Genomic DNA, 110657 nt, shown 5'->3' with positions numbered 1-110657 from the left:
ACTTCCCTGCGCAATACGAGCGCTTACGTCAATTGCACTCAAACGGTTGAACCGCCGTATACCGAACGGTACGTACGGTGGTGTGAGAGGTCGGCTGCTCAACTAATGGGCAGCCTCCTACTCGATTATGGGCCCGAGTCCGTTCAGGGGATCAGCCAGGCATATTGTCAGGCCGGCTTACGCTACTTGATCTGCTGCAGCCAGGCCTCGAGCTCCTGGACGATTCGCTGCTGCTGCTCATCCGGGGTGATGGAGGCGGGCTGATCGCCCTTCTGAAGGCCGTAGCTGCCGAACTGGGAGTGGTTGCCGCCCTCGATCTTCACATGCTGGGCGGAGGCGGGCAGCAAGCTCCGCGCTTTCTCGTACTTGTCGCGATTCAATACGCCATCGAGCGAGCCGGTGACAGACAGGACAGGCATGTCAACGTCCGCTAAGGCCCCTTTCGGATCGGGATACGATCCGAGGAAATACACGCCCTTGATACGGTCGGGATGGCTCACGGCGAATCGGGAGGCCATGACGCCGCCGAGCGAGTGACCGCCTATAACGAAGGAGGCGTCCGGCTCGCTGTCGATCACGGGAAGCGCCCGGTCGCCGCCCAGTACGGCAAGATTAAGCGGCATCCGGATGATGTACACGGCGTGCCCGCTCCAGGCCAGCGCCCGGGCCAAGGGGGCATAGCTCTCTGCTTGGACGAGCCCGCCAGGATAGAAGAGCACGCTCGGCTCTGTTCGACGTTCGGGGATGAAGCCGATCCAGCCGGGCTGCTCCACAGTCTTTAGAGACCCGCCGCTATGCAGCGCGGCTATCGCCCGCTCATCCGGTTTGTAAGGCATCAGGTACAGGCAGCCCGCGGCGACAAGGGCTCCCAATAGTAGCACGGATGCAGGAATCCACCAGCGGATGCGGCGTTTGTTCATTCGGGAATGTCTCATGGCGCGTTCACCTCGCTGAAGGGACAAGCAGCCTTGGCGAGGACCGGCCCTCGCCGGACAGACGGTCTGGGGCTTGTTCGAATGGACTTAATTTCCGACACTGGCATACACACCTCCTCCCCGCATTATACATGTGATATGTCGACTAATCACGAGGAGAGTGTTGGACTTGCACACTGAGTTTGTTGCCCGCTCGTTGGAAGAGATTCGATTCTGGTCACGTATTATGAAGGAGCATTCCTTATTTCTCAAGCTGGGCTTCCGCTGTGAAGATACTCAACTGATTCAGGAAGCGAACCAGTTCTTTAGCCTTTTCGAGCAGATCGAGAACAAATCCCACTCCTACACCGAAGCGGCAGACCCGGAAGAAATCAGACGATTCAACACGGAAGTTCATGCGGCCGCCTCCCACATCTGGGCGTTTAAAAGAAAAGTTCTTGGGCTTATCATCCATTGCAAGCTCCCCGGCGCAAACAACTTTCCCCTGCTGGTTGACCATATAAGCAGAGAGGCCAATTATTTCAGAAACCGGCTGGAGGAATTGAATACGGGAAGGCTGGAGCCGCTGCCGGATGCGATCATTGACGAGAATGTATTCTTTCTGCGCATCATGGCTGATCATGCCAAATTCATCGGGCATCTCCTCGACCCTTCGGAACGAAAGCTGGTCGAACAGGCACAAAGCTTTAGTCGGGATTTTGACCAGCTCCTGTTCCAAGCCGTCGATCTGAGCGGGATGCGGCCTCAATCCCAGACCCAGCCGCTTCTGAGCCAGTTCCTGGACCAGAACCGGGTGTCCGTCGTGTCTCTCCGGGATTTCAAAAAGACGGCACGGGAATTGATCGAGGCTTGCCGGATCAAAAGCATCATACACCCGCTGTTGGCTGACCACGTGTTTCGCGAGGCGGAAAGATTTTTATTCATCATCGACAGGTTTGAACTGCACTTGACAGGCAAACAGGGGATGAAGTAGGCCGCTAGCGAGCCCTGCCTCCGGCGGGGCGGCGGAATATCCGGCTCCGGACGGGGCCGCCGTGTTTGCTTATCAGGACGTTCGTCGCGTTGCTTGGTCTTGGAGAAGGCTGCCGTCGGAAGCAGGCTGCCTCCATTTTCAAGCAGGGGGGTGAACGTCTTGTTCTTTCTTCGCCATCTTGAAGTTGTCCTCCAGCGGCAGCCAGTGAATAATATTCAGGCAAAGTCTTCACAAAAAGCTGACGGATGTCGATATAGAAAGAAGCTGTTTATTTTGGGCAAGGAACAGACAGGAGAGATGAAACAGATGCGTTTTCAATGGATCAAAATCATGGCGCTAACGCTGATCGTCGCTTTGGGAGCGGGAGGTTTCTCGGGAGCGCAGGCAGTTGCGGCTACGGAAACCATTTCAAGCCTGGTTTTGAACAAAAACGAGCTGGCTCTGGAGGTCGGCGCTACCGCTACGCTGACGGCGACGGCGGTGTATGTAAGCGGAACGACGGAGAACGTTTCGGTGAAAACGGACTGGAATTCGGGAGAAGCGGATACGGCTTCCGTCTATGCAGGCGTTGTGACGGCCAAGAAGGAAGGCAAGGCGGTAATCACCGCCACCTATATGGGCAAGACCGTGATCGTGAACGTGACGGTCACCAAGCGGGTACGTTCGCTGATCAAGGACAAGCAGTTGATCGATCTCAGGCAAGGGCAGTCCGAACAGGTCACGCTGACCGCTTATTACGACGATGGCAGCCACGAAGACGTGACGAGCAAGGCCGACTGGAACATCGACAACGGCTCGATCGCTACGGTCATTAACGGCAAGGTGACCGGACAAAGCTCCGGCAGCACCGTGATCACGGCCAAGTACAACAGCCAGCAGATCACCATCCCGGTCAACGTGGAGATCGTCAAGCGTGTCGATCCGGAGAAGACAGAGGTTTCTCTGCTTCAGGGGGAGACGGAGAGCGTCAAGCTGATGGCGACCTACCCGGACGGAACGGTTGAGGACGTATCGGATAAGGCGGATTGGGTATCGGATGACAGTGAGGTTGCGGACGTCATCAAAGGCAAGATTACCGGATACGGTCCTGGTCAGGCGAGCATAAAGGCGACCTATGGCACGAAGTCCACGACGATCAAGGTCGACGTCGATCATGCCATCAAGATTGAGCTGGACAAGCAGAGCCTGTTTATGAAAAAAGGCGACACCTCGCAGCTGAAGCTGACGGCCACTTATGCGGAAGGCAACACGGAGGATGTAACGGCCAAGGCGGAGTGGACGTCTGAAGACGAAGGTATTGTGTATGTCATCAAAGGCAAACTCAGCGCCAACGGCACGGGTGAGACGACGGTCACCGTCAAGTACGGGAACAAGACCGTGCAGGCCAAGATCGATGTAGATGTGCCGCGCCGACTTGAGCTGGGCACGGAGGAGCTGTTCCTCAAGACGGGGGAGTCGGGCCAGCTGTCGCTTCAGGCGACGTATGCCGATGACACCGAGGAGGATGTGACGCGTGACGCCAAGTGGAGCATCGAGGATACGGCTATCGCCGGCGTGACTAATGGCAAAGTGACCGCCTATAAAGCCGGTGTTACGAAAGTGACGGCGACCTACGGGGGCAGAGAGGTGACGGCTTCGATCTCGGTCGACGTGCCGGTCAAGCTGTCGGCGAGCCATAAGATCGTTCAGTTTCAGGTGGGCTCTTCCGAGCAAATCACCCTGAAGGCGATCTACGTGGACGGACGTGAAGAAGATATAACAAGCAAGGCGGTATGGAGCTCAGGCGATGCGGGGATAGCCGAGGTGCGCAAAGGCCTAGTGTCCGGCGTTGGCACGGGGGCGACTACAGTGAAGGCCGCATTCGGCACAAGAACCGTCACCGTCCAGGTGTCGGTCGGCGTTCTGAAGACGCTGACGGTCGACCAGTCCAAGCTGGTTATGGCGAAGAACGAATCGAAGTCGCTCAGTCTCAAGGCTACGTATACGGACGGGACGACGGCCGATGTAGCGAGTGAAGCGGTATGGACGACCTCCGATTCCAAGGTTGCTCTCGTCACGGAGGAAGGCAAGGTAACAGCGGTCCAAACCGGCGAAGCGAAGATCACGGTGACCTTCGGCGGCAAGACGGTGGAGATTGTCGTGCAGGTGGATATGGCGGGCAAGCTGGTGGCAAGCCCGATGCAGCTGTCCTTTGACCTTGGAGAAACAAGAGCGATCGTCCTGACGGCGACCGACAGCAACGGCACATCCAAGAGCGTATCGCAGGAAGCGGAGTGGAAATCGGGAGATGACAAGATAGCTCAGGTCACGAACGGTGTGGTGACGGCTATCGCCCGAGGCAAAACGACGATTACGGCGATCTACGGCGGCAAAAGCGTATCGATACCGGTAGAGATCGGAGTCGTCCAGAGCCTGGAGGTGGACAAAAAATTCATCTCTACGAAGCGGGGAGATTCCGTACAGATCCGGTTGACGGCCGTGCTGTCCGATGGCACCAAGAAAGATATGACGGAATCCGCCGCATGGCGTTCCAGCAACTATAAGGTAGCGGATGTCACGGAAGGACTCGTAACGGCTGTCGACTCGGGCTCGGCCATCATTGTGGTCTCCTATGCCGGCAAGAGTGTGAACATCCCGGTGGAGATCGACAAGCTGAAATATCTCAAAACGAGTGAAGTGGCGATCGAGCTGAAAAAGGGCGCTACCTTCGATGTGAAGGCTATCGCGACCTACTTCGACGGAACGGATCAGGATGTAACCGTAGAAGGACTCTGGTCTTCGACGAACATCCGGGTAGCCGATGTGAAGGACGGCATCATCAAGGCGACGGGCAAAGGCAAAGCAACCGTGTCCGTCACTTACGCGAAGAAGAGAACGACCGTTGTCGTGACGGTCACCGGTTAACGCTATGGAAACGGCCGCCCCTGCGCATAAGGATGCGCGAGGGCGGCCGCTTGCGTTGGACGCACGGTCAAGCCTTTTTTCTCCGATAAGCCATGTTGTACATCAGTTCGGCACAGCCGCTCGCCGCCAATCCGATCAACCCGGGAACCAAGGAGCCGGTGGTGACGCGGAAGCCGGTATCCAGCTGGATATATTCATGATGAAACATGAGCCAGGGGATCGTAAAAGCGTGACCTGCGCCATAGAGAAGACCTGTTGTCAGCAAGAATGTGGACATCGTTACGATAAAGCTCTTCTTGTTCATGGGAACACCTCGCAGCAGTATAAAGACCACACTAATATATGGAAATAATACCCTGTTCCGGGTCGTTTATGCAAGTGGTCCGACGCCTGGTCTACTCCGGCACCGTACGAGTCGGCCCGCCCTTGGGCCCGCCTCCTCGAGGAGTAGCTGCTCAGTTCCGCCGCGGGAGAGCGGTAGGCGGCTTATTGAGGAAGATCAGGGAACATGGTAAAATAAGTGCGATCAGACCGCTCGCCGCGCTGAGCAGCCGGATAGAGGCAGGCGGGATAGAAAACGGCGGAAAGATGCAAACTACAAGGCGCTTAGCCGGATGAGAGCTTAGTGTGCATCGAATAACTATAGGATAAGGGACGTGACCTGATGCTGAGTGATAATCTGCTCGCCAAGCTCAATGAGCAAATGAATTACGAATTTTTTTCCTCCCAAGTGTATCTGGCGATGGCCGGCTACTGCTCGTCGGAGAGCTTCGACGGGTTTGCGAACTTTTTTATCGTGCAGGCGGAAGAAGAAAAGTTCCATGCGATGAAAATTTTTCATTTCATCAATACGCTCGGCAAACGTACCCATGTTAGCGGGATGGAAGAGCCTCAAAATGCTTATACATCGCTGCTGGACGCTTTCGAGCATGCCTATGCGCATGAGCAAACCGTAACCAAGCGTATTTACGAGCTGTCGGATATTGCGTGGAATGAACGTGAGCATGCGACGATTAATTTTCTGAAATGGTTCATCGATGAGCAGGTCGAGGAGGAAGCTACGTTCGACAGCATCATCCAGAAGCTTCGCCGTATCGATAAGGATAGCAACGCTTTCTATATGCTGGATGCCGAACTGGCGCAGCGCACCTTCGTGCCTCCTGCAGAGGGCCAAGCCTAATACCCCAAGCAGCCCCCGGGAGTCCGGGGGCTGTTTGCTTGAAGAGAAGCCTTGCAGGCGGAGGCGGCAGCTGAACGGGCAGCGGATCGGTGCCTCGGACTATGCGGACAGAGGAGGAATAAGTGGAAATGAGCCAAGTAAATGGGGAACAGCAAGTAGATAGAACGGGAAGCGGGAGCCGGGAATTGGGATTCGGGCTGATCGGAGTAGGGGCGATCGCAGAGCTCCATGCCATCGCGATCGGCAATCTGCCGGGCGGTCGTCTTGTCGCGGCAGCCGGTCGACATATAGAGAAAACGCGGGCCTTCGCCGAGCGGGCAGGCTGTGAAGCGGCGGGCGATGCCAGCGAGCTGCTGGCGCGTCCCGATATTGACATCGTCTGCGTCACGACCAGCAGCGGCAGCCATGCCGCTATCGGCGAACAGGTGCTGCGGGCAGGCAAGCATCTGATCGTCGAGAAGCCGATGGCGATGACGGTCTCCGAGGCGGAGCGTCTGCTGCGTCTAGCCGAGGAGCGGGGCCTGACGCTGAGCGTCATCTCGCAGCGGCGCTTTGAAGCTCCGTACCAGCTGGCCAAACGGATCGTCGACGAAGGGAAGCTCGGGCGCCTGATTTTCATCGAGGCGTTGACGCCATTTTACCGGGATCAGGCCTACTATGACTCGGCCGATTGGCGCGGCACGATCGCGGAAGACGGGGGAGCGCTGATGAATCAGGCGATTCATCAGGTCGATCTGATGCTGTGGTTCGGAGGGGAGGCGCTGAGCGCGACAGGGAAGACCGCGACGCAAACTCACCGGATGGAGGCCGAGGATCTGGCGCTCGGCATCGTGAAGTTCAAGAACGGCGCGCTTGCGAACATCGTGGCTTCGACTAGCCTGCAGCCGGCTCAGCCTCCCGCCATCAAGCTGTACGGGGAGCTGGGAGCGATCTGGATCGAGGGCAACGCGGTCACTTTATGGTCGGTGCCGGGCGAAGAAAAGCCGGAAGCGCCGTCCGAGCCGTCCGCGGATGGAGCGAACGACCCTCGCGTGCTTCAGGATGAAAACCATCGCAAGCAGCTGGCTGACGTGCTTGAAGCTATCGAGCAGGGCCGTCAGCCGTTGGTCGGCGGGCGGGATGGATACAGAGCCGTCCAACTGGTGAATGCGATCTACGAAGCGTCCAGGACGGGCTGCGAGGTCGCGCTGTCGTAGAAGGGCAGACTGCGGGCAAGCTAGAGGGACATTCTATTCAGCCTAACCGGATTACCCGGTTGAGCATGGACGGACGGATACCCTATGAATATCAGGTAAGGCAAGCATAAGCCGTTCTCTTTCCTCGGACAGGAGAACGGCTTTTTCCGTTCGGAAATCTAGCCCAAGTTTAGCGCGGATGGGAATCGGAGGAAGGCGATCCCTTGGTTGGAGGACCTGCCCAAGACGGGAGCCGCACAGGGAGCGCCCTCAACATGCCGCTGGAGAAGGGGCAGGATGGGGAGAGGACAGCTTGGTGTTTGGAGGAGTACAGATGGAGGGCAGGAGGAAGTACGGGAGGAAGTACGGGAGGAATACGGGAGGAATACAGGAGGAGCCCAGGAGAAGTACAGGTGGAGCGTAGGGGGAAGTACGGGAGAAATCTATATTTGGACTAAAGGACTCCAGAGCCGCTATTGGTTTTCCTCAACCCGTTTTGCGTGTTGAACGGACTGAGGAGCCTCTAAACGCTGAATAACCGCACCCATCAGCTCCGTTTTGTACAAATAGGGGCATCCGAGTCCGTTACATCGCAACATCGGGACTCAGAGCGCGTTTAACGGCTTTACGGTCCGACCGCGTTCTTGCGTACCCCCTCTCCGCTCCGGAGGGGCCTCCGTGATTGCAGCCCCCCTGCCGGGCGAGCTGCTGGAGGTCCGGCTCGGCGTTACCGAGATGACGATCAGAGCCGTTCAGGCCGATATGCTGCATCACAGAGGCTCGGCGTATCTGCAGGCGAACGGCTCGTCCCGCCGGCTGCGGGAGGCATACTTCCCGGCTAGCCTGACCCCGACGGCGAAGCGTCTGGAGAAGCTGCTCCGCTAGAGGCGGGATGATGCGCATGGCGGCAAGAGCCGAGCCAGGTTGGCGGAGGTGAAATAAGCAGGTAGCGATGAGCCAAGCAAGTGTGGAGGCTTCTCCTGGAGTCTCCACACTTGCTTGACAGAGGAACCAGGGTTCGTTATTCGGGCGAGCGGGACGGCTATTTCACACCGGGTAAGCCGGTCCGCACCGTCAATCCCCAGCCAAAACCTTCCATTTGCGTGACTTCGGCACGAATGGTGTTGACCCCGGCCTTCCACGTTACAGGAACCTTATGGAAGTCGATGCGTATGCGTCCGTCACTCGCGGGAGGCTGTCAAAGCGATTTCCCTTGGTAGACTTCCTGCTCATTTATCCACAAACGGAGATGGTCGCTGAAGCCGAAGGATAACAGCGTCTCCTTCTCCTCTGCCAGTGTAATTTCAGCTCTGGCTTCGAGCGTCGCCCCGGGTTCAGCCTTATACAGCCGATTGATGTTGAGGGTTCCGTTCTCCTCGACGACGGCCTTCGTCCACGGTTGTCCGGCAGTAGGCGGGCAACCGTGTAGATAAGGCTGGGATACCTGCCATTCGGTGACCAGGGTTTCGGACGGCAGATACCCCGATAGCGCGCTTCTTTGTTCAACGGCAGCGGGTTCAATTTCCTCTACAGAGAGATTGCGGATGTAGCTGGGCAAAAAGTTCCAAAAGCCGATCCTTCCCGCCGAAGCTCCGTGCTGCAGGTTGGAGATGACGAGCTGCGGCTCAGGGCTGTCGTCCAAATAAACGGCGGCTCCGTGCGGATGAACCTCGACCGTGAAGGTATGCCATTCGCCTGTGGTATCCGGCAGCGGCTTCTGGTAGGCAGGTCCATTATAGATCTGCCAGGTCATGGACCCGTTCATGATCGGATCGTATTGTATTTCTACGGGGGGCATATACACCAGCTCATAGTTGGAGGTATCGCGGGCCCCAAAGATCAATCCGATGAAGCCAACCTCCTCAGGAATAGCCACCTCGGCTTGAAGGCGATAGGACTTGAAGGGAATCTCCTCCTTGATAAACACGGGAGAGTTGGTTCCATTCAGAAATAAAGCCTGGCGGCCCTTCCACTCAGCCTGACGAGCTCTGGAATTCCCCAGGTCCAGTTCTTCTCCATGATCCCACAATGAGTACAAACGTTTGGCTGGCTCCATTCGTAGAGCCTCCTTCTGTCATGATTATTTTCCCGGCAGCTCGGCTTCCTCCGCGAGAACCGGCAGCTTCACTTTAATCGTCATCATCCCCGACTCGTAGACGAAATCGAGATGGCCCCGATGCCGCCGGACGGTATCGGCGACCACATAGGTCCCGATGCCCCGCCTCGATGCGTTGCCGGCTTGCTTGGTCGAGGCTACGGGACGCTGGAACAGACTATCCAGCATGTCGCCCGGCAGTGGCAGAGTGGAGTTCCTCACCTCTAGCACGTACAGACCGCTGCGCCTGGAGGTCGAGATTCCGATGACGGCCTCGCTATGGGCATGGCGGGGAACGGCATTCCCCGCAAGCAGGCAGCGCTTGGCCGCCTCCAATGCGTTATCGAGCAGATTGCCGGCGAGCTTGGTCTGCTCGATCAGGCCGATGGGCAGCGCGGACAGCGGCACGTCCAGCTCGAGGCGGACATCGATGCCGTGCGCCTCACCTTCCTCAGCGACATAGGCCAGCAGCGAGGCCATATGGCCCTTCTCCCCCTGAAGCGGTGCATGGATGCGCCTCGTATCGCCGGTCAGCTCGCGCACGTAGCGCTCCACATCCGCGCCGCCTTCCTCCTGCGACAAATGCTCGATAGCACGCAGATGCTTCAGGAATTCATGCCGCTCTGAGCGGACCTGGACCAGCGTCTTCTCCATCATGGCCTGCTGGGCGATCAGCAGGCTGTTGGCGTGGTCCAGAGACAGCGCCCGGGATTTCCAGCGCCTTGCCGCAAGAAACGCCCAGACCAGAAGAACCGTCAGGACGGCCCCCGCCGCACTGACGGCTGCTACGACTCCTGCGGCTCCTACAGCTGAAGAGGCGACGGCTTCACCTTTGGCTCCCCCCGCAGCAAGGCTGATTCGTTCCGCGGCCAGCCCGGTCCAGACAACAGCCATCGAGGCACCTCCTTTCTCTCTATTAAAAGTACTTCGACTGGAATTCCTCCATTTTATCTTTCGTCATCATGGCCGTTTGCTTGGTCGGATAGAAGGCGATCGAGTAGGAATGCTTGGAGTACAGACTGAAGTTTTTGACATGATGGATGTTGATAATAAACGAACGGTGAGAGCGAAAGAAGTCGCGTTCCACCAGTTTTTCCTCAAGCTCTGCGAGCGGCTGGTACGTCTCATACGTGTCGCCTGTCGTGACGATGGTCGTCGTGCGTCCCGTGCGCTCGATGAAGATGATGTCCGGCTTGCGGATCACATGGATCTCGGCCTTCTGCTTGATGATCAGGTTGCCGTGAGCCGAATCCTGCTTCCGCCGCTTCTCGGCAAAGCGCTGTACGGACTGGAGGAGCCGCTCGCGTGTGTAGGGCTTCATGATATAATCATGCACTTGAATTTCGAAGGCATGAACGGCATAGCCGCTGTGCCCGGTAACGAAGATAACGGTGGTCTTCAGCGCGTAGGAGTGTACGAAGTGGGCCAGCTCGTAGCCGGAGAGCCCGGGCATTTCGATATCGGCAATCAGGAGGTCGATCTTGTCCTTCTTGACTTCCCGGTAGGCTTCCTCGGGGTCCTGCGTGGCGAAAACGATCTCGGCCTCGTCGAGCTGTCCGACTATGGCCGTCAGCTTCTCCAGATCGTACGGTTGGTCATCGACCAAGCCGACTCGAATCATGGTGTATCCGCTCCTGTGTCAAGGTATGCTGCAGCTGGCATTCAATCCCATTATACATGATGCTCCCTATTCGCGACAGCAAAAGGACGATTGGCGACATGTTCGTAGACACCGGCATAGGATCGGCTATGATAAGCATATGAAGACCGACCGAGAGGGAGAAGAAGCAGGAGACGGCGGGAGAAGAAGAGGAGGATTAGGACATGATCAAGGTGGATGAGGTGAGTAAAGCATTTTCAGTCAAAAAAGAGACGGTACATGCGGCGCGCTCGATTTCGCTGGAGGTGCAGCAGGGGGATATTGTCGGCCTGCTCGGTGAGAATGGGGCAGGGAAGACCACGCTGCTGCGCATGATTGCGACGCTGTTGGAGCCCACGTCCGGCCATATTTCGGTAGCGGGCTTCGATACGATCCGGCAGCCGATGGAAGTGAAGAAGCGGATCGGCGTGCTGTTCGGCGGGGAGACCGGCTTATACGAGAGGCTGTCGGCGAGAGAAAATCTGGAGTATTTCGCGATGCTATACGGCTTGAGCGCCCGTGAGACAAAGACGCGTATCGAGTCGCTGACCGTGAAGTTCGGCATGAAGGAGTATATCAACCGTAAGGTCGGAGGCTTCTCCAAGGGAATGAGGCAGAAGGTGGCCATCGCGCGCACTTTGCTTCATGACCCCGAGGTCATTCTGTTCGATGAGCCGACGACGGGGCTGGACATCACTTCGGCCAATATGTTCCGCCAACTGATCCATCAGCTGCGCGGGGAGGGCAAGACCATTATTTTCTCCAGCCATATCATGGAGGAGGTCCAACTGCTCTGCCGCTCGGTCATCATGATCCATAAAGGCGAGCTGGTCTATAACGGATCGCTGGACGAGCTGTACGAAGCCGAGCAGAGCAAGGACCTGAATTATATTATGATGTCGCGGCTGGTCAGGGGGAATGCAGGATGATCTGGGGGATTTTTAAAAAGGAATTGAAGGATAGTATCCGCGACCGGCGGACGTTGATGTTGAGCATTTTCCTGCCTGTTTTATTGATCTCGGGCATGTCGCTGCTGTACGAGAACTTGTTCTTCCGGGAGGAACAAGAGGTGACGGCTAAGGTCGGCATAGCGCAAACGACCGACGAAGCCACCTGGCAATGGCTGTCCTCGATGCCGGGTGTCGAGTGGACGAAGCTGGCTGATCCGCAGGAGGCGGCCGTGAAGGGCGATGTGCAGATTGCGCTCGAGCTGGCGCCGGACTTCGCAGCCAAACTGGAGAAGGGTACCCCAGCCGAAGTGAAGCTGTATGCCGACTCGTCAAGCATGAATGTTTCCAGGGCGGTCGATCTGCTGAAGGAACGGTTTACGGAGAAAGAAAGGGCACTGGTGGAGACGCGTCTGACTAAGGCGGGTGTCGATCCTCAGCAGGTGAAGCCGTTCGTGCTCGATGTCCGGCAGCTGGAGGGGGGCGGCGAGATGGCGACCATGATGATCTCCATGCTGTTCTCGCTGATCATTACCTTGTCGGTGATGCTGGGGGGGATGCCTTCGGCTACTGATCTGTTCGCCGGGGAGAAGGAACGCAAGACGATGGAAGCGCTGCTGATCACCCCGGTCAGCCGCCTCCGCCTCATCGTCGCCAAGTGGCTGACGATCTCCACGCTGGGGACGGTCAGCGGCATCTTCTCGATCCTGGCGTTCGTGGTCGTGACCAAGCTGCTGACGGAGAGGATGGCTACGGTGCTGGATTACGGCGAGGGAACGGCGGCGCTGATGCTGTCCGCGATTCTCGGGATCGTGCTCTTCTCGGCCTTGTTCGCTACGCTGCAGATGATCATCAGCATCATAGCGAAAAGCTATAAGGAAGCACAGAGCTACATGTCTCCGATCATGTTCGTCGGGATGATTCCATACTTCCTGCTGATCGGTCTGGCACCGAACGAGCTGACGCCGATTCACTTCCTGATTCCTTTCATGAACATCTTCGCTCTGCTGAAGGAACTGATCTACGGCATCTTCTCCCTGTCTAGTCTGCTGTTGGTCTTAGGCAGCTCGCTGGTGCTCATCGGCGCAGGATTCGCGGCGGCCTATGCGATGTTCAGCAAGGATAAGTGGGTGCTGGGCAAGTAGGAGCCTCAGGTCATACGTGGAAGACGGAGATACCGGGCGGAATCGGTTTGGATGGTTCGGACGGTAAACAATCGCCGGTGTTCGCCTGGAACGAGGGAGAAAAGAAGGAGGAATACGCGATGCAGAATCGGGAACAGGGGTACACGGTGAAGGTAGCGCAAACTACGCTGGTAGCGGCCATGGTGCCGTTGATGACGGCGCCGATGACGGTCGGAGTTATCATGCTGAACCGCGCTGATAGGGACTGGGGGGCATGGCCGATAGCTGTTATCCTGCTCTGGCTGATCATCGGCGGCGTGATGTTTGGGCTGGCGATGCGGTCCCGTCACTTATCGGCGGACAGCCGGGGCATCCGCTACGGCAAGCGGGAATACGCATGGGCCGATATGACAAAGCTCGGGATACTCGCCAAGCGCCGGCAGCTGCACCTTCATATGCGTGGAAGATGGGGCTACCATATCTTCGATATCCGCGACGAGCGGGAATTCGCCGGAGCGGCGGAGGAGCTGGCCCGGCGGGCCAGCGAGCGAGGCGTGTCGGTGGAGCGGGTGTAGGTACATGGGTTATCGGACCCGGACTGCAGGTAATCGCAGGGGCCGGTTATCCAGAGGCTCTTGGACAGTTTTTGTACGGTCGATAAGCTAAGATGCGGTCTTGCCGGGGGTCGATGTCCCGGGAGACCGCATTTTTTTGTTGAGAAATTTGACAAGACAAGCGGATTCGTAATAATATAAGTTTACGTAAAAATAAATTTGTATGGTGGTGCTCATGACTAACCCCGATGGACGCGTACAGGATGTGTATCGGCTGGAATCGGCCGAGCAAGCGATCGCGCTGCTGAATCCGCTGCGAGCCGAAGTGCTGCGCTTGCTCTGTGAGCCGGCATCGGCCTCCGAGGTGGGAAGGCAGCTGAGCGAGACGCCGCAGAAGGTGAACTACCATCTGAAGGCGCTGGAGAAGGTAGGCTTGATCCGGCGGAGCGGAACAAGGCAGGTCAAAAATCTGGTTGAGGTGCTCTATCAATCGATCGCAAGGACGTATCTGATACCCGACTCGTTCGGGTGGCCGGATGACGTGGTGCAGCGGATGAAGGATCAAGGATCGCTGCGCCATCTGATCACAGCCTCCGAGCGTATGCGTGGCGATGCGATGAGATTGATGGAAGTGGCCGATGAGGAGGAAGTACCGAGCGCCGTGCTGGAAACGGAGGTTTATTTGCCCGATGAAGCAGCCAGACAGGCCTTTATCCGCGATTATGCGGAGGCGGTCCGCACATTGGCCGAGAAGTACAGAACGAGCGGGCGGGGAGCCGGCTTCCGCGTGATGACGGCCGTCTACCCGGAGCCAGAGGAGAAGGAGGGGCGGAACTGATGGATAGAAGCTGGATCAACCCAAAGCGTGCCGAAACGATGAAAGGGGATGAGGGAATGCGGTCAGCCAGACAGCTGTCGGAAGCTTCGACTAGGGCCGAGAGGCAAGGAGCGGCGCCGACGATTATATGGGAATCGCGACGGGGGCAGGGCAACAGCTCCGGAGAGGCGACGGTGCATGAGCTGTATACTGGTCAAGGTGCCGAGGGAGAAGCGGGTCCGGTAATCCGGGTAACGTCGTCCGGCTTCGGACAGCAGATGCGGAGTTCCATGTCCGGCAGGCTGTGCAGCGCGGCGTAGAGCTGCGCAGTGCAGTATAGAGCAGTGGGACGCAGGCATTCATTTGAACCTTGAAGGAGGGAAAACGATGAGCTATATTCCTATGGTAGTCGAGCAAAGCGGGCGAGGAGAACGCTCCTACGATATTTATTCGCGGCTTCTGAAGGACCGGATCATCTTCCTCGGCAGTGCCATCGATGATCAGACAGCCAACGCGGTGATCGCCCAGCTGTTGTTCTTGACGGCGGCAGACTCGGAGAAGGATATTCATCTTTATATCAATTGCCCGGGGGGCTCTACCTCCTCGGGGCTGGCCATCTACGATACGATGCAGTTCGTCAAGCCGGATATTTCGACGATCTGCGTGGGACTTGCGGCTTCCTTCGGTGCGGTATTGCTAGCAGCAGGGGCGCCAGGCAAACGGATCGCGCTGCCCAATGCCGAGGTGATGATCCATCAGCCATGGGTCGGCGGCGGCGGGGTTCGGGGGCAAGCCTCGGATATCGCCATTCAGGCCGAGCATATTCTGAAGACCCGCCGTACGCTGGACGGCATTCTCGCCGAACGGACCGGCCAGCCGCTGGAGAAGATTCAGCGCGATACGGACCGCGATCATTTCCTGTCAGCGGATGAAGCGCAGGCTTACGGACTGATTGACAAGGTGCTGCGCTAGCGAAGCCATCTCCCCTCCAGTCATGGCAAAAGAAGTAGGACCCCACCTTCAGCATCGTTGAAGGCGGGGTTTGTTTATTTGCCCGTCATCTTGCGCGTGACCAACTCCAGCGCCTTTTCATTAATGAGCGGGAAGTCGCGCAATGTCCAATAGGGGAGTACGAAGGCTTGGTCGTTCTTAACGGCTTTGAGATTTCTCCAAAGGGAGCTTTGCTTGAGCTCGTCGAATTTCTTCTCCGCTTCCTTGTCGCCTCCGACAGCAGGGAATCCGACTTGGACGAACAGGAAGTCCGCATCGAACTCCGGCAGCGACTCCATAGATATCGCCTGAAACTTCTTGATGGCTTTGACGCTATCCGGCGCCTGCAGCCCCAGGTCGCCATACACAATGCCGCCGAGCTGCGGACTGGTTCCGTAGACACGGTATTCCTTCTCAAGGACGCGAAGAATAGCGACGGTCTTCCCGGCAGCGGAAGCAGCTGCAAGCTTGTTCTTCGCCTCGGTCGCCTTGCCTTCGTATTGCTGAAGCCACTGGCTGGCCTGTTCGCTTTTGCCGAGAATGTCGGCGAAGGACCGCAAGTCCTTCCGCCAATCGCCGGTTTCCTCAAGCAGGATTGTCGGCGCGATTTTGTTCAACTGGTCATAGATGGCTTCATCGCCTTTGCGGGCGATGATCAGGTCGGGGGCTGCATCCAGCACGGCCTCCAGATTGGTCTTGTCCCCCAGGTTCTTCACGCCCTCAAGGGGCTTGCCCTCTAGATATTCGGTATCGGTAGAGCCGAGATAGGTCGTCATGGCGTAAGGCTTCGCACCAAGCGCCAGCATGGAATCGGCAAGACGATAGTCGAGCACGGCAATCTTGGAAGGTTCGCCTTCGATAGTGGTTTCGCCTTTGAGATGACGAACAACCCTCGGCTCGGCAGAAGCTGCCGCCGTCGCGGAGCCGGAGCCTGCAGCGGAAGGATTGGGAGAATCGGCAGCCGGACGTGAGGAGCATCCGACAGCAACCGCCAGAAGGAGAATGACTGCGAGAATAGATCGGGGGAATTGGGTGATGTGCACAATAGTAGCCGCCTTTACTTTAAAATGGTTTGGAGTACTAGCATTCTAATGATTATGATAATCATTATCAATAAATTCAGTCTTATCATATCGCCATGTCTCCATAAGGTCAACCTAATATTTCTGAAGCGAGCGTCTTCCCTAGATCGGACGGGCGGAAAAGCCCTAGATTTCTTCCGCTTTAGTCAGTCTAATAATAGAAATCCGATCTCAACAGCGACCGGAAGGCCGCACTTTCCCGCAGTTACGGAATGCCCCATCCTCAGTCGCATGGACAAAGGCGCGGCGCGCTTGCTATGATGGCGGAAAAGAGAGGTGAACCGGCATGCACGACCACTGGGAGGAGCATGTGGACGAGGGAATGCTGCTGCAGGCGAACCTCGACGATATGAGTCCCGAGCTCACGTCCGCGATTACCGACTGGCTGTTCAGGGCCGGTGTCGGTCAAGGTCGGCTACTATCAGGGCGAGCTCGTTCAATATGCGCCTGAATTCCGCGAATGCTAAGCCGCCGCCGCGCGGCACGGCGTTCCGCTCAAGGACGTCTATGACGAGGTCCGAATGGCGTTTCGAGACAGGGCGTCGAAAGAAAGCTGAAGCTCCCGAGCAACAACCCGGCGCGTTGGCGCGGTCGTAAAGGTGAGGTGAGAGCATGCGAAAGAGAGACTTTCTGTTTCTGGCGGGTTGTCTGGTGTTGGCGGGGCTGGCGGCGATGCTCGCGCCCGGGCGGGCGAAGGCCTGCTCCTGTGCGGCGCTTCCGGGCACGCAGGAGCAGCTGGAGCGTAAGACGGCCGTCTATACGGCCTGGAGCTCGGCCAGCTGCGGTTACGAGCGCTTTGCAGTGGGCGAATCGTACCTTATCTTCGCCAGTAGGGATCCGGACCGTCTGGAAACCGGCATCTGCGAGGGAACCAAGCCGCTGTCCCAGGCGTAGCAGTTGGCCGAGCTCGGCGAGGGGCTTGCGCCCGCCGCTTCGGCGGTCCGGCCGGCTCGGCGCTGCCGGAATCGCCGTGCTGCTGATCGCCGCCGGCTGGATCGTTTTTCGTTTTAAAGGTAGACCGTGAGCTTAGCCTCTTGTAAATCCAAAAAGTCCTGATGAATCAAGGGATTCTTGATCATCAGGACTTCTTTTATTTCGATTTCAAAAAATCAACCATTTCCTGATTCACGTATTCCGGCTTTTCAATATTCGTTCCATGCCCTACGCCGGAAATCGAACGGGTTTGAATATGCGGGATCAGTTGCTTGGCTCTGGCAAGCGCACGTTTGTAATCGTAGATGACTTCCTTCTCTCCAATGATGAGGAGAGCCGGCTTGGCAATCGACTGCAATTCTTCATTGCGATATACAGAGGGGATCAGCACTTTGTGCTTCCAACCAAAGCCTTTGATGCCATGATAGAATTGCTCAATTAAGTGATCGCTGACGTTGCCCCGGTTCTCTTTTCCGATGAACCATTTGGCACAGAAATCAATGATGACGGGACGAAATTTGAGAACGTTCGCCGCCAGCAGCCGAATGCCGAATTGCTTCGTGAAGGGTGCGAATGACGCGGCAGGAGCGAGAAGGACGATCTTTCTCACTCTGTGCGGTGCCTGCATGCTGAAGTTCAGCACGTGCCAGCCGCCGTTAGAGTGACCGATAAAATCAGCTTGTTCAATTCCAAGCCGGTCCAGCAATTCCACAAGCCAATTCACGTAATCCGCTTTCGCGGTAAAATGTTTTTTGGCAGCGCTTCGATTAAACTCTCCGATCACATCGACAGCATAGACACGATGATTGGTGGCAAGCGCCTGTACGTTCGGATACCACATTGTCGCGCTGAATCCGAAGCCATTTAGCAGCATGACCGGACTTCCGTCTGTTGGACCGGAAACCAATACGTGAGTCGTTCCATAGCTGGTTTCAACGTATACCGATTCGTAAGGGACCGGCCACAGGGACAGCGTTTTTGCGTAAGCGTCCATGTACTTCTGTTCCAGTTGTTTGCTCTTAAAAAGCTCTGATGTCTCCGGCACGGGCAGTGGGCTCCTTTTATCCAACGAAAGATACTTAACTATCTTCTTTTCCTAATACTAATTATTTGATCGGCTGAAACCGTCTTTTTCATTAAGGCCGGCAAGGCAGCGCAGCTCAACCCGTTTTCGCTGATTCGGTAAAGTATCCGATGAGAAAGTCGCGAAACTTGCGCGCAGCGAGGGAGAGGTACCGCTTCTCGTGCCATGCGATTTGGAAATTGCGCCGGCAAACGGGAAACTCGATAGGCAGCAGGCTCATCGGGGAGTTCGGGCCGCCGCAATTTCCGACAAGCGCAACGCCCAGCCCGGCCCGGACAAGACTTGCGATCCCGGCAGGCTCGTCGACCCGGCAGACGAAGTTGGGCGCAATCCCGGCTTCCCGAAAAAACAAATCGTTCATTTTCTGAATGGGAAAACCTTCCTTGTACCCGATAAACGGCTCCTCCGCCAGCTCGTTCAAGCGGATGCCCTTTCTTCCGGCAAAGCGGTGTCCTTGGGGAACTGCCAAATATACCTCTTCTTGCAGGACGGATACCGTGCGAATGTCGGGCCGATCGATCGGCAGTATTGTAAAGATCATGTCCACCTCGCCTGCCTCCACCAATTGCGTCATTTCCTCCATCGAAGCCTGTGTAATCCGAAAGTTGACATCCGGATGAAGCGCGAGAAAATCGCCAAGCGCATCCGATAGCCGGTCCAGTGTCGATGTCGCGAGGTGAATGCTGCCTTGTTCGAGTCCCGCCAGCTCGGACACTTCTTTTTTTCCTTCATCCAATAAGGCCAGCGCCTTCTCCACTTTATCCAGAAACGCCTTGCCGAACGCATTCAGGCGAATCCGCCCTCCGTGCCGGTCGAATAAAGGAATGCCAACGTGGTCCTCCAGCCTTGATATCGTTTTGCTCAGCGCCGGCTGCGCAATGCACAGCTCCTGAGCCGCCTTCGTCATGTGCTCCATCCGTGCCACCGTTTGAAAATACCGCAGCTGCAGCAGCTCCATACGCGTCACCCTCCCATATACTGAAGTATATAGCCTATATATTAAAAGATATATTTTTGTTTATTCTATTGCGATTGTAAAATAAACCAGGAGAGGAAAGCAATACGCTTTGCGTATGAAAGGACGCAGAGAGAGTGGAGAGGAAAGGAGGGAGAGCTCACCACCATGAAAGCCGCAGTCCAGCAGCAATCCGGCGACAAGTTGATTCGGATTCTAGCCTTCACGTTGGTCATTTCCGTCATGAGCGCAACGATGTTCAATATTGTGCTGCCGGAAATTGCCGCAGAATTCGATCTATCCTTATCGCAGGTCAGTTGGGTGTCCTCCGCCTTTTTATTGATTTATGCGATCGGAACGATGACCTACGGAAGGTTGGCCGATACGTATAAACTCAAACATTTGCTTACCTTCGGGCTTCTCTTCTTTGCGCTAGGCTCGCTGGTCGGGCTGTCCGCCCGGCACTATGAGACCGTTCTTCTCGGCAGGGTGCTGCAAGCTGCAGGTGCAGCGGTCATTCCCGCCACAGCGGGCATTATCCCGGTCCGGTATTTCCCGCCGGAAAGCCGCGGGCGGGCACTCGGCATTGCCATGACCGGCCTTGCGCTCGGCAGTGCGATCGGGCCTGTCGTCGCCGCTTTGCTCGTGAGCGTCGTTCACTGGCGATGGCTGTTCTGCATGCCGCTGTTCACCTTGCTGACGCTGCCTTTCTACCGCAAACAATTGAATGATATGCCTGAGCATTCAGGCCGGATTGATTGGCTGGGAGGCGGATTGCTTGCCGGGACTGTAGCCTTGCTGCTGCTGGCGATTACGAATCAGGCGTGGATATCCGCCGCCGGATGCCTGGCTTTGTTCGTCCTGTTCATCGCAAGAATCCGCTCTGTGCCGGACCCGTTCATCAAGCCGGGCCTGTTCCGGGACAAAAGCTATTCGTTTGGGCTGACGATTGCATTCCTGGCGACCGGAATAGTGCGATTTCCCGCTCGCTGCCGAAAGAGCAAACAGGCGCAGGCATGGGGCTGCTTGCGATGCTGAACTTTGTTTCCGGCGCCATCGCGGCGAGTGTTTACGCCAAAATGGTCGACCAAGGCGCGGGCATCCACTGGAATTCGGCGAACTCGCATCCGGCAGCGTCCGTGTACAGCAATATTTATCTGGTTCTTGCGGCTTTGCATGCGGGCATTTTGTTGATCTATTACCTGCAGTTTGGCAGAGCGAAGCCTGCCGTTGGGAAAGATGATTTTTTATAAAGAGCAATTGGGGAGGAATCGAAATGAAGCCGCTAAGCATCGGCATTATTCTGGGAAGCACACGCCAGGGACGCGTAAGCCCGCAAGTTGGCAATTGGGTGAAAGAAATTGCGGATCGAAGAGGAGACGTCCATTATGAAATCGTAGATATTGCTGACTATAGATTGCCGTTTTTCGGTGAAGGCACGGGGGAGGAGCCTGGCTTGGCCGCCTGGTCGGCAAAGCTTTCCGGTCTGGACGGGTTCGTCTTTATTGTCCAGGAATACAATCACAGCATTACGGGTGTATTGAAAAATGCGCTGGACTCAGCGCGGGATGAGTGGAACAACAAGGCAGCCGGCATCGTTAGTTACGGTTCAACGGGCGGAGCCCGCGCGGCCGAGCATTTACGCGGAATCTTGGGAGAATTGCTCGTCGCGGACGTTCGCGCCCATCCGACGCTGTCGATATTTACGGATTTTGAGAATTTCAACACATTTAAACCCGCCGAACTGCACGCGGATAAAATAAACGCCATGTTGGATCAGCTAATCGCATGGAGCGGCGCATTAAAAACGTTACGCTAACGACGTAGCAAATAGGGAAAAACAAAGGAGGATGATAGCATGAGAGCAGCAGCATTTCGTTCGTACGGGGGACCCGAGGTAATGGAGGTCATGTCGGTTCCCGATCCGAAGGCAGGTCCGGGACAAGTCAGGGTTCGGTTGAAAACGGCCGGCGTACAGCATTACGATTGCAGCGTACGGAGCGGCTGGGCGCCGCCGGGTGTCTCGGTTCAACTGCCGCAAATTCCGGGTAACGAATTCGCGGGCATCATCGATCAAGTGGGCGAAGGCGTAACCGGCTTTCACGCAGGCAGCGAGGTGCTCGGCTTCGCCCTGCTGAATTGTTACGCGGAATACGTGGTCGTGGGCGTAGACCAGATCGTAAGCAAGCCCCGGAGTATGAGCTGGGAAGAGGCGGGAGGGTTGACCGGCAACGGCCAGGGGGCGTATATCGCCTTGAAGGCCATCGGCGTCGGGCCGGGCGACACCGTATTCATCAATGGCGCGGCCGGATCGCTGGGGGCTTTTGCCGTACAACTGGCGAAGGAGTGGGGGGCTAAGACCGTCATCGGTACCGCCAGCGAGCCGAACCACGATTACCTTCGTTCGTTGGGCGCCGTTCCGGTAACGTATGAAGCAGGTCTGGCCGAGCGGGTACGGGCGATTGCGCCGGACGGCGTCGACGCTGCATTCGATACGGCCGGAGGCGAGGGGATTCGGGCTGCGGTGGACTTGGTGAAGGACAGGCAACGGGTATGCACGTTCTTCGCCTATGACCTCATCGAGGAGCTCGGCCTTCGCGTCATCCGCGGCGAACGCTCGGCAGCCCGCCTTGCAGAACTGGTCGAACTGCATTCCAGGGGCAAACTGCACATCCAGATCCGGGAGACTTTCCCGCTGGATCGGGTCGGCGATGCTCACCGGGCCATCGAAACGAGACACGGCCGCGGGAAAATCGTCCTCACCATCGGCTAAACGGGGGCCGGGACTGGTGTGCATGGAACGGCTGGCCCGTTTCGACCTGGCACCCGGCGCCGCTGGATGGCGGTGATATATGGCGGCGCCAGCTGACGTCGAGCACGGGCGTGTGGCGTGGGGCGGCTGGCGGCCACCGCTGGCACTGCCCGCCTCGGGAGCCAAGCTCAATTGTCGTCTGAATGGCTGCGGTCATGCGTGTGCTCGTGGCAATGCGTGTGGCTGTGATCGTGCACATGCTCGTGGTCGTGCGCGTGGCCGTGACCGTGTGCATGCTCGTGGTCATGGGTGTCGCCGTGGCTGTGTACGTGCTCATGGTCGTGTCTGTGTGCCCCCACCACGGCCCGGTTGGAACCATCGAATCGTCCGCTACCGTGTGCCGCGCGGGCCAGTTGCGCCCCGCGGTTTTCGCGGTTTCTCCGAATCCACTCACCCCACTAACTAGTTACGTCCGACGGTTTCGCAGTTTTTGCAGGGCTGTTGATTAACCATATTTTGTAACAAGCTTGTCGCGTGTGTATAGCCACAACTGTAGTGTCCAAGCGGCTGAAAGGTCATGAATGCCTAACAGTCTGACGAATGTAGCGAACCACGTTTGCTCAAGTGACGGTACAAGGGGGCTTACCTCGTCAAACAAGTGTTTGAGCAGAACGTAAATAAGTAAGGCCGTAAATAGCTGACCGTATACCGCATTGAGCGTAGTGCCAAACAGCGTGGAGAGATTGAGGCGCTGCTTGATCCAACGAAAGAACACCTCAATCTGCCACCGTTCTCTGTAGATCTCGGCAATGGTTTTGGCAGGCAATCACACCAAACTGGTGGCCAGGATCACAGGATTGCCTTCGTCATCCTTAAGAATCACAACCCTATGCCGGTGCTCCGATTTGCTCTCGCCCGTACCCAGGATGCACGTAAAATCTTGCTCGATAGGGGATTCCGGCGGCCGTTTGCGTGTACGATGTCGCACCTCTTTAAACACCGTACGGTCTCTCAGCCGAACAACAAATGTTGACGTTCCGTCAGGTAGCGATCGAATCGTTTGTGGGCGCCGTATGCCCGGTCGCCGACGATAATATAGCGATGATCCAGCAATTGTTCGCTCAAAATGAAATCCGACTCGTTTCCGGTCGATTCCACCACCTTATGCGATCGTCCATGGTCCGGCAAGTAGGCCGTATGCTGCTTGATACCGGCGCACTTGCCCCTCATCGGCGCCCAAGGCAACCGGCCGGATCCGGTCGTAATTTTGGTGGAATCCAGAATCAGCAAGGACTTGGGAATGTTGAGTTTTCGCTTGACGGACGAGAACAGGTACCCAGCATCTGTTCAAAGAGCATCTTAAAGAGCTTATACTGGACAGCCTTGGCTTTCTTGGAGATGGTGGAATGGCCCGCTGCTTCAAGCCCGCATCCCGACGCCCGATGCTCGCCGTCACGAAACCCTTTCCACTGTTGAAGGGACGATTGGCCAAAGAACAACAAAAGCTTATGAATGGTAAACGTTCGCGCTGTATCGACATAACCTGCACTTTTCGCTACTTCACGAACCTGCTCTTCTGGGAACATGGTAGACTTAACCATGAGGTCGCCTCCTCGGATCGTTTGTATTGGGTGTACTAACGATTACCTAGAGGCGGCCTATTATTCCATTAATTGGTTAATCAACAACCCTACCATATTACCGAAGTAATCATTGTAAAATAAGGTAGATTATAATAACTTATTAGTAGGTTTCATTATAGAGCCAGAGGGAGACGCCTGAATGAAGAAGCTTACAAAGTTTAGCCGCAAAGTAGCGCATGCTACCGCTGCGGCGCTGCTGCTGACTGCGCTTGCATCGCCGGTCGTGGCCTATGCGGGAGCGGCGGAGGACCGGCACGCGATCCCGGCGGTCATCGAGCAGACGACCTCCTCGGTCGTTGCTATTATCGGCAAGCCGGTCGACAGCAAGAAGGTGTGGGAGGCAAGCCGCTACAATCTGGCGCACGGTACGGGGGTCATCGTCCGAAGCAACGGATACATATTGACGAATGCGCATGTTGTCAAGGATATGCATAATATGACAATCGTGCTGTCTGACGGCAAGTCGTATACGGGCAAGACAACGCATTACGATGAGGAGAGCGATCTCGCGCTGGTCAAGATCGAAGCGACGGGCCTTGCGACTGCAACGTTCGCGAGTCCTTCGGATATCCGGGTGGGCGAGCCGGTCATGGCGATCGGGACGCCGCTGTCTTTTGCGCTGCGTAATTCCGTAACGTACGGTATCGTCAGCGGGATGGAGCGGTCCGTCCAATCGAAGTATCAGCTCATCCAGACCGACGCGGCCATCAATCCGGGCAACAGCGGCGGAGCGCTGCTCAACATGAAGGGCGAAGTTATCGGCATCAACACGCTGAAGTATGTCGAGTACGGCGTGGACAGCCTCGGCTTTGCGATTCCGGTCCATACGGTACAGCATGTGCTCGATCATTTTTTCAAATACGGCAAGGTCAAGCGGTCTTATCTGGGCGTCGAGCTCGGAGAAAGCTGGGAAGCCGTCGTCGGCATTCCTTCCAGCAACGGGCTTGAGGTAACTTATGTCGAGCCGGACTCGCCGGCCGCGAAGGCAGGAATCAAGCAAGGCGATGTGCTTCTCTCCATCGACTCGGCGCCTACCGGCACGCTGGTACAATATAATGAAGCGCTCAAGAATTATTTGCCCGAGCAGAAAGTGAAGCTGACGCTGAGTTCGGGGGGCGTTCAGCGGGTGACTGAGGTTACTCTGGGCGAAGACGAGTCCAGCACAACCTCGCTCGTGCAGGATGCGAGCGGCTCTTATATCGACGCCGATCAGGGTAAGACGCATATCGGCGACAGCTATTACGGCTGGTCGATGAAATACCCGGCAGGCCTGATCAAGCGGGACCAGGACGCAGACGGGCAGAGCGTGTCGTTCTCGGACGCCAAGGGCGAGTTTTCGATCGATATCTCCATTGAGAACGATCAAAGCGCCGATCTTTCTCCGCTGGGACTGCTTCGTAAGCTGGACGAGTATCACTATGGCGATACGATTCTGGAGAAGCGCTATGTGAATGAGAAGACGAACCCATACGCCATTCTGGTCGGTAAAGGCGGGTATGGCGGGGAGATTTATCAGAGCCGGGTCTTCCTGCGGGGAGATAAAGTGTTTCATATTATGCTAACCGTCTATAGCGAGGAGCTGTATAACAACAGCTTCAAACGCAATAGCTTCAATGATCTGCTTGAATCATTCGTGCTTTCTTACGACGAGAAAAATGCGGGCCTGAAGGATATTTCCGTGCATCAGGCCACCGAGACGGTCGTTACGGAATACGGCATCGCCTTCGATGTGCCGGCGGACTGGGACGGCGGCGGATGGGGCAGCAGCTTGAACTACCACAGCGAGGACGAAGAAAAGTCGCTGATGATTACCGTGACGTCGGCTGCCTCGGGCGATACGCTGAAGGCATGGACCGAGCGGGACGAGCAAAGATTCGCCGAAGGCTACGTAGCCGACTACCGCAAGGTGGAAGGGAGCCGGGAAATTACGATCGATGGCGTTCCGGCTATGGAGGGCCTGTATTCGTACACGATGGGCGACAAGTGGCGGCATATCCGCGTAATCTATCTGATCAAAGACAAGTACAAGTACGAGCTCGCCATGTTCTATCCCGATCATGCGGATCTGGAGGAAATGGATGACATTTCGGAAGCCCTCAAGGCGTCTATCCACTTCCCGAAGGAAACGGCCAACCGTTCGCTTGGATTTATTCAGGACGAGGCGGATCTTCTGGACAAAAGCCGGACGACTACGTATACGAACAAGAAGTATCGGTATACCGTGAAAACGCCGGAGGTCTGGTACGGCGGATACGGCGGCGATAAGGATTCGCCTGTCAAATCATTCCTCTTCGAGGGGGGCGGACTGACGATCGCGGCTGAGGACTCGGGAGATCTGCAGAGCAGGCTGAACGCTCTGGAGAAGGAGCATAAGAAGAATGCCGAAGTCGACTCCGCTTATACGTATACAACCACGGATGAGGACTTGTTCGGCCTTAGCGTGAAGAAATTCGCCACGCAATACAAGGCGCGCAATATTCCTTATACCCAGCAGGAGTATGTGTTTGAGAAGGACGGCATCGTCTACTTCATACGTCTGCGCATCAACGATGCGGTAAAGACCGATGAGCAGTGGAAGCGTCTGAACGATGCTCTTCTTTCGTTGACATTTACGCAAAAATAAACGAATCTTACGCCCTTTGTGAGCCGATAAGGCCTGCAGAGGGCGTTTTTGTCGGGATGGCATCGAAAATGATTTCCGGTGGCCTAAAAGAATCGGCGAATTAGACGTTGACAGTGATATTGATAAGCATTATCATTGATAGTATCCAATAATGAGAATCATTATCACATTTGAAATAGATACCTTACATACGCAAGGAGAGAATATCATGTCCCGATTATTCGCAGAGCGGCTTCAGATCGGCTATGGAGAAAGAATGATCGTTAATTCGCTAAATGTCGGTATTCCGAGCGGGAAGATAACAGCGCTTGTGGGCGCCAACGGCTCCGGCAAATCGACGATTTTGAAGACAATGGCTAGGATCATGAGGCCTCATAAGGGAGGCGTGTTCCTCGACGGCAAGTCGATTCATCAGATGCAGACGAAGGAAGTCGCCAAGCAGCTGGCGATGCTGCCGCAAAATCCGGTTTCACCGGAAGGGCTGACGGTCAGTGAGCTCGTCTCGTTCGGACGGTTCCCTCATCAGAAGGGCTTCGGCTCGATGACCAAGGAAGACAAGGAGATGATCGCCTGGTCGCTGGAGGTGACGGGGATGAATGAATTCGCCGACCGTCCGATCGACCAGATGTCCGGCGGACAGCGTCAGCGCGCCTGGATCGCCATGGCGCTTGCCCAAGGCACGGATATTTTGTTTCTGGACGAACCGACGACCTTCCTGGATATGGCGCATCAGCTCGAGGTGCTGAAGCTGCTGGAGCGGTTGAACCGTGAGGAAGGCAGGACGATCGTCATGGTTGTCCACGACCTGAACCATGCTTCGCTCTATGCCCACCATATTGTGGCGATTAAGCACGGCGATCTGATCGTGGAGGGCAGTCCGGCCGAGGTCATCACCTGCGACATGCTGCATGAAGTATTCGCTATCCGGGCGGACATTGTTCCCGACCCGCGCACAGGCGCCCCGCTATGCTTCCCGTATGGCCTTGCTGGCGATGCCGAAGCCAGAGATGTCGCCCCTGCCGCTGTGGAGCAGGCTGTGCCGGTGCAGGAGCCGGCAGTCAAGGAGAAGATCGGATACCGGCAGAAGGTAGGAGCGGTGTAGCTTCGGATGTACCAAGGATGCGCGTTTGTCCTGACCAAGGGAAGCATAAAGATGGAACCGCCGGCGGAAGGCCAGCTGGTGGAAGAAGGGGCGGCTGCGGGAGCAGGCCGCTTTTTCTTATGAAGAGAAGTTCTAACCTCCCTCAGGCGGTTATCTCTAGGGCGCGGCGGGCAACGGGCTTAGATAGGCGTCTATCGCAGCCGCTCTCCGATCCACTGGGCAGCCGTCCCCGGATGGGATACAGGGAAATAATGACCACAGTCCACGTACTGGACCGCGGCAGAACCGGAGCAGGATGCGGCGTCCCTGGAGGTGGTAATATAATCGGGCAGCCGGTAGGCGCGATCCTTGCTTCCCCATAATATCGATACGGGAGGGCCGACTGGCTCTATATCGGTCGTTGTCTTCCTGGAGCTGAGATAGCTCATCGCATCGGTCATGGTGATGCGGACCCGGGCCGAAGCGAGCTCAGCCAGCGCATGGGCCATAAAGCTTTCCGGCGCGGGTTCCCCGGGAGGAAAGCTTCCGTCGGCCTGCAGCAGGCGTCTCAGACGGCTGGCCGTCATCGTGCGCAGCGCGAGCCGCATGAATCGGCGCGGAAGGCGGTAGCTTGCCGGGGCTGGAGAAAGCGCCGGCTGCAGCAGCAAGGCCGACGACACAAGCTCAGGCGCCGTGTCGCGCACGCGCAGCGCGATAAGGGCGCCGAACGAATGTCCGACCAGCGCGACGGGTACGCGGGCTGTCCGTATCGCGGCAACGACGGCATCCACGTAGCCTTCGAGGAAGCGGGCGGGAGCCGCCGGCTGCCCGGAATGGAAGGGCGATCGGCCGAAGCCGGGCAGATCGGCGAGCCACAGCGGACGCCCGCGGACCGCTTCGGGCAGAAGCTCCGCTACAGGAAGCCACGTATCGGCGCTGCCCAGCAGGCCGTGGAGGAAGACGACGGGAGCGCCTTCGCCGTCGCGCTCCAGCGTAGCAAGCGGCCCCCGCTTACGGCGGGTGAAGCCGCTGTCGATATCCGAGCGGGCGCCATGATTCAGTCTGAATTCGAGGTCTGCAACCACATGGGGGAAGTGCCTGATAGAGAGAGGTTCAAGATTATGCTCCTGCTGCAGCCGGTACAGCGAATCCGCCTTATAATCATCCTTCACGATGAAAACGAGAGATTCCTTGGGGATCCCGAGCATGCCTCCCGCCGGACTATGCATCAAGAGGCGGACCAGTCCGAGGGGCACGCTTCCGAAGGCGTCAGGCACGCGCAGCGTATGAGCAATATCCGTGACCAGACTGCGCATAGAGCGTCGGCTTAAGCTGTCCAGCAGGTAATAGGTATCGCTGCGCGGCTGTTCCTGCTGAACCAGCGCATGAATGGCCGCGGCTACCTGGTCGGCATGAACGAGCGGGAGCCAGTGTTTAGTTCCGCCGGGGACGAGCGGCATGCGCCCCTTGCGCACGGCATCCACGAGCAGCCCAAGCCCGGCGGTCTGCTCGGTGCTGCCGGTGTCGGAATCGCCGATGACGACACCCGGATGGACGACGGATAACGGGAATCCGATCAGCTCAGCGCCTCGGCGGAGATGCCAGTCGGCCAGAAATTTGGTGCGCTCATAAGGCGGTTGGCCCGGTGGCTGGTGGGGCGGCTGAGGCTCGAGAGCATGAAGCTGGTTGATCGGGCTTTTGAAGCCAACCAGATGAATCAGATGGCGCAAGCCATGCGATTGATGAGTCGCCTGAGCGAGCTTCAAGAGCTCCTCGGCCGCTTGCAGAAAGACGCGGGCTGCTTCCCTCTCACCCAGCATAATGTTCATGGGGCCTCCGGCATGCACGATGATATCCGTCGTATCGCTTATCCGTTTGTAATCGCGATCGCTCATGCCGAGCCTCGGCGCGCTTAAATCGCCGATCACGGGCTCGATGCCATAAGCTTGTGCGGCGCTGATGCGGCGGATCATGGCTTCGTAGCCCGCCTGCGTCCGTACCAGCACTCTTAGCTGCCGTCCCGGGCCTGCAAGCGCGTCAACGATGCGCCTGCCGATAAATCCGGTACCTCCGGTCAGAAATATAGAAGTTATTGGGGACATGTCAGACATAGCTGCACTCTCCTGTTCTGTATTAGTACTGTTTGGTGCTAATAGGGTCAAAAAGAAAACTTCAGCTTATCGCTAAAGTTTAGAGCTTGCGCATTCCTTCACTCCCCTCCTGCCGGAACGCTGCCCGGTTGAGGAGTAGAAGAAGTCGAGGCGGGGGACTTCGTTACGGAGGGTTGCACAAGCAAACGGAGGGAGTCGAGCAGATGTGACTTAATCCGGTCGTCTTCCGTCGCATGTGACAGGAACAAAGCTCCCTCTACCGAAGCAACGATAACAGAGGCCAGTTGTTCCGGCGGGAGGGCGGGATGGATGTCTCCCCTTGCTGTCCCTTCCTTAAGCAGCCGTTCCACAAGTGCCCTCTGGTCTTGGAAGAACTGCCCGATACGGGCTCTGCCTTCTGGCCAGTCCCCGGCTGTTTGCATATATAGGGTAAGGAACGGACAGCCGCCAAGACTGCTCTTGACTGCATTTTGTTCAAAAAGGGCGTGCAGCAGCCTCTCCAGCTTAGCCGGGACTGACAGGTCCTCCAGTATTGCAATGTGCGAAGCCAGTGACTGATAGTGGGCGATCATGCGATCGACGATAGCACCCAGCAATTCCTCCTTGCTTTTGAAGTGATAATAGATATTCGTCTTGGCTACCCCGCTGGCCGTCACCAGGTCATCCATAGAGGTGATAAAAAATCCATTGGTCAAAAACATCTCGGAGGCAATATCCAGAATCCGGTCTCGATTTGAGCGTTTTGTTTTCATGATTAGTACTATACGGTGCTAAATGGTAAAAGTCAAGATAGAGAATGATCGGATGTTTTGCGCCATTCGTGGCTTTTCGTATGTTTTCGCTGATTTTCAGCAAGGAATATCGGGATATTCCGTTGTCTTTTCAATCTGGAGAGATATAATAAAAGTAAAGCCTTACGGTGTTGATGATCATCCTAGTCGCGCTGATGTCGAATCATGAGATCCGCTGCAAGCTTCTCGTTCGTCTCGGAACAGCCGAAGGAAACGAACATATCGGAGGAACAAGAATGGCCCCGCAAACCAGCATCCCTTTAACCAACAAGATTCAAGTCCCAAGCGGTTCTCATATTTTGTATTTTTTTAGCGATTATGATAAGTATATCGACAATGCTGTTTCTTTCATTAGGTCGGGAATGGAGCTGGGTCAGCCCGTCATCATCATCGATACACCAGAGATCAACGGGGCTGTAGAGCGGAAGCTTCTCATGGAGATGGATGAGGGACCGTGGCGTGATCGCGTGCACTATATGAACCGGGCGGACTTCCAGGAGAACGACGAGGAGGTTAATCTCCAGGCTCTGCTGTCCCCTATTCTTGGACTCATGGAGCCGGCCGAGGAGCATGATACCGGTATTCGCGTATGGGGCCGGTTAAGCCGGAATCCGCATGACGAGAGGCCGGACGGGTCATGCTCATGCAGGGCGGAATGCGGCGCCGTACTTGATGAACGGAGATTTTTATCCGTGTGCGCTTACGATGCCCATGCCGTGACTGCCGCCTTACAGCTGAAAGCGCTGCAAACACACCCTTATTTGATGACCGACGATGTGCTTGTCCTATCCAGTCTGTACCCGCATAAGGCCCGCGAGGAAGCTGATTCTCCGGTGCTTTCCGCACAGCAGGATCTGGAATCGCAGATGGACCTGTACAAGCAGAAGCTTGATTTCGCCCATGTGGTGTCTCATGAGGTTCGCAATCCGCTTACGGTTATCAAGGCGTACTCGACGCTTCTGATGAATAAGGTTAAGGACCCGGAGGACAAGGACAAGCTGAAGGCTATCTGTGACTATGTCGTGCTGATCGATAATGAAATCTCCCATATCATTAGTACCGAGCAGATGCTGTCGACCGATGCGCTGTGGCGGCGCAAGCTGACGGTCCCTAAGGCCTTGCTTCTGGAAGTGATGGAGATTATGGACGTGAAGGCCCGAACCCAGAATATCCAGTTCCATCCGAGCATCCAGCTGGGGGGCGACGAACGGCTGCTAAGCAACGCGACCGGGTTCAAGTTAATCGTCTCTAACATCATCAGCAATGCGATCAAATATAGCGAGGAAGGGCGGCCTGTTTATTTCAAGGCGTACTGCGAGGAAGGTCAGCTCGTGCTGGAGACCGAGGACTTCGGTGTCGGCATGAACGAAAGCCAGCTCCAGAGGCTCTTCCAGAAATACGAAAAGACCAATGACCAGAAGGGCGGCCAAGGGATCGGTCTGTTCATGGTGAAGCAGCTGGTGGAGCACCACCAGGGTCAGATCGAGGTCATCAGCCGCCTTGGAGTAGGAACGAAAATGACGGTGAGGCTTCCGATGAACGAGCTATCGGCCGAGGAGTCGGCCATGCTGTAGAAGCCGGGGGCAAACGCCTGAGAGGCAGGCCGGGCGTCTTCAGGACGGAGCGGACGGGACGGGATGGCCTCACGATGATAAGCACAAAGCACGGGGACCTTCCGCTCTGAACTCAGGAGCGAAGGTCCTTTTCTTGTCGTATCGCAAGCCGTGGGGGGACTACTCCCGGGCGCTCGGACAAAAGATGGCGCAGCGCAAGGAACAGAGCGAGGGTGATGCCGGTGCCGAACAGCAGGTCGGAGGCATAGTGCGCGCCTGCTACCAAACGGCTGTAAGAGGTTGCCGAAGCCCAAAGCAGAGCCGCTGCCCAGGCTGTACGGATCACCGCAGGCCTCGCCAAGGCTGCCGAGGCATAGACCGGTAGCAGCACCAGGGTCCAGCTGTTGGCCGCGTGCGAGGAAGGAAAGGAACGATTACCCGTCGGCCCCATCGGCATGTGCCAGGGGGTATAGTCGGTGTAGCCGGGAAGCAAGTCCCGGAAGCGGACCCGGCCCCATATCCACTTGAGCGAGTGGACGAGCGCAAGCTCTCCTCCGACGAGGAGCAGGGTAAGCCATGCGGCTTGGTTGAACCTTGCAAGGCGGTTGGCGGATACCCTTCGCAGCAGCAGCTGGACGATGATCGCCGCTGCTAGCAGAAGCAGCGCCGCAAGAGCCCACCCGGAGGCAGTCAGCTCTTGATGAAGCGCGCGTGCCGTTGTCATATGGACCAGCGCAAGACCGGCAGCGAGCTGGACCAGGGCGGCCGGTACTTGCTGCAGCAGGCGCAGGCGGCAGCTAAGCAGGCGGGCCGAGCTGAATAATAACTGTCCGCTGATCCAGACCAGGAGGATGGCAGGATGCTCGCCGTAGACTTCGAACCACCTGGCCCAGGGTGAAGCCGGGTTGGCTGCCGCTCTGGAGATGGACAGGTCGTGGCTGCCGAGCCCGAGCACGAGGCCCGCCCAGAGCAGCAGACCGGCCGCGGCTGCGGCGAACGGGAAGCGTTGGGTTGTCATAGCGGATCCAGCTCCTTGCCCGATCAGGATGGGTAGAGAATAAAGTCCATTATAAGCGATGGGGCGAGATTCTGTCACCCGGCGGACGGCTCCTGGAAAAGCTTGTGAATTTAATAGAAAGGCAGCCCCAGAGGCTGCCGGAAAGCGTGGGAAACCGCATGGCAGACGAAGCGAACTATGTATACACTTACGCCTTTCATGAGGACGAAGCGGACTTGTGCGGGCTGGAGCAGCGCGCTTGGTTCGGAGGCGGAAGCATGAAGACGGCGGCTTGGATCGAGAGCGGATTGAGACTGGACCCAAGCCGCAGTCCGTTTATGAAGCAGCGCCTTCATATACGGTATGAAGGGCAGACTGCAGAAGACATCGCCAGCCAGGCCGAAGAGATGGAATTATCGGGAGCTACCTTCAAGGTTATATTCATACCCGCAGACGGAACGGAAGACTACGATCGCCGGCGCGAACTGGAGCGGCTGGTGGGAGCCCGTGTGCGCGGACGCGCCGAGATGCGGACGCCTGCTCTTCGTTTCGGCTTGGCGAAGCTGCCGGACCGCTGGGTGTTCGGAGAGATCGAGGAACAGGAAGCCGTATGGCTTAGGCACAAGGACAAGCCACGGCCGTATTCGACGGCCCTCAGCACCCGGGTTGCCCGGGCCATCGTCAATATTGCCGTCCCTAGGCCGGAGGGAGTAAGGGCCGTCGATCCGTGCTGCGGCATCGGCACCGTACTTATCGAAGCGCTGTCGATGGGCATCGATATCGCCGGTTTTGATAAGAATCCACTGGCCGTTATGGGAGCAAGGGAAAATCTCCGCCACTTTGGCTATCCGGATCTTGTCCGTATTCGAGATATCCATGCCCAAGAAGGCAGCTATGACGTGGCGATCCTGGATCTGCCCTATAACCTGTGCTCCGGGCTGTCCGACGACGAGCAGCTGGCACTGCTGCAAAGCGCCCGACGCCTGGCCCCGCGGATCGTCGTGATCGCGATGGAGCCGATCGGCGGGCAAGCGGACAGAGCCGGTCTGCGGATAGCGGATGGGTGTGTGATCAGGAAGGGCTCCTTCAGCCGGTATGTCGCAGTCTGCGAGTCGCGGTAAGTCCAAACGGGACGCAAAATCTGCCTGATCAGGAAGAGCTTCTTCAGCAGGAATGTTGGCATAAGCGCTGAATACATATACAACATCAGATGAGGCAGACGGCTTTGTGCGAATTTGAGTTGGACAACAATAAACCCCATGGCTAAAGCGTAATCATATTCCCTAGCGGGCGGAGGAACCCTGATGCGCCAAAAGTATGTGAACTCCCCGATCTTCTTTGCGTTCGGCATGTTTGCCATGATGATCCCCAGCCAAGCCTTCAGTGCCTTTTACAGCTACTATTATGTGGAGAAGCTCGGTCTCGGCGTCGGACTGGCTACGCTGGCGCGAACGGTGTATCTGATCTGGGACGCGGCCAATCAGCCTCTCGTCGGCTATTGGTCAGACCGGACAAGAACGCGTTTCGGAAGGCGGAAGCCCTGGATTTGGTCGGCTATTCCATGCTTCATGCTCACCTTCTGCCTGATCTTCGCGGTGCCGCAGGGGCTATCGGAGAACCAGCTGTTTCTCTGGTTTCTTGTAGCGCTCCTACTCTTCGAGGGGGTTGCCACGGTCATCTGGGTCAACTACGGGGCGTTGTTTCCGGAGCTGTTCCGCGGGGAAAGGGTGCGGGCGAGGGCTTCGGCCATCCAGCAGGGGTTCCAGATTGCCGCCATTCTGATCGGATCGGCGGTCACCCCTCTATTATTTGCCTGGATGGGGTTCGGTTACATGTCGCTGGTTTATGCGGTTATTTTCGCTGTTTTTATGCTGCTGTGCATGGGATCGGTGCGAGAGAACGAGGAGATCGGACAGGATCCGCCGCTGCGCCTGCGGGAGGCGTTTCGCGCCACTCTGCAGAACCGGGAGTTCTGGATCTTCCATATCGCGAACTCGTTCGCGCAAACCGTGAATGGGCTGATCAGCTCGATGATCCCGTTCTATGCGAGGTATGTGCTGCAAATTCCGGAATCGCAGGTGTCGATCCTCCTCGCCTCCGTATTCGTGTCAGTCATCCCGCTTGTCACGGTGTGGTACTGGATTGTGAAGAAGCTGGGGGACGTACGCGGCTGGCGGTTGTCGCTGGCGGCGTATGGGCTCTCGGTCATTCCGCTTTGGTATGGCAGCAGCTTGGCCGGAGGCATCGCGGCGGGCATTCTGGTCGGGTTCGGGCTGGCCGGCTTTCTCGTAACGCCTCCGGTACTCAGCAGCCGGATTATCGATCGCGATTATGAGCGTACGGGGCAAAGGAGAGAAGGCGTGTACACGGCGGTCGGCGGGTTTATCACACGCTCGAGCGGCCTGATCTCAGCGCTTGCCTTCTGGATCGTTGGGATGATATTCGGGTACGTCAGCGGAGATAACCCAGGTCCCGATCCGGCCAGCACCTTCCGCTACCTGATCAGCGTAGTGCCCTTATGCCTGCTGACCCTGTCCTTCCTGCTCTCGCTCACCATCATGAAAAAAGGCGGCGGCATGAGCGGTCCTGCGCAGCCCAATCACGCACAAGGAGGGGGACCCTTGCCATGACTACCATCAGGACCAAGACTCCGGCCAAACACCTAATTCTGAACTGCGACGACTTCGGTCAAAGCCAGGCGGCAAACGTTGCTATCATCCATCTGCTGGAAGAGAACCGGGTATCCTCCGCTACAATCATGCCGCCTGCTCCGGCGTTCGGGGAAGCGGCCGCCTGGTGCCGCAGAACCGGAGAGCGCCGGGTCGGCCTGCATATGACGCTGACCAGCGAATTCGAGGGCTTCCGATGGGGAAGCCTGAGCGGCGCTGCGTCTCTGCAGGACGGCAGCGGGTACTTGCATAAAACCGTCGAGGCCTTCGAACGGCATGCGGCTCCCCGGGACGTCCGGCAGGAGCTGCAGCTCCAGTATGAAGCCGTACGTCGGGCCGGTCTTCATATCTCGCATGTCGATAATCACATGGGAAGCCTGTATGGCCTGGCCACCGGGAGAAGCTATCTCCCGGATATCCTCTGGCGCTGCTCTCGCTGGGGCTTGCCCTTCCGGCTCTTCCGCTGCATCGATCCCCGGGACCGGTTTCTGGCTTCCATCCCCGGGGCGCGGGAAGCGCTTCGCAAGGTTGTCGCGCTTGCCGACGCGCTGGGCGTTCCGCTGCCTGACTACCTCCTGACGCATCCGTACCAGGTGGAGCCGGGCGAAACCTATGACGGCTTCAAGCAGATGCTCATCCGCAAGCTCTACGAGCTTCCCGAAGGCGTGGTGGAGACGTATATTCATCCGGCCGCGGATGATGCCGAGATGCGCAGGCTGATTCCTTCCTGGGAGAAACGCGTATGGGAGTATCGTCTGATGCTTGACGACGACTTCGCCTATGCGCTGAGCGACGCCGGGGTGAGGCTTGTTGATTATGCCTATGTTCAGGCCCATCGACGCAAGCCGAGGCTCCGGGGAGCGGCGTCGCTGCTCGGACTGCTGCTGCCTGGGGGACGGGGCCGGACAGGGGCGCCGTAATCGGAAAGTTTCATTATAATCGGTTTTTCGCTTGCTGCTCCTCTCTCCCGCTGCGTATACTCTATACATCCGGAGACCGAAAGGCCTCCAGCTTGGAAAGGTGGTATTTCTTGCCGATGTGGACACTTTCGTTTGCCTAGATAACTTCCGAAAACCGGAGTTGGATATGCAGACACGCGCTTGCCCGGGATGAACCCGTGACAAGCGGGCGTGACGATAGGCATCTGTCTGTCGTTGACGCCGTATTCGAACGATGCAGCAAGCTGTATGGCTGACGATCGTCCGATACCGGAAAGTACCCGCGTCGCAACGGAGTGAACCGCCTCATCGGAACTGCTTGCTTGTTTTCCGTATGGGTTTGTTTAGCCGTGGGTGCGCTGCATTCACGGTTTTTTGGCGTATTTGTCCAGCAGATCCCGGAAAACAAGGAGGCGGATTTATGCAGATTTTAGTATTTGATGACGTTATGAAAATATACGGAGACCGCACGGTACTGGATAAGGTTTCTTTTCGCTTGAGCAAGGGCGAGCGTACGGCGCTCGTCGGGGAAAATGGAGCGGGCAAATCGACCCTGCTCAAGCTGGGAGCCGGGCTGGAGGAGCCTGATGAGGGCGAGGTGCGGTCCTTCCAGCCTATGCGTATCGGCTATTTGCCGCAGACGATGGAGGCCCGCGGGGGCCAAACGGTAGGCGGATATCTGGAAGCGGCGCTTGGCGAGATCCGCCAGCTTCAGGCGGAGATGGAGCGGCTGGCCGAAGCCATGAAAGACAGACGCGGGGAAGCGGAGCAGGCGGAGGACGCGCTGCGCGCCTACGGTCTGGCGGCCGAGCGCTTCGAGTCCTTGGGCGGGTATGAGGCCGAATACCGGACATCCGTCGTTATGGAGGGTTTGGGTCTGGGCCAGCTCTCTCGGGAACGCCGGCTCGATACGTTGTCCGGAGGAGAGAAGCGCCGTCTGGCTATCGCCGCTTTGCTGGCCGCGGCTCCGGATGCCTTGCTGCTGGATGAGCCGACCAATCATCTCGATGAGCAAGCGGTTCGATGGCTGGAGCGGTATTTATCCGGTTACCGGGGAGCGGTACTGTTTGCTTCTCACGACCGGCTATTCATCAACCGGACGGCAACCGGCATTCTCGAGCTGGACGAAGCTGCGGGAAGCTGCGGCCACTACGCGGGCAACTATGATGCGTACCGCCAGCAGAAGCAGCAGGAAAGGCTTCGGTGGCAGGAGGACTACGAGCGGGAACAGCAAGAAATTCGGGAGCTGCGCCACAAGGTCAAGGAAACGGCTTATCGGGTATCGCATAATCGGCCGCCGACGGATCGCGACAAATTCGCACGGACATTTTTCGGAGAACGGGTGCAGCGGCGCATCTCGCAAAATATCCGCAATGCGGAGCAGCGGCTGGAACGGATCGGCCGCCATGCCGTACCGAAGCCTCCCGACCCCCTATGCTTCCGGATCAGGCTGGAGCGGGAGGGCGATGAGCACGTCCCTTCGATCCGGGTAACGGGACTGTCGTATGCGAAGGAGGACGGCAGTCCTCTGCTGGAGAGGCTGACCTTTAGTCTTGAAGGAGCGCAGCGGATGCTGATCGCGGGGCCGAACGGCGCGGGCAAAACGACGCTGCTGCGATTGTTGACCGGCGAGCTGAAGCCGTCACAGGGGAACATAGAAATATCCGCCGGAGTCCGTATCGGGTATTGGGAGCAGGAGCCGGCGCTCGCATCGGGGGATTCGGATAAAACGGTGCTGGAGCTGTACCGGGACAGGCGCATCGGCTACCGGGAGGAGCATGCCCGTGAGCTGCTGGATACAGGGCTGTTCCGCCCGGCAGAGCTCGACCGCCGGGCTGAGGAGCTGAGCCCGGGGCAGCTCCGCAAGCTGCTGCTGGCCCGGCTAATAGCCGAGCGTCCCGATATGCTGCTGCTGGATGAGCCGACGAATCACTTGAGCCTGGAACTGGCCGAGAGGGTGGAGCAGGCGGTTCATGCGTTTCCGGGGCCGGTCCTGATCGTGACGCATGACCGCTGGCTGATCGAACGCTTCTCGGGAAGCGTCGTTTATTTGACTCCGGGGAATCGTCTTTCCAGCGATTGAAGCAGCTCCAGATAACCGTCTCGGAGCTCGGCGATCGTGATCAGCTCGGGCACGCTGCCGCGCTCCTCCTCGGTGTGCCCGCTGAGTAAGGCATTCAGGCCTTCATAGTTGAACTGCAGCTCTTTGTGCGTCTTCATAAGCTTTTCGACCACGACGCCGATCAGACTGGAATAAGACTCCGTAGACATGTCAAAAATCTCCTCCTTGGGACTCGAAGCTAAAGCGGATTTCTTTCATTCGAACGTAGCATAAGGGAAGCTGGCAAGCAAGCCTATCCGGCCTTTCGCCGGATTATCGGCAGCTTCTACGGATCACGGGGCGCCTAGGCGGGCAGGAAACCGTCCGATGATTGTGAACTGCACTCTCCTTGTTAGACATTATCTAACAGGGGGAGGGGAGGTTCCTTGTCGGACGGTTTTTTAGTGGGGTATAACTGGCACGGAATCCGGTGAATAATGACGGAGGACGTCAATGTATGGCTGGAAACTCGACGGACTTTGTCGATTTAAGTCGACTATAAGTGGGTCGAAGGAACCAATTTTTAGCTTTCAGGTTATTTTCATGTTTTCTTAATATTTGACGTTTACAATGTCTTAACAAGGTTAATAAAGAATCAATCATTAGTCCGCCTCCCATAGCGGGCCGATAGGAGAGTGACCAGGGTGCGTACGACTGCAAGCAAAGATCGGGCCGTTCAAGTCCGACCTGCTCATACCCGGGCGGTTCACACCATCGCCCTATGCATGGCGATCCTAGTTCTTCCGCTGCTTCTGGCGGCTGGTGCGGAGATGCTTCATCGGGGATCCCTGTCTGAAACGTGGACGTGGATTTCGTTACATCCTCAGTTATTCGCGTTGAACGGGCTGCTTGCCATGCTCGTTTTTTTATTGCTGTATGCGGTTTGCGGCGCTTTTTCGGGAGCCGCGGCACTGAGTGCGGCGCTGCTGTCGCTGGTCGCTTTGATCAGCTATTTCAAGAGAAAACTGATCGGCGAGCCATTTTTTCCATGGGATATTTTTCTGAATAAGGAAAGTATGAATATCCTGCCGCTTGTGACGAGCCGTGAGGCGCTGCTTCGGCTTGGCCTGGCGGCGTTGTTCGCTGCCCTGCTGTTTGTGCTGGGCAGGAAGCTTCCGCGGTCAAGATTGCGGATTTCGACCCGGCTTGTCGTGAGCGTGCTTTGTATGGCCGCCTTGTATGGCTTCGGTATCCGCGCGGCATGGACCGATACGCTCGTGTATAAGGCAGGCGCCAGCGAGATCGTGTGGAATCAGTCGGAGAACTATGCCGAGAACGGCCTGGCCGTGGCCTTTACGATGAACGTGAAAAACACGATCGTAAAGCGTCCTCCCGGCTATACCGAGACGTCTATGAAGGGGCTGGCCGAAAGCCTCCATGAAACGTTCGCCCATAGCCAGACCAAGGCGGTAACGGCCAGCACGGGCAGCGGATCGGGCATCGGCGCGAAGCAGCCGAATGTTATTTTTATTATGAATGAGGCGTTCTGGGATCCGACGCTGCTGCCGGGCGTCACGTTCAACCAGGACCCGCTCCCGACGGTGCGACGCTTGCAGAAGGAAAACACCAGCGGCTATCTGCTGTCCCCGCAATTCGGCGGCGGAACGAGCAACGTTGAATTCGAGGTGCTCTCCGGACAGTCGATGAGCTTTCTGCCGGCGGGATCGGTTCCTTATCAGCAATATATTTCGAAATCCTTGCCGAGCCTGGCCTCTTACTTCAAGGAGCAGGGCTATACCAGTACGGCGATTCACTCCTACGAGGGCTGGTTCTGGAACCGGGAGTCGGTCTACCGTCATATGGGCTTTGACCAGTTCATCAGCAAAGATGACTTCGAGAACCCGGAATACCGGGGCGCCTTCATCTCCGATGATGAAGTGTCGCGCCGGATTATCAACGAGGTCGAGAACAATGAGAACCCGACCTTTATCTATGCCGTCACGATGCAAAATCACGGACCTTACGATGACCGCCGCTACGGCGAGCAGGATATCAAAGTGAAGGGGATGCAGACGGATGCGGCTCGCGACACACTGGCAACGTATGCTCAAGGGATAAGGGATGCGGATAAGAGCTTGCAGATGCTAATCGACCATTTCCAGCGCTCGGATGAGCCTACGATGATTGTATTTTACGGAGATCATCTGCCTATGCTGGGGTATGATTACGATGTGTACGCGCAAGCAGGATTTATTTCATCCGGCCGGTCGGAGCAATGGTCGCTGGAAGAGCTGAAGGGCATGCAGAGCGTTCCATTCGTCACCTGGTCGAATTTCCATCTGCCGAAGGAGACGGTGCCGACGATCAGCAATTCGTTCCTGGGGCCGTATATCCTGAACCGCCTCGGGATGGAACTGCCGCCAGCATGGGCTTACCAGCTGGAGCTGGCGGGGAAAACGCCGGGCCTCCTGCGCAATCTGGTCGTAACCTCGGATGGGCAGCTGCACAGCGAGATGCCTCCGTACGTACAGGACGATGTGGAGGTATACCGGGAGCTGCAGTATGATGAGATGTTCGGGCAGCAGTATGTCGCCCAATATTTCAACAATCTGCTGCTCGCCGATCAACAATCGGCGATAGCCGCGGAAGCGGGGCATGGGCTGGAGGAGCCGGTCCAGTAAGCGGCGTGTTTATACGAACAGCTTTTTCGTTGAAGCAGAGCCTGACGGCGATCCCAGTATCGCCGTCAGGCTTTTTGTCGGGAAGTACGACGAAGTCTCCCTTCTTCTTTTTTCCGTAGAAGGGAAGTGACTTTCTCTCTTAGCCGCAAGTATGGTACAATTTGCAACAAAATCGATTCGGTCAAACATGCATGGGCGGATTACTTTTGAACCAAAAGGCTCATCGGATCGGGCCGAGGGGCATTCCGAGGAGGAAAGACAATGGACTTGCGCAAATTCCGGCTGGACGAACCGGCTCACGGCACTTTCAGCGAGGAACGGGATGAATATGAGCGGGACTACGCAAGACTGATCCAATCGCCTGCCTTCAGGCGGCTGCAAGGTAAGTCCCAGGTGTTCGGAGCGGGGACGGGCGACTATTACCGCACCCGATTAACCCACTCCATCGAGGTATCCCAGATTGCGAGGGAGACGGCGCGGCGCATGAACAAGCAGTATCCGCTGCTGGAGCGCAAGGAGCATCCGGGGCTCGTCCTGGATCAGTCGGTTGTGGAGTGCGCGGCGCTGGCCCATGATCTCGGTCATCCTCCCTTCGGACACAAGGGCGAAGAGGTGTTGAATGATTTGCTCGCCGAGCAGTACGGACTTGCCTACGAAGGGAACGCGCAAAACTTCCGTATTCTGATGTTTCTGGAGAAGCGGGCTGGCAGCGGGAGCGGGTTGGACCTGACGGCTGCCGTCTTGCTAGCGATTAATAAATATCCGTATTGCCTGGACGACCCGGGCCGCCTCAAGGGCGTATATGGAATGGAGTGGGCCGATGGCATAGGCTTGATCCGCGACCGCTGGAAGATGCCCGCCGGCTGCTCCACGATGGAAGCGCAATTGATGGATCTGTGCGATGATATTGCTTATTCGACCCATGATATCGAGGACGGTATCCGGGCTGGCAAGATTCAGATGAATCGTACTTTCTTTGAGGACAGCCGGCTGGTTGGGCACCTGGTGCAGGAGATTGTGAACGATCACGGCAACTCGGATGTCGGGTGGGATCAGGTCGATATACCCGCGATGGTGAAGGAGGTGCTGACGGCCTATCTGGAGCAGTGGGAGGAGATTTATGCTGCCTGCGACGGGGAGGCGTCCCGCACCCGCAGGGAGATGAAGGCGCGCTGGGTCAGCACATTTGCAGGCAGGGTGGGTATGATCGAGGACACCGTACGGGGCTGGAAGAAAATTACGTTTGTACGCGACGGTCAGCAGGATCTGGAGCTGCACCGGACGATGGAAATTTTGAAGAAGCTTGCCTGGGTCACGCTGATTAAGGATTTTCGAGTCCAAAGGCTGCAGAAGCGCAGCGAGATTATGATCCGCAGGTTATGGGAAAGCTTTATCGTACCGGAGCAGGGCAGGCTAATTCTTCCACCCGACTGGGTCGAAAACTATGAACATCATCTCGCCAGCTGGTCTTGGCCTAGGCTGGTCGCCGATTATATCTCGGGAATGACGGATGCCTATGCCGAGAAGGTATATACGGAGCTATTCGCCAGTAAGTCCGGATCGATCTACGAAATGGACTGAAGACCAGGTTGGTTTTGAGGCTGACTGTAAGAATTCGATGAAGGAAATTGGCCTGATTGCCGGTTCCTCCGCATAGGATGGTAGGGAGGGGGTTCGAGCCCACCCCTCTAGCGGAGGAGGGCTGCATAGTGATCTATATACAGGGCGCAGAGGCGCCGCCAATCCTGGCGGGCATCACCGGTGTGGAGAGGGACATCTACGTCAGGAAGAGGAATAGCCCGACGCATTTTTATTATGCCACGGTCGAAGCGCTGCGCTTTGAGCTGCAGACACGCGCAGCCATCGTCGAGAGTGCGCGAGCGCTTGGATACAGCGGCGCCGCATTCGAGGTCTTCGAATTGTCGCGATGCAATGAGCGATATTGGTCGCGGACAGCCAATGGCGGCTTCGAGCTGAGGCCGGGGGTCAGTCCGACTGCGGCGGTGGAGGATATCTTTGTGAACGGCCGCTATTACGCCTTCGAGTGTGCGACGGCCATCATTATTATTTTGTATAAAGCCGTTAAGGATATGATCGGCCGCGAAGCGTTCGACCGATCGTTCGGGCGGCTGTATCTGTATTCATGGAATCATGATACCGACTTGAGGCTCATTACGGTTTCCGGCAAGGGAGAGGCATTCCCCGGCGATGTGCAATATTTCAAAAATCCGCAGGTCGACCCCAGGGAGATGCAGTACCAGGGAGAGAATGTCATCGTCATGCCGGGGGGCGGCTACTTTGGCCATGGGATAGGAGTTACCTCGGCGGAATATATTGTATCCAAGCTGAATGAGCACCGGCTGCCGTTCGCTACGCAGGGAGCGTTTTTGCTGGACGAAGCAACGTTTCCCGACTTTGGCTACTTACAGGCACTTGCGGGCGGGCCTGCAGGGTACAACCTGGTTCAGACGGCTGCAGGCCCAGCAGCCTGGGGAACGCCGTCCGGCCCTTACCGAGTCCGCGCGCGTATTGGCTCAAGAGCTTTTTGGCGAGCCTGAGCGCTTGCAGGTGCTAAGAAGGCTTGAAGGGGAACGCGTCCGCAGCGGTCAGGCTACCAGATGGAGCGGGGGCGTTCGGTGCTATGAAGAAACAGGTACATCATGGCATATACGGCAAAGATCAGCAGACCGAACAGTCCGCAGAAAGCCAGTGCCTGCGCCTCCAGACTATCCAGTAGAGAAAGACGAAGCTTCTCGGGGTCTGCCAGCACATCCCAGCTGTTCAGCCGGTATTCTCTGCCGAGCAAGATGCCGTAGGCGGATAACAGTGATACCGCAGCGACAAAGAACCAGGACAGCAGGGAGCCCAGGCGCTCGCGCAGAATGAAATGCCAGTGGTACATAGAGACGAACCCCAGCAGCAGTCCGTTCCAGGCGATCAGAAGGATGATGAGGAAATCGAACCAATAAAAGAAGGTGTACCATCCCTCAGCCGAATAATTATCTTTGAGAATGGTCAGATGGATAAGATCGGTTATGATATAGGGTGCGTTCGGCAAAAAAAGAATCCACACCGCAGCGAGCAGCGTAAGCAGGATGACAGGAAACCGATAAAGCCGATTGTAGAGCAGCAGGGCCGCTGATGACAGGATATAAGGAATCCAGGCCAGGAATAAATTCCATAGCAAAAAATCATAGTACGTCTTACTATTCTGGTGGGCAAGCACGCTGTAGGCGATCACGCTAACCAGTGTCAAAATAACGAGGCCGGCGAATGATTTGCCCCAGGATAACTCTCTCATCAGGTTCGTTCTTCCTTTCAAGGTGAATTCAGGCGAAGCTTACCCCTCAGTCTATCATACTATGGGAAAGAAATACTATGATACGCTGAAGCGGAAGGGGGAACCGACCTCTGAGCGTGTAGGAATAAATGATGGTCCCAAATGGTTAAATATGGTATTGTTAACAGACAGCTGATGTAGGACAGGCAAACAAGAAGCATACCGAACGGCCTGTTTCGAAGTTCAAAGATTGGGTAATGAATGAGGATAAAGCAAGATCGAGAAACGGACGATGCAGGAGGCGTAACGATGTCTATTCCCATAGAACGGCCGCCCCAGGTTCGCGCTTTGATTCTGACCGGCGATCTGGGAGACGGCCACCGTCAGGCGGCGCGGGCACTGGCGGAGGTTTGCGGCGCTCCCGGGGAACCGCCGGTACAGGCCGAGGTCGTCGATTACATGCAGGAGGTTTACGCCCTTCTGCATCCTGTTATTAAATATGGCTTTCTGAAAGGGGTCGAGAGGCTTCCGTCACTCTACGGGTATTTGTACCGCAGGTCGCGGGATAGCGCCGGGCTGTCGGGAGCGGCTCGATCCTTTCTGAGACTCGGCCGCGCCAAGCTTCTGGAGCTGCTTAGGATCAAGCAGCCCGATCTGATCATTTGTACCTTTCCGCTCGCCGCCGCGGCGATTTCCTTGCTTAAGGAGGAGGGGCGCTGCTCCGTTCCGCTTGTCACGGTCATTACCGATTATGCGGATCATGCGCTGTGGGTCCAACCGCATACCGACTTGTTCTTGGTCGGATCGGAAGAGATTGCCCGGGCCCTGGAGCGCCGGGGCATCGCAAGGGCCCGTGTCTGCGTAACCGGCATCCCGGTGCGGACAAGCTTCTTCGCTCCGGTAGATCGGACATTATTACGGGCAGAGCTGGGTCTGGCCCCGGACCGACAGGTGGTCCTCGTCATGGGTGGAGGATGGGGACTGATGACGGAAGAGACGCGATCCTTGATCCGATCCCCCCTTGTTCGGGAGCGGATGCAGCTCGTATTCCTGTGCGGAAGCAACGGGAAGGCCAAACGACTGCTGGAGAAGGAACTGGCGAGTAGGCCGACTCCGCATGTGCGAATACTTGGGTTTGTGGATGATATTCACCGATGGATGGGAGCAGCCGACCTCCTGCTGACGAAGCCCGGAGGCCTGACAACTTCCGAGGCTATCGCTGCCAGGCTCCCCATGCTTCTGTATAAGCCGATACCGGGGCAGGAAGAAGAGAACGCGGGCATGCTCGAGGAAGCGGGGGTCGCCGTACGCGCCTCGAAGAAGCGGGAGCTGCTGGATCAACTGATGGAGCTGGCAGCCGCCAAGGACAGGCTGGCTGCTATGCGTCTTAGAGCGGACAGCTTCAGGCGGCAGCGGCCGGTTCATCTGGCGTGGGCTGCCATGCTGGAGCTGCCCGCCGGTCAGGAAGTGGGTCTGGCTGTCAGACCGGCTGTCGCGTTGAGGGATTCCGTCCGGGAAGCATGGTAGATGTAGTCCGAAACACAAGCAAACGCCCCTTTCCGGGGCGTTCGCTTGTGTTTCGGACTGCCTGTCGGTTAAGGTTCGGGAGTGTCGGAACTTGTGACGTTGACTGGACTGAGCGGATAGAAGGTGACGCCGCGGCATTTGGGACAGGTGGGGCTGTAGCAATCGGCGAGCTCCTCTAAGGGCTCCTTGCAGCTGGTACAGCATTTGGCAGGCAAATTCTCATAAAATTCGGACGTGCGCATGAACATGCTATCACTCCTTATCCAATAGGATATGTTTATTCTACAGCAAAAGGTCGGCGATTGTAAGCGCTTTTTCAAAAGCTGGGCTTATGATTTGCAGAGGCACTAAGCTGTCGTTTCTGCAGTTGCCTGACTTCCATACAAAGAGGCGCGCCAAATACCGGACCGGGGGATACAGATGCAATTTTACCAAACCTTTTTTCTCAATATCAGCCTGCTGATCAGCCTTGCATTTTTGTTAAATCTGGTCACCAAATATGTATTTTTACGGTTTGGCGTATTTCGGGTTATACCAGAGCGGGGGCGGTCGGCTGCCTTGGCTCTGCTATTTATTTTCGCAGGCTGGCTGACGATGCTGTTCGGGCTGCGATTGAGCGAGAATATCATCTTCGATATGAGATTGCTTCCGCTCATCATGGGAATTTTCGTATTCCGCCATCCGGGCTGGCTGACGGTGGTCGGAATTGGGATCGCCCTAAGCCGGTTTACGTTTGGATACAGCGATGCCGCTCTAGTGGGCTGCTTCAACGTGACGGTGCTCGGTTTGGTGTGCATGGAGTTAAACATCCGGTTTCAAGAATGCAGACGGTCGTTCCGATGGAAGCTGGGGTTCAGCATTCTGGTGGTGAACCTGCTTAGTTCCATGAATCTTGCGATGTTCGGCGTACTTCCTGCACATACTTATATCGTGTCGATCTTCCCCTTTACGTTTCCCTTGGGGGTTGTGCTCAGCTATTTCTTTGCTTTCATGCTGCATGATTTTTACATGGAGAAAGTAAGGACGGAGCAGCTCACGCTGTCCCACAGCCAGCTTCTCGCGCAGAAAAACGAGCTGCAGGCTGCCAAGGCGGACCTGGAGGAGAAGGCCAGGCAGCTGATCTTGGCTTCCCGCTACAAATCCGACTTTATGGCCAATATGTCTCATGAGCTGAAGACCCCGCTGAATAGCGTCATCCTGCTATCTCAGCTGTTGGCCGATCAGCACGAGGGAAGATGGACCGACGAGGAGCTGGAATACCTGGCCATTATCCGGTCTTCGGGCGAAGACCTGCTCAGGCAGATCAATGATATTCTTGATTTGTCGAAGGTGGAGGCGGGGAACCTAGATATTGAGCTGGAGGAAACCAGTATCGCGGAGATTCCGCATATTTTACTGTATCAGTATCAGGAGGAAGCGGCGCGGAAGGGAGTTGTTCTGGAAACGAGGATGGCCTCTAACCTGCCTGATTTGCTTCGGACCGACGGAGTGCGGGTGCATCAGATTATGCGAAATCTCGTATCCAACGCCGTTAAATTTACGAATGAAGGCTCGGTTGTCATCGACATCCGCTTGGCGGATGAAGATCGTCCGGCGACTGACGGACGATGGATCGCTTTCTCGGTCCGAGATACCGGTATCGGCATCGCGGAAGAGAAGCAGCGGCTGATCTTCGAGGCTTTCCGGCAGGCGGATAGCTCGATTAACCGCAAATACGGCGGGATGGGGCTAGGGCTATCGATCAGCGTGGAGCTGGCCAAGCTGCTGGGCGGCCATCTGTCGCTGGATAGCCGGGAAGGGCAAGGAAGCTCTTTCACTTTATATTTGCCTCATGTGTAATACGAACAACCCTATTTAATAATTATTAACTTTACAAAAGTAAGTACATTCTGGTATGATATGGCTAAATCCCAAATAGATACACAAGGAGTGGATCCTGTTGAGCCAACAAGTGGAAGCCGTATTTACGGCAGAGCAATTTTTGCAATCCCGTCATTCCGTCAGACAATATGTCGCGGGTACTGTCCTGTCCGATCAGGAGCTGAATGAGCTGCTCGAGCTTGCCTCTTGCGCGCCATCATCCTGGAATTTACAGCATTGGCGTTATTTAGTCATCCGGGAGCAAGCCAATAAAGAGCGGCTCCTGCCTATCGCCTACGGCCAGCAGCAGGTCGTTGACGCGGCTGCTGTAATCGTGGTGCTAGGGGACTTGGAAGCGAACAAGGTTACGGAGCAGGTCTACGAGAAGGCTGCCCCCGAAATCCGCGAGATGATGAAGAAGCAGGTGGATAGCGCCTACGCGGGCAATCCGAGCCTGGCTCGCGACGAGGCGATTCGCAACGCCTCCTTCGCCGCGCAGCAGCTGATGCTGGCAGCCAAGGCCAAGGGCTATGATACGGTGCCGATGGGCGGCTACAACTCCCAGGCTTTGATTAAGGAGTTCGCGATCCCTGAACGTTATGTGCCTGTCGTGATGATCCCGGTCGGCAAGGCCGCCAAGCCGGCAAGAGCGACGGATCGTTTGCCGCTGGAGCACCAAACCATCCATGAGCGCTTCTAATCAATATATGTGAGTATAGGAAGAATGCCCTTCGGGCTGCCCATCTGTCACGACAACGTGAAGAGGGCAGCTCGAAGGGCTTTGTTGTAAAGGATGCTGCATGCGTTATTTGGCATACCAACGCTCATATTGCTCCCGGATATTGTCCCGGCTGACCAGATGGCGGTGAAGGGAGCGGCTGGGGGCCAGAGCATTAAGTTCTATAATATGCTTGTTGATATCGGCGAACGTGGCATCCAGCTCGGGATGCTCGCTTGACTTGTCCATCAGCTCCAGCGCGCTTGCCATCAAGGAACCAATCTCCGTACGAAGCATGATCCAGGGCGGCTTCACGTTGGCATTGCGCAGCACGGTGTCCAGAATATCCCCTGTAGGCACTTGAAGCGGTTTGCCGAGGCCGGGGAGCTGCTGCAGGCCTCCTTTCTTCACAAACTCCTGGTAAGCATCTTCCACCCAGCTTTGCTTCTCGCGTTCATGGGAATCCAACGCGTCCCGATCCTCGAATACCTCACGGGGAAGCGGAGCCGGACGTACCTCAAAGGACTCCTCGCTCATCGGCCTTGTCCCTCCCGATTATGAATTAGGTACAGATTAAGGCTGTTCTGTCTTCAGGTCAAGCGGATCCTACCATATCGGTTCTGCCTCAGCATAGAAACCTAGGGCTGGATCATCCGTATGGATAGTATGCACCTTTTGAGAGAGGGGGATGCCGATGCCGGTGGAATGGTCCATTGATGTGCCGCTGCTTCTGCTGATGCTCGGGTTTACCGTATGGGCTGCGGTTCCTTGGCTGGAATCTGCAGGTCTTGGCAGGGTGTACGCGGTTCGGGGCCGAGTCGCAAGCTGCAGGATAGTACTGAAAGCTCATGCATTCATGCATAGAATGCAGGCGCATCGCTCGATCCGGCGCAAGCGCCCGCCTCGAACCTCCGAAAATACGGATGAACCTGCTCTACCTTTCTTCACTCGCCGTCACTGAGCCGCGAACCGTCATCCAAGACGGGTGACGTACGAAAAGGAGAGAGGTTGATATGTATACCTGGTTCCAGCCTATCATTTCCCTGCTTGCGCAAGTGCTGTCCATGCTGAAGGCTGCCTTGCATGATTGGGGTTTTGCGATTGTCGCGCTTACGCTGCTAGTCAAGCTGGTTCTGTATCGGTTTAATCTGACCGCAGCCCGGCAGCAAGTACGCTCGGCCGCCATGAATCCCCGTATGAAAGAGCTGCGAGAGGCATACGGACAAGATCCGGCTGTGCTGCTGAAGGAGACGTCCGAGCTGTACCGGCAGCACGGGTATCGCCCGATGGCTCCCTTCGTCGGCATGCTGCTGCAGCTGCCCGTGCTCAGCGCCATGTATGGTCTGTTCATGACGCATGGAAGCACGATGTCGTCTATGCTGGTCCCGTGGGTCCCGCATTTGGCCGCCATTGACCCGTTGCATCTTGTGCCGGTGATTACGGGTCTGCTGAGCTTTGTTGTCAGCCTTATTCCGCTGACAGAGGTTCCAGGCGCACCGCCTATGCCCGCAGGGATGAAAGTGCTTATGGGCATCCTAATCATGCTGATTCCCGTCTTTGTTACCTGGCGCGCCCCGGTCGCCCTCGGCTTGTATTGGATCAGCGGCACGCTGTTTAATCTGGCGGAGCGGGTATTCTACCGCACCGGCTGGGGGAGGCGTTTGTTGACCAAGGGAATGGCTGAGGCTTCGGAAGCTTAGCAGCTTGGATTCGTTCAAAGAAAGAGGCCCGCTGCACACCGGCAGCGGGCCTTAAGATATATATTTATTAAAAGGGGGTCGAGTTCTATTATAGGCGAGCAATCTTAAAGAGAGATGAAAATTAGATGTCAATTGTGTAACAAATCATGTTGATATATTACAAGCCCAGGCGGGGGGATTCGGCACCGTTGACTCCTTTTCGTAGAAACGGTAAGCTGTAGGGAAAAAAGGAGGCGGGAAGTCCATGGATTATCATCGGATCACAGCTATTACAGATCCATACTTTGCGCAAATGCATGCGCTGATGCAGAACGTATTTCCAGTTGAAGAGGTACTGGCCTACGAGTTATGGGCTGAGCCGCTCCAAGATCCGGGCATCCGTGTCTTCGTAGCCGTAGAACAGGGCAAGGTCGTGGGCGCGACGGAATACCGGTATTATCCCGATCTGGAGATTGCGATGACCGATTTCACGATCATTGGCCAGGACGGCAAGGGTATCGGGCCCTTTCTCGCGGGCAACCGTATGGCCGACCTCCGTCAGGTGGCGTCGGAAGCAGGCGGGAAGCTGAACGGGATGTTTGCCGAGATCTATAATCCCGAGCTGTCGGAAGGCTTAGCCTTCGGCGGCGTCAAAGCGATGAACGCTGTAGTTCGCCGGGAAGTGCTGGCACATCTGGGTTATCTGAAGCTGGACCTGGATTACGTACACCCTTCCTGGCAAATCGACGGAGAGGCCGTGCATGGTCTGGATTTTTGCTATATGCCATTGGACGACGCTGGGGCCAAGACGGTAGACGCCGGGCTAGTGGCCCGCTTTCTGGAGACGTACTATGCCGTGCTGAGTGAAAAGCCCGAGTCGTGGTTCCGTATGATCGAAGGATTGAAAACACGCGAATCGGTAGCGCTGCTGCCGATCTAGACTGCAGGCTATAAAAGAACCGTCCGGAAATTTGAACTGCACCCCAATGGTTAGACATTATCTAACAGTCGGAGGTGCAGTTCAGTTTTTCTCCGGACGGTTCTTCGAGTGCCCGAGGGCGGGCGGCTGCTATTCTTTTATGCGGTTCAAGGCTTCTGCTTGCTCCAGCTCGTCGAGCGCCTTCTCCAGGCCGTAATTGAGGAGGAGCGTCTTGAAGCCTTTGCTTCGATGCTCGGCCGCTTGATCCAAGCGTTCTTTCAGGTCTTTGCGGATGTAGACGCCGTCTTTCTCATGCGTCTGCTTGCGATCCTTTTTCTTAAGCTGGCGGTCCAGTACCCCCTGCAGTCCGCCTGCAGCCTCCGCGGCAGACACCGACTCGGCGATGTAGGCAGAGCTTGCCGACTCCGCCGCTGCTGCGGCGATCTCGACAGCCTCGTGAGCTTCGATGGCTTCGGGTCCAGCCGCCAATTCCCCGGTGGCAGCGGGTGGCAGCGGGCTTGCGGTTTTGCGTTTGCGGCGAACGGAGGGCTTCGCCGCCCGATGCTCCCCGGCTGCGGTCCCTTCAGCCGGAAGGGCGGCTGCGGAAGCGGGCGCCTCCGGCGTCTCCAGGGCAGCCGCGCTTTCCTTGGCAGTCCGGCCTACGGCCTTGCGGCCGGCTGAACGTTTGCGCGGGGCTTCAGGCTTGGCCTGTGCCGGCGAGTCGGCCGCTCCGGCCGATTGGCGCCGCGTCGATCGACTGCGCTGGCCGGCCGGCTTCCTGGCAGCGCTGGATTCCTCGGCTGGGACAGAGGCGTCGGGGCCGGCGTCCGGTTGATCCGCTTCCTGAGCCTCAGCCTCCAAGCTTTCCGGCACCGTAGCCGCTGCTATCGGCCACGGCTCGGCTTCGTTCCCGGCTGCGGTGTCCGTGCCCTGCACGGCTACTTCTTCGGTGCTTGCCTCGGCTGGGGCATTGGCATCTTCGGCCTTCACAGCGGGGATGTCCCCTGCCTCCGGCACGATTACGGCCTCGGCAGCCGTCTCATTATGGGCGGCTGCATCCGGCGAACGGTCCGCAGCCGGACCGGCATCAGGCTCCGCTCCATGTTCCGGAGCCGGCAGTGCCGTATCCGCCGGTGCCGGAACAACGCCGGCAGTCTCCGTAGCGGCTGAGTCTGCAACCGGTGCGGCAGATCGGCGTCCGCCGGTACGCTTTCTCGGCGCTGGGCTGGTTCGTGCGGGCTTCGCAGCCTTCGCTTCACTTTCGCTGGAGCTCAGCTTCGATGTGGAACGACGGCGAGAAGGGGCCTTGCGTTCGGTGTTTTCCTCTACATCTGGAAGGGATGGCGGAACGGCATCCGCTATCGTGTCGACGGATATATCCGGGTTGGCGGATGGGGTCTTTTTTCTGGGAGCCATGCTGGAAACCTCCTTGGATTCGTATGAGATCAGGGAAAGATCCATGTATTCAAAAAACGCCTTGCCGTCTTCCTATTCAGGGAATAGAACGGTTTCGGGTGTAAGCCCTGGCTTTAGGATAGATGACATAAGTTCACTTACTTTGCATTCCTTTCTATCATAGCACTGATAAGGCTGGTGCTCCATATGTCGGATAAAAGAAATGCTGTCGAAGGAACGCAGCTCCTGTAATCACGAAATAAAAAAGGGACCGCGGCTTGACTGGCCGTGTCCCTGCATAGGGGCCCTTCGGGGCACCTGCGCCCGTGCTGGCTGGATTAGGCTCGGCTGTCCTTGAGTTGAAACCAGCCGACAAAGTCCAGACCGTACACTGTTCCGACCGTAAGGGCGATGGTCCAGACGACGAGACTGAGCGTCATCCAAAGCACGACCCAACGAGGCGGGGAGCCGAAAGAAAGAGCGAGCAGCGTGGCAATATCGGTGCCTACGATCGCCGGCGCCACAAGCGCGAGTCCCGGGATGCCATAGCGCTCCCAGATTCCGCGTGCCCGGCGCTGCTTCTTCGACTCGCCAGCTACTCCCTCTGCGGATGCCTCCCAAGCGGGATCGTCCGGATTCCGACCTTCCTTGCGAGCTTTACGTCTGGCTCTCCAGGCGTTAAATTGACGAAAGAATAGAGCGATCAGCAGAACGGGAAGCCAATTGCCGGCAAAGCCGGTGATGGCTACGGCCACGGGCTGAAGTCCCCAAGCGATACCAAGGGGCACGACCAGAAAGACTTCGAGCCAAGGTGCGGCTGCCAGCAAAAAAAGCAAGATATATTGCCAGAATGTTCCCCATTCCGGCTGTGCGAATAGCATCGTCATGCCTCCTTTCTCATACCTTGGCGGGTATAGCGCAGTTGATGGCCAGGGAGCGAAGGCTCTAGCGGCTTAAGTTTCCACTGAAGGCGAATCGGCAGACGGCAGACCAGAGTCATAACGTGCGCGCAGCTCCTTGACCCTTGTACGCAGCATAAGCCTACTCCTTAGGCTATCCATGATGTGTCCGGAATCTACCACTTATAGTAAAGTAACCTTAACTTAATGACAAGTTTCAATGACCTTGTGCCGGTGGCGAAGGTTTTCCTTTTGTTTGTTTTTAGGTATAGTTGAGATAGAGGTTGTCAGAAAGGCGAGGGGAATCGGATGGAGCAGCAGCCGCTCGTATCGGTCATCGTGCCGACGTATAATCGGCCGGAAGCGCTGGGGGAATTATTGGAATCGCTCAGCAGGCAGACGTATGCGCGTCTGCAGGTTATTATTGTGAATGATGCGGGAGTACCGGTGGAGCATGTCGCAGCCTTATATCCCGAGCTTGATACGCAGGTCTTGAATATGGAGAGCAACGGAAAGCATGTAGAAGCGCGGAATTTCGGGTTGTCGGCGGTCAGCGGCGAGTATATCATGCTTTGCGATGATGATGATTTATTGCTGCCGCTGCATGTGGAGCGGATGGTGAACGAGCTGGGCGACAGCGATCTTGTGTATTCCGATGTGGAAATATTTGATTTTGTCGAAGAAAACGGGGTGCGGCGTCCGACCGGCCGATTCGTCTTTGCTTACGAGCATGATCTGGCGGCGATGCGGCGCTTCTCCACCTTCGTTGCTTCCGGGTGTTTGTACCGCAGGGAGCTGCATGAGACGCTCGGACCGTTTGATACCGGCGTATATCATTACTGGGATTGGGACTTTTTCCTGCGGGCATCGGAGCGCTTCCGGGTGAAGCGGGTGCCGGTGGCGAGCGCCTTGTACGCCTTCGCTTCCGGCGGCGGTAATTTGTCGGGCCAGGCGGAATCGATGCGGCCTTTTCTGGATAAGCTGTCGGCTAAGCACGGGCTTGGCGAGCTGCCGACGGCCAATTTTTTTCTGCTGCTTGAAGAGCCGGAAGTGAAGGCGCGCCGTGCAGCGACGGATGTACACTGGGATGGGGAGCCTTTCGTTTCGAGGCTTGCGGGACAGCGAAAGGAGGAGCGGTAACGTTCATGGACTGGAATGGCATTTTTGAAGCTCCGCCGGAAGATCCGGCGGATATCCAGCAGGGTCCCTTGCTTATGGAGGACGCGCGTGAGCTGCTGAGGAAATATTACGGGTATACGGATTTTCGCGAAGGACAGAAGCCGGTTATCGCAAGCGTCCTAGAAGGAAGGGATACGCTGGGGATCATGCCGACGGGCGGGGGCAAGTCCGTCTGCTACCAGATCCCTGCACTGATGATGAGGGGGACGACGATCGTCATCTCCCCTCTGATTTCGTTGATGAAGGATCAGGTGGACGGACTGGACAGCATCGGCGTGCCTGCCACCTATATCAATAGCTCGCTCTCCTACTCGCAGGTGGAGACGCGCATCCGCAAGGCAGCCCGCGGCGATTACAAGCTGCTGTACGTGGCCCCCGAACGTCTGGAGTCGGAGCGTTTCCTCGGTCTGCTAGCGGAGCTGACGGTACCGATGGTAGCCGTCGATGAAGCCCACTGCGTATCCCAGTGGGGACATGACTTCCGCCCGAGCTACATGCGGATCAGCGAGCTGATCGCCCAGCTTCGGGAGCGTCCCCGGATCGCGGCGTTTACGGCGACGGCGACCGATCAGGTGCAGGCCGACATCGTACGCCATCTCCAGCTTGAGGAGCCGGGCGTATTCGTCACCGGCTTCGCCCGGGAGAATCTGTCCTTCACGGTAGTGAAGGGAGAGAACAAGCGCGACGTCCTGACAGGCTATATCCGCGAGCATAAGGGAGAGGCCGGTATCGTGTATGCGGCTACCCGCAAGGAAGTCGATCAGGTCTGTGAATTCCTGAAGCGTCAGGGCGTGTCCGCAGGGCGTTATCATGCCGGCATGACCGACAAGGAACGCGCGGAGGCGCAGGAGCAGTTCCTGTACGACGAGGTGCGCGTCATGGTGGCGAGCAACGCATTCGGGATGGGGATCGATAAATCCAACGTTCGGTACGTAATCCACTATAACATGCCGAAAAATATGGAGGCCTATTATCAGGAAGCCGGACGCGCGGGGCGAGACGGCGAGCCGAGCGACTGCCTGCTGCTGTTCAGCCCGCAGGATATCCTGATCCAGAAGTTTCTCATTGAGCAATCCGTTGCCGCTCCCGAGCGGCAGCAGCAGGAATACCGGCGCGTGCAGCAGATGGCCGATTACTGCCATACGACGCAATGCCTGCAGCGGTATATCGTGCGTTACTTCGGCGGCGAGCTGGAGCAGGACTGCGGGCAGTGCAGCAACTGCGCCAGCCCCGATATGGAGCTGACCGACATTACGCTGGAGGCCCAGCAGATTTTCTCCTGCGTGCGCCGCATGCGCGAGCGATTCGGCGTGACCTTGGTGGCATCCGTGCTGAAGGGCTCGCGGAACAAGAAGGTGCTCGACTTCGGCTTCGACGAGCTGAGCACGTACGGTCTGATGAAGCATCGGACGGAGAAGGAGATCGTAGACTTGATCCAGCTGCTGGTCGCCGAGGGTTATCTTCAATTGGCCGAGGGCAAGTATCCGACGGTCAGTCTAACGTCCCGTGCAACGGAAGTGCTCGTTCCGGGAGGCGAGCGGGTCGTGCAGCGCATCCGCAACAAGCCGGCCGCGCCTGTTGTGAAGGACGTGGAGGCGGAGCTGTTCGATGAGCTGCGCAAGCTGCGCTCGGACATTGCGAAGCGCGAAGGCATCCCTCCTTACATTGTGTTTCCCGACAGCACCTTGCGCGAGATGTGCGGGGTGATGCCGACGAACCCGGCGGCGATGCTGAAGATCAAGGGTGTGGGCGAGGCCAAGTTTTTCAAGTATGGGACGTATTTTATCGAGTTTTTCAAGGAACGAACAGGAGCTGGCGGCTAAAGGCCTGCTTTCCGTTATTCAATCCGATAGAAGGAAAGGTGGGTATTCGTGGCGAAATCGAAATGGTATGTCGTGTGGGAAGGACATTCCCCGGGCGTGTACAAGACATGGGCGGAATGTCAGCTGCAGACAAACGGATACCCGCAGGCGAAGTTCAAGTCGTATGAGACCGAAGAGGAAGCCCGGCGCATGTTCGTCGCCGGGTGGAAGAAGGCGTTCGGCGCTGCTGCCAAGGCAACCGGCACGGGATCGCGCGGGAGCGGCGCAGCGGCGAAGAGCGCATCCAGCTCCGGCGAAGCCGATCTGGACAGCCTGTCGGTCGACGTGGGCTGCAGCGGCAACCCGGGCATTGTCGAGTATAAGGGCGTGTACACGCGAACGGGCGAGATCGTATTTCAGCATCCGCCCATTTCGCGGGGGACCAACAATATGGGCGAGTTCCTCGCCATCGTGCACGGCCTGGCTCATCTCAAGAAGATCGGCAGCAGCATGACCGTCTACAGCGATTCCATGACGGCCATCAGCTGGGTGCGTAAGAAGGCGGCAGCCTCCACGCTGCCGCGCGATGCCTCGACGCGGGAAATATGGGAGCTGGTGGACCGGGCGGAGGCCTGGCTGCGCCAGAACACGTATCCGAACAAAATACTCAAGTGGGATACGAAGGCATGGGGCGAGATCAAGGCGGATTACGGCCGGAAGTAGGGTCGTAGCCTGAGTATAGAGGGACGGACTCCCAATCGGGCCGCAGCGCATAGGCTGCGGCCCCGGTATTTTCAGGAAGAGGAGGCAGTCCCTGCCTACTGCAGCTCCTTCCGTGCACGCTTGATCTGGTACATGGACTTATCCGCACGGCTCAGCAGCTCATCTCCGACCTGCCCGTCATCCGGGTACAAACTCGCTCCTATGCTCATTCCGAGAGAAAGCGATTCGTTGGCGTAGGGAAAATCGGTATGCAAAAGCTTTGCTTCAAGCTGCCTGGTAATTTCCCGGACGGAGGAAGCCGAGGAAACCGGATGGATAAACAAGACGAACTCGTCGCCGCCCAGTCTTGCTGCCATCCCCATCGGCCCGACGGTTTCTTGGATAATCCTTGCCGTTTGCCGCAATAGCTCGTCCCCCGCCTCATGTCCGTAGCGGTCGTTCATCTCCTTGAAGTCATCCAGATCGATGAGAATGACGGCAAGCTTATGCTGCATCACTTCCGCCTCCCGAATGGCTTCGTTCAGTTTTTCATAGAAATACCGGCGGTTTGGAAGATTGGTCAACGGATCATGGTACGCGAGGAAAGCGATTTGTCTCTGGTGCTCCTTCTGAAGCGTGATATTCCGGATGATCAGAATCACTTGCGGCTCATTGTCTACGGTTACGTAATCCCCGTCTATCAGAACGTCCACTTCCCTATCTCCGTTCCGAATCGTAGTTTCCAGCTCGCTCAGCTCTTGTCTATTTTGCAGCCGGTCCATCAGCTCCTGGCTGGCCCAAATACGAAGCCCGGCACGGTCCAGATCGATATGATCAAACAGCTGTCTGGCGCTGGGGTTGGCTTCCCTGATCAGGCCCGAGGCTCCTACCAGCAGGATAGCCGCAGGATTCATATGAAACAGCTTCTCGTACCTCTGAGTATTAAAGTTGAGAAAATCATATTTTTTCATCGCCAGGCGGAGCATGAAGCACCATATGATCCCGCCGTATAAATAGGGGTAAGGAGGCAATCGTCCTTCGAAGGAGAAGTAGCCGAACACAATAGTCCAGCATATGGTCACCATGATGGAGACCATAAGCAGATAAAAGATGGCTCTGTGCTCCCGGGAGTGCGCGCGGGCGCGGCCTTGGTGCAGGATGGCCAGGGTTAGCGAGCTGATCAGAAGGCTGACAGTCAGCGCCGCATAGTAGGGCCCGTTGTACACTGGCCATTTCCATAGGCCGATCGCGATAAACTCCTGAGCGGAAATAAATCGCTGGCCGCTCATGAAGCTGACCGGCACGATCAGAAGAGGCACATAAAACAAGTACGGATACAGCCATTTCGGCATGCGCTTGTCGATTCCCGCGAACTTGGCGGCAAAGTGAAGGCCAAGTCCGGGGAGTGCGACGCCCACATTCGAAAACCATAAGGCAGCAAGCCCCGGGCTATAGGAAATAGGCAGCTGATAACGAATGTATTCTTCCAGGAAGAGCAGGAAATAACCGCCGGAGATCAAGCTGATCAGGCGATGCTCGGATTTTTTCGGATTGCGCAGCCATACATCAAGACCCATATAGAAAAAGAAAAGCATGGGAAGCAGATAAGCGCCCAAAGGGTTTAACACGTCAGATAGGTTCAAGCATCCCGCTCCCCTTCCTCATTAGGACTGTCTTCTCTCTCATTCTATTCGCTATGTCGCTATTTGTCGATTTCTTATCATGCATAGGTGAAGAGTCATGGGAGAGGGATTAGAGCGTACCCGTCAAGGCACAAGCGCTTGAAGTCCCGTGCCTCCAAGCCGCTTTACTTGCAATGGCGGGGTTTAGGAGCTTTCCTCATCTCCGAGCATGCAGGTTTTAGACCGTGCATGTCGAATTATATAGCATCATCCCCTACTTTATGACTAACTGAGGAAACAGGAGGTGCAGACGCGGGATGGCTGGGAATTTCGAATTTCTGGAGAGCCGCTGGACTCTATTGTCGGGCTTAGGAGAAATGGCGGAACGCAATCTTTATACGGACCCGAATACCTCATTAATCAAGCTTCGCATGTTCGGCGAAACGTTAACTAAATACATATGCGCGTTGGAGGAATTGGATGAGGGCAGGGAATGGACACAGGTCGAGCGGTTGTCCCTGCTGCGGCGGGAGGATCTGATCACTGAAGAGATCGTCGATATGCTGCATACGCTGCGCAAAACAGGAAATAAGGCTGCGCACGAAGCGGGGTACGGCTCCACGGGGGAGGCTCAGGCGCTGACCCGGCTGGCCTTCCGGCTCGGCGTATGGTTTATGCAGGTGTACGGCGAATGGGATTTCCAAGCGGCAAGCTATGTGGAGATTCGGCAGGAAGCCGCCGCGGGACTGGAGCAGCTGGAGCAGTTGGACCATCTGGCCCGTTCGTACGAACGTCAGATGGAGCAGCTCCAGCAGGAGCTTGCTTTGCTGCGTGAGCAACAAACGACGATTAGCCCGGAGACCAAGAAGAAACGTCACCTACGATCAAGGCAGTCAGGCAGCGCCTTTGCTCTGAGCGAAGCCGAAACCCGGCTCATCATCGACGAAAAGCTTCGTCAAGCAGGCTGGGAGGCCGATTCCCAGACGCTTCGCTTTGGACTCGGCGTCCGACCCGAGAAGGGCCGCCAGCTGGCGATTGCCGAGTGGGGACTTCAGAACGGCTACGCGGATTACGCGCTTTTCTGCGGGCTCGAGCTTGTCGGCATCGTGGAGGCGAAGCGGATCGGCCGGCAGGTCGAGGCGGATATTGCGCAGGCGAAGAAGTACGCGATGCAGGTGATTCGTCACGGCGATGAGATTATCCATGGACCTTGGGGGAATTATCAGGTGCCGTTTCTGTTCTCCACCAACGGACGTCCCTATCTGGAGCAGCTAAAGCAGATGTCGGGCATATGGTTTCTGGATGCGCGCAAGCCGACCCATCATTTGCGTCCCCTTCAAGCCTGGTATTCGCCTCAGGGGCTGAAACATCTGCTGCAGCAGGATCAAGAGCGGGCCTCCCAGGCATTGCAGGACGAGACGCTGGACTATCTCAAGCTTCGTCCTTACCAAGAGGCTGCGATCCAGTCCGCCGAGCGAGCGATCGGCAGCGGAGAGAGAAACATCCTGCTCGCAATGGCGACGGGAACGGGGAAGACCAGGATGGCGATCGGCCTCATCTACCGTCTGATCAAGCATAACCGGTTCAAGCGCATCCTGTTCCTCGTCGACCGGTCGGCGCTGGGGCGTCAGGCGGAGGCGGCCTTCAAGGATTCGAAGCTGGAAAGCTATCATTCTTTCACGGAGATATTCGAGCTGCAGACGCTGGATGACAAGAATCCAAGCCCCGAGACGAAGGTTCAGATCGCTACCGTACAGGGCATGGTGAAGCGCTTGTTCTACCAGGAAGCGGACGGGGATATCCCGTCGGTCGATCAATATGACTGCATTCTCGTCGACGAAGCTCATCGAGGCTATACCCTGGATAAGGAAATGTCGGAGCTGGAGCTCGCCTTCCGCGATCATGAAGATTATGTGAGCAAGTATCGCAAGGTGCTGGATTATTTCGACGCTGTCCGCATCGGGTTGACGGCCACGCCCGCGCTTCACACGGTCGAGATCTTCGGACGTCCCGTCTTCCACTATTCGTACCGGGAAGCGGTCATCGATGGATACTTGATCGACCATGAGCCGCCCATGCAGTTCGAAACGGAGCTGAAGAAGCACGGCATAACCTGGCAGATCGGAGAAGAGATCGCCGTGTACGATGCCTCTTCCGGACAGATCGACAGAGAGGTGCTGGAAGACGAGATCAATCTCGAAGTGACCCAGTTCAATAAATCAGTCATCACGGAGAACTTCAACCGGGTCATATTGGCAGAGCTCACGAAGCATATCGACCCGGAGTCGGAAGGGAAGACGCTCATCTTCGCGGCCACCGATGATCATGCCGATCTGGTCGTCCGTCTATTCAAGGAAGAGCTGGAGAAGGTATACGGCGCCGTGGACGATAATGCGGTTATGAAAATTACCGGCTCGATCAAGGATCCGCTCCACGCTATCAAGCTGTTCAAAAATGAGCGGCTCCCGAATATCGTAGTGACGGTGGACCTGCTAACCACCGGTGTAGATATTCCAAGTATTACGAATCTTGTGTTTCTGCGGCGCGTGCGCTCGCGGATCTTGTATGAACAAATGCTGGGGAGAGCGACCAGACGCTGCGATGAGATTGGGAAGGATCACTTCATGATCTATGATGCGGTTGGCATCTACGAGAGCTTGAAGCCGTTCACCGACATGAAGCCGGTCGTGACGAGGCCTGGCGTATCGCTGTCTGTGCTCGTGGACGAGCTCGCCCAGATTCAGAGTGAGGAGCAGGCGAGGCCGCATAAGGATGAAATCTTAGCCAAGCTGCAGCGCAAGAAACGCACCTGGACAGCCAAGGATCACGAGGACTTTAAAGCGCTGTCCGGCGGAGTGAGCATAGAAGGGTTTATTGCCGAAGTGAACCAGGCGAGCGCCTTACAAGCCGGAGCCGACCTGCAGGCCAGGAAATCGCTGATCGGGTTCATCGATGAGAACCGCGGCAGATCGCATCGGATCTATATCTCCGAGCACGAGGACAAGCTGCTCTCGACGACACGGGGCTACGGCGACGCCCGGAAGCCGGAGGATTACTTGGAGGGCTTTCATGCCTTCATCGCCCAGAATCTGAACCTGATCCCGGCGCTGACGATTATTTGCACGCGTCCCGGCGACCTGACCCGTGCGGAGCTTCGCAATCTGCGTATAGCGCTTGACCAGCACGGTTATTCGGAGAAGGCCTTGCAAGCGGCATGGCGGGATGCGAAGAATGAGGATGTCGCGGCGGATATAATCAGCTTTATCCGGCAGCAAGCGCTTGGCGATCCGTTAATCAGCCATGAAGAGCGTATCCTAGCGGCGATGAAAAAGATCTACGACAGCAAGGTCTGGTCGAAGGTGCAGAAGGATTGGCTGAGGCGGATCGAGAAGCAGCTGCTGCAGGAGTCGGTGCTGGACCCGAACCCGGAGAAGGCTTTCGATGTGGAGCCGTTCAAGAGCAAGGGCGGCTACAGGCAGCTCAACAAGATTTTCGACGGCGAGATGGACGCGATCGTCACGACCATCAATACGGCCTTATATACACCAAGAAAGAGGGAACATGCCTAAATGGGTAATCAGGAGATCGTACAGAAGCTATGGAATTTGTGTCATGTCCTCCGGGATGACGGCATTACGTATCATCAATATGTGACGGAACTGACGTATCTGCTGTTTCTCAAAATGATGAAGGAAACCGATAACGAGAAGCTGCTGCCGGAAGCGTACCGGTGGGACTCCTTGTCTTCGCGGCACGGTACGGAGCTTCAGAAGCATTACCGGCAGCTGTTGCTCGATCTGGGCAGTGCCGGCAATGAGACGATCAAGCAAATCTATATGAATGCGACCTCCAATATCAGCGAGCCGAAAAATCTGGAGAAGATCATGCTCTCCATCGACCAGCTCGACTGGTACAGCGCCAAGGAGGAAGGACTTGGCGACCTGTACGAGGGCTTGCTGGAGAAGAACGCCAGCGAGACGAAGTCGGGAGCCGGGCAATATTTTACCCCGCGCCCGCTGATCGATGTTATCGTGAAGCTGGTTGACCCGCAGCCGGGCGAGCGCTGCCATGACCCCGCAGCCGGGACGTTCGGGTTCATGATCGCGGCCGACCGCCACGTGCGCAGCAAGACGGATGATTATTTTGACCTTGGGGAGTGGGAAGCGGAATTCCAGAAGAACGAGGCATTCACAGGCGTGGAGCTGGTCAAGGATACGCATCGTCTGGCGATGATGAATGCTATGCTGCATGATATTCATGGACAGATCCTGCTGGGGGACACGCTCTCCAGCGACGGGGAAAGCCTGAAGAACTTCGATGTGATCCTGACGAATCCCCCGTTCGGTACGAAGCAGGGCGGAGAACGTCCGACGCGGGATGACTTGACCTTCCTGACGACGAACAAGCAGCTGAATTTCCTTCAGCATATTTACCGTGCGTTGAAGCCGAATGGGCAGGCGCGCGCAGCGGTTGTGCTCCCGGACAATGTGCTGTTCGAGAGCGGCGTGGGCGCCCGGATACGCGCCGACTTGATGGATAAGTGCAGCCTGCATACGATCCTGCGGCTGCCGACAGGGATCTTCTACGCGCAGGGCGTGAAGACGAATGTGCTGTTCTTCACCCGCGAGAAGACGGACAAGGACAGCACGAAGGACGTGTGGGTCTATGACCTTCGGACCAATATGCCCAGCTTCGGGAAGAGAACCCCGCTGACAGAGGCTCACTTCGCCGCCTTCGCCGCCGCTTATGCGGCCGAGGACCGGTCGAAGGTCCAGGATGAACGGTTCCAGGTGTTCAGCCGAGAGGATATCCGCAGAAAGGATGACAGTCTGGATATCGGCCTGATCGAGGATGAGTCGCTGTCCGCCTACGGCCATCTTCCTGATCCGGTCGACTTGGCCGAGGAGGCGATGGCTAAGCTGGAGGAGGCTTTAGTCCTGCTGGGCGAGGTTGTCGCGGAGCTGAAGGCGGCAGAGGGGTCCGAGGTGTGGCGCGATGAGTAAGAGGAGCGGGAAGTCGGTTAATGAACGGCTGCAGGACGCTTTGATACCGGAAGAGGAGCAGCCCTATCCGCTGCCGGAGAACTGGGTTTGGGTAAGGTTAAAAGGTGTGGTTCGCTTTTACAGCGGGTCCGGCTTTCCGAAAGAATATCAGGAGCAGCAAGGCCATCCGATTCCTTTCTTCAAGGTGGGGAGTTTAAAGCATGTAGATGACTATAGATATCTGCTGGAGCCGCCCGATACGATCGATGAAGCCGTGAGGCAAAAAATAAAAGCGGGAATCGTTCCCAAGGGGACGATCGTGTTCGCAAAAATTGGCGAAGCGATCAAGCTGAATCGACGGGCTTATATTCCTAAAGATAGTTGTATCGATAATAACCTGATGGGGTTCCACAGCATCGAGACGCTGCTTGATAATGACTTTCTGTACCTGTGGTCGGTAAAAACCGATTTCTATCCTCTGGCCCAGGCTACGACAGTTCCATCCATTCGGAAGAGCAGCTTTGAGATGATGGAGTTTCCGCTTCCTCCGTTAGACGAGCAAAGACGTATTGCGGCCAAAGTCGAAGGGCTATTAGGTAAAATCGATCAGGCTAAGCAATTGGTGGAAGAAGCCCAAGCTGCCCATGGACTTCGGCGAGCGGCGATTTTGGACAAGGCTTTTCGCGGAGAGCTGACGAAGAAGTGGAGGGAAGACCATCTCCAGGCGGGGACTGGCACAGAATGGCTGCAGCAGCTAAAAAACACGCGCAGCGAAATGTACGAGAGGCAATGCCAGGAAGCCAAAGAGAAGCGGGAGAGGAAGCCTAAGGAGCTATATAAGCGTGAGCTGCCCGAGCTTGAGGAATACTCGTCTATTTTAGATACGCTGCCTAAAGAGTGGGCGATCTCGAATGTAGATTTTTTAGCTCATGTTACCAAGCTGGCCGGTTTTGAGTATACGAAATATATTCAGCTGGAGGATACAGGCGAGGTGCCCGTTGTAAGGGCGCAAAATATTCGCATGGGGCGGTTTGTCGAGAAGAATATCAAGTACATCTCCAAGCAAACCTCGGATTTACTGGAAAGATCTCAGCTTCATGGCCATGAATTGCTCATGACCTTTATCGGAGCGGGCACAGGGGATGTTTGTTTGGCGCCTTCTGGCAGGAGATGGCACCTGGCGCCTAATGTGGCGAAAATCACCGTGCACGGCATGTCGCCAGCTTACTTGTGTTATTTTCTGCAATCTCCCGTCGGACAGCGTTATCTGAAAGAAAAAATGAAGGCGACAGCGCAGCAAAGCTTGTCTATGGAAACGATTCGGGAAACGATCGTTCATGTTCCGCCTCCGGAGGAGCAGCAGGAGATTGTGGCTATTCTGGATGTGCTGCTTAAAAAAGTGGATGAGGAGCATGCCGCATTGACTGCAATCGATATAGAGCGTATCGAGCAATCCCTTCTAAGCAAAGCCTTTAGGGGAGAGTTAGGTACCCCGTGATTAAGGCGAATCGGTTGAAGAAGGCTACGGCGGTTAGCTGATCCGGTGATTCGCAAAAGAAAGCCCTGCAGCTGCTGCAGGGCTTTCGGCGTGGGGAGTGTGTGATTATAGGAACTGTTATACCTAAGCGATTTTCCAATTGCTAGGGAACTTTACCGGACAGGAATCGAAACCATCTCAAGCGTTTCTTCCTTATCGTGGATTTCATGATTACCATCAACCTTTCGGATTTCCAGACCCTTCGCAGGATCCTTTCCGCTGTTTGATTTGTTTAATCACCACTTCCCACTTGCTTATGATTACCCCGTCTTTGCGGACTTGAATCATATAGGCCGTTCTAAACCTGCTATGCCGGGAAGAACCCGGAAGAGGAGGCGGCCTTTAAGCCTTCAATTGCCGCTCCAGCCAAGGGTAAGCGCGTTCCCCCCAAACCTCATGAACCCCGGGGAAGATATGGAAATCCAGGTTTTTGCCGGCATCGGCAGCACGATAGATGCAGGAAAGCGTGGCAATGGCCTTCTCCGTGCCGTGGACCGGGAACAGGGGATCGTCGTGCCCGGCCTCTACGAAGAGCGGTCTGGGCGCGATCAGTCCGATTAGATCGGGCATCTCGGCATAGCGCAGTATCCCCGGAATATAGTTGTCGATACAATGTCTGCTGTGCAGGATGCTGTCGCGGAACGTATTGGTATAGCAGCATACGACCGTGGCCTTTATGCGCTGATCCAAGGCGGAGGTGAACGAGGCGACCAGACCGCCCCCCGATAACCCCATAATTCCGATACGCTCGGCATCGACCTCGGGACGCGTGCTCACATAATCGATAGCGGCCATCGTCTCCTGGATGCGCATACCTGCCATCGTTTTGCCGAGCGTCAATAAAAACACGCCGATCGAAAAACAAGAGTTGGTATGGCTGTTGACGATGATTTCGTCCTTGAGCTTCCGCTCGCCGAATCCGAGCAGCTCCGGGACAATGACGGCGAAGCCGCGCTTGACGAGGGAGATCGCGAATTTTTTGTGATCGCTGAATACATCGCCAAGCTCCTTGCCGTCCGCTCCGAGGCCAAGCGCCGCTTTGCTGCCGTAGCCGTGGCCGTGGCAGCCCACGACAACGGGAAGCTTCTCATGCTCCGCCCTGCCCTTGGGAATCAGCAGATGCAAGGGCATCCGCAGCGAGGGGGCCGTCGTGAGCTCGATCCGCTCGCAGATATAATCCCCATGCTCGGTTCGCTCCAGGAGGCGCGGCTGCAAGCCGGAGGACCTGTCGTTCAAGCCTCCGAGCGATGCCGTGAATTTTTCCGTTAGCTGATTTCTCCAGGCTGCCCAGTTATCGGCTCCGGCCCGCTGGAAGGCAAGCTCCTGGGTTTCGGTGGTATATAAATGCTCGACAAATTCATCAGGATTCCACATAGGTAATCTCCTCCCGGGCGCTTCGCAAGGTTAAGATTTTCCTTTGGCGTAAGCGGCATTGTATTCTTCCATCACTTTGTCCCCGCCTTGCTTCCTCCAATTCTCCACATGCTTCTGGAAGCCATCCTCATCGATCTGTCCAAGAATGAATTTAAGCGTTGCATCGTCGATGATTTTTCGGAGCTCATTGCCTTTTTCGCTGAATGTCGCCGACTCGAGCGCCTCGATCGGGCTCGGCACGATGAAGCTTTCGTTATCCTCGTTCAGCTTGATATTCTTTTCCCGCAAAGGATCGTTGGCCGGCTTCAGCACATTGCTCGGCAGGATGGCTTGCAGGGAGGCCAGCGGCCGCACATCCACATCGCGGACCGTATCGGCGGCGGCAATCAATTCATAAAATTTCCCGTCAATCGATTTGTAGTGCGTGCCTTCGATTCCGAGTTGAGTATATCTGAAAATGTCGGGTTCCGCCAGCTTATCGAAGAATGCCAGTATGCGCTTTAACTCTTCCTCGGTTTTGACCTCGGATTTGGGGATGACATACACCCCGTTGTGACCGGCTTGCGACCATACATGGGGCTTGCCGTCCGGTCCGGCTATCCGGTTGACCAGGTCGAGCTTCGCACCGGGGTTAATCTTTAGCAGGGCGTTGTTCAGATTGGCGGAATCATCCATGTTGCCGATATATACGCCGGCCTTCCCGGTCGTAAAGTAATCCCATTGCTGCTGCTTGCTGGTTACTGCGAAATCTTCATTCACCAGCTTTTCCGTATACAGCTTTCTGGCGAACTTCATGGATTCCACATATTCGTCGAACATGAACTCCGGGACGAGCTTGCCGTCCTTCATCCCCCAATCATTGGGCGTGCCATGATAGGAAGCGATGGTTTTGAACAAGCCGTACTTGAGGTCGTTGCGATCGGCTATGCCGAAGGTGTCGGCCTTATTGTTCTTGTCCGGGTCGTCTGTCTTGAAGGCTTTAAGTATGGCATAAAGCTCATCGATGGTTGTCGGTGTCTTGAGCCCCAGGTTATCCAGCCAATCCTTGCGAAGGATAATCCCTTGTCGGGACAGCGGATTTTGACGGTATACGCCATAGATTTTGCCGTCAACCGCGGTGTTCTTCAGGATCGTTTCATTCATCTTGCTCAGATTCGGAAACTCTTTGAAGTAGGGGCCCAGTTCCCAGAACATCCCGGCTCTTGCGGCATTCAAATAGGCGGAATTTTTGATGTCCTGAATGGTGACGATCTTGGTCAAGGTGTTGGAGGCCAGCGCCATATTGATTTTGTCTTCTTTGACCGCGTCCGGAACCCAGGTGATGTTCAGCTTCGTGTTCGTAGCTTCTTCGATTTTACTGAGAACGGTTGGGGAGGGCGGAGATGGCGCATACAGAATCGCCGTCCAGGTCAGTTCAAGCGGCTTTTGATCCCCGGCAGAAGGAGCGCTCGCTTGTGCATCCGGCTTGGGCTTTATTGTCGTGCCGGTGTCCGCGCATCCGGCCATAGCAGCCGTAGTCAGGGTGAGTACGGTAGCCGGGACAAGCATCTTGCGTTTTAACAGATTCATCATGATCGGGACCCTCCGTCATTTTTATTTGGAACTACGCCTCAAGGGCATAGGTCCTTATGTTAAAAACAGCTGCCAATGAACAAGTGGTTCCGCCATTCGCAGCTATCCTTTAACCGAGCCTAACAGCACGCCCTTGGCAAAATACTTCTGTATAAAAGGATAAATGAACAGGATAGGGATGGTGGCCACGACGATCACGGCCATCTTGATCGTTTGTTCGGGCGGTCTGACAAGATCTGCATCAATGTCGTTGCCTCCCTGCAAGCCGCTGGAGATCAGGATGATCTGACGGAGCAGGACTTGAATGGGCCATTTATTCGAGTCATTGATATAGATCAGAGCCTGGTAGAACATGTTCCAGTAGGAAACTCCGTAAAACAAGGCGATGGTAGCAATCGACGGCATGGACAAAGGAATGACGATCCGGAAGAGGATGCCGAAGTCGGAAGCCCCGTCCATCTTGGCGGATTCCTCAATCCCGTCGGGGATATGCTGGAAAAAGTTTTTCAGAATAATGAGGTTAAAGGCATTAATCGCGGAAGGAATCAGCATGGCCCAATACGAATCCAGCATGCCCAGCGAGCGTACGACCAGGAAGGTAGGAATCAGGCCTCCGCTGAACATCAGCGTGAATACGACCATGAACATGATGGTTCTGCGCCCCGGCAGCTCCTTCTTGGATAAGCCGTAGGCCATGAGAATGGACAACAGCATGCTGAGTAAAGTCCCGGCGACCGTAACAAATACGGAATTCAACAAGCTCCGGAACAACACGGGAGTCGAGAAGATGACGCGATAAGCATCCAATGACCAATCGGTCGGAATGAGAATGAATGGCTTCTGCACGTACTCCTCCACCGAAGTGAAGGAACCGGCAAACACATGAATGAACGGAAGCAGGGTGCAGATGGCGAACAAAAGGAGCAAGCTATGGTTGATGGTGTCGAAGATTCGACTGCCAAGTCCTTGTTTCATGATCGGTTTCACACTCCTTAATAGATGCCTTCCTCGCCAGCTTTGCGGACGAGCCAGTTGGCGATCATCACCATGAGAAGCCCCACTGCCGCCCGGAAAAAGCCGATGGCTGTGCTGTAGCTGAATTGGGCTTGCCGGACCCCTGCGGTGTAGACGTACGTATCGAAGATTTCGGCAACCTCCCGATTAATCCCGTTGAGCAGCAGGAAGACGTGATCGAAGCCCAGCTCCAGAATATCTCCCAGCTTAAGCAGCATGAGGATCACAATGACACTGCGTATGGCAGGCAGGGTGATATGCCACATTTGCCTCCAGCGGCTTGCCCCGTCCATCTTGGCGGCTTCGTACAATTGCGGATCTATGCCGGAGATGGCTGCTAGATATACAATCGTCCCCCAACCGGCTTCTCTCCAGATCACCTGTAGGATATAGACGGGCCTGAACCAGGCGGGATCGGTGAGGAAGCTGATCTTCTCCATCCCGAACTTGACCAGCAATTCGTTGATGATGCCATCCTGCGTTGTCAATAGAATATAGGACAAGGAAACGATGATCACCCAGGACATGAAGTAAGGAATATAAATGATAGTCTGAATCGACTTCTTGAACATTTCCCGGCGGATCTCATTGAGCATCAGCGATAAGATAATCGGTATCGGAAAATAGATCGTCATATTAAGCAGAAACAAGATTACGGTATTCTTAAATAGCAGGAAGAAGGTCGGTTCCTGAAACAAGCGTATGAAATGCTTGAAGCCTACCCAGGGGCTGCCGCTTATTCCAAGGAAGGGCTGGTAATCCTGGAAGGAAATGATGATGCCCCACATGGGGAAGTATTTGAAAATGACGAAATACAGAAAACCCGGGAGAATCATCACATATAAATATTTGAACTTCACAAGCTGACGCATGACCAATAGCGTTGTCCCCTTTCTGTTCGCTGTGCTGAATATCCCCAAGATAACGTGCCTCGGATTGGATTGTCTATAATCACAGTTCGAGATGAAGCGGCCCAGCGGACTGCACAGGGAGGGAATGACAGGGGAATTCGATCATGTATAAAGAAATGATTATTGTGTTTCAAAATCCAGGGACTATACTGAACATACAATCACGCTATCTCTCAGCATCCGCGCGCATAAATTGGAGGAGAACCTGATGAACATCTATCCGAATAAGTACTTCTACAAAATACTGCTGTTCGGCATCATCATCAGTGCGTTTCCCGTCTCCCTCGCAGGCATCTTCACCTATTCCAAGTCCTCCGACACGATCCAGAGAAAGTCCGACCATGCTGTCCAGGAGCATCTTCATCAAATCCAGAACGGCGTGGAGCAGGTGCTGCGGACGACCGATCATTCGCTGAATTACTTCGTGAACTCTTCCTTTCTGATCCAGACCTTATCCGAGTCCTTGAATGTGGATCAGTTTCAGCTGCTTCGCCAAATCAAGCAGGAGCTGAACCATCTGCAAACGTTTGATACCGGGATTTCCGACATTATTCTGCTTAGCCGGGAACAGGAATGGTATATCGATAACATCGGCTTGCACCGGCTGGATAAGTATAAGAAGGGGGAATGGCTGCTGCCGTACTTCCAGGCGCCGCTCGATTCCATGTGGGATGTCGGTGCGGCTGTCCCCGATCCGTCTCGGCAGGACCGTCCTGTCTGTACCGAGAACATCCGGCTGATTAAGAAACTGCCGATTCATGCGGCTCATAAAAAAGGACTGGCTGTAGCCGAAATTCCCGTCTGCCACCTGGGCAGTCTGTTTTCCTTCGATAAGAACAATGAGTCGGTCATGATGATGGACCGGGAGGGGAGGGTATTCTACCACACCAATGCAGGACTGCTTGGCGGCATGGATGTCCAAGCCTCGGTGCTGGATCTCATATCCCGGCAAGACGAACGCAACGGACAGTTTCAGGTGAACGAGAAGTACTCTGAATTTACGGTTACCTACCGGAAGTCCGACTTTAATAACTGGACCTATATTTCCATGATTTCCATCAGGGAATTGACCAAGGAATCGCGGGCCATCGGCTGGTTTACCTCGATGCTCTGTCTCTCTCTGCTCGTGCTTTCACTGGGAGTTGCCTGGGTTGTTTCGCGCATGATCTACAGTCCGGTCAAAAAACTGTTCCATGTGTCCTCCAAGGTGTTCAAGCCTGCGGCCGGCGAGCAGCGCAAGGACGGGTTTGAATATTTGGCCGAGCAGATTCACGATGTGGTGGATAAAAACACGGAGCTTCAGGACCGGCTGCATACCCAGGTCGAGCAGCTTCGCATCTTGTTTGTTGTCAAGCTGCTGGGAGGGCAGATCGGCGCCAGGGAGATTAGCGAGAAGCTCCCTAGCCTGGGCTATCAGGAGGGATGGACGAGGCTGTCGGTCGTTACCGTTCAGATCGATACCTTGGAAGGGACGAAATATCATCCGAACGATGAGGATTTATTGCTGTATGCGATTCATAACATCGTCGAGGAATTGATCGCCGCTGAGCAGCGTTTAGCCCCCGTAGTCCAAGACCAGTCGCTGGTTACGGTCGTGTTCAGCCGGCATAGCGGCCCCGATGAGCTGAAGCAGGAGCTGTACCAGCTGACGCAGCATATTCAACGGATGATCGATACGTATCTGCATCTTCCCGTCAGTGTCGGCATCAGCCTGCCGTATCTGGCATTGCATGAAACCTGCGAGGCGTACCAGGAGAGCCGGGAAGCGCTCAAAAACCGGCTGCGGCTGGGGGGGAACTCCATTATTTTCTATGAGGAGCTGCCGCAAGGCGGGTACCCGCTCTATACCTTCTTCTCTCCCCACTTCCACAACGATTTATCCGATGCGATAAAGCTTGCGGACCGGGAGCAGGTGGACCGGCTGCTTGCCGCGTTTTTCCAAGATCTGCTCGTCAAGAAGGCGGGGCCGGTGGAATACGAAGTCTGGGCAGCGCGATTAGTGATCGATCTGATTCAACTAACGCATTCCCTGGGGATTCCTTATATGTCGTTTACGGATAACCATTCGGTCTTCGAGCAGATGTTCAAGCTTCGCACGCTTAAGGAAATGCAGGACTGGCTGCGCCAGGTGATCATAGAACCGATCATGGTAACTGTGGAAGAACGCCTGCACGCGCAGTACCGGAATATATCCGAGCATATTATCGATATCATCCACAGGGAATACGAGCAGGACATCTCGCTGGACTCTCTCGCCTCGCGCCTGCATTATAACCCGAGCTATATCAGCAGCGTGTTCCGCAAGGAAACGGGAGTTCTCTTCAGCGAATATTTAGCCAGTTACCGGCATGGGAAGGCTGTCGCTTATTTGCTGGAGACGGATATGCCGATTCGGGAGATCGCCGCTAAGCTTCAGTTCAATAATCCGCAGAACTTCATTCGGTCCTTCCGCAGGATCGAAGGGATGACGCCCGGTCAATATAGGGAAAAAAGCCGTCTGCAGTAAGCGGCTTAAGCCTGAGGCTCGTCCCGCTCCCGCATGTAGAAGCTTGGCGGGTATCCCGTCATTCTGCGGAAGATGCGATGGAAGTAGGAGGCGTCCGCGTAGCCTACATATTCTCCGATATCGGCCACCGTCAGCCGGGAGTGACGCAGCATGGAGACGGCTGTTTTGACGCGTGCGGCATGGACGTAATCGCTGATCGTCTGGCCGGTCATCTGGCGGAATAAGGTGGCGCAGTAGTTTGGGCTTTTGCCGGTTACGGCGGCGAGCTCCTCCTTCGTCACCCGGCGGCGGTAATGCTGCTTGATGTATGTTTTCATGTGCTCGGCCAGCCCGTGCTTGGCGGAGGAATGAGGTCCGCGGTCCCATTCCCGGCTTAGCAGGGTCAAGGTTTCCAGCAGCAGAGCCTGGGCCATGATCTCGTGATAGGACAGACGCTCTGTCCAGTTCTCATGCATGAGCTGCAGGCGGGCGAGCAGCAGGTCCGACGGGCCGCACCGCAGCTGGACGTACTCGGCCAGCTGCAGAAGGGGCAGCGGAGGACGGCCGTCTCCAGCTGCGTGGGGCGCCGAAGCTCCAGGCAGGAAAGTCACGACATATTTCTCATGAGACAGGGAAGGGATGCTCTTGCCGTAGAAGCGGAGTCCGGCGGGGATCAGCAGGGCATCGCCCTTCTCCAGCAGCACCTTCTCCTCCTCCAGCCAATAGACGCACTTGCCGTAACCGACGAGAATCAGGGTCCAAGCCGAGCTCTCCGTGCCGCTTTCCTCGAACCAGGGCATGGAGCCTGCGTGATGGGTGACAGACTTGACCAAGAGCATAAGGATTCCCCTTTGATTGAGATGATACTATAATACCTGTTCCGTACTATAATTCATAGTCAATTTGGAGTAGCCGGAGTACAATGACATCGACAATGAGAACGTGAAGCTCGACAACGGAGGGAAATGACGATGTCCAAATTACCAAAAACAAGAATTGTATGTACGATGGGACCTGCTTGTGACAATGTGCCGATGCTCAAGGAAATGATTCTGTCGGGGATGAATGTCGCCCGGTTGAATATGGCGCACGGAGATTTGGATGAGCAGCGGCAGCGGATCGTGAAGGTGCGCGAGGCGGAGCGCGAGACGGGCAAGCCTGTAGCCGTCCTGCTGGATATCAAGGGTCCGGAAGTTCGGATCGGCAAGCTGAAGGAGAGCTCGTATCTGCTGGAAACCGGCAAGCGTCTGACGCTGACGACTGAGCTGATCGAAGGCGACGGAGAGCGTATCGCGGTCAACTACGCGGAGCTGACCCGCGATGTATCGCCAGGATCGCGCATTTTGCTGGATGACGGTCTGATCGAGCTGAGGGTGGAAGCGATCGAGGGCACCGAAATCCATACCCGCATTCTGAATGGCGGCGTGATTAAGCCGCGCAAGGGCGTTAATCTGCCAGGCACGCGTACGTCGCTCCCCGGCGTGACGGCGCGGGATGTGGAGCACATCCGCTTCGGGGTTGAGGAGGGCGTCGATATCGTGGCCGCTTCCTTCGTCCGCAAGGCCGAGGATGTGCTCGAAATCCGCCGCCTGCTGGAAGAGCTGGGCGCGGGCCATGTACAGATCATCTCCAAGATCGAGAATCAGGAGGGCGTCGATGAGCTGGATGCTATCCTTGAGGCCTCGGACGGGCTCATGGTCGCGCGGGGAGATCTGGGCGTCGAGGTGCCGGTCGAGGAAGTGCCTCATATCCAGAAGCAGATGATTCAAAAATGCAATCTGGCGGGCAAGCCGGTCATTACCGCTACGCATATGCTGGATTCGATGCAGTCGAATCCCCGTCCGACTCGGGCGGAGGCCAGCGATGTGGCCAACGCGGTACTTGACGGCTCGGATGCGATCATGCTGTCCGGGGAGACCGCAGCAGGAAAATATCCGCTGGAGTCGGTGCGCACGATGGCCTCGATCGCCAGCCGGATGGAGGAATCGCTGGACTACCGGGAGCTGTTCGTGAGGACGGCTGCGCTGCAGCAGACGAATATTACGGAAGCGATCAGCCAGGCGGTTGTCAGCTCGGCGCTGGAGCTGCAGGCCAAGGCGATCGTGACGCCGACGGAGAGCGGCTTTACGGCGCGGATGGTCGCCAAATACCGCCCGAATGCACCCATCATCGCGGTGGCTCCGAATGAGCATATGCTGCGCCGTCTGAGCCTGGTATGGGGCGTAACGCCGATTCTCGGCGGCTCCGTGCGGACGACCGACGAGATGTTCGAGTCGGCTATCGCCAGCGGCAAGGCGACCGGGATCGTGGAATCCGGCGATCTCGTCATCGTCTCGGCGGGCGTACCGATCGGCAAGTCCGGCTCGACCAACCTTATTAAGATTATGCATGCCAAATAAGGACCAAGGTTAACAGCAAGCGCCGCCTCCCGTCAGGGAAGCGGCGCTTGTACGGTTTTGTCCGAAGGAATCGGATACGGCGTGCGGGATCAATCCTTCTGCTCTTGCGTGCCGATGTCCAGATGCATCCGCTTTTTCGTATTGGCCTTCGTGTCCTTGTACATCTCGTTCTCCTGGCTTTCCAGCGCCAGGCTGGTCAGCTCCCATTCCGTCTGGCCCAGCACGGGATCGTAGGGGAATTCGTCCCCGCGCTTCAGGGTCTCCTCACGGCCCCATTCATTCTCGTAAATGCCGTCGGTCTCGACTTCCTCGCCCGACACGGGCTGCATGTCTTTATTGTTGGCCATGGTAATTGTATCCTCCTTGTATCTGGCGATTCGCCCGTTAGTATACCCGGGATGGCTTTCCATTTATCCGCCAAAGCCCCTCCCGGCAGGAAACAGATTCCAATTTCCGGAGAACGCATGGTACAATATGGGTATCTTTGTCGAAGAAGGTGAGTAGATTGGAGCTTACAAGGGAGCCTGTGCTGTCCCTAAAGGACTTGCGGATGAAATATGAGGACCGCTATGTGCTGAGGGGCATTGATCTGGATGTGTACGCCGGGCAGATCATCGGGTATATCGGGCCTAACGGAGCGGGGAAGAGCACGACGGTCAAGATTATGCTCGGTCTCGTTCAGGGCTATACAGGTGAGGTGCACATATTCGGGCGCGACATTGCCGACGGGAATGTCGATTACAAGCGGAGAATAGGCTATGTTCCCGAGGTGGTCGAGGTCTATGACAACTTGACGGCGAGCGAATATTTGACCTTCGTTGGGGAGCTGTATGGCGTAGACGGAGAAAGTGCCGACTATAAGGCAAGGCGTCTGATGGCGATGTTCGGCCTGGAATCCAGCTATCATGACCGGATCGCGTCCTTCTCCAAAGGGATGCGCCAGAAGGTGCTGCTGATTTCAAGTCTTCTGCATAACCCGGATCTGTTGTTTTTCGACGAGCCCTTGAGCGGACTGGACGCCAACAGTGTGATGGTCGTCAAGGAAATCCTGACGCTGCTCTCCGCGCAGGGCAAGACGATCTTCTATTCCTCGCACATCATGGAAGTCGTAGAGAAGATCAGCAACCGCATCGTACTGCTGCATGACGGTCAGGTGGCGGCGGACGGCAGCTTCGAGGAGCTTAAGGCCCAATCCAAGGAAGGGACGTTGGAGGAAATTTTCAATCAGCTGACCGGCTTCCATGAGCATAAGCATATTGCCGAGCAGTTCGTCTCCATCGTTCAAGAGGATTAGCCGATGAAGGATTACCGGACGCTGCGTATCCTGGACAGGTTCCGTCGGATTTTCGAGAACATGGGCGTTGACTACGACGTGATGAGAAGGATTTTGCAGGTTAAGCTGACCATGGACCGTCGCCGGGTGCCGACCTTGTTCAACTCGTCGAAGAGGAAGGCGGACAAAAAGGACGGCGATGAAAATTTCTTCCTGAAATCCTTATGGATTTACGCGTTAATGGGGCTGCTGACCGTACCCTTCGTCGTTTTTGGCGAGCACTTCATGTTCCAGATGACTCTTGTGTTTAGCGTGCTGATGTTTATGATCATGACCGCTATGATCAGCGACTTCTCCTCCGTGCTGCTCGATATTCGTGACAAGCCTATCCTGCTGACCAGGCCGGTGGCCGCGCGTACGGTAAGCATGGCCAAGGCTGTTCATGTCGGCATTTATTTAGGCTTTCTGACCGCAGCCCTGACGATCGGACCTCTGATAGCGGGAGCCGTCAGGCATGGCCTCGGCTTCACGGCGATCTTCCTGCTAATCATTGTGCTGATGGATGTGCTGGTCCTTGTCCTAACCGCCCTGGTTTATTTGCTTATCCTGCGTTTTTTCGATGGCGAGAGGCTCAAGGATATGATCAATTATGTGCAAATTATGCTGACGATAACGATGTCGGTCGGGTATCAGTTTGCGATTCGCTCCTTCGAGTTCTCGGCTTTGCTGCAGATTGAATTCACGCCGGCCCGGTGGCAGTTTCTGGTTCCGCCGGTCTGGTTCGGAGCGCCGTTCGAGCTGCTGCTGCATGGAGCAACCGATCCTTACACGATAGCGTTCTCTATCCTGACGCTGGTCGTGCCGCTGGCGGCGCTGCTGGTGTACATCCGGCTTATGCCCATGTTTGAGCGGGGGCTGCAGAAGCTGTCCCATCAGGGGGGCAGCCGCGGAGAAGCCAAGGCCGGCCTGATGCGGCGCGTGGCCGGGGCGATATGCCGAAGCAAGGAGGAGCGCAGCTTCTTTCATTTCGCATCCGCGATGTTGAAGAAGGAGAGGGAATTCAAGCTGAAGGTTTATCCTTCCTTGGGTTTTTCCATCGTATTTCCTTTTCTGTTCCTGATAAGCGCTTTGCGTACAGGCGATTGGTCGGAGATTTCCGCCGGGCGGATGTATCTGATGGTGTACTTGACGATGATCGTCATTCCGACGGTTGTGATGATGCTCCGGTACTCGGGGAACTACAAGGGGGCTTGGCTGTTCAAGGCAGTGCCCTTGCAGGACGCGGCTCCGGTATTCAAAGGTACGCTCAAGGCTTTCATCGTTAGGCTCTACCTTCCTGTGTTCGTGATCGTAGGGATAGTCTTCATTCTCTTGTTCGGCGTGCGGATCATCCCGGATCTGGCGGCGGTGCTGCTTTGCTCGCTGCTGTATGTCGTGCTGTGCTGGCTGATGCTGGGCAAGAGCATACCGTTTACGGAGCCGTTCGGATCGGGGCAGAGCGACGGGCTGAAGGTGCTGCCGATGATCCTGCTGCTTGGGGTCTTTTTCGGGATCCACTTTGCGGTAACCTGGCTCGCCTACGGAGTGTATCTGTACATCGCCCTTCTACTGCTCTTGAACGCTCTGGCCTGGAGCAAAGCATTTAACCGGATCAAGCTTTAGCGCCCACCCTTGGGCTCTCGCTACTCCTCTAGGACTGCCTGTCGTCGATTCGATCAGGTAGTCTTTTTTTCATCATCAGCCGCTATTCATCTGGGCAATCCTTGGCTATTGTCAGGGCGGAGCACTCCGGGGTATGATTATGATCTTAATGCCCGGCGGATGGGTGGAAATCAGGGAAGGAATGTGCGGAATCGTGATTTTGTGGGGAACGATAGTCAACGCGGCAGCCATTATTGCAGGGAGCTTGATCGGACTTCTGATCGGACGGATCAGCGAGAGCATGAAGCAGACGCTGATGCATGGCATCGGCCTGGCGCTTATCGTGCTGGGGATATCTATGGCGCTGAAGTCGGAGCAATTTCTGCTGCTTGTCTTAAGTCTGGCCATAGGCGGGCTGATCGGCGAGGCGGTGCGGCTGGAGCGCAGACTGGAGCAGCTCGGTCAAGGACTGGAGCGGCTTGTGTATGCGGCGGTTAGTCGCTTTACGGTGCGGGTGAAATCAAGCGGCGGAGAGGGGCCGGGGCCGGTACAGGGAAGGCTTGCGGCCGGATTTGTCAATGCAACGCTCGTCTACTGCATCGGGGCTATGGCCATTCTTGGCTCATTGGACAGCGGGCTCAGGGGCGATCATGTCATTTTATACACGAAAGGGCTGATGGATGGACTGCTCTCCGTCGTATTTGCTTCGACGATGGGGGTCAGGGTGCTGTTCTCCTCGCTGCCGATTCTTCTCTATCAGGGTGGGATAGCACTGGGGGCGTCGTGGATCGCATCGGCGATGGATCAGACGCTGCTGGATGCGATGATCGTTCAATTAACCGCAGTAGGAGGCATATTAATCATAGGGGTGGGCATCAACCTGCTGGAGCTGCGCCGACTTCAGGTGGCCAATCTGCTGCCCTCGCTTGCCGTCGCCGCTGGCCTGACGGTACTGTGGACCGAATTCGGCGGTCTGCTGCCTTAAACGCGAGGCCCTTTTGGGGAACTTTAATTGTAATCAAAAAATTCCGTGGCATATCACCCATATTATGGTATAGTACATATCACGGGAACAGATGTGCCTGTTTGCGCTGCGTGTTTCATTTCGAGAGGCAGACGGACAGAGTTAAGGAAGGGGTGTGCGCCGCATGGCGTTTCTTAGGCAGTTGACCTGGTTTTTTCGCGCGCGCTGGGGATGGTATCTGCTGGCGATCGTACTCATGTCCACGGTCAGCATATTGAATATTATTCCGCCCAGGATGATCGGGTCCGTCATCGACCACATCCGTACGGGGACGCTGACCGCCGCCGAGCTGCAGAGAAGCGTGCTGCTCCTGATCGGTCTGGCCGTGCTGCTCTATGTGATGACTTATATATGGATCACGACGCTGTTCGGCAACTCCTCGCTGCTTGAGCGGCTGCTGCGCAGCAGACTTTTATCGCACTTGATGCGCATGACGCCGTCGTTCTTCCAGCGCAACAGTACGGGAGAGCTGATGGCGCTGGCGACCAACGACATTGTGGCGATCGGACAAACGGCGGGCTACGGGGTCATGACGCTGGTAAATACGATAGTGGGCACGCTCGTGGTGACCGTGACCATGGTGACCTTGATCAACTGGAAGCTGATGCTGGTCTCGCTCATCCCGCTGCCGTTCGTCTCGCTGCTGATCGGCGTGCTTGGCAAGCAGATGCGGAAGCGCTTCATTGCTGCACAGGCGGCATTCGGCAAGATGAACGATCAGGCGCTGGAATCGATCTCGGGCCTGCGGGTGATCCGCTCCTATGTGCAGGAAGAGCATGATCTGGAGGCGTTCCGCCAGGTAACGGGCGATGTGATGGAGAAAAACCGCCGCGTGGCCCTCATCAACGCGCTGTTCCATCCGGTCATTTCGTCGATCGTCGGCTTGAGCTTCGCGATCGGCAACGGATATGGGGCTTACCTGGTCTTCTATAACGAGCTTACGCTCGGACAGCTCGTCTCGTTCAATATTTATCTGGGCATGCTGATCTGGCCGATGATCGCTTTCGGCGAGTTCGTCAACGTGCTGCAGCGGGGGACGGCCTCGGTCGATCGTCTCGGGAAAAGCTTCGCCCAGGAAGCCGATGTCCGGGAGCCTGCGGAGCCGGTTCAGGTCGCGCTTCCCGAATCCATCGAGCTGCGGTCGCTGACCTTCCGCTATCCCGGAGCCCAGCAGGACAGTCTGAAGGATGTGTCTCTGCGTCTCGAGCGCGGACAGACGCTGGGCATCGTCGGACGGACGGGAAGCGGCAAGAGCACGCTGCTCAAGCAGCTTCTACGCTACTATCCGATAGAGAAGGAAACAGCCTTCATCTCGGGCGTTCCGGTCGAGCAGCTTTCTATCGAACGGATACGCAGCTGGGTCGGTTATGTTTCCCAGGAGCATCTGCTGCTATCCAAAACGATCAAGGCCAATATTGCGCTAGGCAAGCCGGAGGCTACGGACGAAGAGCTGGCCCGCGTCATCGAGATGGCGTCGTTCGCCGAGGACGTCAGGCATCTTCCGGAAGGACTCGCAACCATCGTTGGGGAGAATGGGGTCATGCTCTCAGGCGGTCAGAAGCAGCGGGTAAGCATCGCCAGAGCTCTTCTGACCGATCCGGACATTTTGCTGCTGGATGATTCCTTGTCAGCCGTAGACGCTCGGACCGAGAGCGCGATTCTTCGCAGTATCCGCTTGGAGCGGGCAGGCAAGACCACCCTGATTGCCTCGCACCGGCTGTCCGCGGTGATGCATGCCGACTGGATCATTGTGCTGGAGGATGGCCGGATCGTGGAAGAAGGCACGCATGAGCAGCTGATGCTGCTGGGCGGCTGGTACCGAGGGCAGTTCGAGCGTCAGCAGCTGGAAGCGCATCTGCTCGATTCGGCAGGGTAGGCGCATATCGATGATAGAGAAGGAAGGAGGCGTGCGATCTGTGAGGGACAACCCGAAGGTCAAGACGCCGGTTATACGAAGACTGCTTCGTTATACGCTGCTTTACAAGTACCGGATTGCCGCGGCTTTGCTTGTGCTTTGTCTGGCTGTGGGCGCGGAGCTGGCCGGTCCATACCTAGCGAAGACGATGATCGATCGGCATATCGGGAGCATTGCGCTGCCTTGGAAGCAGTTCGATGCGGCAGCCGGGGCAGAACTGCCCGCAGATGTAAAGCGGATCGAGTTGGAAGGACAGCTCTATGTACGATCGGATTGGATCGCTGCTTATACCGAAGGGAAAACGTTCGAACGGAGTCCCTTCGCGGGCGGAGAGGATGCGAGAATTCTGCAGATCGGCCGCGGGATGTATGTGCTGCATGCGCCAGCCGCCGAGGAGCTGAACTGGTCGGTCGTGCGGGAGGCGGACACCGGCGGAGTGGCCGTCCTGCGCGGCACGGACAAAAACAACGGCGCTCAAGAAGTGGCCGCCCGCAAGCTGACAGCCGCCGAAACGGCACGGTTCTACGGACATGACATGATGCCGGCATTCCGGCTGCTCGCTCTTTATGTTGCGCTGCTGTTTGCCGGCAGCCTGCTGCATTTCATCCAAAGCTATACGCTGCAGTCGACGGCGCTGCGCATGATTCAGCAGATGCGGATGGATCTGATGCGGCACATTCAGAAGATGCCGGTGCGTTATTTCGACAATACCCCGATCGGGCAGGTCGTATCGCGGATCGCGAACGATACCGAGGCAGTGAGGGATTTGTTTATCAGCTTCATGGCAACCTTCGTGGTCAGCTCGATCACGATCATCGGCATCTACATCGCTTTGTTCATTCTCGATGTGCGGCTTGCGCTTGTTGCGCTCGCTTTTATTCCGTTGTTTGCTGTAGTGATGACCGTGCATCTGAAATATACGAAGAGGTTCGTCTCCGTCATGCGCGCCCGATTGAGCGATATGAACGCGATGATCAGCGAATCGATCGCGGTCATGCCGATCCTGCAGGCTTTTCGTCAGGAGAAAAGCCGGATGAAGGAGTTCGAAACGCTGAACGAGGACCGATATATCAACAACATCAAGAACATGCGGGTGTTCTCGCTGTCCTCCCGAAACTTCACCGGTCTGGTCGGCGCCTTGTTCACCGCCTGTACCGTCTGGTATTTCGGAGGCCAATCCTTGCAAACCTCCATCTCATTCGGTGTGTTTTACGCATTTATCGAGTACATGGGACGCTTCTTCCAGCCGATCATCGGGATCTTCGACCAGCTCATGAACGCCCAGCGTGCGGTCGTATCCTCGGAGAAGGTCTTCCAACTGCTGGATGAGGAGGCCGCCGAGACGGCGAAGCCGGTGAACCCGCAGGGAGCGCGCCGGCCGGATGGGCGCGTCGTATTCGATCAAGTAACTTTTGCCTACAAAGAGGGCGAGCCGGTGCTGCGTCATATTTCCTTCGAGGCCAATAAGGGAGAGACGGTCGCTTTGGTCGGACATACCGGATCGGGCAAAAGCTCGATTATGAACTTGCTGCTGGGCTTCTATGAGCCGTCCGACGGGCAGATCCGTATCGATGACCGCGATATCCGCGATATACCGAAGCAGGCGCTGCGGCAGCATATGGGTATCGTCCTGCAGGATCCGTTCCTGTTCGCGGGGGATATCAAGTTCAATGTCAGCCTGTACAATAAGAACATTACGCCGGAGCAGGTACGGCAGGCGCTAGCGGATGTCGGGGCGGCGGGATTTATCGAGCAGCTTCCGGGCGGCTATGACGAGCCGGTCGTAGAGCGCGGCAGCACGCTTTCCGCCGGCCAGCGGCAGCTTATCTCATTTGCCCGCGCGCTCGCCTTCGACCCGGCCATACTGATCCTGGACGAGGCGACGGCAAGCATAGACAGCGAGACGGAAGGGCTGATCCAGGAGGCGCTGCGCGTAGTCAGCGAGGGAAGGACGACCTTCATCATCGCCCATCGGCTCTCCACGATTCGCGAGGCTGACCAGATTCTGGTGCTCCACCGGGGGGAGATCGCGGAGCGCGGCACGCATGAGGAGCTGATGAAGCTTCAAGGTCGTTATTACCGCATGTACCAGCTCCAGGCAGGTATCGGGAAAGAGACGGAGGCTTCTGTGATCACCGGGGCCTCATAGGCAGGCAGAGTGATTCAGGTATCCCGGGATCGCCAAAAACCGGACAGCGTATGGTGAACTGCATTCCAATTGCTAGACATTATCTAACAGTTGGAGGTGCAGTTCGAGGCTGTCCGGTTTTTTATTTGGCTAGCCCACAGGCTTCTGACAAGGTGAATCACGCATCACGCGTTCATCGGCTATGGACGACGACCCGATTTCGTCCGGTTTGCTTCGCTTGATACAAGGCCCTGTCGGCAAATTGAAAGAGCTCCTGAATGTTCGTGCTATCCGAGGGGAAGCCGGCCATGCCGATAGAGACGGTAACAGCCTTTCCGGTCGGACTGACTGCAGCAGCCACGGAGATGCGAATCTGTTCGGCGATCCGGTAGGCCTCCTCCGGACTGGTATCCGGCAGCAGAACGATGAATTCCTCGCCGCCATAACGGCAGCGAACATCGGTCGCCCTTGTTGCCTCGATGATTTTGATAGCCAGCATCTTTAATACCTCGTCTCCGATCTGGTGTCCGTAGGTATCGTTGACTGACTTAAATCGGTCAATATCCAGCGCCAGCATGGCGAAAGGTCTGCGTTCCTTGACCCATAGCCCGGTAAACAAGTCCATAGTCCGCCGGTTCATCAGACCGGTCAGCGGATCGGTCTGGGCCTGGACGGCGTAATGTTCGGCCTGATCCTGCAGTCCCTGCATAGCGAGCATGATCGTATTGTTCAGTTGATTGGCTTCATAATTCCAGTGGCTGCGAAACGGGGGCTCGCTGACTCGCTTTCCTTTGGAAATATGCTCAGCCGCCTCGGACAACACCTTGAAAGGAATCGTCAGCAGTCTGGCAATGAGAATCGCCAGCAGCAGGAAAGCAAGCCAGAACGGAAGCGAATACAGAAGCTGGCTCTTGACGGTACGCAGCGAGGCCTGATACACGCCTTCGTAAGGAGATTGAACGACTATGCCCCAGCCGGTTCCTTTCATAGTCGCATAGCCGGCAAGGAAGCGAACCCCTTGTGTGTTAATCACGTCCTCGCTTCCGTGCATGCCTTGCTTCAGTTTCTGTACCACTTTGTTTTCACTCACATCAACCCCCAGCCGAGCTGTATCAGGATGATAGATGAGATTGCCGGATTGATCGACGACATACACGTACGTGCCTGAACGGTTCGTTGTACGGGTACCTAGTATGCTGTTCAACACATTCGATTCCTGCAAATAGATGCTTCCGCCGACAAGCCCCATATATTGCCCGCTGCCGCTGTCGAGCATCGGATAGGTCATCACCATAATCATCCGGTCTGTGATCCCCCGATACGGCTTTGAGATGTACGGGAGTCGCAGAGCTGACAGGTTCGCGACGGCTTCTGCACTCAGATGCTGACCCAAAATGCCCACTGAAGAAGGCGATACCTGCGTGATGACTTCATCGGTATTAAGCAAGAAGAGCGAGTTGAAATATCCTCCGCCCTCCCGCATGAAATCAAGCTGTTGCTGAAGTGCCGGCCCGTTCGTCTTATTGGCGGCTAGATAGGCGGCCGTCGTCTTCAGACTGACGTTCATGGAGTTGATCAAAGAATCCATCGTAGCGCTCATTTTGGATGCGGCTTCCATATTAAGGTCGAGGGTCGTCCTGGATAAAGATTGCAGATCGGACCGGAAGCCTACGACGGTCTGGATACAAGTCGTGCCTAGCATCGAAGCAATGACCAGCCCGATGATGAGATATACGAGACGGATCTGCCCGATCCGCCATGTGCGCAGTCGCCATCTCATTGGTGCATCGCCCCTTTGTGTAAGAATAAGCAGATCTGACTGAATATGAGGGCGAAGCCCGCTTCATCTTAGTATACTTCTATTTAGACCCCAAAAGCTGCCCTTCGTCAAGAGAAGGACAGCAAAGGAATCAGGCTCGGCTGGTTTAAGAAGGCATGACCTTATTGATTAAACGATAAAGCACGACGAGTGCCTCTGCCCGGGTAGCCGTCTGCTTGGGGTGGAAGTACCCGTCCGGGGAGCCGTTCATCAGACCGACGGCATCGGCCAGACGTACGCTGCGCAACGCCCAGGCCGAAGCCTCTTTCTCGTCCTTGAATCTGGAATCGGGCGGGAGCAAGATATCCTGCTGCCGGATCGAGGTGTTCAGACTGTATGCCCGCATCATCATCGCAGCCATCTGCTCGCGGGTAATCGTGGCCTGGGGGAGGAACGAGCCGTTGTCCATCCCCTCTATAAGCCCGGCGGACAAGGCTTTGGCCACATCGTACCGGTACCAGGCATCTCCGGGTACGTCCGGGAACGGAACGGCCGCCGTCTGCTGAAGATTCAAGGCGCGGGCCAGCATGGAGGCGAACTCTGCCCGAGTGACCTGCTCATCGGGAGCGAACCGGCCTTCACCGACACCTCCGGCAATTTGCTTCGCTGTCATGATCGAAATGATCGATTCCGCCCAATGGCCTCGGATGTCGCCATAGGATCGATTCTCTTCGAAGACGGCGATCAGTCCGAGCGTATCGGTGTGGAATTCGAAGCGATTGCCTGTCTTGAGCTCGCCGCCGAGGAAGGACCAGGTTCGGGTGGACTCGTCATACCGATAAGCGCCCAGCTTGGAGGGCTGCTTGATCCGATGCGGGTCCAGCTTCACCGCAGTCGTCATCGGGCGAGTCCAGCGGGCTGTATCGGTGCCGGAAGATTCCAGCCCCAATTCGAACGCGCCGACCGTCCGATCGACGGAGGAAGGCCTGGCATTCCATTCTGTCCGGCCGGTCAGCTCGACCGGCTTGACCGTCAGAAGTACGGAGGCGTCTATCGCGGTCTGGGGCAGCGCATTCGGCTTAAGCGAGATATCCAGTTCATTGGTGCGTACCAATAGCGTTTTCCCATGGTCGGCTGCTGCCTTCCACAGCTCCGGCAGAAGCTTAATCTCCAGATAAGGCCGCAGTTCGCTGGCGGTACCGTCTACCGTTACGGCATCGGTATTTTTCGCCGATAGCGCCGATAGATAAGGGGCAAGCGCGATTTGGACGAGCACCTTTTTAATCCCGAACGGCTCGACAAGTTGGTCGGTGCTCGTTCTGGCGATCGGCTGAATCTGGAATACGCCGCTGCTGCCGCTCGGTACCGTTTGGGTGATGTCGGCTCCGCGTTTGATCCTGACGGTATAAGCCGTCGTGTTTCCATTCTGGGCTTTGACGGTGATGACCAGCGAGGTTTCTCCGGTCTTCAGAGGCTCCTTGTTGCTTACGGTCGATCCATCCGGAAACTCTTGCCCGTTGAATTGAAGAGTCGCTTTCCCGGTGGCTCGCACGAAGGCAGTGATGTACGTATGGGCGATAGGATAATCGAGATACAGCGTATACTCGGTCGTATTTGGGCTGAAGGACGGATACAGGCGGCCCGGGCTGGCCGACAGGCTGCCAAGAGCATCGTCGGTAGAGCCGGCGAGGCGCTTGATCTTGATCTGATAGATCGTTTGCTCTGCGCCCGGAGCGGTGACCGCTATAGCGACCGTATTCACACCTACCTCCAGAGAAGCTACGTAGCCGTCCCCATTCAGCTGTTTGCCGTTTATGCTGACAGTAGCCCTCTCGTTCTCAGCCGTCGCCCACAGATGGAGTTCCTTCGTCTCAAACGGAACCTCCGCCGTGTAACTGGTTTGGGACGGGCTGAATGCCAGATTAAGTCCGGGCCAAGTGGAGAGGGAGGCCAGCCGTGTGCCGTACGTGACGGCGCTGACCGTAACAGATTCAGCGTCCCAGACGCGGGAATCGGCGGCCCCGGCGGAAGGGGCTGCTTCCGCCGGGCGGCTCCAGCCGAGAAAACCTGCGGCAATCAGTAGAACCGCCAATAACGGAATTCGTATAGAGCTCATACCGGCATCCTCCTCATGGCTTTTCCTTCATATCGTTCAAATACTGGCTAAGGGTCTTATCCTCACGAAATTCCCCCTGGTAATACGGCGTTTTGCCGTCGCTTCCGAACAGCTTCCCGTAGCCATGCTTCCAGTCGTTCTTGAATTGGCCTTCATACGAAAGCAACCCATTCTCGGAATACAGACGTCCGAAGCCGTTTTTCTTCCCGTTCTTGAAGGTCCCCTTAAAGCGAAGCGTATCGAATGCGTCGAAGATCTCGCCTTCGCCCTCCTTCAGATCGTCCTTGAACGGTCCTTTATAAATCATGCGATCTTCATAAGCCATGCCTATGCCTTCGCGCAAGCCCTTGCTGAATTGACCTTCGTAGACAAGCGTATTGTTTTCGTACAACCGGCCGTCGCCTTCACGCAAGCCTTTGCGGAATTCGCCTTCATAGATCAGCCAAGCGGTTCCTTGTTCTTTGTCCAGCGATTTCGGTCCGCTTTCGTTCTTGTAATCATGCAGCAGCATAACGGCGCCGTAGCCGTCGGGCAACCCGTTCAGGAATTGTCCGTAATGCCGGTACACCGCTATCGCTTCGGTCTCCTTGTCGGCGGCGAATCGTCCCTCGTGCATCAGCAGCGAGGAGCTGCCAGTGAAATCAGGACCCGTATATGACTTGTCAAAGGTATAGCGGCGTCCCAGACCGGATCTTTGATCATCCGACCATTTTCCTTCATAGGCAAGAACGCCGTTCTCGTAGCTCGTCCCATGCCCGCTGCGCTTGCCGTCCACAACCTCGCCTTCATAGACGAGACGCTCCTGCTTGTCGTAAAGCTTGCCCATTCCGCTCATCCGGCCTTGAACGAATTCCCCTTCATAGTAGACGAGCGAGCCGTGCAGCGCGCCCTTCGAGGTCGCTCGGAGCTTGCCCGAGTCATAATACATCGTTCCGCTGCCATGAGGGGTTCCGTCGGCAAGCTTCAACCCGGTATACAGATACTTGTCGCCTTCGGCAATCTTCATGCCCTTGCGGTAGGTGACCTGCTCGAGCTGGATGGTTTCCAGCGTTTCGGTGATTAGCTCTCCTTGATCATTCTTTGACGACCAATCCATCATACTCAGCTTATAGGCGAAGCCATCGCCGTCCTTCTTGTCGTTGCTCCATGAGCCGATGTATTCCAGCTTGCCCGAGGCGTCGAAAGACCGGCCTTGACCGGATCGGACATTATCCGCCCACTGGCCCTCATAGATCTTATTCTTTTTTTGAGCCTTGGCATCGGCGGTTCCGGGCGATGCCGCTTCTGCGTTCGTCCCGCTGCCCGCAGCGGTAAATGCGACTCCATAGCCGTGCTGGCGGTTCTGTTTCATCTCTCCGGAGTAGACGATGGTTCCTTGCTCATCATATACGTCCCCCACGCCTTCCATGAGGCCGTTCACCCATTCGCCGTTGTACCGGAGCCGGCCGCCGGCATCGTATAGAGCGCCTTGGCCCGTCTGATTCCCCCGCGTGAAGTCGCCCTCATATCGGGAGCCGTTAGCGAGAAGAAGAACAGCTTGGCCATGCGGCTGGTCGGCGACGAAGCCTCCTTCATAACGGAGCTGGCCGTTCATATACAGTTTGCCCCCGCCATTCAGCTTATTTTGACGGAAGCTGCCCTCATACCAGAGCTTGCCATCCAGATAGAGCCTGCCTTCGCCATGTCTTAGGCCATCCACGGTATCGCCTTCGTAGCTGAGCCGGGTATAGCCGTAGCCGAGCGTTTCCCGAATCGAGGCGGCGAAGGAAGCTTTGATATATAACGTCTGGGTCAGGGAGCTCCATTTCAGCTCAAGACCCAGCGCTTCCGCTACGGGCTGCACCGGCATCCAAAGCGTATCCTGCTGCATCATCGAAGCATCCGAAAGAAGAAAGGAATGGCCGTCTACCGTCCACACCTTGCTGCCGGGCTTATGAAGAACGGCCTCCTCGTGGAGCACGGCGGAGATCGCCTGTTCCTCCTGCTTCCAGGAAACCGTATAGCCCAAGGCCTCCAATACGAGTCTGGCCGGCGCGAACAGGGTGTCTCCGTTAGCGCCCCCGCGGTAAGGAGGTAGTTCCCCTTGCAGAACGCTACCGTTAATGACCAGCTGCGGTGCAGCGGCTGCTGCAGCAGCGGATGCAGAAGGGCCAAGGGGCAGAGAAATAGCGGAAGGGGTAAACGGGCAGGCGAGGGCGGCGGCTGTCAGCGACAGCAAGGCAATCGTTTTGCGCAAGAACATCTCTCTCCTTATGTAAAAATCCATTCGTGGAACGTCATTATGTCGAAATATGTAGAAATACATACCAGGGTCATGCGTCTTTAGGCATGTATGACTCTATTATAACAGCAAAACGCCTATTCGAATATGAGAGATTCACCATTCCAAGGCAGACAAAAATCCCGCTAAATCCGGTGAGGACATAGCGGGATGGACTACATTACGTCTCGTTACGGCGTGTCATTTGCTGCCAGACGGAGCCTTCTGCGGCATGCCCGCCTTCGATTCTTTCCCGGGCGATGCGGGCCTGCATTCGGACCTCGAACTCGGAATCCTCGGCCGCTTGCTCCAAGGCCGGAATTGCCCGCTCGTCGCCGGCTTCGTACAGAAACCGTGCCGCCCTCCAGCGTACCAGCTTGTTGGGATCATCGAGCGCTCCGATCATGGCGTCTTGTGCAGCGGGGTCGCCGATATCGGACAATGTATCGCCTGCAGTGCGCCGGACGGAAGCTGAGCTGTCCTGCAGAGCCCGATACAGGAAGGGGAGAACGACGGGATCCTTCAGATCACCCAGATAAACCGTAGCGAGCCGCCGGATCGCAGTCTGCGGATCGCCGAGCGCCTCCGTCAGCAGGGGCAGCGTCTCTGCCGAGGGCTTAATCTGCTCAAGCGCGGCGTATCGCTGTTTCCAGTCTTCGGATCGGAGCTGCTGCGCGGTTTCCTCGTAGGAAAGCGAGCGCCGCGCCGCGGCGGCGACTTCCTCAGCGCCAGCGGCGAGGCGTCCGGAGGAGGCTTGGATCACCAACTGCTCCAAGCGGTCATCATCATAAGAAGCATCGAGCTCCTGCACGACGGTATCCAGTACATCCTGAAGCTCGCCATAACGCGTATCCCATTCTTCCAAGGAACGTTCTTTGATCAGGTTCGGCGAAGCCGAGGCGGCTCGGATCGCCGCTTGCGAGAAACGTTCGGGCAATGCGGCTCGCTGCTCCTCGTCGCCGGCGGATACCCGGACCTGAAGCGGAATGCCGCGGAAATGCTGGAGCTTGACGAGCACCTCCCCGAATGCGGCCGGCGGCGGCTCAGACCCCTGACTGCTGTCCCCGGGCAAGTCGGAGCTTGCGGCATCGGGGTTTTCGGACTTGCCCGAGGAGGGGGCGGCCTCCCCTAGAACTCGTCTGGCACTGGCCAGAATATGCTGCCAGTCTCCCTTGGGTGTGCGGTCCAGCGCGATAAAATCGCTGGCATGATACAAACCCTTGACTCCGTCAATGGCGAGCAAACGGTTATAGGGCTCAGGCAGTCCGTCCGCCTGCTCCTTGGTATAGGTCAGCCGGACGGAGTCGGAGAGCTTCGCGTCAAGGGTGATCTTCATCGTATTAGGGCTTGGGGTTGGTTCTATAAATCGGATAGCCATAGCGGCGATGCGCCTCCTTTCCTATTCGTATAGCGTTCACGTTTTTCAGGAAGAAATACCTGGAACGGTCGACAGTGTAAAAAAACCGTCTGCGCCGGGATAAACGGGCTGACGGTCTTGCTTGCGAGCGCTGGGCGCTTAATAGTCTTAGTCCAGGTCGAGCAAATTGCGGTTCAAGTAATGATCGTCGAGCGCCTTCGTCAAGTCGAACACCGTATGAGCCAGGTCCAGGTTTTCGAAGGCGTGCTCACAGGCATCCTTGTAAGCCATTTCTTCTTCGTAGTGGGACATATAGCGCTGGATCATCTCGGGCGAATCGCCGCGTTCTTCCTCCCGGCGCTGCACCGTTTCGCGGTCCGCGTAGATGAAAATCCGTACGGCACGATCGCCATACACTTTTTTAAGCATGTCAGCGCCATACCGGTTGAGTACCAGGTAAACGGCACCGTGTTTTTGCAATTGATCGGTTACGTCCGCATCTTTGATCCCGTAGCGGTTGCCGTCAATTTCGATAACCTCGATAAATTCGTTCTTCGCTTCAGCTTCGGCGAATCGTTCTGCCGACACAAAGTGATAGTCCTGCCCATCGACCTCGGATGAGCGTGGAGGACGGGTCGTATAGGAGATAACCTGCCTGATCCCTAGGGTAGTGCCTGACATTTGAGCTACGGTTCTGCGTCCGGCGCCATTGGGGCCTGTGAAAACAAATATGAGTTCTTTGTCTTTCAGTTCATGCATAGAAACCCTCCTTCGATCCATTTGGTTTTATCCGATTGCTTCAACATTTATATTACATGACTTCTCAATTCCGGTAAAGAACGGAATGGCCGCAGCTAGGTTTCGAGACCATGCCGACACGGAATTTCATCCTGGCTTACCTAAAAACCAAGCCGCATTTAAGGAAAAAAGAGGGGCAAGGCCCCTCTCTCACTTGGCCGGGAGTCTATGCCTGCTCGTGGTAAATCTTAACGGCCTCGGCGCCCCTTAGGCGTCCGGCCCTGCTGCGGCTTGCTGCCCGCGCTGCGCTGCGAGCCTGGCTGCTGCCGGCCGCTCGGGCCGCCCTGTGCGCCGCGCCCGCGAGCGCCGCCGCTGCCGCCGCGCGTCGCGCCGGAGGCAGCGCGCCCGCCCCGCCGGGCGAAGCCAGCCTCGCCGCGCTCGCTGCGATCGCGCGGGCTGCCGCCTTGCGCGCCGCGTCCGCGGGCCGCGCCACCGCCGCCCGCCCCGCGCGTCGCGCCGGAGGCATCGCGGCCGCCTTGCCGGGCGAAGCCGGCCTCGCCGCGCTCACTGCGATTGCGCGGGCCGCCTTGCGCGCCGCTGGCGCCCTGCGCGTCAGGCGCGATTGCGCGGCCGGGGCCTGCGCTGCCGCGTGCGCGCAGCTGGGTGAAGCTGATCGTTTCGCGCTCTGCGCCGAAACGAGAGACCGCTTCGCCAGCGCCGCGTCGGCCTGCCGCTGCGCCACGACCGGCAGCCGGCTTACCGCCCCTCGCAGAGGGGGCGCCGCGGGCCGCCGTTCTTGCGCCGCGCGCGTTATCATCGCCCCGGCCGGACGATCGCTCCGCGACTTCAGCCTGCTGCGCGGAACGGCCGGCTCGCTGCTTCGGCAGCGTCGCCTTGATCCCACGCTCGATCAGCTCGACATACTCGGCATCGCGCGGGGCAGCCAGGGTGATCGCTTTGCCTGCTTGACCGGCGCGGCCGGTGCGGCCGATCCGATGAATATAGTTTTCCGCGTCATGCGGAATATCATAGTTAACGACATGGGTGATCCCTTCGACATCGAGTCCGCGAGCCGCAAGGTCCGTTGCGATCAGCAGCTGGATCTTGGCCTCGCGGAACCGTTTCATAACCTGCTCACGTTTGGCCTGCGTAAGATCGCCATGCAACTCGTCACAGGAGTAGCCGCGTTCCGCCAGCTCCGCTCTCAGCTTGCCCGCTCTCAGTTTCGTTCGGCAGAAGATCATCGCCAGGTAGGGGTTTTCCTCATCGATTAGTTTACAAAGCGTGTCCAGCTTACCGCGGTCGGTAGTCTGGATCAGCAGCTGCTCGATGCCTTCGAGCGTTACACGCTTGGCCTTGACTTCAATCTCCTGCGGATTGCGCATATAAGCTTTGGCGAGCTCGCGAATACGCTGCGGCATAGTGGCCGAGAACAGCAGCGTTTGCCTTCTTGAAGGCGTGACGGAGATGATCTCCTCTACCTCGGGCAGGAAGCCCATGTGAAGCATCTGGTCGGCTTCATCGAGCACGAGAATCGAAAGCTTGTGCAGGGCGACAGTCTCGCGGCGGATATGATCGAGCAGTCGGCCGGGAGTAGCCACAATTATATGTATGCTGCCTTCCAGCTTGCGGATCTGCCTCTCTACATCTTGTCCTCCGTAAGCCGACAGCACATTCAGGCCGCGCAGCGGAGCCCAGCGCTGTACTTCCTCGGTAATTTGGATAGCCAGCTCGCGGGTCGGAGTCACGATCAGGGCCTGGACATGGGATTTGGAGGCGTCAGCCGTCTCCAGAATGGGGAGTACGAAGGCAAGCGTCTTGCCGGTACCGGTTTGGGCCTGACCTATAAGGTCGGCGCCGGAAAGGATGGCGGGAATCGCTTCCTTCTGAATCGGAGTCGGCTCATTATAGCCGAATTTCAGCAGAGCTTCTGCCGTTTGCTCCTGAATGCCAAGCGCGGAAAATTCGTTTTTCTTCATTATAATATCTCCTAAAATCGCAGATTTGGTTTGCACTCGTTTTTCATACATTACCCTATCGAAGCCGTAGTTAGGCAGGGATGCCCTTAGCGAGCCGAAAAAATTCAGTTTGGCAAAGGAATGGACCTGCTTTCGTGGCTTGTAGGGGAATGCTCTGGCGATGTACATCAATGGAAGTTCTTTCTTAATAATAATGCATTCTACAGGAATAAAGCATAAAAAGAAACTGCACATATAGCCCAAGGGCCAAGTGCAGCTCCTGCTTTCTTTATTGCTCCCGCCCGTTCGCTTCGGCTTGGTTAGGAACAGTCGGTGCTGTACCGAACGTACGCTCCATCATATCGATGAATTGCGGTCTGTACGGCTCGAGCGAGCGGCCGTGCCAGCTTTCCTGAGCTATGCGGTTAAACTCGTTGACGACCGTGCGATTAGCGGAGATGTAAACATCCGCTACGGTTGGCTGCAGGGAGCGAATCTTCTCGGCGATCTTCTGCTTGAACAGATGGGACAAGTGCTCATGATGCATTTCCGTTTCGGCGCCGTTGCTCGTAATCAGCTTATCGGGGTCCGCGTAGTCGCTCTGTGGGGAGTAAGGACTGTACAAGCCTTTAACCAGTCCATAGTTATTCGTCTCCGTACCTCGAAGCTCGCCGCCGCGGGTACCAGTAGCCGTACTATCGATCGTGATGGCCGTATAAGCGATATTGTCTCCCATCATGACGATCGCGCTGCTGACACCGTTCATCGCGGCCACCTGATCGGATAGAAATTGATTCATTTCAAGCTTGGTAATTTGATGATTGACGGGGGCGTATTGTTGAGCGGTCTGGTATGCGCGGGCAGTATCCTGCCTGGGCAAATCCCGTTTACTGCCGTAATTGCTGGCGCTGTTGTAATCATACCAACTGAAGCATCCGGTCAGCAGCGTACAAGCTATAATGGCTGAAGCGGCCGATAACGAGCGTATGGTAGGCATCGTGACCCGTGACCTCCCTTTAGGATTGAATAGGATTCGGCGGTATGCAGACGATAAGAGCCATGAGCTTAGGATGAACTTGCGGCTTCAATTTGATTCGAATGACGGTTAGCCAAAAACATGCATAAAAAAACCGCTTTATGGAAATAACCAAATAGAGTCTATAAGTGGGGATATACAATTCCGTTAGCAACGCTTTCAAGGGGGGGAGAAGGGTGAGACAGAACCTGAAAAACCCGCATAAATCAAGAAAAAATGAGGAGTTATGACCGTTTTGTGAACTTCTCTAGATTCATTGACAAAAAACAGGGACGAATTTATAGTTAATATGGTGATTAGGTTCATTGACAAAATAATGGCCTGTTTTTGTACGAAAAATACTTGCTTTATAAGGTGGGATTGAGAAGATGATTCGATGGCAAAATCTGTGGCGATCTATCCCTCTTTTTGGGTTGATGATGCTGCTGTTAACGGGGTGTGGAGACGATACGATTTCCGCCTTGAAGCCAAGGGGGCCGGTAGCCAGAGATCAGATGTTCTTGATGAAACTAAGCTTCTTCATCATGCTCTTGGTCGTCGTAGTTGTATTCGTACTTTATATTTATGTCTTGCTGCGCTTTAGAAAGAAAAAAGGCGAGAAAGACATTATTCCGAAACAAGTTGAAGGCAGTCACACGCTGGAGATTATCTGGACAACGATCCCGATTATTCTGCTGCTGATATTGGCTGTACCGACCGTACAATACACGTTCAAGCTGTTGGAAGATCATAGGGACAATAAGGATGCCCTTCATGTCAAAGTCACGGCGCATGCCTTCTGGTGGCAGTTTGACTATCCTTCGCTTGGAATCGCGACGGCGCAGGATCTGGTTATTCCAACTGGCAAAAAAATTGCATTCGAGCTTACCGCATCTGATGTGAAGCACTCCTTCTGGGTACCTTCGCTCGGCGGCAAGATGGATACGAACGTAGGGCAGACCAACGTTTATTATTTGGAAGCGGATGACGCGGATACGTTCCTCGGCAAGTGCGCGGAGCTCTGTGGAGCGTCTCACTCCTTGATGGATTTTAAAGTGAAGTCGATGGAGCCGGCCGATTTCGACCAATGGGTCTCCAAGATGAAAACACCGGCTGCGATTCCGGCGGAGGCTAAAGCCGGCGAACAGCTGTTTAAAGACAATTGCCTTTCCTGTCACGCTGTTAATGCGCAGGGACTCGGGGCAGGGCCGAACCTGAACGGCTTCGCTTCCCGTGAAAAAGTAGCAGGTATTCTGCCTCACGATGACGAGCTGCTGAAGGAATGGATCAAAGATCCGCAGTCGATCAAGCCTGGCGCCAAAATGCCGGCATTTGCACTGAAGGATCAGGAGCTTAATGATCTTGTTAAATATTTGAACTCGTTGAAGCTTCCTCAGTAACGAGCATCAAGGAAAAGGAGGTTAAATACGTGGCACATGCGCATACGGTAAAACGTCACACCGGTCTGATGGACTGGCTGACAACGGTTGACCATAAAAAAATCGGTATTTTGTATTTGCTCGCAGGCGGAATCTTCTTCCTTGTGGGCGGCATTGAAGCGATTCTGATCCGTATTCAGCTGCTTTACCCGGACCAGAAAATTTTCATCGGCGACACCTTTAACCAATTGACGACTATGCATGGAACAACGATGATTTTCTTGGCGGCTATGCCGATTATCTTCTGTTTCATGAACGCCATCGTGCCGCTTCAAATCGGCGCACGTGACGTTGCCTTTCCATTCGTCAACGCACTCGGCTTCTGGTTGTTCTTCTTCGGGGGCGTTCTGCTGAACACATCCTGGTTCTTGGGCGGGGCTCCTGCCGCAGGATGGACGGCTTATCCGCCTTTATCGGGCATAATAGACAGTACCGGTACCTTTAAGGGTGTAGATTTCTATGTGCTAGGTCTTCAGATAGCCGGTCTCGGTACGCTGATCGGGGGGATTAACTTCCTCGTTACGATCATCAATATGCGCGCTCCGGGCATGACGTATATGAGAATGCCGATGTTCACCTGGGCATCCTTCATTACATCGCTTCTGATTTTGTTCGCTTTCCCAGCTATTACCGTAGGTCTTGTCGAGCTGATGTTCGACCGGATTTTCGGCGGAGCGTTCTTCGATGTATCGAAGGGCGGTAACCCGGTGCTTTGGGAGCATATTTTCTGGATCTTCGGTCACCCTGAGGTGTACATACTGATCCTGCCTGCATTCGGTATTATTTCTGAAATCGTAGCGACCTTCTCACGCAAGCGTCTTTTCGGTTACAGCTCGATGGTATTTGCTACAGCGCTGATCGGATTTTTGGGCTTCATGGTATGGGCGCATCACATGTTTACAACGGGTATCGGCCCTGTAGGGGATGCGATATTCGGGGTAGCGACGATGGCGATTGCCGTACCGACCGGCGTTAAAATTTTTAACTGGCTGTTTACGCTGTGGGGCGGTCAAATCCGGTTTACGACAGCTAATATGTTCGCAACCTCCTTCATCCCGACGTTTACGATGGGCGGAGTTACGGGCATCATGCTGGCCGTGCCGCCAGCTGACTTCCAATATCACGATACGTATTTCGTAGTCGCTCACTTCCACTATGTTATTGTCGGCGGCTTGGTACTGGGTCTGTTCGCAGCTTCTTACTACTGGTGGCCGAAGATGTTTGGCCGTCTACTGAACGAAACCCTGGGTAAAATTCATTTCTGGACATTCTTTATCGGGTTCCACATGACGTTCTTCCCGCAGCATTTCCTCGGCCTGATGGGGATGCCGCGTCGGGTATTTACCTTCCAGCCCGGGGTCGGACTTGAGCAAGGTAACTTTATCAGTACCATCGGTGCGTTCCTGATGGGTATCGGTACCATCGTGTTCTTGATCAACATCATCGCCGCTAGCCGCAAACCGGCTACAGCTCCGGCTGACCCGTGGGATGGACGTACGCTGGAGTGGACGATTCCATCGCCGGCACCAGAGTACAACTTTAAGCAGACGCCTCTCGTACGCGGTTACGACGCGTTCTGGAAAGAGAAGATGGCGGGCAACAAAGAGATGACGCCGGCCGAGCCGCTGGGCTCGATCCATATGCCGTCTCCTTCCATCATTCCGTTCCTGATGTCTCTTGGCTTGTTCGTCGCAGGCTATGGATTTATGTACCACGTATATATGGTAAGTATCCTGGGTATTGCATTCACCTTTGTATGTATGATGTTCCGTTCTATATACGACGATCATGGGTTCCATATCGAGCCCGAAGAGCTTAACGATAAGGGGGTAAAGGCATGAGTGCAGCACATCACGAAGTAGGCGGTGCCCTGCCACCTCACGCCGAGACAGCAACCCTGGAGGGCAAAAATAAGGTTCTGGGCTTCTGGTTGTTCCTGGGCGGGGAGTGCGTATTGTTTGGTACGCTCTTTGCATCCTTTGTCGCACTGCGTAACCAAGTACCGGATGGACCGACGGCTGAGCACCTGTTCCAGCTGGACCTGGTCGCAATCTCCACCTTCATCCTGTTGACGAGCTCGCTTACGAGCGTTTTCGCCACCATGGCTTTGCATCGCGGTCAGTTCCAGAAGCTTCAGGGCTGGATGTTCGTTACGGTATTGCTCGGCCTTGCTTTCCTGGGGTTGGAGATTTATGAGTTCGTTCATTATGTGAACGAAGGACATTCCTTCTCCAAGAGCGCCTTCGCCACCTCGTTCTATACGTTGGTAGGCTTCCATGGTGCGCACGTGGCGTTCGGTATACTCTGGATTTCACTGCTGATCATCTCGGGCTTCAAGAAAGGCCTGACGACCGTTACGGCTCCGAAGTATTACGTAGCCGGCTTATACTGGCACTTTATCGACGTCGTATGGGTATTTATCTTTACGGTAGTGTACCTGCTCGGAAAGGTGGGTCCATAAGATGGCTAACCAGCATTCTTCTTCGTCCGCAGGCGATAACCGTCACCGTTTGGAAGGACCGCGTAATCACTACGTTACGTACATCGTTTCGATCGTGTTGACCATGCTATCGTTCGCCGTAGTCTTGTACGGAGGACTCGACCGCACGTTTATCATCTGGTTCCTGGTTGGTCTGGCACTCGTTCAGATCGTGCTTCAGTTGGGCTATTGGATGCATATGAAGGATCGCGGCCATCTGATCCCGATCGTAGGACTATGCTTTGGTTTCATCATTGCGCTGGCGACTCTTGCAGCCGCTGTGTTTTGGGTTTGGTGGTAACTTATACGAAAAGAGGCGGCTTGTCACTTGTTGAACAGCCCCTCTTTTTTTGGATTTCAGCAGTACCCGCATTTATGAACCGCATCCCGAATGGCTGAGGTCATAAATCCCGAAGCGTGTACGGGAAGGAAGGATTCAACAATATGGACACAAGTGCTGTCGCCACACATGCAGGACATGCCGCTGAAGGATCGTTCGCTCAGATGTGGAGCCCCGGGCTGTTGGTTTTGCTTCTTGTTGCAGGCACGCTTTATTCGTTAGCCGTCAATGGATGGCGTCATCGCTTTGCGGATAGCGAGCCCGTCGAAACGAAGCACCAGCTCTACTTTTGGTTAGGAATCCTTTCGTGGTATATTGCGGAAGGCTCCCCTCTAGCCTACTACGGGCATCACTATTACTTCAGTCTCCATATGCTGCAGCAATCGATTTTGTATTTAGTTATGCCGCCGCTGTTGCTGATCGGCTTACCGGGGTGGCTCCTTCGTCCCGCGTTGCAAGGGATATGGGCCAAGCGCTTCATGCGCTTTATGACTAACCCGATACTGGCGTTATTTATGTTTAACTTCATATTCTCGGTCTACCACATTCCATTCATCATGGATACGCTCATGGCCAATACCGTTTTACTTGCAGCGTATAGGGCCGTTTTCCTGATCGCTGCCTTTCAGCTTTGGTTTCCGGTGTTTTGTCCGCTGCCGGAATATAGCCAGATGTCCGAGTTAAAGCGTATGGCCTATATCTTTCTCAACGGTGTCCTGCTGACGCCGGCCTGCGCGCTCATTATTTTCGCCAAGGCGCCTATGTATGCGATGTATGCCGCCGTTCCGGAAAGCATGCTGATCTTGCCGATGCTTGATGATCAATCGCTCGGGGGCGTCATCATGAAGATTGTGCAGGAGATCGTATACGGGTTTGCCCTCGGTTATACATTCTTCCGCTGGTATCGCCGAGAACGCAAGCGGGATGAAGAAGAGGATCTGGGGAGTGAGGGATTTCTTCAAACCAACGGACATGCCAATGGTGCCTAACGGCCTGATATAGAAGCAGATAGTGGGGGATAATAGGATGAAGCTTTCTGTCTTACTGCCTACGATAAGCACAAGCTTTATAGTCATTAGTGCGATTTTCGTCGCATTCGGCTGGTACCATATTGTGAAAGGAAATCGGCAGACGCATCGGAAGCTGATGCTGTGGGGAGCCGGCTTCGCACTGGCGTTCTTCCTCATTTATTCAAGCCGTACGATTTTCGTTGGTAACACCAGCTTCGGCGGCCCGGAGGAGTTGAAGCTGGCTTACCATCTCTTCTTGTTCTTTCATATCACATTGGCCACATTAGCTGGCGTGTTCGGGATCGTTACTCTGCTGCATGCGTTCAAGGAAAGCTGGTTCAAGCATAAGCGGATCGGACGAATAACGGCAGTCATGTGGTTGCTCACGGCCCCGACCGGCGTTGCCGTTTACATTCTGCTGTATGTGCTGTACCCGGGTGGTGAAACTAAACCGATGATCGACGCCATCTTTGGGCTGTAAGCTAATGTTGGAACAGAGTAGGGCCTTCCCCGAGGGGAGGGTCCTATTTTCTTTTCCACCATATCCCGGCGCATTCGGGCACTACGCTCCAATCGTTTTTCTGCACGGTGTCGGCAAGCTGTTCTCCGAAGAAGAAGCGCGTCAGCTCGGCGGCTTGCTCTACGCTATCGAACGTATAGTCAACGCGTAACCATTCATGCTCGAACCCGTATTCTTCCTCCAGGGCTTGGTAATATGGCTTCAGAAATTCGGGCGGATGGGGCTCCGTATACCCGGTTCCCATCGTTTCCAGCAGGATGACCGTCCCTCCAGGCTTGAGTACGCGGTATATCTCACTCATAACCGCCGACAGGTTGCTGCGCCATTCGGGGACATCCGCGTTGGTTATATAGCTAAGGCTCCAGCCGGAGAAGACCACATCGAAGACCTGATCGGGGAGCGGCAGCTGACGATGATCGGCGGCGAAGGTTTGCACCTTTGCCCCAGGCTGCAGCGAAGCAAGCCTTGCGTTCAATACTTCGAGCATGGCTGGCGACAGATCCGTAGCCGTGATGGAAGCAGCTTCCTGGGCCAGCTCGAGGGTCAGCCGGCCGGAACCGGCCCCGAGGTCAAGCAGGCGGCGACCGGCGCAGGGAGCGATGCGTGTTATCGCATCGGACAGAGCCGGCTGCTTGGATATCATAAGATCATAGAGCGAAGCTTGGTGCTGATAAATATGAGTATGGTTGGGCATGTGAACATCTCCTTCTGGGATTTCTATCCTCAGCATACAGGTTGACGCCGCGTTAAGGTCAAGGCCCGACAAATAGAAATAAGAAAAAGAAAAAACCGTCAGCAATGACGGTTTTTCTTGTCTAAATATTTATTTGAGGGCACTTCCACCAAAGATGAAGCGGTGTTCCCAATGCTTGCCGCTGATCGTATCGATACGAACGCCGCCCGACTCCTTAGAATATGTATGAAGGATTTTGCCGTCGCCCAGATAAATACCGACATGCGTAATTCGTTGATTGGAGTTGTTGGATGGATAAGCCGAAGCTTTAGTTCCGCGATACTCCATGAAGAACATCAAGTCGCCGGCCTTCAAGTTTTTCCAATTGGTGCTGGTCTTGCCGATCGCTTTCACATAATCGCCTTGACTGCGCGAATCGCTGGGAAGTGTGATGCCTGCACCGACCTTAAAAGCCTGTCTGACAAAAGCGGAGCAATCGAAGGTTCGAGTGCTGTTTCGGTTAGAGGCATACTCGTAAGGCGTGCCCAAGTAAGTTTTGCCGGCTGCTATTACTTTGTTGCGTACGGAGCTGGAATCGCTGGCCGAGGAGCCGGAAGAGCCGGAGGAGCTTGATCCCGATCCCGAGGTTGATCCGTTAACCTTGATATACTTGCTGTTTGTCGAGACGTATCCGACTCTTCCTTGATCGTCCTTGACCTTGTACCACCAATTGTTGACTTTGGAGATAATATCGACACGTTCGCCGCTTTTAAGATAGCCATACGTGGAGGAGCCTGTGCTCGGCTGGCTTCGGAAATTGACGCTGCCTACGATGGTGCCGGTTGCGGCATCGGCTTGTCCGGCGAAGGAACCAAGCGAACCTAGGGCAATAGCGGTGGTAACGACAGTAATCATGAGCTGTTTTTTCATAGATGTAAGTCCTCCTGCTGTTCTGGTTGACAAGCTCTTCCTGAACGAGGCCGCGCATAAAGCTTGAAGCAGATAACGCTATGGCCCGGCCAGGATTTGACAAGGTTGCGTACGACAATTCACAATGTAGGTAAGGAAACATACAAAGGGAGACGGACGTGACATGGATTCTTGGACATGGGGACCGCTTGTCCTGCAACAACACATGGTGATTCTTCTGACGGCTGCGGCGATTGGCTACGGGGTACTGCATCTTAGACTCAGGAGTAATCCGGAGCGCCGCACCATCACGGCGGTTGCGCTGAATGGCGCTTTACTGTGGCTGCTCCTCTGGAAGTGGGGCTGGGTACTAACGGATGTGACGGGAGTTTGGAACCATCCGCAGACGCTGCTCTACTTCAGTGGCGGGAGGTACGCAGCCTGGCTGGCATCTGCCGCTGCGTTTTTCTATGTAGGGATCGCCCTGGAAAGACGTAAAGTCGGCAGACCCATCTACATCGATTCGTTATTGCTTTCACTTTTCGGGGGGTATATTGTTTACTTAGCGCTTACAGGCTTCCTGGCAGGGGGAATATCGGTTGCCCGTCTATCCGCAGCCCTGCTGGGGGCCATTATTCTTGTGACCTGGCTTGCCAAAGGCAGAGAAGTGTCGGCAAAAGCGGCCGTACAGAGACTCTTGCTATTCGGCATCGCCGGTGCGTTCATCTTCACTCTATCCGATCAACTGGCCGGTAAGAATTGGACGGCGGGAGGGACCGAGGGTGAGGGGATCGTTGGCTTGAAGATCGGCCAGCAGGCTCCCGATTTTTCGTTGACCCTGCTCAGTGGTGAAGAGGTAAAGTTATCGGATTATAGGGGAAATGTCGTATTTGTTAACTTTTGGGCTACTTGGTGTCCTCCTTGTCAGGTCGAAATGCCGTATATGCAGCAGTTTTATACAAATAATGAAGAGGAACGGGTTGTCCTGCTTGCTGTGAATGAAACTCAGACCGAGGCAAGCGTTCCGGTAGTGAAGGCGTGGGTGAAGAAATGGGGACTTACCTTTCCTATCCCGCTGGACCTTAATGGCGATGTAGGAAAGCTGTATCGCGTCCGGGCTTATCCAGCGACCTTCGTGATCGATGAGCAAGGAATTATACGCAAAAAACACCCCGGTCCGATGAACCTCGAGATGCTGGAGGACGCTCTTGCTCTCATTCGGAATAAAAAGTGAACAAATTTATTAATCAGGGTGCAAGCGGATTCCATTTGCCAATAAAAACAAATACATGATAACATGGTTTTAATCACAGGACATAATCAGATTAACGTGACATCACTTTATGCCGAAAGAGGGGAATAAGTGTGGCGCAGACCAGTATTATATTGCGTGTTGAGCTTAATCATGAGCTTGTGACATTTGGTGACGTAGCCGCAACCATCAGCCAAGCGGGCGGGGATATCACTTCCATCGACGTCATTCGTCCGGGTAAGGAATCATCGGTCCGCGATATTACGGTGGATGTGGCCGAATCAGGGGAAGCGCAGGTTGTAGAGGCTTTGAAGGCCCGTGAGGGCATAAAGCTGATCAACGTTTCCGATCGTACCTTTCTGGTTCACCTGGGCGGGAAGATTAACATGCAGCCCAATCTGCCGATCAAGAACCGCGATGACCTCTCTCGCGTGTACACGCCGGGCGTAGCCCGCGTATGTACGGCTATCCATGAAAATCCGCGTAAAGCTTACTCCCTGACCATAAAACGAAACACGGTTGCCGTCGTGACAGACGGAACGGCGGTGCTCGGTCTGGGCGATATCGGTCCGCATGCCGCAGCTCCCGTCATGGAAGGCAAGGCGATGCTGTTCAAGCAGCTCGCGGGCGTCGATGCGTTTCCGGTATGCCTGGATACGAAGGATACCGAGGAGATCATCCGCACGATTAAAGCGATCAGCCCGATCTTCGGGGGGATCAACTTGGAGGATATCAGCTCGCCGCGCTGCTTCGAGATCGAGACGAGGCTTGCCGAGGAGCTGGATATTCCGGTCTTTCATGACGACCAGCATGGAACAGCGGTTGTCGTGATCGCCGGCTTGTTGAATGCGCTGAAGGTTGTAGGCAAGAAGATCGAGCAAGTCCGCGTCGTGGTAAACGGCATTGGAGCGGCGGGTGTATCGATCTGCAAAATGCTGCTGGCTGCCGGTGTAACCCAACTGGTGCCGGTGGACCGCGAAGGCGTCATTGTTCGGGGAGGCAGCTATCCGTTCCCGATGTGGCAATGGCTGTCCGAGCAGCCCCAGGTGCAAACGGAACCCGGCACGCTGAAGGAAGCGATCGTCGGGGCCGATGTATTCATCGGCGTATCGCGTGGGGGCGTGTTGAACGGCGATGACGTCAAGAAGATGAAGCCGGATGGCATCGTCTTCGCGATGGCCAACCCGGAGCCTGAGATTGCCCCGGAAGAGGCGTTGCCTCATGTACGCGTGTTTGCTACCGGGCGCAGCGATTACCCTAACCAGATCAATAATGTCCTGGTGTTTCCCGGAATTTTCCGCGGGGCGCTGGATTGCCGCGCGCGGCGCATTAACGAACCTATGAAGCTGGCCGCTTCCCGGGCGATCGCATCGGTCGTAACGGAAAGCGAGCTTAACGAACAGTACATCATTCCGAGTATTTTCAATGAAAAGGTAGTGACCAAGGTACGCCATGCCATTATCGAAGCGGCTATCCTGACCGGAGTTGCGAGAAGAATTCCGCCTGACTTTCGTTAATTCCCTTGTTACTCCTCGTGCTTGCATTCCCAAAGGCCTGACGGCATCTAGTCCGTCAGGCCTTTTCCTGTTCACGCATAACTCACGCTTAGCCCGGAACGATTATTTACCCTTCGCGAAACGGTCGCTGTCTTACCAAATTCCCATAACCGGATGAGCCTACCCGTTGCCTGCCTGCTGCTTCCTATACTCGCCCGGCGTTACGCCGGCATAGCGTTTGAACATGCGAATGAACGAGTTCACATTCTGGTAGCCGAGCTCCATCGCAATTTCGTGAATCTTCAGCTCCAGGTCGAGCAGCAGCGACTGAGCCTTGCGTATGCGCACGCTGTGCAGATAGTCGCTGAAGTTCATGCCGGTCTTGTCTTTGAAGTAAGTCGAGAGATACCCCCGCGATAGATGCAGCTTATCCGCCATCAGATCGAGGGATACGTCTTCGCTCAAGTGATGATCCAGGTAATCCTTGACGAATTCGATTACGGGGTCTTTGTTCTCATTTTTATCGCCGATAGCTTGAGCGGCCTGAAGCAGGACATCCTCCAGCAGGGTACGAGCCTGCTCGTAGGTCCGGCATTGCTCCATCTCTTTTTGGCGCTCGACCACTGTCGGCAGTTCATCCGACTTCACGCCGGAGGCTTCCGCGGCCTTCAAGGCCAGTTCGGCGGCATGCCGGACAAAGCGCTGAAGCTCGGCAGTCGTCTGCTCGTTCCTTTGCAGCGCTTCCAATTGTTCCCGGATCCAGTCGCGAAGCGAGTCGGCATTGCCGGCCCGGACCTTGGTTTGCAGTTCTTCCTGCTGCAGCGATGATAACCGGTAGGGAGAGCGGTTCGCCGAGCGCCGGATAATTTGCGTCTCCTCATAGGGCATCCGCTCTTCAGCCAGCTTCAGCGTCTCCTCATAGGCCAATGAGAAATCCGAAGCTTCGTGGTACAGCGAGCTGACTGCCATCGTGAACAAACACCAATCCTTGTCATTGTCGAAGACTGCCTTGAGCGGGAGCAGCCAGTCATCGGGCGCTTCATCGTGGAAGATCAAGCTCAGAATCTGATCCTTATCGATCTGGAACGTTAAGGTATCCTCGCGGATCTGAGTCATATGAAATTGGATATATTCGCGGATGAAATAGGTGACCCTCTCGCTGTTGAGCTTGGTCGTATCCAAAAAATTCGGCAAGAATTGGAGTCTGAATAAAATCAAGACAAAGGGACGCTTAAATGCAATATCCTTCAGCTCGTCATGCTTCGTATGAATTTGCTTCAGCCTGTCGGTGAAGGCATAGGAACGCAGCAGAGAGCTCTTGTCCGTCAAGTCCTGATGCATACGCCGGATTTGTTCGCCGATCTGATGAAATTCAAGAATACCGGTCGTGCCGGGCGACGCTTCGGTGCTCTGGTATTGGCCGACTGCGCGAATCAAGCGCTGGACGGGCGTGTTCAGCTTTAAGCTGAACCATACCGAGGTCATCAGACTGATGGCGATCGTGACGGCCAGCAGCGTGATCAGAATCAGGTTTAGACGCAGCAGCTCCGAAGAAATGCTCTGGATCGGCACCATCGTGATGTAGCGAAAGCCGGTGAATTTCCCCTTTTCCTGGAAGAAATAGTATCCGTTCTGTTTGAGGCTGGGCGTATCGTCCGTGAACGAAGGCAGCTTGCTGGCCTCCGCACGGCTATCCGACGAGAACACAAGCTGGCCTTGGCTGTCGACGATCAGCAGCGGGTTCTCAAGCGAATAGTGCAGCGTACGGGCCATTCGGTCGCTATCCAGCATAACGATGAATTGCAGATCGCGGTACAGGTTGTTTTTCACGGCTACGGGGATCAGGCGCCCGAGCGGCTTGGTCGAATTCATATAGCTTTGAGAAAATGGCGAAGCGGGAAACACGCGGTAAACAAAGCTTTCATCGAACTGCTTCCGCCAATAATCCGGACTGTAATCGGGACTAGCGTAGAACTTGCTGAACGTATCTGCAGCTCGGCTCGTCCCTTCCTTCTCCAGCACATAATCCCCGTTTTTGAAATAAAACAAAATATTTTCGTAATGCAACAGCGGGTTAGCCAGCAGCGTATTGATCTCGGTATGCACTTTGACCGACCTGTCGTAACCGGCTTGCTCCGGCAGCTGTCTCAGGACGTTGAGGTTGGCGATCAAGTCGCTATTCTGATTCAGACTGAGCATCATATCGATGGTGAGCTTGAAATGATTCTCGTAGCTTTCCATCGTATGCTTCATGTTCAGCCCGTTGTACTTGACGATCTCGTCGTGAATCTTGCTCTTCAGATACAGGAAGGAGCCGAAGTTAAACGAGGCCAGCAGTAAGATAATCGCAAGGAAGCTGCCGAGCAGCCGGGCATACAAGGTACGGAATTTCCACTTCTCTGGCCAACTGAAACGCATAAGCCATCCCCCTTTGTCTGTCGGCTTTATGGTTGTTTTCATTATATAAGCTCTCCGAATACGCCCCAATATTCCTTTTGTCTCATTCGTATGCATTCGTTCACATTCCTGAAAAAGAGAGGAGGCGCCGGACATCTGGGAGATTTTCAGCAGGGCCCTGAGCTTGTTATCGTTAGGTTACGGCACTCAAGGCCTCAAAGCAAGCGAAAGCGAAATTTTAAGCACCGGAGGAGAAGCATATATGGAACTGGCGAGCACTAGCAGCGAACAACTCCCCGTCGTCAGCGGGTGGCAGCGCAGGCGGCAGCATATCGTCAGAGAATGGCATAAAACCAAATATTTATGGTTGCTGTTCCTGCCTTGCCTGATTTACTTTTTAATATTCAGGTACGCCCCAATGTTCGGACTGGTCATCACCTTCAAGAACTATAATTTGTTCAAGGGCATTATAGCGAGTGAATGGGTTGGGTTCAAGTATTATACAATGTTTCTGCAAAATCCCGATTTTTTCCTGTTAATGCGCAACACGTTCTTGCTGGGCATCTACAAGCTGGTCTTCGGCTTCCCGGCCCCGATTTTGCTGGCGCTGCTATTAAATGAATTGAAAAGCGCCGTCTTCAAACGATTCGTACAGACGGTCAGTTATTTACCGCATTTCATCTCGAACGTGATCGTGGCCAGTATGGTCATTATGTTTCTGTCCCCGACAAGCGGACTGGTCAATCAGATCATCAAGATGCTCGGCTTCAATCCGGTCAACTTCATGATGGATCCCGGTTTATTCCGGCCCATCTACGTCCTTTCCGAAATTTGGCAGCATCTGGGCTGGGAGACGATCATCTACCTCGCAGCTCTGACAGCTGTCGATCCTCAGCTTTACGAAGCGGCTGATATGGACGGAGCGAACCGCTGGCAGAAAATGAAGAGCGTGACTTTGCCGGGCATTGCGCCTGCGATCGTCATCGTATTTATTCTGAATGTCGGCAAGGTGCTCGAAATCGGCTTTGAGAAAGTGTTCCTGATGTACAATGCCGCTGTCTATGAGACGGCTGATGTGATCGGTACTTATGTATACCGGGTCGGTCTGGTACAAGGGAACTTCAGCTATGCGGCGGCGATCGACCTGTTCATGGGCATCATCAGCCTGATCTTCATCGTTTCGGCCAACTGGATCAGCCGCAAGGTTAGCGAGAACAGCTTATGGTAAGAGGAGGACGTCTAGTGACAAAGCGAAGCCGAATCAGCTGGTTTACCGTTGTCAATGTCATCATCCTGTCGCTTGTATGCGTCACCACCCTGTATCCGTTTCTGTACATGGCGGCCGTATCCTTAAGCAAGGATATTTATGTGATCAAGAATGAAGTGTTTCTTTGGCCCAAGGGCTTGAATTTTGAAATGTATAAGGTGGTGCTCGGGGACCCGAGCATCTGGCAGGCTTACCGTAACACGATCCTGTATACGACGCTCGGAACCGCTATCGCGCTGATTGTCACCTCGATGGGCGCCTATGCCTTATCGCGTAAGGATATGAAGTTTCAAAAGGGCTTCATGATGATGATCGTCTTCACTATGTTTTTCAGCGGAGGCATGATTCCGACGTTCCTCGTCGTTCGTTCGCTCGGGCTGGTGGACACGATCTGGAGCATGGTACTTCCGGGAGCCGTCAGCACATGGAATCTGATCATTATGCGGACGTTTTTCCTGGGCATCCCCAAGGAGCTTGAAGAATCGGGGAAGATGGACGGCCTCAACGATATCGGCATCTTCGCCCGTATCGTCCTGCCGCTCTCCATGGCGGTATTCGCTACGATCGGCCTTTTCTATGCTGTGGCGCTGTGGAACAACTTTACCTTCCCGTTGATGTATCTGCGTCAACCGGAGCTGTTCCCGCTGCAGGTGCTCCTGCGCAACCTCATCTTGGCCGGGACGGTAAGCTCCGGCGAGGTTACCAATATAGGCGGAGACAATCTGATCGTCGAGGATTCGCTGAAGTTTGCGACGATCATGGTGTCGACGCTGCCGATACTCGTCATTTATCCGTTCATTCAAAAGTACTTCGTCAAGGGAGTGATGATCGGCGCGGTCAAAGGATAACTGCGTAAGGAGTTAAGCGTAAGCCCGTAATTCATGGATGGTCTTTGCCACACGCTCGACATGTTTGATACGATAAGACAAAGGGGAGACGCACGAATATGAAAAAACAAACGGCAACTTTGCTCACCGTTACGTTACTGGCCAGCATGGCCGCAGCCTGCAGCACGCCGGAGCCTGCTCCGGCTCCGGCAGCACCCGGAGGGGGGGACGCTCCTCAGAAGGCGGAACAGCCGAAAGAAAAGAAAACGTTCACAGCGCTGCTGGACAATAACGCCACGTTCCCGTACAGCAAGGACTGGCCGGTATGGAATATGATCGAGGAGAAAACAGGCGTCCGGCTGAATGTTCAGCTGCCTTCCGGCAAACTGGCGGATACGCTCAGTCTGGTCGTAGCTTCCGGCAATATGCCGGACCTGATCTACATGGCCAACCGGAAGAACGATTCCAACAAGTACGGTCAGCAGGGCGCCTTGGTCAACATTCTCGACCATGTGAAGGATATGCCGAATCTGAAGAAATGGATCGAAAAATACCCGGATGAAGCCAAAGCGGCTACGGCATCGGATGGCAAGATGTATATGTTCCCGAACCAAGGCTTCGGAGAAACGAACCGGATGATCTGGCTGCATCGTGAAGATATTTTCAAAAAGCATAATCTTACAGCGCCGACAACCTATGACGAGCTCTACACGGTGCTGAAAAAGCTGAAGGAGCAGTACCCGGACAGCTATCCGTTTGCTTTCCGCTTCGGTCAAATACCGGATGAGATGATGGCGCATCTGACGACAAACTTCCAAACCGGCGAAGACGTCTACTATGACTTTGACAAGAAGGAATGGAGATACGGCGCAACGGAAGACAACTACAAGCAGATGGTCACGATGATGAACAAGTTCGTCAAGGAGGGCTTGATGCAGCCGGACTTCCTGACCGTTCAGACCAAGCAATGGCAGGATGCCATATCGACGGGCAAATCCTTCGTTACGATCGACTATATCAGCCGTGTTGACTTCTTCAACAACGCGATGCGCAAGGAGCAGCCGGAATACAACATGCAGTTTATGGCGCCTCCGGCGGGACTTCCAGGCGGCAAGCAGCTGAATCCTTATATGCATTTCCTGGAAGGCGGACTTACGGTAGCATCCACTTCTAAAAATGTGAAGGACATTATGAGCTATATGGACTTCTTCTATAGCGAGGAAGGCCGTACGTTGGCAAGCTGGGGCAAGGAAGGCGAGACGTACACGAAGGAAGGCGACAAGAAGAAGTTCAAGCCGGAATTCACGGATCTGACCGAAATGCGGAAGAAGACGGGTCTGGCGACCAGCGGTACGTACACCTGGTTCGACTACGATGCTCACTTGTCCCTCTTCACGCCGGATCTGCAGAAGGCTTATACCGAAGCGCGCAAGTATGACCCGGTAGCGATGCAGCCAAGACCTGCCTTCACCGAGAAGGAAATGGAAGTATTGTCCGTTACGGGCCAGGCTGTTAAGAAATTCCGCGAAGAGAGCTTCGCCAAATTCGTCACTGGCTCCCGTCCGCTTAGCGACTGGGATAAGTACGTGCAGGAAATGAACAACCTGGGCGTGCAAAAGCTGGTCGATACGTACAAAGAGGCTTACAAACGGGTAAGCGATGCTAAGTAAATAGCGAGGAAGATCAAGGGCTGTCCGCCAATATGCGGACAGCCCTTGGCGCGTTTGGCGGTCGTCATGAG

Annotated in this window: 94 protein-coding genes; 57 read left to right on the top strand and 37 right to left on the bottom strand. The window is 55.7% G+C overall.

The window, feature by feature from the left end; genetic code table 11:
- Positions 1 to 182: 182 nt before the first annotated feature.
- Positions 183 to 935 carry an alpha/beta fold hydrolase gene (locus tag GSF01_RS21160; RefSeq protein WP_159887291.1) on the bottom strand — a complete coding sequence of 251 codons (753 nt, stop codon included), beginning with the start codon at positions 933 to 935 and terminating at the stop codon, positions 183 to 185.
- A 169-nt stretch (positions 936 to 1104) separates the two neighbouring features.
- On the opposite strand from GSF01_RS21160, the gene GSF01_RS21155 reads away from it, so the two are divergent.
- Both GSF01_RS21155 and GSF01_RS21150 read left to right on the top strand, forming a co-directional pair.
- Positions 1105 to 1908 (top strand): DUF2935 domain-containing protein, encoded by an 804-nt coding sequence (locus GSF01_RS21155; RefSeq protein ID WP_159887290.1) that lies wholly within the window; start codon positions 1105 to 1107, stop codon positions 1906 to 1908.
- A 306-nt stretch (positions 1909 to 2214) separates the two neighbouring features.
- On the top strand, positions 2215 to 4812 hold the full coding sequence (locus GSF01_RS21150; protein ID WP_159887289.1) for an Ig-like domain-containing protein: 2598 nt from the start codon (positions 2215 to 2217) through the stop codon (positions 4810 to 4812).
- Positions 4813 to 4879: 67 nt separating this feature from the next.
- On the opposite strand, the gene GSF01_RS21145 is transcribed toward GSF01_RS21150, so the two are convergent.
- Positions 4880 to 5116 (bottom strand): hypothetical protein, encoded by a 237-nt coding sequence (locus GSF01_RS21145; protein ID WP_159887288.1) that lies wholly within the window; start codon positions 5114 to 5116, stop codon positions 4880 to 4882.
- Positions 5117 to 5476: 360 nt separating this feature from the next.
- Here GSF01_RS21145 and GSF01_RS21140 point away from each other — a divergent pair, with 360 nt between their 5' ends.
- The 3 genes from GSF01_RS21140 (at position 5477) to GSF01_RS21130 (ending at position 8052) form a co-directional block, all read left to right on the top strand.
- On the top strand, positions 5477 to 5992 hold the full coding sequence (locus GSF01_RS21140) for a ferritin (RefSeq protein WP_159887287.1): 516 nt from the start codon (positions 5477 to 5479) through the stop codon (positions 5990 to 5992).
- 128 nt (positions 5993 to 6120) lie between these two features.
- Positions 6121 to 7188, top strand: coding sequence for a Gfo/Idh/MocA family protein (locus tag GSF01_RS21135; RefSeq protein WP_159887286.1), 1068 nt, complete (start codon positions 6121 to 6123; stop codon positions 7186 to 7188).
- A gap of 657 nt (positions 7189 to 7845) precedes the next feature.
- Positions 7846 to 8052, top strand: a complete 207-nt coding sequence (locus tag GSF01_RS21130; protein WP_159887285.1) for a hypothetical protein — start codon at positions 7846 to 7848, stop codon at positions 8050 to 8052.
- Between the two features lie 313 nt (positions 8053 to 8365).
- Here GSF01_RS21130 and GSF01_RS21125 read toward each other — a convergent pair whose 3' ends face one another.
- The 3 genes from GSF01_RS21125 to GSF01_RS21115 are packed head-to-tail and all read right to left on the bottom strand — an operon-like array spanning position 8366 to position 10883.
- Complete coding sequence (locus GSF01_RS21125; RefSeq protein ID WP_159887284.1) at positions 8366 to 9223, bottom strand: LamG domain-containing protein; 858 nt, start codon at positions 9221 to 9223, stop codon at positions 8366 to 8368.
- A 24-nt stretch (positions 9224 to 9247) separates the two neighbouring features.
- Entirely contained in the window at positions 9248 to 10156 is a 909-nt protein-coding gene (locus GSF01_RS21120; RefSeq protein WP_159887283.1) for a sensor histidine kinase, read from the bottom strand.
- Positions 10157 to 10178: 22 nt separating this feature from the next.
- Positions 10179 to 10883, bottom strand: a complete 705-nt coding sequence (locus GSF01_RS21115; protein WP_159887282.1) for a LytR/AlgR family response regulator transcription factor — start codon at positions 10881 to 10883, stop codon at positions 10179 to 10181.
- A gap of 203 nt (positions 10884 to 11086) precedes the next feature.
- On the opposite strand from GSF01_RS21115, the gene GSF01_RS21110 reads away from it, so the two are divergent.
- The 6 genes from GSF01_RS21110 to clpP all read left to right on the top strand — a co-directional run bounded on the left by GSF01_RS21110 (position 11087) and on the right by clpP (position 15315).
- Positions 11087 to 11830, top strand: coding sequence for an ATP-binding cassette domain-containing protein (locus GSF01_RS21110; RefSeq protein ID WP_159887281.1), 744 nt, complete (start codon positions 11087 to 11089; stop codon positions 11828 to 11830).
- Positions 11827 to 12993 carry an ABC transporter permease gene (locus GSF01_RS21105; protein WP_159887280.1) on the top strand — a complete coding sequence of 389 codons (1167 nt, stop codon included), beginning with the start codon at positions 11827 to 11829 and terminating at the stop codon, positions 12991 to 12993. Before GSF01_RS21110 ends, GSF01_RS21105 begins: the two co-directional genes overlap by 4 nt.
- A gap of 47 nt (positions 12994 to 13040) precedes the next feature.
- Entirely contained in the window at positions 13041 to 13547 is a 507-nt protein-coding gene (locus GSF01_RS21100; protein ID WP_159887279.1) for a hypothetical protein, read from the top strand.
- A 214-nt stretch (positions 13548 to 13761) separates the two neighbouring features.
- A complete protein-coding gene (locus GSF01_RS21095) occupies positions 13762 to 14364 on the top strand; it encodes a winged helix-turn-helix domain-containing protein (RefSeq protein WP_159887278.1) in 603 nt (200 codons plus the stop codon).
- Positions 14364 to 14663 carry a hypothetical protein gene (locus GSF01_RS21090; RefSeq protein ID WP_159887277.1) on the top strand — a complete coding sequence of 100 codons (300 nt, stop codon included), beginning with the start codon at positions 14364 to 14366 and terminating at the stop codon, positions 14661 to 14663. The genes GSF01_RS21095 and GSF01_RS21090 overlap by 1 nt, the downstream gene beginning before the upstream one ends.
- A gap of 67 nt (positions 14664 to 14730) precedes the next feature.
- On the top strand, positions 14731 to 15315 hold the full coding sequence (clpP, locus tag GSF01_RS21085; RefSeq protein WP_159887276.1) for an ATP-dependent Clp endopeptidase proteolytic subunit ClpP: 585 nt from the start codon (positions 14731 to 14733) through the stop codon (positions 15313 to 15315).
- A 74-nt stretch (positions 15316 to 15389) separates the two neighbouring features.
- On the opposite strand, the gene GSF01_RS21080 is transcribed toward clpP, so the two are convergent.
- Entirely contained in the window at positions 15390 to 16376 is a 987-nt protein-coding gene (locus tag GSF01_RS21080) for an ABC transporter substrate-binding protein (protein ID WP_159887275.1), read from the bottom strand.
- Between the two features lie 325 nt (positions 16377 to 16701).
- Between GSF01_RS21080 and GSF01_RS29800 the strand changes: the two genes are divergently transcribed.
- A complete protein-coding gene (locus GSF01_RS29800) occupies positions 16702 to 16866 on the top strand; it encodes a LarC family nickel insertion protein (protein WP_235941653.1) in 165 nt (54 codons plus the stop codon).
- Positions 16867 to 17027: 161 nt separating this feature from the next.
- Positions 17028 to 17309: a hypothetical protein gene (locus GSF01_RS21070; protein ID WP_159887274.1), complete on the top strand. Its 282-nt coding sequence runs from the start codon at positions 17028 to 17030 to the stop codon at positions 17307 to 17309.
- A gap of 196 nt (positions 17310 to 17505) precedes the next feature.
- On the opposite strand, the gene GSF01_RS21065 is transcribed toward GSF01_RS21070, so the two are convergent.
- Positions 17506 to 18393: an alpha/beta fold hydrolase gene (locus GSF01_RS21065; protein WP_159887273.1), complete on the bottom strand. Its 888-nt coding sequence runs from the start codon at positions 18391 to 18393 to the stop codon at positions 17506 to 17508.
- A 115-nt stretch (positions 18394 to 18508) separates the two neighbouring features.
- Positions 18509 to 19390: a LysR family transcriptional regulator gene (locus tag GSF01_RS21060; protein WP_159887272.1), complete on the bottom strand. Its 882-nt coding sequence runs from the start codon at positions 19388 to 19390 to the stop codon at positions 18509 to 18511.
- Between the two features lie 165 nt (positions 19391 to 19555).
- Here GSF01_RS21060 and GSF01_RS21055 point away from each other — a divergent pair, with 165 nt between their 5' ends.
- Genes GSF01_RS21055 through GSF01_RS21045 form a run of 4 tightly spaced genes read left to right on the top strand, consistent with a single transcriptional unit; the run spans position 19556 to position 22160 of the window.
- Positions 19556 to 20425 (top strand): MFS transporter, encoded by an 870-nt coding sequence (locus GSF01_RS21055; protein ID WP_456238670.1) that lies wholly within the window; start codon positions 19556 to 19558, stop codon positions 20423 to 20425.
- Positions 20419 to 20640, top strand: a complete 222-nt coding sequence (locus tag GSF01_RS30605) for a hypothetical protein (RefSeq protein WP_456238669.1) — start codon at positions 20419 to 20421, stop codon at positions 20638 to 20640. Before GSF01_RS21055 ends, GSF01_RS30605 begins: the two co-directional genes overlap by 7 nt.
- 23 nt (positions 20641 to 20663) lie before the next feature.
- Positions 20664 to 21206, top strand: coding sequence for an NADPH-dependent FMN reductase (locus GSF01_RS21050; protein WP_159887271.1), 543 nt, complete (start codon positions 20664 to 20666; stop codon positions 21204 to 21206).
- A gap of 39 nt (positions 21207 to 21245) precedes the next feature.
- Positions 21246 to 22160, top strand: coding sequence for an NADP-dependent oxidoreductase (locus tag GSF01_RS21045; RefSeq protein WP_159887270.1), 915 nt, complete (start codon positions 21246 to 21248; stop codon positions 22158 to 22160).
- A 484-nt stretch (positions 22161 to 22644) separates the two neighbouring features.
- On the opposite strand, the gene GSF01_RS30435 is transcribed toward GSF01_RS21045, so the two are convergent.
- The 3 genes from GSF01_RS30435 to GSF01_RS21030 all read right to left on the bottom strand — a co-directional run bounded on the left by GSF01_RS30435 (position 22645) and on the right by GSF01_RS21030 (position 23740).
- The gene (locus GSF01_RS30435; RefSeq protein ID WP_407945785.1) at positions 22645 to 22914 is read right to left on the bottom strand and encodes a hypothetical protein; all 270 of its coding nucleotides are present in this window, start codon (positions 22912 to 22914) and stop codon (positions 22645 to 22647) included.
- A 236-nt stretch (positions 22915 to 23150) separates the two neighbouring features.
- Complete coding sequence (locus tag GSF01_RS21035; protein WP_159887268.1) at positions 23151 to 23429, bottom strand: transposase; 279 nt, start codon at positions 23427 to 23429, stop codon at positions 23151 to 23153.
- The gene (locus tag GSF01_RS21030) at positions 23423 to 23740 is read right to left on the bottom strand and encodes a hypothetical protein (protein WP_159887267.1); all 318 of its coding nucleotides are present in this window, start codon (positions 23738 to 23740) and stop codon (positions 23423 to 23425) included. Before GSF01_RS21030 ends, GSF01_RS21035 begins: the two co-directional genes overlap by 7 nt.
- 181 nt (positions 23741 to 23921) lie before the next feature.
- Here GSF01_RS21030 and GSF01_RS21025 point away from each other — a divergent pair, with 181 nt between their 5' ends.
- Together GSF01_RS21025 and GSF01_RS21020 are read left to right on the top strand one after the other, a co-directional pair.
- On the top strand, positions 23922 to 26405 hold the full coding sequence (locus tag GSF01_RS21025) for a S1C family serine protease (protein WP_159887266.1): 2484 nt from the start codon (positions 23922 to 23924) through the stop codon (positions 26403 to 26405).
- Between the two features lie 208 nt (positions 26406 to 26613).
- Complete coding sequence (locus tag GSF01_RS21020; protein ID WP_159887265.1) at positions 26614 to 27507, top strand: ABC transporter ATP-binding protein; 894 nt, start codon at positions 26614 to 26616, stop codon at positions 27505 to 27507.
- Between the two features lie 191 nt (positions 27508 to 27698).
- Here GSF01_RS21020 and GSF01_RS21015 read toward each other — a convergent pair whose 3' ends face one another.
- The gene (locus tag GSF01_RS21015) at positions 27699 to 29597 is read right to left on the bottom strand and encodes an alpha/beta fold hydrolase (protein ID WP_159887264.1); all 1899 of its coding nucleotides are present in this window, start codon (positions 29595 to 29597) and stop codon (positions 27699 to 27701) included.
- Positions 29598 to 29695: 98 nt separating this feature from the next.
- Entirely contained in the window at positions 29696 to 30349 is a 654-nt protein-coding gene (locus GSF01_RS21010) for a TetR/AcrR family transcriptional regulator (protein WP_159887263.1), read from the bottom strand.
- Between the two features lie 173 nt (positions 30350 to 30522).
- Here GSF01_RS21010 and GSF01_RS21005 point away from each other — a divergent pair, with 173 nt between their 5' ends.
- Entirely contained in the window at positions 30523 to 31962 is a 1440-nt protein-coding gene (locus GSF01_RS21005; protein WP_235941656.1) for an ATP-binding protein, read from the top strand.
- Positions 31963 to 32074: 112 nt separating this feature from the next.
- On the opposite strand, the gene GSF01_RS21000 is transcribed toward GSF01_RS21005, so the two are convergent.
- Positions 32075 to 32959: a phosphatase PAP2 family protein gene (locus GSF01_RS21000; RefSeq protein ID WP_159887261.1), complete on the bottom strand. Its 885-nt coding sequence runs from the start codon at positions 32957 to 32959 to the stop codon at positions 32075 to 32077.
- A 146-nt stretch (positions 32960 to 33105) separates the two neighbouring features.
- Here GSF01_RS21000 and GSF01_RS20995 point away from each other — a divergent pair, with 146 nt between their 5' ends.
- From GSF01_RS20995 to abc-f, 4 genes are all read left to right on the top strand, one after another.
- Positions 33106 to 34059 carry a TRM11 family SAM-dependent methyltransferase gene (locus GSF01_RS20995; protein WP_235941651.1) on the top strand — a complete coding sequence of 318 codons (954 nt, stop codon included), beginning with the start codon at positions 33106 to 33108 and terminating at the stop codon, positions 34057 to 34059.
- Between the two features lie 183 nt (positions 34060 to 34242).
- The gene (locus GSF01_RS20990) at positions 34243 to 35568 is read left to right on the top strand and encodes an MFS transporter (protein ID WP_159887260.1); all 1326 of its coding nucleotides are present in this window, start codon (positions 34243 to 34245) and stop codon (positions 35566 to 35568) included.
- On the top strand, positions 35565 to 36527 hold the full coding sequence (locus GSF01_RS20985; RefSeq protein WP_159887259.1) for a polysaccharide deacetylase family protein: 963 nt from the start codon (positions 35565 to 35567) through the stop codon (positions 36525 to 36527). The genes GSF01_RS20990 and GSF01_RS20985 overlap by 4 nt, the downstream gene beginning before the upstream one ends.
- Positions 36528 to 36966: 439 nt before the next feature.
- On the top strand, positions 36967 to 38628 hold the full coding sequence (gene abc-f / locus GSF01_RS20980) for a ribosomal protection-like ABC-F family protein (protein WP_159887258.1): 1662 nt from the start codon (positions 36967 to 36969) through the stop codon (positions 38626 to 38628).
- Here the strand turns inward: abc-f and GSF01_RS20975 are convergent.
- Positions 38592 to 38816 carry a hypothetical protein gene (locus GSF01_RS20975; protein WP_159887257.1) on the bottom strand — a complete coding sequence of 75 codons (225 nt, stop codon included), beginning with the start codon at positions 38814 to 38816 and terminating at the stop codon, positions 38592 to 38594. The two genes, abc-f and GSF01_RS20975, sit on opposite strands and share 37 nt — an antisense overlap.
- Before the next feature lie 474 nt (positions 38817 to 39290).
- On the opposite strand from GSF01_RS20975, the gene GSF01_RS20970 reads away from it, so the two are divergent.
- The 3 genes from GSF01_RS20970 to GSF01_RS20960 all read left to right on the top strand — a co-directional run bounded on the left by GSF01_RS20970 (position 39291) and on the right by GSF01_RS20960 (position 43825).
- Entirely contained in the window at positions 39291 to 41267 is a 1977-nt protein-coding gene (locus GSF01_RS20970; RefSeq protein ID WP_235941649.1) for an LTA synthase family protein, read from the top strand.
- A 261-nt stretch (positions 41268 to 41528) separates the two neighbouring features.
- Entirely contained in the window at positions 41529 to 42848 is a 1320-nt protein-coding gene (locus tag GSF01_RS20965) for a deoxyguanosinetriphosphate triphosphohydrolase family protein (RefSeq protein ID WP_159887256.1), read from the top strand.
- 128 nt (positions 42849 to 42976) lie between these two features.
- On the top strand, positions 42977 to 43825 hold the full coding sequence (locus GSF01_RS20960) for a protein-glutamine gamma-glutamyltransferase (protein WP_201305452.1): 849 nt from the start codon (positions 42977 to 42979) through the stop codon (positions 43823 to 43825).
- A gap of 53 nt (positions 43826 to 43878) precedes the next feature.
- Here GSF01_RS20960 and GSF01_RS20955 read toward each other — a convergent pair whose 3' ends face one another.
- Positions 43879 to 44568, bottom strand: coding sequence for a DUF1361 domain-containing protein (locus GSF01_RS20955; protein WP_159887255.1), 690 nt, complete (start codon positions 44566 to 44568; stop codon positions 43879 to 43881).
- A 288-nt stretch (positions 44569 to 44856) separates the two neighbouring features.
- Between GSF01_RS20955 and GSF01_RS20950 the strand changes: the two genes are divergently transcribed.
- Positions 44857 to 46074, top strand: coding sequence for an MGDG synthase family glycosyltransferase (locus GSF01_RS20950; protein WP_159887254.1), 1218 nt, complete (start codon positions 44857 to 44859; stop codon positions 46072 to 46074).
- Positions 46075 to 46142: 68 nt separating this feature from the next.
- Here GSF01_RS20950 and yhfH read toward each other — a convergent pair whose 3' ends face one another.
- Positions 46143 to 46316, bottom strand: a complete 174-nt coding sequence (gene yhfH, locus GSF01_RS20945; RefSeq protein ID WP_235941655.1) for a protein YhfH — start codon at positions 46314 to 46316, stop codon at positions 46143 to 46145.
- A 178-nt stretch (positions 46317 to 46494) separates the two neighbouring features.
- Here yhfH and GSF01_RS20940 point away from each other — a divergent pair, with 178 nt between their 5' ends.
- Positions 46495 to 47913, top strand: coding sequence for a sensor histidine kinase (locus GSF01_RS20940; protein ID WP_159887252.1), 1419 nt, complete (start codon positions 46495 to 46497; stop codon positions 47911 to 47913).
- Between the two features lie 100 nt (positions 47914 to 48013).
- Positions 48014 to 48634, top strand: a complete 621-nt coding sequence (locus tag GSF01_RS20935; RefSeq protein WP_235941647.1) for a nitroreductase family protein — start codon at positions 48014 to 48016, stop codon at positions 48632 to 48634.
- Positions 48635 to 48739: 105 nt separating this feature from the next.
- On the opposite strand, the gene GSF01_RS20930 is transcribed toward GSF01_RS20935, so the two are convergent.
- A complete protein-coding gene (locus GSF01_RS20930) occupies positions 48740 to 49189 on the bottom strand; it encodes a DnaJ family domain-containing protein (protein ID WP_159887251.1) in 450 nt (149 codons plus the stop codon).
- 157 nt (positions 49190 to 49346) lie between these two features.
- On the opposite strand from GSF01_RS20930, the gene GSF01_RS20925 reads away from it, so the two are divergent.
- The 3 genes from GSF01_RS20925 to GSF01_RS20915 all read left to right on the top strand — a co-directional run bounded on the left by GSF01_RS20925 (position 49347) and on the right by GSF01_RS20915 (position 51271).
- Positions 49347 to 49613 (top strand): hypothetical protein, encoded by a 267-nt coding sequence (locus tag GSF01_RS20925; protein ID WP_159887250.1) that lies wholly within the window; start codon positions 49347 to 49349, stop codon positions 49611 to 49613.
- 52 nt (positions 49614 to 49665) lie between these two features.
- Positions 49666 to 50352, top strand: a complete 687-nt coding sequence (locus tag GSF01_RS20920) for a YidC/Oxa1 family membrane protein insertase (protein ID WP_159887249.1) — start codon at positions 49666 to 49668, stop codon at positions 50350 to 50352.
- A gap of 244 nt (positions 50353 to 50596) precedes the next feature.
- On the top strand, positions 50597 to 51271 hold the full coding sequence (locus GSF01_RS20915) for a GNAT family N-acetyltransferase (protein WP_159887248.1): 675 nt from the start codon (positions 50597 to 50599) through the stop codon (positions 51269 to 51271).
- Positions 51272 to 51400: 129 nt separating this feature from the next.
- On the opposite strand, the gene GSF01_RS20910 is transcribed toward GSF01_RS20915, so the two are convergent.
- Positions 51401 to 52666 carry a hypothetical protein gene (locus GSF01_RS20910; protein ID WP_159887247.1) on the bottom strand — a complete coding sequence of 422 codons (1266 nt, stop codon included), beginning with the start codon at positions 52664 to 52666 and terminating at the stop codon, positions 51401 to 51403.
- Positions 52667 to 52983: 317 nt separating this feature from the next.
- Complete coding sequence (locus GSF01_RS20905; RefSeq protein ID WP_159887246.1) at positions 52984 to 53526, bottom strand: small multi-drug export protein; 543 nt, start codon at positions 53524 to 53526, stop codon at positions 52984 to 52986.
- Between the two features lie 327 nt (positions 53527 to 53853).
- Here GSF01_RS20905 and GSF01_RS20900 point away from each other — a divergent pair, with 327 nt between their 5' ends.
- From GSF01_RS20900 to rnhA, 3 genes are all read left to right on the top strand, one after another.
- Entirely contained in the window at positions 53854 to 54684 is an 831-nt protein-coding gene (locus GSF01_RS20900) for a glycosyltransferase family 2 protein (protein ID WP_159887245.1), read from the top strand.
- A gap of 74 nt (positions 54685 to 54758) precedes the next feature.
- Positions 54759 to 56546, top strand: a complete 1788-nt coding sequence (gene recQ / locus GSF01_RS20895; protein WP_159887295.1) for a DNA helicase RecQ — start codon at positions 54759 to 54761, stop codon at positions 56544 to 56546.
- A 48-nt stretch (positions 56547 to 56594) separates the two neighbouring features.
- Complete coding sequence (gene rnhA / locus GSF01_RS20890) at positions 56595 to 57248, top strand: ribonuclease H (RefSeq protein ID WP_159887244.1); 654 nt, start codon at positions 56595 to 56597, stop codon at positions 57246 to 57248.
- A gap of 95 nt (positions 57249 to 57343) precedes the next feature.
- On the opposite strand, the gene GSF01_RS20885 is transcribed toward rnhA, so the two are convergent.
- Positions 57344 to 58870, bottom strand: coding sequence for a sensor domain-containing diguanylate cyclase (locus tag GSF01_RS20885; protein ID WP_159887243.1), 1527 nt, complete (start codon positions 58868 to 58870; stop codon positions 57344 to 57346).
- Between the two features lie 296 nt (positions 58871 to 59166).
- Between GSF01_RS20885 and hsdR the strand changes: the two genes are divergently transcribed.
- The 3 genes from hsdR to GSF01_RS20870 are packed head-to-tail and all read left to right on the top strand — an operon-like array spanning position 59167 to position 65329.
- On the top strand, positions 59167 to 62418 hold the full coding sequence (hsdR, locus tag GSF01_RS20880) for a type I restriction-modification system endonuclease (RefSeq protein WP_159887242.1): 3252 nt from the start codon (positions 59167 to 59169) through the stop codon (positions 62416 to 62418).
- The gene (locus tag GSF01_RS20875) at positions 62419 to 63852 is read left to right on the top strand and encodes a class I SAM-dependent DNA methyltransferase (protein ID WP_159887241.1); all 1434 of its coding nucleotides are present in this window, start codon (positions 62419 to 62421) and stop codon (positions 63850 to 63852) included.
- Positions 63845 to 65329, top strand: a complete 1485-nt coding sequence (locus GSF01_RS20870; RefSeq protein WP_159887240.1) for a restriction endonuclease subunit S — start codon at positions 63845 to 63847, stop codon at positions 65327 to 65329. The genes GSF01_RS20875 and GSF01_RS20870 overlap by 8 nt, the downstream gene beginning before the upstream one ends.
- A gap of 381 nt (positions 65330 to 65710) precedes the next feature.
- On the opposite strand, the gene GSF01_RS20865 is transcribed toward GSF01_RS20870, so the two are convergent.
- The 4 genes from GSF01_RS20865 to GSF01_RS20850 form a co-directional block, all read right to left on the bottom strand.
- Positions 65711 to 66742: a dienelactone hydrolase family protein gene (locus tag GSF01_RS20865; protein ID WP_159887239.1), complete on the bottom strand. Its 1032-nt coding sequence runs from the start codon at positions 66740 to 66742 to the stop codon at positions 65711 to 65713.
- 30 nt (positions 66743 to 66772) lie between these two features.
- A complete protein-coding gene (locus GSF01_RS20860) occupies positions 66773 to 68314 on the bottom strand; it encodes an extracellular solute-binding protein (RefSeq protein ID WP_159887238.1) in 1542 nt (513 codons plus the stop codon).
- A gap of 102 nt (positions 68315 to 68416) precedes the next feature.
- Complete coding sequence (locus tag GSF01_RS20855; RefSeq protein WP_159887237.1) at positions 68417 to 69289, bottom strand: carbohydrate ABC transporter permease; 873 nt, start codon at positions 69287 to 69289, stop codon at positions 68417 to 68419.
- Between the two features lie 17 nt (positions 69290 to 69306).
- Positions 69307 to 70200, bottom strand: a complete 894-nt coding sequence (locus GSF01_RS20850; protein WP_159887294.1) for an ABC transporter permease — start codon at positions 70198 to 70200, stop codon at positions 69307 to 69309.
- Between the two features lie 247 nt (positions 70201 to 70447).
- On the opposite strand from GSF01_RS20850, the gene GSF01_RS20845 reads away from it, so the two are divergent.
- On the top strand, positions 70448 to 72745 hold the full coding sequence (locus GSF01_RS20845) for a helix-turn-helix domain-containing protein (RefSeq protein WP_159887236.1): 2298 nt from the start codon (positions 70448 to 70450) through the stop codon (positions 72743 to 72745).
- A 5-nt stretch (positions 72746 to 72750) separates the two neighbouring features.
- On the opposite strand, the gene GSF01_RS20840 is transcribed toward GSF01_RS20845, so the two are convergent.
- Positions 72751 to 73563 (bottom strand): helix-turn-helix domain-containing protein, encoded by an 813-nt coding sequence (locus GSF01_RS20840; protein ID WP_159887235.1) that lies wholly within the window; start codon positions 73561 to 73563, stop codon positions 72751 to 72753.
- Positions 73564 to 73695: 132 nt separating this feature from the next.
- Here GSF01_RS20840 and pyk point away from each other — a divergent pair, with 132 nt between their 5' ends.
- A complete protein-coding gene (gene pyk, locus GSF01_RS20835) occupies positions 73696 to 75123 on the top strand; it encodes a pyruvate kinase (RefSeq protein ID WP_159887234.1) in 1428 nt (475 codons plus the stop codon).
- 89 nt (positions 75124 to 75212) lie between these two features.
- On the opposite strand, the gene GSF01_RS20830 is transcribed toward pyk, so the two are convergent.
- A complete protein-coding gene (locus GSF01_RS20830) occupies positions 75213 to 75470 on the bottom strand; it encodes a hypothetical protein (RefSeq protein WP_159887233.1) in 258 nt (85 codons plus the stop codon).
- A gap of 203 nt (positions 75471 to 75673) precedes the next feature.
- Here GSF01_RS20830 and GSF01_RS20825 point away from each other — a divergent pair, with 203 nt between their 5' ends.
- The 5 genes from GSF01_RS20825 (at position 75674) to GSF01_RS20805 (ending at position 83125) form a co-directional block, all read left to right on the top strand.
- Positions 75674 to 76417, top strand: a complete 744-nt coding sequence (locus GSF01_RS20825; protein WP_159887293.1) for an ABC transporter ATP-binding protein — start codon at positions 75674 to 75676, stop codon at positions 76415 to 76417.
- A 3-nt stretch (positions 76418 to 76420) separates the two neighbouring features.
- A complete protein-coding gene (locus tag GSF01_RS20820) occupies positions 76421 to 78058 on the top strand; it encodes a hypothetical protein (protein ID WP_159887232.1) in 1638 nt (545 codons plus the stop codon).
- 139 nt (positions 78059 to 78197) lie between these two features.
- Complete coding sequence (locus tag GSF01_RS20815; protein WP_235941654.1) at positions 78198 to 79022, top strand: DUF554 domain-containing protein; 825 nt, start codon at positions 78198 to 78200, stop codon at positions 79020 to 79022.
- A 163-nt stretch (positions 79023 to 79185) separates the two neighbouring features.
- Positions 79186 to 80937, top strand: coding sequence for an ABC transporter ATP-binding protein (locus GSF01_RS20810; RefSeq protein ID WP_159887231.1), 1752 nt, complete (start codon positions 79186 to 79188; stop codon positions 80935 to 80937).
- A gap of 40 nt (positions 80938 to 80977) precedes the next feature.
- Positions 80978 to 83125: an ABC transporter ATP-binding protein gene (locus tag GSF01_RS20805; protein ID WP_235941645.1), complete on the top strand. Its 2148-nt coding sequence runs from the start codon at positions 80978 to 80980 to the stop codon at positions 83123 to 83125.
- Between the two features lie 172 nt (positions 83126 to 83297).
- Here GSF01_RS20805 and GSF01_RS20800 read toward each other — a convergent pair whose 3' ends face one another.
- From GSF01_RS20800 to GSF01_RS20770, 7 genes are all read right to left on the bottom strand, one after another.
- Positions 83298 to 84884, bottom strand: coding sequence for a sensor domain-containing diguanylate cyclase (locus GSF01_RS20800; RefSeq protein ID WP_159887229.1), 1587 nt, complete (start codon positions 84882 to 84884; stop codon positions 83298 to 83300).
- Positions 84885 to 85029: 145 nt separating this feature from the next.
- Entirely contained in the window at positions 85030 to 86979 is a 1950-nt protein-coding gene (locus GSF01_RS20795) for an S-layer homology domain-containing protein (protein ID WP_159887228.1), read from the bottom strand.
- 13 nt (positions 86980 to 86992) lie between these two features.
- Positions 86993 to 89215 carry a stalk domain-containing protein gene (locus tag GSF01_RS20790; RefSeq protein ID WP_159887227.1) on the bottom strand — a complete coding sequence of 741 codons (2223 nt, stop codon included), beginning with the start codon at positions 89213 to 89215 and terminating at the stop codon, positions 86993 to 86995.
- A 205-nt stretch (positions 89216 to 89420) separates the two neighbouring features.
- The gene (locus GSF01_RS20785; RefSeq protein ID WP_159887226.1) at positions 89421 to 90617 is read right to left on the bottom strand and encodes a conserved virulence factor C family protein; all 1197 of its coding nucleotides are present in this window, start codon (positions 90615 to 90617) and stop codon (positions 89421 to 89423) included.
- A gap of 147 nt (positions 90618 to 90764) precedes the next feature.
- The gene (locus GSF01_RS20780) at positions 90765 to 91355 is read right to left on the bottom strand and encodes a guanylate kinase (RefSeq protein ID WP_159887225.1); all 591 of its coding nucleotides are present in this window, start codon (positions 91353 to 91355) and stop codon (positions 90765 to 90767) included.
- Between the two features lie 227 nt (positions 91356 to 91582).
- The gene (locus GSF01_RS20775; protein WP_159887224.1) at positions 91583 to 93313 is read right to left on the bottom strand and encodes a DEAD/DEAH box helicase; all 1731 of its coding nucleotides are present in this window, start codon (positions 93311 to 93313) and stop codon (positions 91583 to 91585) included.
- Positions 93314 to 93581: 268 nt separating this feature from the next.
- The gene (locus GSF01_RS20770) at positions 93582 to 94289 is read right to left on the bottom strand and encodes a hypothetical protein (RefSeq protein WP_159887223.1); all 708 of its coding nucleotides are present in this window, start codon (positions 94287 to 94289) and stop codon (positions 93582 to 93584) included.
- A gap of 407 nt (positions 94290 to 94696) precedes the next feature.
- Between GSF01_RS20770 and coxB the strand changes: the two genes are divergently transcribed.
- The 6 genes from coxB to GSF01_RS20740 all read left to right on the top strand — a co-directional run bounded on the left by coxB (position 94697) and on the right by GSF01_RS20740 (position 100056).
- Entirely contained in the window at positions 94697 to 95707 is a 1011-nt protein-coding gene (coxB, locus tag GSF01_RS20765; protein ID WP_159887222.1) for a cytochrome c oxidase subunit II, read from the top strand.
- Positions 95708 to 95775: 68 nt separating this feature from the next.
- A complete protein-coding gene (gene ctaD / locus GSF01_RS20760) occupies positions 95776 to 97587 on the top strand; it encodes a cytochrome c oxidase subunit I (protein ID WP_201305453.1) in 1812 nt (603 codons plus the stop codon).
- Positions 97584 to 98207 carry a cytochrome (ubi)quinol oxidase subunit III gene (locus GSF01_RS20755; RefSeq protein WP_159887220.1) on the top strand — a complete coding sequence of 208 codons (624 nt, stop codon included), beginning with the start codon at positions 97584 to 97586 and terminating at the stop codon, positions 98205 to 98207. The genes ctaD and GSF01_RS20755 overlap by 4 nt, the downstream gene beginning before the upstream one ends.
- Position 98208: 1 nt before the next feature.
- Positions 98209 to 98526 carry a cytochrome C oxidase subunit IV family protein gene (locus GSF01_RS20750; RefSeq protein WP_159887219.1) on the top strand — a complete coding sequence of 106 codons (318 nt, stop codon included), beginning with the start codon at positions 98209 to 98211 and terminating at the stop codon, positions 98524 to 98526.
- Between the two features lie 143 nt (positions 98527 to 98669).
- On the top strand, positions 98670 to 99554 hold the full coding sequence (locus GSF01_RS20745) for a cytochrome c oxidase assembly protein (RefSeq protein ID WP_159887218.1): 885 nt from the start codon (positions 98670 to 98672) through the stop codon (positions 99552 to 99554).
- A 37-nt stretch (positions 99555 to 99591) separates the two neighbouring features.
- Positions 99592 to 100056, top strand: coding sequence for a DUF420 domain-containing protein (locus tag GSF01_RS20740; RefSeq protein WP_159887217.1), 465 nt, complete (start codon positions 99592 to 99594; stop codon positions 100054 to 100056).
- 43 nt (positions 100057 to 100099) lie between these two features.
- Here GSF01_RS20740 and GSF01_RS20735 read toward each other — a convergent pair whose 3' ends face one another.
- Both GSF01_RS20735 and GSF01_RS20730 read right to left on the bottom strand, forming a co-directional pair.
- Positions 100100 to 100789, bottom strand: coding sequence for a class I SAM-dependent methyltransferase (locus GSF01_RS20735; protein ID WP_159887216.1), 690 nt, complete (start codon positions 100787 to 100789; stop codon positions 100100 to 100102).
- A gap of 129 nt (positions 100790 to 100918) precedes the next feature.
- The gene (locus GSF01_RS20730) at positions 100919 to 101698 is read right to left on the bottom strand and encodes a C40 family peptidase (RefSeq protein WP_159887215.1); all 780 of its coding nucleotides are present in this window, start codon (positions 101696 to 101698) and stop codon (positions 100919 to 100921) included.
- Positions 101699 to 101861: 163 nt separating this feature from the next.
- Between GSF01_RS20730 and GSF01_RS20725 the strand changes: the two genes are divergently transcribed.
- A complete protein-coding gene (locus GSF01_RS20725; protein ID WP_159887214.1) occupies positions 101862 to 102911 on the top strand; it encodes a redoxin domain-containing protein in 1050 nt (349 codons plus the stop codon).
- 131 nt (positions 102912 to 103042) lie between these two features.
- A complete protein-coding gene (locus GSF01_RS20720) occupies positions 103043 to 104446 on the top strand; it encodes an NAD-dependent malic enzyme (RefSeq protein ID WP_159887213.1) in 1404 nt (467 codons plus the stop codon).
- A gap of 159 nt (positions 104447 to 104605) precedes the next feature.
- Here the strand turns inward: GSF01_RS20720 and GSF01_RS20715 are convergent, their stop codons facing one another.
- Positions 104606 to 106843 carry a helix-turn-helix domain-containing protein gene (locus GSF01_RS20715; protein WP_159887212.1) on the bottom strand — a complete coding sequence of 746 codons (2238 nt, stop codon included), beginning with the start codon at positions 106841 to 106843 and terminating at the stop codon, positions 104606 to 104608.
- A 241-nt stretch (positions 106844 to 107084) separates the two neighbouring features.
- Here GSF01_RS20715 and GSF01_RS20710 point away from each other — a divergent pair, with 241 nt between their 5' ends.
- The 3 genes from GSF01_RS20710 to GSF01_RS20700 all read left to right on the top strand — a co-directional run bounded on the left by GSF01_RS20710 (position 107085) and on the right by GSF01_RS20700 (position 110586).
- Positions 107085 to 108050, top strand: a complete 966-nt coding sequence (locus GSF01_RS20710; protein WP_159887211.1) for an ABC transporter permease — start codon at positions 107085 to 107087, stop codon at positions 108048 to 108050.
- A 14-nt stretch (positions 108051 to 108064) separates the two neighbouring features.
- Complete coding sequence (locus tag GSF01_RS20705) at positions 108065 to 108937, top strand: carbohydrate ABC transporter permease (protein WP_235941644.1); 873 nt, start codon at positions 108065 to 108067, stop codon at positions 108935 to 108937.
- 98 nt (positions 108938 to 109035) lie between these two features.
- Complete coding sequence (locus GSF01_RS20700; protein WP_159887209.1) at positions 109036 to 110586, top strand: extracellular solute-binding protein; 1551 nt, start codon at positions 109036 to 109038, stop codon at positions 110584 to 110586.
- Positions 110587 to 110657: the final 71 nt, after the last annotated feature.

It is taken from the genome of Paenibacillus puerhi (assembly GCF_009846885.1).
Classification (GTDB): domain Bacteria; phylum Bacillota; class Bacilli; order Paenibacillales; family NBRC-103111; genus Paenibacillus_G; species Paenibacillus_G puerhi.
The sequence above is the reverse complement of the archived record's forward strand: the minus strand, read 5'-3'. Positions and strand labels throughout refer to the sequence as shown.

Coding starts and splice junctions, on each gene's coding strand:
- GSF01_RS20840 (WP_159887235.1), bottom strand. CDS start 73,563: ATGCTCTTGGTCAAGTCTGTCACCCATCACGCAGGCTCCATGCCCTGG.
- GSF01_RS20710 (WP_159887211.1), top strand. CDS start 107,085: ATGGAACTGGCGAGCACTAGCAGCGAACAACTCCCCGTCGTCAGCGGG.
- GSF01_RS20750 (WP_159887219.1), top strand. CDS start 98,209: ATGGCTAACCAGCATTCTTCTTCGTCCGCAGGCGATAACCGTCACCGT.
- GSF01_RS21115 (WP_159887282.1), bottom strand. CDS start 10,883: ATGATTCGAGTCGGCTTGGTCGATGACCAACCGTACGATCTGGAGAAG.
- GSF01_RS20910 (WP_159887247.1), bottom strand. CDS start 52,666: ATGGCTCCCAGAAAAAAGACCCCATCCGCCAACCCGGATATATCCGTC.
- GSF01_RS20780 (WP_159887225.1), bottom strand. CDS start 91,355: ATGCATGAACTGAAAGACAAAGAACTCATATTTGTTTTCACAGGCCCC.
- GSF01_RS21140 (WP_159887287.1), top strand. CDS start 5,477: ATGCTGAGTGATAATCTGCTCGCCAAGCTCAATGAGCAAATGAATTAC.
- GSF01_RS21010 (WP_159887263.1), bottom strand. CDS start 30,349: ATGAAAACAAAACGCTCAAATCGAGACCGGATTCTGGATATTGCCTCC.
- GSF01_RS20740 (WP_159887217.1), top strand. CDS start 99,592: ATGAAGCTTTCTGTCTTACTGCCTACGATAAGCACAAGCTTTATAGTC.
- GSF01_RS21120 (WP_159887283.1), bottom strand. CDS start 10,156: ATGGCTGTTGTCTGGACCGGGCTGGCCGCGGAACGAATCAGCCTTGCT.
- yhfH (WP_235941655.1), bottom strand. CDS start 46,316: ATGCGCACGTCCGAATTTTATGAGAATTTGCCTGCCAAATGCTGTACC.
- pyk (WP_159887234.1), top strand. CDS start 73,696: ATGTCCAAATTACCAAAAACAAGAATTGTATGTACGATGGGACCTGCT.
- GSF01_RS21135 (WP_159887286.1), top strand. CDS start 6,121: ATGAGCCAAGTAAATGGGGAACAGCAAGTAGATAGAACGGGAAGCGGG.
- GSF01_RS20955 (WP_159887255.1), bottom strand. CDS start 44,568: ATGAGAGAGTTATCCTGGGGCAAATCATTCGCCGGCCTCGTTATTTTG.
- GSF01_RS20820 (WP_159887232.1), top strand. CDS start 76,421: ATGAAGGATTACCGGACGCTGCGTATCCTGGACAGGTTCCGTCGGATT.
- GSF01_RS20845 (WP_159887236.1), top strand. CDS start 70,448: ATGAACATCTATCCGAATAAGTACTTCTACAAAATACTGCTGTTCGGC.
- GSF01_RS20855 (WP_159887237.1), bottom strand. CDS start 69,289: ATGAAACAAGGACTTGGCAGTCGAATCTTCGACACCATCAACCATAGC.
- GSF01_RS20725 (WP_159887214.1), top strand. CDS start 101,862: ATGGATTCTTGGACATGGGGACCGCTTGTCCTGCAACAACACATGGTG.
- GSF01_RS20940 (WP_159887252.1), top strand. CDS start 46,495: ATGCAATTTTACCAAACCTTTTTTCTCAATATCAGCCTGCTGATCAGC.
- GSF01_RS21105 (WP_159887280.1), top strand. CDS start 11,827: ATGATCTGGGGGATTTTTAAAAAGGAATTGAAGGATAGTATCCGCGAC.
- GSF01_RS20730 (WP_159887215.1), bottom strand. CDS start 101,698: ATGAAAAAACAGCTCATGATTACTGTCGTTACCACCGCTATTGCCCTA.
- GSF01_RS20975 (WP_159887257.1), bottom strand. CDS start 38,816: ATGTCTACGGAGTCTTATTCCAGTCTGATCGGCGTCGTGGTCGAAAAG.
- GSF01_RS21160 (WP_159887291.1), bottom strand. CDS start 935: ATGAGACATTCCCGAATGAACAAACGCCGCATCCGCTGGTGGATTCCT.
- GSF01_RS20715 (WP_159887212.1), bottom strand. CDS start 106,843: ATGCGTTTCAGTTGGCCAGAGAAGTGGAAATTCCGTACCTTGTATGCC.
- GSF01_RS20775 (WP_159887224.1), bottom strand. CDS start 93,313: ATGAAGAAAAACGAATTTTCCGCGCTTGGCATTCAGGAGCAAACGGCA.
- GSF01_RS20920 (WP_159887249.1), top strand. CDS start 49,666: ATGTATACCTGGTTCCAGCCTATCATTTCCCTGCTTGCGCAAGTGCTG.
- GSF01_RS30605 (WP_456238669.1), top strand. CDS start 20,419: ATGCTGAACTTTGTTTCCGGCGCCATCGCGGCGAGTGTTTACGCCAAA.
- GSF01_RS20810 (WP_159887231.1), top strand. CDS start 79,186: ATGGCGTTTCTTAGGCAGTTGACCTGGTTTTTTCGCGCGCGCTGGGGA.
- GSF01_RS20815 (WP_235941654.1), top strand. CDS start 78,198: ATGATCTTAATGCCCGGCGGATGGGTGGAAATCAGGGAAGGAATGTGC.
- GSF01_RS21000 (WP_159887261.1), bottom strand. CDS start 32,959: ATGACAACCCAACGCTTCCCGTTCGCCGCAGCCGCGGCCGGTCTGCTG.
- GSF01_RS21145 (WP_159887288.1), bottom strand. CDS start 5,116: ATGAACAAGAAGAGCTTTATCGTAACGATGTCCACATTCTTGCTGACA.
- GSF01_RS21070 (WP_159887274.1), top strand. CDS start 17,028: ATGCGAAAGAGAGACTTTCTGTTTCTGGCGGGTTGTCTGGTGTTGGCG.
- GSF01_RS20875 (WP_159887241.1), top strand. CDS start 62,419: ATGGGTAATCAGGAGATCGTACAGAAGCTATGGAATTTGTGTCATGTC.
- GSF01_RS20785 (WP_159887226.1), bottom strand. CDS start 90,617: ATGGCTATCCGATTTATAGAACCAACCCCAAGCCCTAATACGATGAAG.
- GSF01_RS20905 (WP_159887246.1), bottom strand. CDS start 53,526: ATGCTATTCGCACAGCCGGAATGGGGAACATTCTGGCAATATATCTTG.
- GSF01_RS20990 (WP_159887260.1), top strand. CDS start 34,243: ATGCGCCAAAAGTATGTGAACTCCCCGATCTTCTTTGCGTTCGGCATG.
- GSF01_RS20865 (WP_159887239.1), bottom strand. CDS start 66,742: ATGTGGAATCCTGATGAATTTGTCGAGCATTTATATACCACCGAAACC.
- ctaD (WP_201305453.1), top strand. CDS start 95,776: ATGGACTGGCTGACAACGGTTGACCATAAAAAAATCGGTATTTTGTAT.
- GSF01_RS21110 (WP_159887281.1), top strand. CDS start 11,087: ATGATCAAGGTGGATGAGGTGAGTAAAGCATTTTCAGTCAAAAAAGAG.
- GSF01_RS20860 (WP_159887238.1), bottom strand. CDS start 68,314: ATGATGAATCTGTTAAAACGCAAGATGCTTGTCCCGGCTACCGTACTC.
- GSF01_RS21095 (WP_159887278.1), top strand. CDS start 13,762: ATGACTAACCCCGATGGACGCGTACAGGATGTGTATCGGCTGGAATCG.
- GSF01_RS20770 (WP_159887223.1), bottom strand. CDS start 94,289: ATGCCTACCATACGCTCGTTATCGGCCGCTTCAGCCATTATAGCTTGT.
- GSF01_RS20900 (WP_159887245.1), top strand. CDS start 53,854: ATGGAGCAGCAGCCGCTCGTATCGGTCATCGTGCCGACGTATAATCGG.
- GSF01_RS21005 (WP_235941656.1), top strand. CDS start 30,523: ATGATCATCCTAGTCGCGCTGATGTCGAATCATGAGATCCGCTGCAAG.
- GSF01_RS20700 (WP_159887209.1), top strand. CDS start 109,036: ATGAAAAAACAAACGGCAACTTTGCTCACCGTTACGTTACTGGCCAGC.
- GSF01_RS20745 (WP_159887218.1), top strand. CDS start 98,670: ATGGACACAAGTGCTGTCGCCACACATGCAGGACATGCCGCTGAAGGA.
- GSF01_RS21125 (WP_159887284.1), bottom strand. CDS start 9,223: ATGGAGCCAGCCAAACGTTTGTACTCATTGTGGGATCATGGAGAAGAA.
- GSF01_RS20930 (WP_159887251.1), bottom strand. CDS start 49,189: ATGAGCGAGGAGTCCTTTGAGGTACGTCCGGCTCCGCTTCCCCGTGAG.
- GSF01_RS21090 (WP_159887277.1), top strand. CDS start 14,364: ATGGATAGAAGCTGGATCAACCCAAAGCGTGCCGAAACGATGAAAGGG.
- GSF01_RS21060 (WP_159887272.1), bottom strand. CDS start 19,390: ATGGAGCTGCTGCAGCTGCGGTATTTTCAAACGGTGGCACGGATGGAG.
- GSF01_RS21045 (WP_159887270.1), top strand. CDS start 21,246: ATGAGAGCAGCAGCATTTCGTTCGTACGGGGGACCCGAGGTAATGGAG.
- GSF01_RS21055 (WP_456238670.1), top strand. CDS start 19,556: ATGAAAGCCGCAGTCCAGCAGCAATCCGGCGACAAGTTGATTCGGATT.
- GSF01_RS20915 (WP_159887248.1), top strand. CDS start 50,597: ATGGATTATCATCGGATCACAGCTATTACAGATCCATACTTTGCGCAA.
- GSF01_RS21025 (WP_159887266.1), top strand. CDS start 23,922: ATGAAGAAGCTTACAAAGTTTAGCCGCAAAGTAGCGCATGCTACCGCT.
- GSF01_RS20825 (WP_159887293.1), top strand. CDS start 75,674: ATGAAATATGAGGACCGCTATGTGCTGAGGGGCATTGATCTGGATGTG.
- GSF01_RS20800 (WP_159887229.1), bottom strand. CDS start 84,884: ATGAGATGGCGACTGCGCACATGGCGGATCGGGCAGATCCGTCTCGTA.
- abc-f (WP_159887258.1), top strand. CDS start 36,967: ATGCAGATTTTAGTATTTGATGACGTTATGAAAATATACGGAGACCGC.
- GSF01_RS20755 (WP_159887220.1), top strand. CDS start 97,584: ATGAGTGCAGCACATCACGAAGTAGGCGGTGCCCTGCCACCTCACGCC.
- GSF01_RS20870 (WP_159887240.1), top strand. CDS start 63,845: ATGAGTAAGAGGAGCGGGAAGTCGGTTAATGAACGGCTGCAGGACGCT.
- hsdR (WP_159887242.1), top strand. CDS start 59,167: ATGGCTGGGAATTTCGAATTTCTGGAGAGCCGCTGGACTCTATTGTCG.
- clpP (WP_159887276.1), top strand. CDS start 14,731: ATGAGCTATATTCCTATGGTAGTCGAGCAAAGCGGGCGAGGAGAACGC.
- GSF01_RS21050 (WP_159887271.1), top strand. CDS start 20,664: ATGAAGCCGCTAAGCATCGGCATTATTCTGGGAAGCACACGCCAGGGA.
- GSF01_RS20965 (WP_159887256.1), top strand. CDS start 41,529: ATGGACTTGCGCAAATTCCGGCTGGACGAACCGGCTCACGGCACTTTC.
- coxB (WP_159887222.1), top strand. CDS start 94,697: ATGATTCGATGGCAAAATCTGTGGCGATCTATCCCTCTTTTTGGGTTG.
- GSF01_RS29800 (WP_235941653.1), top strand. CDS start 16,702: ATGCACGACCACTGGGAGGAGCATGTGGACGAGGGAATGCTGCTGCAG.
- GSF01_RS20985 (WP_159887259.1), top strand. CDS start 35,565: ATGACTACCATCAGGACCAAGACTCCGGCCAAACACCTAATTCTGAAC.
- recQ (WP_159887295.1), top strand. CDS start 54,759: ATGGAGGACGCGCGTGAGCTGCTGAGGAAATATTACGGGTATACGGAT.
- GSF01_RS21020 (WP_159887265.1), top strand. CDS start 26,614: ATGTCCCGATTATTCGCAGAGCGGCTTCAGATCGGCTATGGAGAAAGA.
- GSF01_RS20735 (WP_159887216.1), bottom strand. CDS start 100,789: ATGCCCAACCATACTCATATTTATCAGCACCAAGCTTCGCTCTATGAT.
- GSF01_RS20925 (WP_159887250.1), top strand. CDS start 49,347: ATGCCGGTGGAATGGTCCATTGATGTGCCGCTGCTTCTGCTGATGCTC.
- GSF01_RS21030 (WP_159887267.1), bottom strand. CDS start 23,740: ATGGTTAAGTCTACCATGTTCCCAGAAGAGCAGGTTCGTGAAGTAGCG.
- GSF01_RS20850 (WP_159887294.1), bottom strand. CDS start 70,200: ATGCGTCAGCTTGTGAAGTTCAAATATTTATATGTGATGATTCTCCCG.
- GSF01_RS20950 (WP_159887254.1), top strand. CDS start 44,857: ATGTCTATTCCCATAGAACGGCCGCCCCAGGTTCGCGCTTTGATTCTG.
- GSF01_RS20830 (WP_159887233.1), bottom strand. CDS start 75,470: ATGGCCAACAATAAAGACATGCAGCCCGTGTCGGGCGAGGAAGTCGAG.
- GSF01_RS20795 (WP_159887228.1), bottom strand. CDS start 86,979: ATGAGCTCTATACGAATTCCGTTATTGGCGGTTCTACTGATTGCCGCA.
- GSF01_RS21015 (WP_159887264.1), bottom strand. CDS start 29,597: ATGTCTGACATGTCCCCAATAACTTCTATATTTCTGACCGGAGGTACC.
- GSF01_RS21150 (WP_159887289.1), top strand. CDS start 2,215: ATGCGTTTTCAATGGATCAAAATCATGGCGCTAACGCTGATCGTCGCT.